Source organism: Cyanobium sp. Aljojuca 7D2 (assembly GCF_024346415.1).
Taxonomy (GTDB): Bacteria; Cyanobacteriota; Cyanobacteriia; order PCC-6307; family Cyanobiaceae; genus Cyanobium_A.
This window is the reverse complement of record NZ_JAGQCX010000005.1, coordinates 1-110,467: the sequence shown is the minus strand read 5'-3', so window position 1 is coordinate 110,467 and position 110,467 is coordinate 1. Positions and strand designations below refer to the sequence as shown.

General features: G+C 68.2%; 110 protein-coding genes, 3 tRNA genes, 1 other RNA gene and 1 riboswitch (1 of these 115 cut by a window edge). Of the genes, 51 read left to right on the top strand and 63 right to left on the bottom strand.

The annotated features are described in order from the left end of the window. Together glyA and KBY57_RS07190 are read right to left on the bottom strand one after the other, a co-directional pair. Positions 1-174, bottom strand: the 5' end (the start) of a protein-coding gene (gene glyA / locus KBY57_RS07195; RefSeq protein WP_254995194.1) for a serine hydroxymethyltransferase. 1,128 nt of this gene lie to the left of the window's left edge; only the first 174 of its 1,302 coding nucleotides appear in the window; it begins with the start codon at positions 172-174; its stop codon lies off the left edge, out of view. A 96-nt stretch (positions 175-270) separates the two neighbouring features. Further along, positions 271-344: transfer RNA gene (locus tag KBY57_RS07190), tRNA-Arg, on the bottom strand. Between the two features lie 78 nt (positions 345-422). Here KBY57_RS07190 and KBY57_RS07185 point away from each other — a divergent pair. The 3 genes from KBY57_RS07185 to KBY57_RS07175 are packed head-to-tail and all read left to right on the top strand — an operon-like array spanning position 423 to position 1,268. After that, a complete protein-coding gene (locus KBY57_RS07185) occupies positions 423-689 on the top strand; it encodes a hypothetical protein (RefSeq protein WP_254987999.1) in 267 nt (88 codons plus the stop codon). 3 nt (positions 690-692) lie between these two features. Then, a complete protein-coding gene (locus tag KBY57_RS07180; RefSeq protein ID WP_254988000.1) occupies positions 693-983 on the top strand; it encodes a DUF3181 family protein in 291 nt (96 codons plus the stop codon). A 24-nt stretch (positions 984-1,007) separates the two neighbouring features. Continuing rightward, the gene (locus KBY57_RS07175) at positions 1,008-1,268 is read left to right on the top strand and encodes a cytochrome-c oxidase (RefSeq protein ID WP_094559135.1); all 261 of its coding nucleotides are present in this window, start codon (positions 1,008-1,010) and stop codon (positions 1,266-1,268) included. On the opposite strand, the gene murJ is transcribed toward KBY57_RS07175, so the two are convergent. Next, positions 1,265-2,887, bottom strand: coding sequence for a murein biosynthesis integral membrane protein MurJ (gene murJ / locus KBY57_RS07170; RefSeq protein WP_254995192.1), 1,623 nt, complete (start codon positions 2,885-2,887; stop codon positions 1,265-1,267). The two genes, KBY57_RS07175 and murJ, sit on opposite strands and share 4 nt — an antisense overlap. 75 nt (positions 2,888-2,962) lie before the next feature. Between murJ and sfsA the strand changes: the two genes are divergently transcribed. The 3 genes from sfsA to KBY57_RS07155 all read left to right on the top strand — a co-directional run bounded on the left by sfsA (position 2,963) and on the right by KBY57_RS07155 (position 5,749). After that, a complete protein-coding gene (gene sfsA, locus KBY57_RS07165) occupies positions 2,963-3,727 on the top strand; it encodes a DNA/RNA nuclease SfsA (protein WP_254995191.1) in 765 nt (254 codons plus the stop codon). Between the two features lie 26 nt (positions 3,728-3,753). Then, the gene (locus tag KBY57_RS07160) at positions 3,754-4,950 is read left to right on the top strand and encodes a 4-hydroxy-3-methylbut-2-enyl diphosphate reductase (protein ID WP_254995190.1); all 1,197 of its coding nucleotides are present in this window, start codon (positions 3,754-3,756) and stop codon (positions 4,948-4,950) included. Between the two features lie 154 nt (positions 4,951-5,104). Beyond that, a complete protein-coding gene (locus KBY57_RS07155) occupies positions 5,105-5,749 on the top strand; it encodes a DUF1997 domain-containing protein (protein ID WP_254995189.1) in 645 nt (214 codons plus the stop codon). A 21-nt stretch (positions 5,750-5,770) separates the two neighbouring features. On the opposite strand, the gene KBY57_RS07150 is transcribed toward KBY57_RS07155, so the two are convergent. After that, positions 5,771-6,235: a DUF4079 domain-containing protein gene (locus tag KBY57_RS07150; RefSeq protein WP_254995188.1), complete on the bottom strand. Its 465-nt coding sequence runs from the start codon at positions 6,233-6,235 to the stop codon at positions 5,771-5,773. A gap of 102 nt (positions 6,236-6,337) precedes the next feature. After that, a complete protein-coding gene (purH, locus tag KBY57_RS07145; RefSeq protein ID WP_254995187.1) occupies positions 6,338-7,888 on the bottom strand; it encodes a bifunctional phosphoribosylaminoimidazolecarboxamide formyltransferase/IMP cyclohydrolase in 1,551 nt (516 codons plus the stop codon). Between the two features lie 54 nt (positions 7,889-7,942). On the opposite strand from purH, the gene KBY57_RS07140 reads away from it, so the two are divergent. Beyond that, positions 7,943-8,572 (top strand): alpha/beta hydrolase, encoded by a 630-nt coding sequence (locus KBY57_RS07140; protein ID WP_254995186.1) that lies wholly within the window; start codon positions 7,943-7,945, stop codon positions 8,570-8,572. 12 nt (positions 8,573-8,584) lie between these two features. Here the strand turns inward: KBY57_RS07140 and KBY57_RS07135 are convergent, their stop codons facing one another. Further along, entirely contained in the window at positions 8,585-8,956 is a 372-nt protein-coding gene (locus KBY57_RS07135; protein ID WP_094559128.1) for a DUF3155 domain-containing protein, read from the bottom strand. A 474-nt stretch (positions 8,957-9,430) separates the two neighbouring features. Between KBY57_RS07135 and KBY57_RS07130 the strand changes: the two genes are divergently transcribed. Then, positions 9,431-10,516, top strand: a complete 1,086-nt coding sequence (locus KBY57_RS07130) for a HAMP domain-containing sensor histidine kinase (protein WP_315859777.1) — start codon at positions 9,431-9,433, stop codon at positions 10,514-10,516. Here the strand turns inward: KBY57_RS07130 and KBY57_RS07125 are convergent. Continuing rightward, the gene (locus KBY57_RS07125) at positions 10,482-11,252 is read right to left on the bottom strand and encodes an adenosylcobinamide-GDP ribazoletransferase (RefSeq protein ID WP_254995184.1); all 771 of its coding nucleotides are present in this window, start codon (positions 11,250-11,252) and stop codon (positions 10,482-10,484) included. The two genes, KBY57_RS07130 and KBY57_RS07125, sit on opposite strands and share 35 nt — an antisense overlap. A gap of 37 nt (positions 11,253-11,289) precedes the next feature. Here KBY57_RS07125 and tgt point away from each other — a divergent pair, with 37 nt between their 5' ends. Both tgt and KBY57_RS07115 read left to right on the top strand, forming a co-directional pair. Then, entirely contained in the window at positions 11,290-12,423 is a 1,134-nt protein-coding gene (tgt, locus tag KBY57_RS07120) for a tRNA guanosine(34) transglycosylase Tgt (RefSeq protein WP_254995244.1), read from the top strand. A gap of 29 nt (positions 12,424-12,452) precedes the next feature. Then, a complete protein-coding gene (locus KBY57_RS07115; RefSeq protein ID WP_094559231.1) occupies positions 12,453-12,596 on the top strand; it encodes a photosystem II reaction center protein K in 144 nt (47 codons plus the stop codon). 29 nt (positions 12,597-12,625) lie between these two features. Here the strand turns inward: KBY57_RS07115 and KBY57_RS07110 are convergent, their stop codons facing one another. After that, positions 12,626-13,351: a WecB/TagA/CpsF family glycosyltransferase gene (locus KBY57_RS07110; RefSeq protein WP_254995183.1), complete on the bottom strand. Its 726-nt coding sequence runs from the start codon at positions 13,349-13,351 to the stop codon at positions 12,626-12,628. A 61-nt stretch (positions 13,352-13,412) separates the two neighbouring features. On the opposite strand from KBY57_RS07110, the gene KBY57_RS07105 reads away from it, so the two are divergent. Continuing rightward, the gene (locus KBY57_RS07105; RefSeq protein ID WP_254995182.1) at positions 13,413-16,667 is read left to right on the top strand and encodes a glycoside hydrolase family 15 protein; all 3,255 of its coding nucleotides are present in this window, start codon (positions 13,413-13,415) and stop codon (positions 16,665-16,667) included. Here KBY57_RS07105 and KBY57_RS07100 read toward each other — a convergent pair. The 4 genes from KBY57_RS07100 to KBY57_RS07085 all read right to left on the bottom strand — a co-directional run bounded on the left by KBY57_RS07100 (position 16,664) and on the right by KBY57_RS07085 (position 19,665). Next, positions 16,664-17,656: a Gfo/Idh/MocA family protein gene (locus tag KBY57_RS07100; protein ID WP_254995181.1), complete on the bottom strand. Its 993-nt coding sequence runs from the start codon at positions 17,654-17,656 to the stop codon at positions 16,664-16,666. The two genes, KBY57_RS07105 and KBY57_RS07100, sit on opposite strands and share 4 nt — an antisense overlap. Continuing rightward, entirely contained in the window at positions 17,653-18,978 is a 1,326-nt protein-coding gene (locus KBY57_RS07095; protein WP_254995243.1) for a hemolysin family protein, read from the bottom strand. The genes KBY57_RS07100 and KBY57_RS07095 overlap by 4 nt, the downstream gene beginning before the upstream one ends. Positions 18,979-19,063: 85 nt before the next feature. Continuing rightward, positions 19,064-19,136, bottom strand: a tRNA-Ile gene (locus tag KBY57_RS07090). Between the two features lie 28 nt (positions 19,137-19,164). Then, positions 19,165-19,665: an Occludin/ELL family protein gene (locus tag KBY57_RS07085; RefSeq protein WP_254995180.1), complete on the bottom strand. Its 501-nt coding sequence runs from the start codon at positions 19,663-19,665 to the stop codon at positions 19,165-19,167. Between the two features lie 231 nt (positions 19,666-19,896). Between KBY57_RS07085 and pyrE the strand changes: the two genes are divergently transcribed. Together pyrE and KBY57_RS07075 are read left to right on the top strand one after the other, a co-directional pair. Continuing rightward, entirely contained in the window at positions 19,897-20,466 is a 570-nt protein-coding gene (pyrE, locus tag KBY57_RS07080) for an orotate phosphoribosyltransferase (protein ID WP_254988051.1), read from the top strand. After that, complete coding sequence (locus KBY57_RS07075) at positions 20,463-21,440, top strand: YgfZ/GcvT domain-containing protein (protein ID WP_254995178.1); 978 nt, start codon at positions 20,463-20,465, stop codon at positions 21,438-21,440. Before pyrE ends, KBY57_RS07075 begins: the two co-directional genes overlap by 4 nt. A gap of 18 nt (positions 21,441-21,458) precedes the next feature. On the opposite strand, the gene KBY57_RS07070 is transcribed toward KBY57_RS07075, so the two are convergent. Beyond that, on the bottom strand, positions 21,459-22,931 hold the full coding sequence (locus KBY57_RS07070; protein ID WP_254995177.1) for a TM0106 family RecB-like putative nuclease: 1,473 nt from the start codon (positions 22,929-22,931) through the stop codon (positions 21,459-21,461). Positions 22,932-23,013: 82 nt separating this feature from the next. Between KBY57_RS07070 and KBY57_RS07065 the strand changes: the two genes are divergently transcribed. After that, a complete protein-coding gene (locus tag KBY57_RS07065) occupies positions 23,014-24,483 on the top strand; it encodes a phosphoglucomutase/phosphomannomutase family protein (protein WP_254995176.1) in 1,470 nt (489 codons plus the stop codon). A gap of 3 nt (positions 24,484-24,486) precedes the next feature. After that, entirely contained in the window at positions 24,487-25,083 is a 597-nt protein-coding gene (rdgB, locus tag KBY57_RS07060; protein WP_254995175.1) for an RdgB/HAM1 family non-canonical purine NTP pyrophosphatase, read from the top strand. Here rdgB and KBY57_RS07055 read toward each other — a convergent pair whose 3' ends face one another. From KBY57_RS07055 to KBY57_RS07000, 12 genes are all read right to left on the bottom strand, one after another. Next, positions 25,084-26,634: a carotenoid oxygenase family protein gene (locus KBY57_RS07055; protein ID WP_254995174.1), complete on the bottom strand. Its 1,551-nt coding sequence runs from the start codon at positions 26,632-26,634 to the stop codon at positions 25,084-25,086. Beyond that, entirely contained in the window at positions 26,631-28,379 is a 1,749-nt protein-coding gene (locus KBY57_RS07050) for an ABC transporter ATP-binding protein (RefSeq protein ID WP_254995173.1), read from the bottom strand. The genes KBY57_RS07055 and KBY57_RS07050 overlap by 4 nt, the downstream gene beginning before the upstream one ends. Beyond that, complete coding sequence (gene lpxB, locus KBY57_RS07045; RefSeq protein WP_254995241.1) at positions 28,376-29,476, bottom strand: lipid-A-disaccharide synthase; 1,101 nt, start codon at positions 29,474-29,476, stop codon at positions 28,376-28,378. Before lpxB ends, KBY57_RS07050 begins: the two co-directional genes overlap by 4 nt. Before the next feature lie 25 nt (positions 29,477-29,501). Further along, the gene (gene lpxK / locus KBY57_RS07040; protein WP_254995172.1) at positions 29,502-30,536 is read right to left on the bottom strand and encodes a tetraacyldisaccharide 4'-kinase; all 1,035 of its coding nucleotides are present in this window, start codon (positions 30,534-30,536) and stop codon (positions 29,502-29,504) included. Continuing rightward, positions 30,527-31,801 carry a 3-deoxy-D-manno-octulosonic acid transferase gene (locus tag KBY57_RS07035; protein ID WP_254995171.1) on the bottom strand — a complete coding sequence of 425 codons (1,275 nt, stop codon included), beginning with the start codon at positions 31,799-31,801 and terminating at the stop codon, positions 30,527-30,529. The genes lpxK and KBY57_RS07035 overlap by 10 nt, the downstream gene beginning before the upstream one ends. After that, a complete protein-coding gene (locus tag KBY57_RS07030) occupies positions 31,798-32,460 on the bottom strand; it encodes a lysophospholipid acyltransferase family protein (protein WP_254995170.1) in 663 nt (220 codons plus the stop codon). The genes KBY57_RS07035 and KBY57_RS07030 overlap by 4 nt, the downstream gene beginning before the upstream one ends. A 117-nt stretch (positions 32,461-32,577) precedes the next feature. Further along, on the bottom strand, positions 32,578-32,778 hold the full coding sequence (locus tag KBY57_RS07025; RefSeq protein WP_094559112.1) for a photosystem II reaction center protein J: 201 nt from the start codon (positions 32,776-32,778) through the stop codon (positions 32,578-32,580). A 30-nt stretch (positions 32,779-32,808) separates the two neighbouring features. Further along, positions 32,809-32,928: a photosystem II reaction center protein L gene (locus KBY57_RS07020; RefSeq protein ID WP_094559111.1), complete on the bottom strand. Its 120-nt coding sequence runs from the start codon at positions 32,926-32,928 to the stop codon at positions 32,809-32,811. Positions 32,929-32,949: 21 nt separating this feature from the next. Beyond that, positions 32,950-33,087 (bottom strand): cytochrome b559 subunit beta, encoded by a 138-nt coding sequence (gene psbF / locus KBY57_RS07015; RefSeq protein WP_254995169.1) that lies wholly within the window; start codon positions 33,085-33,087, stop codon positions 32,950-32,952. A gap of 3 nt (positions 33,088-33,090) precedes the next feature. Beyond that, positions 33,091-33,339 (bottom strand): cytochrome b559 subunit alpha, encoded by a 249-nt coding sequence (gene psbE, locus KBY57_RS07010; RefSeq protein WP_190388659.1) that lies wholly within the window; start codon positions 33,337-33,339, stop codon positions 33,091-33,093. Between the two features lie 111 nt (positions 33,340-33,450). Next, the gene (locus KBY57_RS07005; protein ID WP_254995168.1) at positions 33,451-34,473 is read right to left on the bottom strand and encodes a photosynthesis system II assembly factor Ycf48; all 1,023 of its coding nucleotides are present in this window, start codon (positions 34,471-34,473) and stop codon (positions 33,451-33,453) included. After that, positions 34,473-34,925, bottom strand: a complete 453-nt coding sequence (locus KBY57_RS07000) for a rubredoxin (protein ID WP_254995167.1) — start codon at positions 34,923-34,925, stop codon at positions 34,473-34,475. The genes KBY57_RS07005 and KBY57_RS07000 overlap by 1 nt, the downstream gene beginning before the upstream one ends. An 84-nt stretch (positions 34,926-35,009) precedes the next feature. Here KBY57_RS07000 and ndhC point away from each other — a divergent pair, with 84 nt between their 5' ends. From ndhC to KBY57_RS06985, 3 genes are read left to right on the top strand one after another with little or no spacing between them, the layout of a single operon-like run. Next, on the top strand, positions 35,010-35,372 hold the full coding sequence (gene ndhC, locus KBY57_RS06995) for a photosynthetic/respiratory NAD(P)H-quinone oxidoreductase subunit C (protein WP_254995240.1): 363 nt from the start codon (positions 35,010-35,012) through the stop codon (positions 35,370-35,372). A 4-nt stretch (positions 35,373-35,376) separates the two neighbouring features. After that, on the top strand, positions 35,377-36,114 hold the full coding sequence (locus KBY57_RS06990) for an NADH dehydrogenase subunit K (RefSeq protein ID WP_254995166.1): 738 nt from the start codon (positions 35,377-35,379) through the stop codon (positions 36,112-36,114). Between the two features lie 11 nt (positions 36,115-36,125). Continuing rightward, the gene (locus tag KBY57_RS06985; RefSeq protein ID WP_254995165.1) at positions 36,126-36,701 is read left to right on the top strand and encodes an NAD(P)H-quinone oxidoreductase subunit J; all 576 of its coding nucleotides are present in this window, start codon (positions 36,126-36,128) and stop codon (positions 36,699-36,701) included. Positions 36,702-36,710: 9 nt separating this feature from the next. Here KBY57_RS06985 and yvcK read toward each other — a convergent pair whose 3' ends face one another. Further along, a complete protein-coding gene (gene yvcK / locus KBY57_RS06980) occupies positions 36,711-38,030 on the bottom strand; it encodes a uridine diphosphate-N-acetylglucosamine-binding protein YvcK (RefSeq protein WP_254995164.1) in 1,320 nt (439 codons plus the stop codon). A gap of 238 nt (positions 38,031-38,268) precedes the next feature. On the opposite strand from yvcK, the gene KBY57_RS06975 reads away from it, so the two are divergent. Beyond that, positions 38,269-39,027, top strand: a complete 759-nt coding sequence (locus KBY57_RS06975; protein ID WP_409996422.1) for an ABC transporter ATP-binding protein — start codon at positions 38,269-38,271, stop codon at positions 39,025-39,027. A 4-nt stretch (positions 39,028-39,031) separates the two neighbouring features. After that, positions 39,032-39,913 (top strand): MlaD family protein, encoded by an 882-nt coding sequence (locus KBY57_RS06970; protein ID WP_254995162.1) that lies wholly within the window; start codon positions 39,032-39,034, stop codon positions 39,911-39,913. Here the strand turns inward: KBY57_RS06970 and bchD are convergent. Further along, entirely contained in the window at positions 39,900-42,044 is a 2,145-nt protein-coding gene (bchD, locus tag KBY57_RS06965) for a magnesium chelatase ATPase subunit D (RefSeq protein WP_254995161.1), read from the bottom strand. The genes KBY57_RS06970 and bchD overlap by 14 nt on opposite strands. A 23-nt stretch (positions 42,045-42,067) precedes the next feature. Here bchD and folK point away from each other — a divergent pair, with 23 nt between their 5' ends. From folK to KBY57_RS06950, 3 genes are all read left to right on the top strand, one after another. Then, entirely contained in the window at positions 42,068-42,718 is a 651-nt protein-coding gene (gene folK, locus KBY57_RS06960; RefSeq protein ID WP_254995160.1) for a 2-amino-4-hydroxy-6-hydroxymethyldihydropteridine diphosphokinase, read from the top strand. A 97-nt stretch (positions 42,719-42,815) separates the two neighbouring features. Then, positions 42,816-43,376, top strand: coding sequence for an NUDIX hydrolase (locus KBY57_RS06955; RefSeq protein ID WP_254995159.1), 561 nt, complete (start codon positions 42,816-42,818; stop codon positions 43,374-43,376). 5 nt (positions 43,377-43,381) lie between these two features. Continuing rightward, positions 43,382-44,842 carry an FAD-binding domain-containing protein gene (locus KBY57_RS06950; protein WP_254995157.1) on the top strand — a complete coding sequence of 487 codons (1,461 nt, stop codon included), beginning with the start codon at positions 43,382-43,384 and terminating at the stop codon, positions 44,840-44,842. Between the two features lie 25 nt (positions 44,843-44,867). On the opposite strand, the gene KBY57_RS06945 is transcribed toward KBY57_RS06950, so the two are convergent. Both KBY57_RS06945 and KBY57_RS06940 read right to left on the bottom strand, forming a co-directional pair. Further along, positions 44,868-46,079, bottom strand: a complete 1,212-nt coding sequence (locus KBY57_RS06945) for a DegT/DnrJ/EryC1/StrS family aminotransferase (protein ID WP_254995156.1) — start codon at positions 46,077-46,079, stop codon at positions 44,868-44,870. A 9-nt stretch (positions 46,080-46,088) separates the two neighbouring features. After that, entirely contained in the window at positions 46,089-46,706 is a 618-nt protein-coding gene (locus tag KBY57_RS06940; protein ID WP_254995154.1) for a thioredoxin family protein, read from the bottom strand. Positions 46,707-46,738: 32 nt separating this feature from the next. On the opposite strand from KBY57_RS06940, the gene KBY57_RS06935 reads away from it, so the two are divergent. Then, entirely contained in the window at positions 46,739-47,296 is a 558-nt protein-coding gene (locus tag KBY57_RS06935) for a hypothetical protein (protein ID WP_254995153.1), read from the top strand. Here KBY57_RS06935 and KBY57_RS06930 read toward each other — a convergent pair. Together KBY57_RS06930 and KBY57_RS06925 are read right to left on the bottom strand one after the other, a co-directional pair. Next, positions 47,205-47,669 carry a hypothetical protein gene (locus tag KBY57_RS06930; protein ID WP_254995152.1) on the bottom strand — a complete coding sequence of 155 codons (465 nt, stop codon included), beginning with the start codon at positions 47,667-47,669 and terminating at the stop codon, positions 47,205-47,207. The genes KBY57_RS06935 and KBY57_RS06930 overlap by 92 nt on opposite strands. Next, entirely contained in the window at positions 47,663-48,511 is an 849-nt protein-coding gene (locus KBY57_RS06925) for an FAD-binding domain-containing protein (protein WP_254995151.1), read from the bottom strand. Before KBY57_RS06925 ends, KBY57_RS06930 begins: the two co-directional genes overlap by 7 nt. Before the next feature lie 26 nt (positions 48,512-48,537). On the opposite strand from KBY57_RS06925, the gene fabI reads away from it, so the two are divergent. Together fabI and hisB are read left to right on the top strand one after the other, a co-directional pair. Next, the gene (gene fabI / locus KBY57_RS06920; protein ID WP_254995150.1) at positions 48,538-49,320 is read left to right on the top strand and encodes an enoyl-ACP reductase FabI; all 783 of its coding nucleotides are present in this window, start codon (positions 48,538-48,540) and stop codon (positions 49,318-49,320) included. A gap of 48 nt (positions 49,321-49,368) precedes the next feature. Continuing rightward, on the top strand, positions 49,369-49,971 hold the full coding sequence (gene hisB, locus KBY57_RS06915) for an imidazoleglycerol-phosphate dehydratase HisB (protein WP_254995149.1): 603 nt from the start codon (positions 49,369-49,371) through the stop codon (positions 49,969-49,971). Positions 49,972-50,000: 29 nt separating this feature from the next. Here hisB and KBY57_RS06910 read toward each other — a convergent pair whose 3' ends face one another. The 5 genes from KBY57_RS06910 to KBY57_RS06890 form a co-directional block, all read right to left on the bottom strand. Next, the gene (locus KBY57_RS06910) at positions 50,001-50,834 is read right to left on the bottom strand and encodes an LpxI family protein (RefSeq protein WP_254995148.1); all 834 of its coding nucleotides are present in this window, start codon (positions 50,832-50,834) and stop codon (positions 50,001-50,003) included. A gap of 91 nt (positions 50,835-50,925) precedes the next feature. Further along, a complete protein-coding gene (hisS, locus tag KBY57_RS06905; RefSeq protein ID WP_254995147.1) occupies positions 50,926-52,218 on the bottom strand; it encodes a histidine--tRNA ligase in 1,293 nt (430 codons plus the stop codon). Positions 52,219-52,257: 39 nt separating this feature from the next. Further along, positions 52,258-53,298 carry an NAD-dependent epimerase gene (locus tag KBY57_RS06900; RefSeq protein WP_254995146.1) on the bottom strand — a complete coding sequence of 347 codons (1,041 nt, stop codon included), beginning with the start codon at positions 53,296-53,298 and terminating at the stop codon, positions 52,258-52,260. Positions 53,299-53,417: 119 nt separating this feature from the next. After that, positions 53,418-54,359 (bottom strand): UDP-glucuronic acid decarboxylase family protein, encoded by a 942-nt coding sequence (locus KBY57_RS06895; RefSeq protein WP_254995145.1) that lies wholly within the window; start codon positions 54,357-54,359, stop codon positions 53,418-53,420. 3 nt (positions 54,360-54,362) lie between these two features. Then, the gene (locus KBY57_RS06890; protein ID WP_254995144.1) at positions 54,363-55,760 is read right to left on the bottom strand and encodes a nucleotide sugar dehydrogenase; all 1,398 of its coding nucleotides are present in this window, start codon (positions 55,758-55,760) and stop codon (positions 54,363-54,365) included. 54 nt (positions 55,761-55,814) lie between these two features. Here KBY57_RS06890 and galE point away from each other — a divergent pair, with 54 nt between their 5' ends. Genes galE through KBY57_RS06865 form a run of 5 tightly spaced genes read left to right on the top strand, consistent with a single transcriptional unit; the run spans position 55,815 to position 61,429 of the window. Next, positions 55,815-56,858, top strand: coding sequence for a UDP-glucose 4-epimerase GalE (galE, locus tag KBY57_RS06885; protein ID WP_254995238.1), 1,044 nt, complete (start codon positions 55,815-55,817; stop codon positions 56,856-56,858). Next, positions 56,848-58,950, top strand: coding sequence for a selenide, water dikinase SelD (selD, locus tag KBY57_RS06880; RefSeq protein WP_254995143.1), 2,103 nt, complete (start codon positions 56,848-56,850; stop codon positions 58,948-58,950). The genes galE and selD overlap by 11 nt, the downstream gene beginning before the upstream one ends. A gap of 54 nt (positions 58,951-59,004) precedes the next feature. Continuing rightward, positions 59,005-60,036: an SIS domain-containing protein gene (locus KBY57_RS06875; RefSeq protein ID WP_254995142.1), complete on the top strand. Its 1,032-nt coding sequence runs from the start codon at positions 59,005-59,007 to the stop codon at positions 60,034-60,036. Beyond that, a complete protein-coding gene (gene kdsA / locus KBY57_RS06870; protein ID WP_254995141.1) occupies positions 60,033-60,863 on the top strand; it encodes a 3-deoxy-8-phosphooctulonate synthase in 831 nt (276 codons plus the stop codon). Before KBY57_RS06875 ends, kdsA begins: the two co-directional genes overlap by 4 nt. Before the next feature lie 11 nt (positions 60,864-60,874). Then, positions 60,875-61,429 carry a KdsC family phosphatase gene (locus KBY57_RS06865; RefSeq protein WP_254995140.1) on the top strand — a complete coding sequence of 185 codons (555 nt, stop codon included), beginning with the start codon at positions 60,875-60,877 and terminating at the stop codon, positions 61,427-61,429. Here KBY57_RS06865 and kdsB read toward each other — a convergent pair. The 7 genes from kdsB to KBY57_RS06830 all read right to left on the bottom strand — a co-directional run bounded on the left by kdsB (position 61,426) and on the right by KBY57_RS06830 (position 69,256). Further along, positions 61,426-62,220 carry a 3-deoxy-manno-octulosonate cytidylyltransferase gene (gene kdsB / locus KBY57_RS06860; protein WP_094559079.1) on the bottom strand — a complete coding sequence of 265 codons (795 nt, stop codon included), beginning with the start codon at positions 62,218-62,220 and terminating at the stop codon, positions 61,426-61,428. The two genes, KBY57_RS06865 and kdsB, sit on opposite strands and share 4 nt — an antisense overlap. Positions 62,221-62,229: 9 nt before the next feature. After that, complete coding sequence (locus KBY57_RS06855; protein WP_254995237.1) at positions 62,230-63,450, bottom strand: CCA tRNA nucleotidyltransferase; 1,221 nt, start codon at positions 63,448-63,450, stop codon at positions 62,230-62,232. 52 nt (positions 63,451-63,502) lie between these two features. Further along, positions 63,503-64,213, bottom strand: a complete 711-nt coding sequence (locus KBY57_RS06850) for a glycosyltransferase (RefSeq protein ID WP_254987877.1) — start codon at positions 64,211-64,213, stop codon at positions 63,503-63,505. A 137-nt stretch (positions 64,214-64,350) separates the two neighbouring features. Further along, the gene (locus KBY57_RS06845) at positions 64,351-66,768 is read right to left on the bottom strand and encodes a UvrD-helicase domain-containing protein (RefSeq protein ID WP_254995139.1); all 2,418 of its coding nucleotides are present in this window, start codon (positions 66,766-66,768) and stop codon (positions 64,351-64,353) included. A gap of 10 nt (positions 66,769-66,778) precedes the next feature. Next, positions 66,779-67,849: a glycosyltransferase family 1 protein gene (locus KBY57_RS06840; protein ID WP_254995138.1), complete on the bottom strand. Its 1,071-nt coding sequence runs from the start codon at positions 67,847-67,849 to the stop codon at positions 66,779-66,781. Between the two features lie 7 nt (positions 67,850-67,856). Continuing rightward, positions 67,857-68,570 carry a heme oxygenase (biliverdin-producing) gene (locus tag KBY57_RS06835; protein WP_254995137.1) on the bottom strand — a complete coding sequence of 238 codons (714 nt, stop codon included), beginning with the start codon at positions 68,568-68,570 and terminating at the stop codon, positions 67,857-67,859. A 215-nt stretch (positions 68,571-68,785) separates the two neighbouring features. Then, positions 68,786-69,256 (bottom strand): hypothetical protein, encoded by a 471-nt coding sequence (locus tag KBY57_RS06830; protein ID WP_254995136.1) that lies wholly within the window; start codon positions 69,254-69,256, stop codon positions 68,786-68,788. A gap of 84 nt (positions 69,257-69,340) precedes the next feature. Between KBY57_RS06830 and KBY57_RS06825 the strand changes: the two genes are divergently transcribed. Genes KBY57_RS06825 through KBY57_RS06815 form a run of 3 tightly spaced genes read left to right on the top strand, consistent with a single transcriptional unit; the run spans position 69,341 to position 73,459 of the window. Next, positions 69,341-70,786: an NADP-dependent isocitrate dehydrogenase gene (locus KBY57_RS06825; protein WP_254995135.1), complete on the top strand. Its 1,446-nt coding sequence runs from the start codon at positions 69,341-69,343 to the stop codon at positions 70,784-70,786. Next, complete coding sequence (locus KBY57_RS06820) at positions 70,783-72,075, top strand: (Fe-S)-binding protein (protein WP_254995134.1); 1,293 nt, start codon at positions 70,783-70,785, stop codon at positions 72,073-72,075. The genes KBY57_RS06825 and KBY57_RS06820 overlap by 4 nt, the downstream gene beginning before the upstream one ends. 10 nt (positions 72,076-72,085) lie before the next feature. After that, positions 72,086-73,459 carry an APC family permease gene (locus KBY57_RS06815; protein ID WP_254995133.1) on the top strand — a complete coding sequence of 458 codons (1,374 nt, stop codon included), beginning with the start codon at positions 72,086-72,088 and terminating at the stop codon, positions 73,457-73,459. Here the strand turns inward: KBY57_RS06815 and KBY57_RS06810 are convergent. Further along, positions 73,405-74,835 (bottom strand): four-carbon acid sugar kinase family protein, encoded by a 1,431-nt coding sequence (locus KBY57_RS06810; RefSeq protein WP_254995132.1) that lies wholly within the window; start codon positions 74,833-74,835, stop codon positions 73,405-73,407. The two genes, KBY57_RS06815 and KBY57_RS06810, sit on opposite strands and share 55 nt — an antisense overlap. A gap of 14 nt (positions 74,836-74,849) precedes the next feature. Here KBY57_RS06810 and KBY57_RS06805 point away from each other — a divergent pair, with 14 nt between their 5' ends. Next, the gene (locus KBY57_RS06805; protein WP_254995131.1) at positions 74,850-76,028 is read left to right on the top strand and encodes an FAD-binding oxidoreductase; all 1,179 of its coding nucleotides are present in this window, start codon (positions 74,850-74,852) and stop codon (positions 76,026-76,028) included. Here the strand turns inward: KBY57_RS06805 and KBY57_RS06800 are convergent. Further along, on the bottom strand, positions 75,955-76,902 hold the full coding sequence (locus KBY57_RS06800) for an alpha/beta fold hydrolase (RefSeq protein ID WP_254995130.1): 948 nt from the start codon (positions 76,900-76,902) through the stop codon (positions 75,955-75,957). The genes KBY57_RS06805 and KBY57_RS06800 overlap by 74 nt on opposite strands. A 46-nt stretch (positions 76,903-76,948) precedes the next feature. Between KBY57_RS06800 and KBY57_RS06795 the strand changes: the two genes are divergently transcribed. After that, entirely contained in the window at positions 76,949-77,263 is a 315-nt protein-coding gene (locus tag KBY57_RS06795; RefSeq protein WP_254995129.1) for a hypothetical protein, read from the top strand. Here KBY57_RS06795 and KBY57_RS06790 read toward each other — a convergent pair. Then, positions 77,223-77,762 carry a methyltransferase family protein gene (locus KBY57_RS06790; protein ID WP_254995128.1) on the bottom strand — a complete coding sequence of 180 codons (540 nt, stop codon included), beginning with the start codon at positions 77,760-77,762 and terminating at the stop codon, positions 77,223-77,225. The two genes, KBY57_RS06795 and KBY57_RS06790, sit on opposite strands and share 41 nt — an antisense overlap. 7 nt (positions 77,763-77,769) lie before the next feature. After that, positions 77,770-79,125 carry a cation:proton antiporter gene (locus KBY57_RS06785; RefSeq protein WP_254995127.1) on the bottom strand — a complete coding sequence of 452 codons (1,356 nt, stop codon included), beginning with the start codon at positions 79,123-79,125 and terminating at the stop codon, positions 77,770-77,772. 148 nt (positions 79,126-79,273) lie between these two features. Between KBY57_RS06785 and KBY57_RS06780 the strand changes: the two genes are divergently transcribed. Together KBY57_RS06780 and KBY57_RS06775 are read left to right on the top strand one after the other, a co-directional pair. After that, complete coding sequence (locus tag KBY57_RS06780) at positions 79,274-81,712, top strand: phosphoketolase (protein WP_254995126.1); 2,439 nt, start codon at positions 79,274-79,276, stop codon at positions 81,710-81,712. Next, positions 81,709-84,252, top strand: a complete 2,544-nt coding sequence (locus KBY57_RS06775) for a glycogen/starch/alpha-glucan phosphorylase (RefSeq protein WP_254995125.1) — start codon at positions 81,709-81,711, stop codon at positions 84,250-84,252. The genes KBY57_RS06780 and KBY57_RS06775 overlap by 4 nt, the downstream gene beginning before the upstream one ends. On the opposite strand, the gene KBY57_RS06770 is transcribed toward KBY57_RS06775, so the two are convergent. The 3 genes from KBY57_RS06770 to KBY57_RS06760 form a co-directional block, all read right to left on the bottom strand. Further along, complete coding sequence (locus tag KBY57_RS06770) at positions 84,241-84,726, bottom strand: hypothetical protein (RefSeq protein ID WP_254995124.1); 486 nt, start codon at positions 84,724-84,726, stop codon at positions 84,241-84,243. The genes KBY57_RS06775 and KBY57_RS06770 overlap by 12 nt on opposite strands. Before the next feature lie 36 nt (positions 84,727-84,762). Continuing rightward, positions 84,763-85,095 carry a hypothetical protein gene (locus KBY57_RS06765; RefSeq protein WP_094559062.1) on the bottom strand — a complete coding sequence of 111 codons (333 nt, stop codon included), beginning with the start codon at positions 85,093-85,095 and terminating at the stop codon, positions 84,763-84,765. A gap of 110 nt (positions 85,096-85,205) precedes the next feature. After that, a tRNA-Arg gene (locus KBY57_RS06760) sits at positions 85,206-85,279 on the bottom strand. Between the two features lie 44 nt (positions 85,280-85,323). Between KBY57_RS06760 and rnpB the strand changes: the two genes are divergently transcribed. Continuing rightward, an RNA gene (gene rnpB, locus KBY57_RS06755) (RNase P RNA component class A) lies at positions 85,324-85,743 on the top strand. A gap of 29 nt (positions 85,744-85,772) precedes the next feature. Beyond that, entirely contained in the window at positions 85,773-86,507 is a 735-nt protein-coding gene (locus KBY57_RS06750) for a ribonuclease III family protein (protein ID WP_254995123.1), read from the top strand. On the opposite strand, the gene KBY57_RS06745 is transcribed toward KBY57_RS06750, so the two are convergent. Beyond that, positions 86,485-86,667 carry an NAD(P)H dehydrogenase subunit NdhS gene (locus KBY57_RS06745; protein WP_254995122.1) on the bottom strand — a complete coding sequence of 61 codons (183 nt, stop codon included), beginning with the start codon at positions 86,665-86,667 and terminating at the stop codon, positions 86,485-86,487. The two genes, KBY57_RS06750 and KBY57_RS06745, sit on opposite strands and share 23 nt — an antisense overlap. 62 nt (positions 86,668-86,729) lie before the next feature. Between KBY57_RS06745 and rimM the strand changes: the two genes are divergently transcribed. Together rimM and KBY57_RS06735 are read left to right on the top strand one after the other, a co-directional pair. After that, positions 86,730-87,302: a ribosome maturation factor RimM gene (gene rimM, locus KBY57_RS06740; RefSeq protein ID WP_254995121.1), complete on the top strand. Its 573-nt coding sequence runs from the start codon at positions 86,730-86,732 to the stop codon at positions 87,300-87,302. A gap of 169 nt (positions 87,303-87,471) precedes the next feature. Next, positions 87,472-88,926: a mannose-1-phosphate guanylyltransferase/mannose-6-phosphate isomerase gene (locus KBY57_RS06735; RefSeq protein ID WP_254995120.1), complete on the top strand. Its 1,455-nt coding sequence runs from the start codon at positions 87,472-87,474 to the stop codon at positions 88,924-88,926. Here the strand turns inward: KBY57_RS06735 and glmS are convergent. Together glmS and psaC are read right to left on the bottom strand one after the other, a co-directional pair. Further along, positions 88,913-90,865, bottom strand: a complete 1,953-nt coding sequence (glmS, locus tag KBY57_RS06730) for a glutamine--fructose-6-phosphate transaminase (isomerizing) (protein ID WP_254995119.1) — start codon at positions 90,863-90,865, stop codon at positions 88,913-88,915. The genes KBY57_RS06735 and glmS overlap by 14 nt on opposite strands. Before the next feature lie 98 nt (positions 90,866-90,963). Further along, positions 90,964-91,209 carry a photosystem I iron-sulfur center protein PsaC gene (gene psaC / locus KBY57_RS06725; protein ID WP_006042515.1) on the bottom strand — a complete coding sequence of 82 codons (246 nt, stop codon included), beginning with the start codon at positions 91,207-91,209 and terminating at the stop codon, positions 90,964-90,966. Between the two features lie 162 nt (positions 91,210-91,371). Here psaC and acpP point away from each other — a divergent pair, with 162 nt between their 5' ends. The 3 genes from acpP to tkt are packed head-to-tail and all read left to right on the top strand — an operon-like array spanning position 91,372 to position 94,913. Then, positions 91,372-91,614, top strand: coding sequence for an acyl carrier protein (acpP, locus tag KBY57_RS06720; RefSeq protein WP_094559056.1), 243 nt, complete (start codon positions 91,372-91,374; stop codon positions 91,612-91,614). Between the two features lie 8 nt (positions 91,615-91,622). After that, a complete protein-coding gene (gene fabF / locus KBY57_RS06715; RefSeq protein WP_254995118.1) occupies positions 91,623-92,870 on the top strand; it encodes a beta-ketoacyl-ACP synthase II in 1,248 nt (415 codons plus the stop codon). A 36-nt stretch (positions 92,871-92,906) separates the two neighbouring features. Beyond that, positions 92,907-94,913, top strand: a complete 2,007-nt coding sequence (tkt, locus tag KBY57_RS06710) for a transketolase (protein ID WP_254995117.1) — start codon at positions 92,907-92,909, stop codon at positions 94,911-94,913. 186 nt (positions 94,914-95,099) lie between these two features. Here the strand turns inward: tkt and thiC are convergent, their stop codons facing one another. The 6 genes from thiC to ruvB form a co-directional block, all read right to left on the bottom strand. Beyond that, complete coding sequence (gene thiC / locus KBY57_RS06705) at positions 95,100-96,488, bottom strand: phosphomethylpyrimidine synthase ThiC (RefSeq protein WP_254995116.1); 1,389 nt, start codon at positions 96,486-96,488, stop codon at positions 95,100-95,102. 62 nt (positions 96,489-96,550) lie between these two features. Continuing rightward, positions 96,551-96,668: riboswitch (TPP riboswitch) on the bottom strand. Between the two features lie 138 nt (positions 96,669-96,806). Continuing rightward, positions 96,807-97,397, bottom strand: coding sequence for a HEAT repeat domain-containing protein (locus KBY57_RS06700; protein ID WP_094559051.1), 591 nt, complete (start codon positions 97,395-97,397; stop codon positions 96,807-96,809). Next, a complete protein-coding gene (locus KBY57_RS06695; protein WP_254995115.1) occupies positions 97,394-97,612 on the bottom strand; it encodes a DUF3188 domain-containing protein in 219 nt (72 codons plus the stop codon). The genes KBY57_RS06700 and KBY57_RS06695 overlap by 4 nt, the downstream gene beginning before the upstream one ends. Next, positions 97,609-98,841, bottom strand: a complete 1,233-nt coding sequence (locus tag KBY57_RS06690) for an amidohydrolase (protein ID WP_254995114.1) — start codon at positions 98,839-98,841, stop codon at positions 97,609-97,611. Before KBY57_RS06690 ends, KBY57_RS06695 begins: the two co-directional genes overlap by 4 nt. A 15-nt stretch (positions 98,842-98,856) precedes the next feature. Continuing rightward, positions 98,857-99,612: a tetratricopeptide repeat protein gene (locus KBY57_RS06685; protein WP_254995113.1), complete on the bottom strand. Its 756-nt coding sequence runs from the start codon at positions 99,610-99,612 to the stop codon at positions 98,857-98,859. A gap of 30 nt (positions 99,613-99,642) precedes the next feature. Further along, entirely contained in the window at positions 99,643-100,710 is a 1,068-nt protein-coding gene (ruvB, locus tag KBY57_RS06680; protein ID WP_254995112.1) for a Holliday junction branch migration DNA helicase RuvB, read from the bottom strand. Between the two features lie 62 nt (positions 100,711-100,772). Between ruvB and smpB the strand changes: the two genes are divergently transcribed. After that, positions 100,773-101,270 (top strand): SsrA-binding protein SmpB, encoded by a 498-nt coding sequence (smpB, locus tag KBY57_RS06675; RefSeq protein ID WP_254995111.1) that lies wholly within the window; start codon positions 100,773-100,775, stop codon positions 101,268-101,270. A gap of 120 nt (positions 101,271-101,390) precedes the next feature. Here the strand turns inward: smpB and KBY57_RS14185 are convergent, their stop codons facing one another. Both KBY57_RS14185 and KBY57_RS06665 read right to left on the bottom strand, forming a co-directional pair. Further along, on the bottom strand, positions 101,391-103,454 hold the full coding sequence (locus KBY57_RS14185) for a serine/threonine protein kinase (RefSeq protein WP_261356716.1): 2,064 nt from the start codon (positions 103,452-103,454) through the stop codon (positions 101,391-101,393). Then, on the bottom strand, positions 103,454-104,458 hold the full coding sequence (locus KBY57_RS06665) for a cysteine synthase A (protein ID WP_254995109.1): 1,005 nt from the start codon (positions 104,456-104,458) through the stop codon (positions 103,454-103,456). The genes KBY57_RS14185 and KBY57_RS06665 overlap by 1 nt, the downstream gene beginning before the upstream one ends. Positions 104,459-104,539: 81 nt before the next feature. Between KBY57_RS06665 and egtB the strand changes: the two genes are divergently transcribed. From egtB to KBY57_RS06640, 5 genes are all read left to right on the top strand, one after another. After that, positions 104,540-105,751 carry an ergothioneine biosynthesis protein EgtB gene (gene egtB, locus KBY57_RS06660; protein ID WP_254995108.1) on the top strand — a complete coding sequence of 404 codons (1,212 nt, stop codon included), beginning with the start codon at positions 104,540-104,542 and terminating at the stop codon, positions 105,749-105,751. Continuing rightward, positions 105,748-106,719 carry an L-histidine N(alpha)-methyltransferase gene (gene egtD / locus KBY57_RS06655; protein ID WP_254995107.1) on the top strand — a complete coding sequence of 324 codons (972 nt, stop codon included), beginning with the start codon at positions 105,748-105,750 and terminating at the stop codon, positions 106,717-106,719. Before egtB ends, egtD begins: the two co-directional genes overlap by 4 nt. A gap of 17 nt (positions 106,720-106,736) precedes the next feature. Continuing rightward, on the top strand, positions 106,737-106,997 hold the full coding sequence (locus tag KBY57_RS06650) for a hercynine metabolism small protein (protein WP_254995106.1): 261 nt from the start codon (positions 106,737-106,739) through the stop codon (positions 106,995-106,997). Next, positions 106,994-107,464, top strand: a complete 471-nt coding sequence (locus tag KBY57_RS06645) for a hercynine metabolism protein (protein WP_254995105.1) — start codon at positions 106,994-106,996, stop codon at positions 107,462-107,464. Before KBY57_RS06650 ends, KBY57_RS06645 begins: the two co-directional genes overlap by 4 nt. Positions 107,465-107,623: 159 nt before the next feature. Then, entirely contained in the window at positions 107,624-108,484 is an 861-nt protein-coding gene (locus KBY57_RS06640) for a YdcF family protein (protein ID WP_254995103.1), read from the top strand. On the opposite strand, the gene KBY57_RS06635 is transcribed toward KBY57_RS06640, so the two are convergent. Together KBY57_RS06635 and lysS are read right to left on the bottom strand one after the other, a co-directional pair. After that, the gene (locus KBY57_RS06635) at positions 108,453-108,716 is read right to left on the bottom strand and encodes a hypothetical protein (protein WP_254995102.1); all 264 of its coding nucleotides are present in this window, start codon (positions 108,714-108,716) and stop codon (positions 108,453-108,455) included. The genes KBY57_RS06640 and KBY57_RS06635 overlap by 32 nt on opposite strands. 44 nt (positions 108,717-108,760) lie before the next feature. Then, positions 108,761-110,269 (bottom strand): lysine--tRNA ligase, encoded by a 1,509-nt coding sequence (gene lysS, locus KBY57_RS06630; RefSeq protein WP_254995236.1) that lies wholly within the window; start codon positions 110,267-110,269, stop codon positions 108,761-108,763. Positions 110,270-110,467: the final 198 nt, after the last annotated feature.

Here is a 110,467-nt window from a genome sequence, read left to right as displayed (position 1 = left end):
GTTGGTGAGCACCGAGCCCTGGGCCTCCATCACGGCGCGGGAGGCAAAGTTTTCCGAAGCGATCAGCTCGAGATGGGTTTGCTGGCGCTCCAGCTCCTTGCCGATCAGCGCGGCGATGGCAGGATCACCGGCGGCGAGGGACTGGTTCAGGGCAGCACCGCCGGAATGGGCCATGGGGAAGGGTTCGTTCGCACGACGATCGTAAAGAAGCACTCCCAAAGCCGAGCGAAGGGCACAAAAAAACCGCCCGGAGGCGGTTGTGAAAAGAAGCGCGCCTGGAGAGATTCGAACTCCCGACCCTCTGATCCGTAGTCAGATGCTCTAATCCGCTGAGCTACAAGCGCATGGGTCCATTTTCACCGCACGGAGGGCCCATCCGTCAATCAACCTGCCATCCACCGCCCTCCCCCGCCACTCCGCCCATGCCCATCCGCTGGTACGGCCCCGCCAACCCCGAAGACCCCACCTACAGGCACTTCGAGCGGATCGTGAATCTCACGCTCCACGCCGCCTTATTTGCTGCCCTAAACAGCGGCCTGTGGGTCGTGCAAGAACTACGCCACCCTTGGAACCACCTCAACTGGCTCACCCTCAGCTGGCTGGCGGTGCTGCTGGTGCACATTGGAACGGTGATCGCCCTGCGCCCGGGCCCCGAAGCCAGAAGCCCCGAGCCAACCGACAAACCCTGAGCCATGACCCTCAACGCCGCTGATCTCAAGGAGCTCGAACTGGCCCTGGCCGATCGCCTTTACCTGCAGGTGGCGGGTTGGCATCTCTACCTCGGCGATGCCGGCCTGGCCCAGACCCTGGCCATCGAATGTGCCGCCCGCCTCGACCAGGGGGCTGGCGTGTGCGCCCGTCAGGCGCTTGAAGCGGTGCAGGTGCCCATCGGTGGCGGGCCGACGCGTCTGCCCCTGGCGCGGTTGGTGCCGGCCGGCCAGCTGCGCGATCTCGAAGAGGTGCTGGAGCCGTTTTGCCGATAAGGTTGCGCCACCTGGCGGCGGGCTGTGCTGGTCATTGAGGTCACCAACGCCCGCGACGTGGTGCGCCAACGCATGGGTCGCCTGGGCGGGCGCCTGATCGGCAAGGTGGTGGATGCCGAGGCCCAGGTGGAGAAGGCCCTGATCCAGGAGCTCGAAACCGCCTTCAAGGAGTTCGGGATCGAAGCCCGCATCTTTTCGGTGGATGGGCCCCAGATGCTGGGCCGTTCGCACCTGGAAATCCCCGTGCAGGTGCGGGCCGAGCGGGAGGTCCGCCTGGATCCCTAGCGCGGCGCGCCAAGCCGCGGAAGCCTGCCGCGCAGCTGGGCCATCAAATCGCTCACCTCAGGCACCCCAGCCCAGCTGGCCAGCAGGCCATAGACCAGCAGCCCCAGGCCTCCGGCAAAGCCGCACTCCAGCAGCAGGCCCCAGAGGTGCTGCGGCCAGGCCACCCCGATCGCCAGAGCCCAGGCCGCCAGTCCCGCCAGCAGAGCTGATCCCAGCAGCAGCAGGCTGTCGCGGCCCCACAGCCGCAATGGCAGCCCGCCCAGCCGCCGCTGCAGGGCCAGCAGCAGACCGCCGCAGGTGATCAGGTTCACCGCCACCGTGGCCAGCACCAGGCCCGGCGCGCCGAAGTTGAGGGCCGGCAGCTGCAGCCCCCAGGGGGTGGGACCGCCCACCAGCAGCCAGTCGAAGATCACGTTCAGGCCGATGCCAGCCACCGAGAAGCGGAAGGGCGTGGTGCCATCGCCCAGGGCGTAGAACACCCGCACCAGCACATCCCGCCCCAGATAGGCCGGCATGCCCACGCCGTAGGCCATCAGCAGCCCGCCCACCAGGGCGGCGGCGCTGGCGTTGAAAGCCCCCCGCTCGTAGATCAGCGCCACGATCGGACCGGCCAGGGCCACCATCAGCGCCCCCAGGGGCAGCATCGAGGCACTGGAGAGCATCAAGCCCTGGCGGATGCGGCCGATCAGCTCAGGGCGATCGGCCGGAGCCGTGAGCCGGGCGAACACCGGCAGCAGGGGCACCAGCAGGGCGTTGGAGAGCAGACCCAGGGGCGTCTGCACCAGCAGGTTGGCGTAGCCCAGGCCAGCCGCCGCCCCCACGATTCCCGAGGCGAAGAACAGATCAGTAAACACATTGATCTGCAACATGCCCGAAGAAAGAGTGGCTGGGCCCATCACCTGCAACACCTCCTGCACGCCGGGGTGCTTCCAGTCCCACACCAGCTGAAACCTGTGCAACCCCTGCTTGGCCAGTGCCGGCAGCTGAATCAGCCACTGGAACACCGCCCCCAGCAGCGTGGTACCGGCCAGCACGGCGCCGCCCACCATGGCGTATTGGGGCAAGGCGATCGCCGGGCCCAACTGCCACCACAGGATCCCCAGGCCGGCGATCACCGCCACGCTGGAGAGCAGCGGGCTCACCGAAGGCAACCAAAACTCATCGGCGGCATTCAGCGCCCCGAAACCCAAACCGATCAAACCGGCAAACAAGGCCATCGGCGCCATCCAGCGCAGCTCCAGCACCGCCACCTCGTGGCGCACAGCATCGAGACCCGGGCCCACCAGCGTGATCAGCGGATCGGCAAAGAGGAACAGCAGCACGGTGACGCCGATCAGGGCCGCTCCCACCAGGGTGTTGATCGCGGCCAGCACGTGGGCGCCCTCGGCGCGGGGCCGGCGCGCCAGCACGCTCACCATGGCGCTGTGGAAGGGACCATTGATCCCACCCAGCAGGATCAGCAGAAAGCCGGGCAGCACATAGGCGTAGTTGTAGGCGTCGTAGGCGATGCCCACGCCAAAGGCGGCGGCGATCACCTGCTGGCGCACCAGGCCCGCCACCTTGCTGAGGGCCGTGGCCACCGCCACGATCAGGGCAATGCGCCGCAGGGACTTCGCCATCCAGAGGGGCCCTGGGCCCTGGGAGTTGAGCGGCAGTATGGCTGGCTTGCACTGCTGCAACCCAGCCCACCCGCCATGGCCACCCCCGTGCTCAGCCTCGACCCACTGGTGGAGGGCACCCTGGTGAAGCGCTACAAACGCTTCCTGGCGGATGTGGAGCTGGAGAACGGCGAGTTGGTGACGGCCCACTGCCCCAACACCGGTCCCATGACCGGCGTGCTCCATCCCGGCGGCCGGGTGCGGCTGCGCCATGCCCCCTCGCCGAGCCGCAAGCTGGCCTGGACCTGGGAGCAGGCCGAGGTGCAGGGCGCCGCGGGAGAGCCGATCTGGGTGGGCATCAACACAGCCCTGCCCAACCGGCTGGTGCGGGCCACGATCGAAGCCGGCTGTCTAGAGCCCTGGCTGGGCCCGATCGCAAGCATTCGGGCGGAGGTGCCCTACGGCGAAGGGCGCCGCAGCCGCATCGACCTGCTGCTCACCCCGGCCGATGGCGCCGCCGATCCCCGACCGATCTACCTGGAGGTCAAGAACACCACCTGGACCCATGGCGAGTTGGGCCTGTTCCCCGACACCGTGACCGAGCGGGGCCAGAAACATCTCTTGGAGTTGATGGCCCTGCTGCCCGCGAGCCGGGCCGTGCTGGTGCCCTGCCTGAGCCGCAGCGACGTGACGCGCTTTGCCCCTGGCGACGCGGCCGATCCGCGCTACGGCGTCCTGTTTCGCCAGGCCCTGGACGCCGGCGTGGAGGTGCTGCCCTGCCGTTACTGCTTCACGGCCAGCACGGTGAGCTGGCAGGGGCTGGCCAGCGTGGAACGACAAGGCCCCGCCGGCCGCCCATAGAGTCGGAGCACCAAGCTCCGGCTGTTGTGGATACCCGCGCCTTCAAACGCTCCCTGCACCACTCGGAGCGCTACAACCGCCGCGGCTTCGGCCTGGGCGACGAGGTGGCCGGCAGCCTGGAGAAGGCCTATCAAAGCGATCTGATCGCCAAACTGCGCGACAACGGCTACACCCTGCAGCGCGGTCGGCTCACCGTGCGGCTGGCCGAAGCCTTTGGCTTCTGCTGGGGCGTGGAGCGAGCCGTGGCCATGGCCTACGAAACCCGCCGCCACTACCCCACCGAGCGGATCTGGATCACCAATGAAATCATCCACAACCCCTCGGTGAACGATCACCTGCGCGAGATGAACGTGCTGTTCATCTCCGTGGAAGACGGCGTGAAGGACTTCTCCGAGGTGGCCAGCGGCGATGTGGTGATCCTGCCGGCCTTCGGCGCCACCGTTCAGGAGATGCAACTGCTCAATGAGCGCGGCTGTCACATCGTCGACACCACCTGCCCCTGGGTCTCCAAGGTGTGGAACACGGTGGAGAAGCACAAGAAGCACGCCTTCACCTCGATCATTCACGGCAAGGTGAAGCACGAGGAAACCCTGGCCACCAGCAGCTTCGCCGGCACCTACCTGGTGGTGCTCGACCTGGCCGAGGCCCAGATGGTGAGCGACTACATCCTCGGCAAGGGGGATCGTGAGGCCTTCATGCAGCGCTTCGCCAAAGCCTGCTCCCCCGGATTCGATCCCGAGCGCGATCTGATCCAGGTGGGCGTAGCCAACCAGACCACCATGCTCAAGAGTGAAACCGAGGAGATTGGCCGCCTGTTCGAGCGCACCATGCTGCAGCGCTTCGGCCCCACCGAGCTCAACGAGCACTTCCTGGCCTTCAACACCATCTGCGACGCCACCCAGGAGCGCCAGGACGCCATCTTCGCCCTGGTGGATGAACCGCTGGATCTGATGGTCGTGATCGGCGGCTACAACTCCTCCAACACCACCCACCTGCAGGAGATCGCCGTCAGCCGAGGCATCCGCTCCTTCCACATCGACACCCCTGAGCGCATCGGGCCCGGCAACCGGATCGAGCACATGCCCCTCGGCGGCGAATTGGAAACCGAGCTGCCCTTCCTGCCCGAGGGCCCGATCCGGGTGGGCATCACCTCCGGAGCCTCCACCCCAGATCGGGTGGTGGAGGACGTCATTGAGCGGCTGATCGAACTCTGCGCCGCGTGAGTCCGGCCCTTGGGTGTCCGGGTGTCACAGCGGGCGCCGAAAGGTCGCTGCAGTGGCTTTACATTGATTAAAGATCGAGCGTGTCCGTCTTCGGCGGGTCCATCGCCAGGAGTTGCCGCTGTTGTCTTTGCTGTTGTCGACCGCACCGCTGGACATGGACCTCACTCCGGCCGACGACAGCCCGGCGACCAGAGCGGTGAGCGCGTCCCCGTTGCTGCGCCACAGCGATGATTCCCGGGTGCGGCGCTACGCCAGTGGTTTCGCCGATGTGATGGAAATGCGGGCCAGCGCGCCCGTGGTCGCCCACTACCTGGATCACCACGAGGGCTGGTTCCGTCGCTGCGCCGCGCCGATGACCGTGCAGCCCCTGGGCTGCCAGGGCTACGCCCTAACCCTTGGCACCTTTGGCAACTTCGGCTTTGAAGTGGAGCCCACCATCGGTCTGGAACTGCTGCCCCAGGACCAGGGGCTCTACCGAATCCTCACGGTGCCGAACCACGGCGGCGATCCCGCCCTGGACGGTCTCTACGACGTCGAGTTCAACGCCTCACTGCGCCTCGACGAGGCCGATGATTCTCGGCCGCTGACCCTGGTGCGCTGGGAACTCGACCTCAGCGTCTGGATCCGCCTGCCAGGGGTGATCACCCTGCTGCCCGACGGGCTGGTGCAGTCGAGCGGCGACCACCTGCTGAAGCAGATCGTGCGCCAGATCTCCCGGAAACTCACCTGGAAGGTGCAGGAAGACTTTCACGCCAGCCACAACCTCGACTGCCCGCCCCGGCGGCACGCCCAGTTCTGAGGGCTCAGGCGGGCTGAAGGCTCAGGCGGGTCTGTTCTCCCAGATCTTGTTGAGGATCTGCAATCCGCTCACGGCCTGCCAGAGGAACAGAGTCACCATTGCCATATTCAGGCCCACATGGGCCTTGCGGGCAATCAGGTTGCCCTGCTGCATCAACGGGGTGAGCGCCACGGCCAGGGCGATCAGGCAGGTCATGCCGATGCCCACCAGCAGGTGGGGCCCCACAAACAACTTGCCGTTGTTCAGGTAGGTGACGGCCATGCCGCCGAAGGTGCCCAGCACCATCAGCACCAGGATCAGGCTGCCGATCTGGAAATGGCGCTTGGCGAACTGGCCCTTGATGAGGGTCTTGCGGGTTTCAGCGTCGGCGGTGCGGGTTTTCTTGGCCTTGATACCCAGGAACATCCCGTAGCCCGACAGGGCCAGCAGGCCCCCCATCAGCAGGGGATGGAGAAAGTTGAGGTTGTAAGCGAGCGCTTCAGGCATGGCGTCGGAGGGGGCTGGCGATGGGCACCGGCGATGAAAACCGGGAGCTGGGCAGAGCGGTGTCGGAGCGAAGCTACAGCTCACCCCGCCCACCGGGGGACTTCAGTGGAGGAAATGGCGCTGGCCGGTGACCACCATCGCCAGGCCCAGAGCATTGCAGGCCGCAATCGAGTCGGCATCGCGCACGCTGCCGCCAGGCTGGATCACGGCTTTGATGCCATGGCCTGCGGCCAGGCGCACGGTGTCGTCGAAGGGGAAGAAGCCATCACTGGCGAGCACCGCACCGCGGGCTTTGTCGCCGGCTGCCTCCAGGGCCAGCCGGGCTGAGCCCACCCGGTTCATCTGGCCGGCGCCGATGCCCAGGCTCTGGCCATCCCGGGCCACGGTGATGGCATTGGAGCGCACATGGCGCACCAGCTTCCAGGCAAAGCGCAGGTCGTTCAATTCCGTGCTGGTGGGCTGGCGCTCGCTCACCACCTGCCAAGCGCTCTCCTCCACCGGTTGGTCGTCGAGTGCCTGCACCAACACACCACCGAGCAGGCTGCGCAGCTGCCGCCGCGGGGCCCGCGCAATCGCTTCGGGGGCCAGCTCCAGCAGCCGCAGATTGGTGCGGGAAGCCAGCCGCTCCCGGGCCGCAGCATCAAAGCCCGGCGCCACCACGCACTCAAGAAACAGGCTGCCGAGCTGCTCCGCGGCCCCCAGATCCACCGGGCGGTTGAGCGCCACGATGCCACCAAAGGCCGAGAGCCGATCGGCATCCAGGGCCCGGGTGAGGGCATCGGCGCCGCCGCGGCCCGTGGCTACCCCGCAGGGATTGGTGTGCTTGACCACCACGGCGGCCGGCTCGGCTCCAGGGCCGTAACCAAACTCACGCACCGTGGCGAGGGCCGCGTCGAGATCGATCAGGTTGTTGTAACTGAGCTCCTTGCCCTGCAATTGCTCAGCGGCGCCCCAGCCGGCAGCTGGCTCGCTGTGCCAGGTGGCCTGTTGATGGGGGTTTTCGCCGTAGCGCAGGCTCTGACGAGCGGGTAGCTCGAGTCGCAGGGGCGCCGCCCCCTCCGCAGCCATCCCCTCCAAACGGGCGGCCAGCCAAGCGCTGATCGCCCCGTCGTAACTGGCGGTGTGCTCAAAGGCCTCCAGCGCCAGGCGGCGGCGCAGGGCTGGGGTCAGGGCGCCAGCCCGCAGGGCCTCGAGAAAGGAGCCGTACTGGCTGGGGCTGGTGAGCACCGCCACATCGGCATGGTTCTTGGCCGCCGCCCGCACCATGGCCGGGCCGCCGATGTCGATGTTTTCGATCGCGGTGTCGAACGCCACCGCCGGATCCGCCACGGTCTCGCGGAAGGGGTAGAGGTTGACCGCCACCACATCAATCGGGGCGATGCCCTGGGCCGCCAGATCCGCCTGATGGCCGGGCTCAGCCCGCTTGGCCAGGATGCCGCCGTGGATGCGGGGGTGCAGGGTCTTCACCCGTCCCCCCAGAATCTCGGGGGCCCCGGTGTGCTCCGCCACCTTGGTGACTGGCAAGCCGGCGGCCTGGAGAGCAGCCGCGGTGCCGCCACTGGAAATCAAGGCGTAGCCGGCCTCCAGCAGCCCCTTGGCCAGGGGCTCCAATCCCTCTTTGTTGGAGACGCTGAGTAGGGCCGTGGGGGCCATGGCTGCCAAGGATGCTGGTCTGAAGCCAACCTACGCAGCAGCAGCACCCACGCCATGACCACCCCCAGCAGCCCATCCAGCGACGACCTGATCCGGCTGGGCCCCCACCAGAGCGAGCGGCGGCTGGTGCTGCTGCACGGCTGGGGGGCCGACGCCGATGACCTACTCGACCTGGCTGAGCTGCTGGTGGAGCCCGCGGCAAGCGTGGTGGCGCTGCGGGCACCCCTGCCCCACCCGGGAGGCAGCGGCCGCCAGTGGTATGACCTGCAGCAGCCGAACTGGCCCCAACTGCCCTCGGCCCGGACCCATCTGCGCCAACGGCTGGAGCAGCTGGCCACCGAGGTGCCCCTGGAGCAGACGGTGCTGCTGGGCTTCTCCCAGGGAGCAGCGATGGCGCTGGATGTGAGCACATCCGGCGCAGGTCTGCCCCTGGCCGGACTGATCAGCTGCAGCGGCTATCCCCATCCGGATTGGCAGCCCGGCGTTCAGACCATCAAAAAAATCCTGCTCACCCATGGGGAGCAGGATCCGGTGGTGCCCTATGGGGCGAGCGAAGCGCTCCAGGAGCAACTGCGCCAAGGTGGGATTGAGGCCGACCTGATCGGCTTTGCCGGTGGTCACACCATCGACACCAGCCTGTTTCCAGCCCTCCGCCATTACCTGGCCGCCCAGTGGCCGGCCTGAGGAGATCGCCTATCAGACGAAGGCGTATTCGTACTCTTCCATTTCCTCCCAGTCATCGGCGGCGAGGGCTTCGATGCCTTCGAACAGAACGTCTTCACCGATGCGATCAACGATCGAACGCAGCGACGGGAACAGGAAATGGTTTTCTTCGGCGTACTGGGCACTGAACAGCCCCTTCTCGCCCCAGAAGAAGCGATCGGTGGTGTGCTCGTTGCGGCGCACGTTGAGGATCGCGGGGGGCACCAGCAGCTCCTCGGCGATGTAGCGGCGGGCCGCTGTGACCGGCTTGTGGGAACCCGTTTCCAGGTTGAAGGTGGGGACATGGGCCAGTACCCGCTGGCCGGCGAGCCGGCGGCGGCTGATCCGCTTGCGCTTCTTGGACATTGAGCGGCTCCCGCGGGGGGAGAAGTGAGGGGACGAGGAGAAACCGGAGGGGAACGGACCATGGGAGCGCAAAACATGCGCAGGGTCCGTGACTCAGCCCGCCGAGGCAGCCGGAAAACCGGCAGCACGGGCGACGTCCAAACGTTCTGATGCCCGGAAGCGTCAGCCGGCCCAAAAGGTCAGTGACGCCGCAACCCGCCCATTCGGGTTGCGAACAACAGGGAGAAAGGATCGGCAAGAAGTCGGATCTGTCTCTGCTGTAGCCTCAATTACCCGAAAGGGCAACAAGGGGTGTGGGCGTCACGACGTTGAACCGCTGCCCGCTTGCGGACCGCGTCGTATTGGTCGATACGGAATATCTTAAGACTTTTTCTCGGTTTTCCAACGCCCATTCGAAAATTTTTTCGGCAGGGCGGCGGTTGATTGGCTCAGATGCAAGTCTCCGAAAGGTTTTTGAGCCTGCTCCGCTTTCAGTTGGCCCAGTTCGCCGACCGGGGTGATCTGCAGTCGCTGGTGGTGTACGTCACCCAGCCCGGCAACGGCAGCGCCCCAAGCCTGGTTCCCATTGGCCAGTGGCCCAGCGATGGCCGGGCCCTCCCGGCCGTGGAGGCAGGCAGCCCGCTGCGCTGGCCGGCCGAACAACGGCGCTGGCTGCCGCTGCGTCACCACAACGTGCTGCTGGGAGCCATCCAGGTGGAAACCAGCACGCTGCCGTGGCCCGACACCCTTGGCCAGCGACTGCAGGCCGTAGCCCTGTGTCTCACCGAAGCTCTCTGCCTCGACCTGGAACAACAGCGGCTGCAACAAACACTGAAGCAACAGGAGGCGGAGCTGGGCCTGTTGCTTCACCAGCTGCGCAACCCCCTGGCCGCCCTGCGCACCTTTGGCCAGCTGTTGCTGCGGCGCCTAGACCAGGACAGCCAGAACCGCCCCTTGGTGGAGGGATTGCTGGCGGAGGAGCGCCAGCTCAACCGCTACGTCGATGCCCTCAGCCAGCTGGGCCGCAGCACCACACCGGTGGTCTCCGGCGAGGCAGCCCAGCCCCTGCTGCTTCCACCCGGGCTGGTGGGACCGGAGGGCCAACCCCTGCCGGATTGGCTGGAGCCCCTGCTGCAGCGGGCCTCTGCCACCGCCGCCCTGCAGGGTCGCCCCTGGCAGCCGCCCGCCCGCATGCCCGATTGGCACGGCGACAGCGGTGCGGTGGCCGAAATCCTGGCCAACCTGCTGGAAAACGCCTTCCGCTACAGCCCCGCCGGCAGCGCCATCGGCCTCCACTGCCAGCCCCTTGCGGGAGGGGCCTGGCAACTCGCCGTCTGGGACGGCGGTGCGCCGATTGCACTCGAGGAACGGGAGACGATCTTCGATCGGGGCGTTCGGGGCCGTGGTGGCCAGAACCTGCCGGGCACGGGGCTGGGACTGGCCCTGGGCCGAGACCTGGCCCGCAGCCTTGGCGGCGAACTCAACCTGGTGGTGCCACCCGCCGCCGTGGCGCCGGGGCTGCCTCCGCAGGGCAATGCCTTTTGCCTCAGGCTGCCAGGAGCCGCAGCCCCAGACCACTGAACAGCAGCGCCAGGCTTTCGACCCACTCCACGCAGGCGCCGTAGCTGTCGCCGCTGTGGCCCCCGAGACGGCGCCCCAGCCAGAGAGGGACCAGCACCGCCGGCACCAGGCCGATCATCTGAGGAGGGGAGCCGCCAAGCCAACCCCACAGCACCAGCGCCAGCAGCAGCACCAGCAGCGCCGGCGCCAGCTCCGCTGCCAGCCCCCGCCAGTGCTGCCGGTGGAAACCGGCGCTGCCCTGCTCCCGCAGATAGGGGAACCACTGCATCGCCACAAGGGGGGCCACCCGGCCCCAGAAGGCAGCCCAGAGCAGGGCCGGTGGCGCGGCGGCTGCCAGGCACAGCAGACCCGCCGCCCGCAGCAGCAGCAGCACGACTAGGGCCTGCACCCCTGAAGCGCCCACGCGGCTGTCCGCCATCGCCTCCAGGGCCCGGGGGCCGGCGCCAAGCCCATCAGCGGTGTCCATCGCCCCATCCACGTGCAGGCCACCGGTGAGGATCAACCCGAGGGCCAGCACCACGGCCACCTGGGCCCCGAGCGGCAACCAGCCCGCCGACAGCCCCCAGAACAGGGCCTGCAGCCCGCCCAGCACCAGACCGATCAGGGGACCAAAGCGGGCGATGCGCTCAAAGCGCAGCGGCACCCCGGGCCAGGCCGGTAGCACGGAATAAAACACCCAGGCCCCCGCCAGATCGGCGAGCCAGCCCGGAATCCACCCAGAGAAAGGCTTCGGCAAGCGACACCTAGCGTCAGAACAGCACCGGTTCGGCGCAATCAGCTTCCCACCCGCCTTTTCCTTCGCCATCACGGCCCGCTGCCAACGCACCCGGGCCCGCTGCGGCTGCTTCCACACGCCCCATGGCGTGGTCACCACGCCCCGGTTCATGCCGGTGGGCACCCTGGCCACGGTGAAGGGGGTCACGGCGGATCAGCTGCGCGCCACAGGCGCCCAGATGGTGCTCTCCAACACCTATCACCTGCATCTGCAGCCGGGCGAGGCGATCGTGGCCGAGGCCGGCGGCCTGCACCGCTTCATGGGCTGGGACGGCCCGATGCTCACCGATTCCGGCGGCTTCCAGGTGTTCAGCCTGGGCGACATCAACACGATCAACGACCACGGCGTGGTGTTCCGCTCCCCCCGCGACGGGGCCCGGATCGAGCTCACCCCCGAGCGCTCGATGGCGATCCAGATGGCTCTGGGGGCCGACGTGGCCATGGCCTTCGACCAATGCCCGCCCTACCCCGCCAGCGAAGCGGATGTGGCCGCCGCCTGCCGCCGCACCCACAGCTGGCTGGAGCGCTGCATCGCCAGCCACACCAAGCCCGATCAGGCCCTGTTTGGCATCGTGCAGGGCGGCTGCTTCCCCCATCTGCGCCAGGAATCGGCGCGGGTGGTGGCCTCGATGGGGCTACCCGGCATCGCCGTGGGCGGCGTGAGCGTGGGCGAGCCCACCGAAGAGATGCACCGGATCGTGCGCCAGCTGGGGCCGCTGCTGCCCGACGACAAACCCCACTACCTGATGGGCGTGGGCACCCTGCGGGAGATGGCGATCGCCGTGGCGAATGGTTTCGACTTGTTTGATTGTGTGATCCCCACCCGGCTGGGGCGCCACGGCGCTGCCCTGGTGGGCGGTGAGCGCTGGAACCTCAAGAACGCCCGCTTCCGCCACGACCACACCCCGATGGATGCCAGCTGCCCCTGCCCGGCCTGCCGGAACCACACCCGGGCCTACCTGCACCACCTGATCAAGAGCGAGGAGCTGCTGGGCAAGATCCTGTTGAGCCTGCACAACATCACCCAGCTGGTGCGCTTCAGCAGCGCAATGGGCCGGGCGATCCAGGACGGCTGTTTTGCAGAGGATTTCGCTCCGTGGGACGCCGATTCCCCAGCCGCCCACACGTGGTAGCGTCCGCCTCACGCACAGTGATTTCCGGGATGGCCGCCTACACCCTGCAGACCCTGGCCCAGCTCCCCGAGGCCTACCAGGCCTTCGGCCCCCTAGTGGACATCCTGCCGATCATCCCCCTGTTCTTCCTGCTGCTGGCCTTCGTGTGGCAGGCCTCAGTGGGTTTCCGCTGAGCGGTGGGTTTCCGCTGAGGCATCGGGTCTTAGCCCTGCCGCAGCACCGCCCAGGCAAATGCCGGCAGGGCCAGCATGCGCCGCCAGCGGCTCGGCTCCTGCACCAAGCGGTACAACCACTCGATCTGTAGAGCTCCCATCCAGGTGGGGGCTCTTTTTTTGACCCCCGCCCAGACGTCAAAGCTGCCGCCCACGCCCATCCAGAGACCACCCCGGCGCCCCGGCAGCTGCTGAATCCAGGTTTCCTGCCGCGGCACGCCGAGGGCCACCAACACCAGATCAGGCCGGGCGCCGACCAGCTGCTGCTCCAGGCCCGGCCAGGCCTCGGCGCTTTGGTAGCCATGGGCGCTGAGCACCAGCTGCAGCCCAGGGAGCTCCTGGCGCAGGCGGGCGGTGAGCTGCTCCATCACCGCCGGCGAGCCGCCCACCAGTGCCACCCTCCAGCCGTGGGCAGCGGCATGGACCAGCAGGTTGCGGGCCAGCTCAATACCCGGACTGCGGCGCACCCGGAAGCCCTGCCGCCCCAGGGCCCACACCACCCCCGCACCGTCGGGAATCACCAGGGCCGCCGAAGCAACTGCCGCGCCCAGGGCAGGGTCAGCCTTGGCCGCCATCGTCATTTCGGCATTGAGCGTGACGATCTGGCCGCCGCCCCGCTGCCACAGGGCCAGGGCCGCTTCGCCCACGTCGGCGCAGACATCCACCGGAACCCCAAGAACGCTGGTGCGCTGTGGTTCGGTTGCCGTTGCTGCCATAGGGGCGGGGGGGTGGGGGTGGAGAATTGATGGCTGGCATGCCACTGGCACTGGTGCACCCATGGCGCAATCCCTGCCAACCTCGGGGCCAATCACGGGACCAATCACAGGAACGACCGCCTCAACAGAAGCGATCGGTGCCCATCCTGCCGAAGCCTGGGCCGTGCTGCAGGAGCTCGATCAGCAGATCGATCGGGTGGTGCTGAGCCGGCAGCACCCGATCACGGCCCTCCTGCCCGCCAGCACGGCCCACACCGTGCACGGCAATTACGCCGACGCCTGGGTTCGCGATTGCATCTACTCGATTCAATGCGTCTGGGGACTGGCCCTCGCCCATCGCCGGCTGCGGGGACCGAGCCGTCGGGTCTATGAGCTCGAAGGGCGGGTGCTGCAGCTGATGCGCGGCCTGCTCAATGCCATGCTGCGCCAGGCTCCGAAGGTGGAGCGGTTCAAGCACAGCCTGCACCGCCTTCACGCCATCCACGCCAAGTTCGACACAGCCAGCGGTGGCCCCGTGGTGGCCGACGACGGCTGGGGGCATCTGCAGCTCGACGCCACGGCGCTGTTTCTGCTGCAGCTGGCTCAGCTGACCCGCTCGGGGCTGGTGGTGGTGCAGAGCAGCCACGAATGCGACTTCGTGCAAAACCTGGTGTATTACGTGGCTCGCGCCTACCGCGTGGCCGACTACGGCATCTGGGAGCGCGGTGACAAGGGCAACCACGGCCTACCGGAGCGCAATGCCAGCTCGATCGGCCTGGTGAAGGCGGCCCTGGAGGCCCTCGAAGGCCTCGATCTCTACGGCCCCCACGGCGATGGCAGCTGCTGTCTGGTGATCCCCCACGACGCCATCGTGCGGCTGCGGCGGGCGCTGCGCGGCCTACTGCCGCGCGAGTCGGCCAGCAAGGAGGTGGACAGCGCCTGTCTTTCGGTGATCGGCTACCCCGCCTGGGCCGTGGAAGATCCCCAGCTGGCGGACCGCACCCGCGCCAAGATCCGCGCCGAGCTGGGCGGCACCTACGGCTACAAGCGCTTCCGCCGCGATGGCCACCAGACCGTGGTCGAAGACCACACCCGCCTGCACTACGAGCGGGAGGAGCTGGCCCAGTTCGAGCACATCGAATGCGAGTGGCCCCTGTTCTGGGCCTACGAGCTGGTCACCGCCTGTTGCGAGGAACGCTGGGATGAGGCCCGTCAGTGGCGGCAGCGCCTGGCGGAGGTGAGCCTGGAACAGGAGGGTGGAGCGCTGCTACCCGAGCTGTATCTGGTGCCCGCGGAGGCGATCGAGGCCGAACGGCGCCAGCCGGGCAGCCAGGCCCGGGTGGCCAATCCCAACGTGCCGCTGCTGTGGACCCAGAGCCTCACCTGGCTCGCCGACCTGCTGCTGCACGGGCTGATCACCCCGGACGATCTCGACCCCATCGGCCGCCGTCGGCCCAGCCCCTTCGGGGCCGACCAGGTGCTGGTGGCCCTGGTGCCGGCCCATGCCGGCATCGCCGCGGCCCTGCAAGCCGCTGGCCTGCCGCTGGCCCACGGCGCTGAGCACGCCACGGCCATACGGATCGGCAGCTCCCAGGAGCTGGCCCAGCGCATGGCCCAGGTGGGCGCCAACCCGGCCCTGGGGCTGAGCGGCCACCCCCCAGTGCGGATGGAAACCATGGCCACGGCCCGGCTGTACCGCCAGGGCGAGACCAGCCTGGCCTTCCTGCCGGCCGTGCTGGAGGAAGACACCTTCTACCTCGCCGACGATCCGGAACAGCTGGTGGATGCCGTGACAGCCGAGCTGCGGCTGCTGCAGCGCCACTGGCGGGGCAGCGGCGCGCCCTTGCTGCTGATCCCGGTGGCCGAGGGGGCCTTCCAGGCCAATCCGGAGGCCTTTCTGCGGCTGGGAAGGGAGTTGCAGACTGGCCTGCTGGACGGCGTGCCGGTGCAACTGGGCAGCCTGGCCGACCTGCTGGACCAGGGCAGCTGGGTGGAGCTGCCACCCCAGGCGGGCCTGGCGAGGCTGCCCCAGCACCCGGCCCCCACCCCGCTGCGAGCCAGCACCAGCCAGGCGCCCCTGTCGGCCCGCGAAGAGCAGGACCTCGAGCGCCAGGACATCAGCATCGGCGACCTCGCCGAACGGCTCTGGCGCAGTTCCTCCCTGGAAGAGCAGGGCGAAGTGCTCGAACAGCTGGTGCGTCGCCTGGGCCCCGATTCGCGCCTGCAGGGGCCCGCCGGCATCCAGCCGGTGCGCCTGCAGGCGCTGCTGGAAGAGGTGTATCGCCGGGCCCTGGCCGAAGCCGACTGGAACGTGGTGCGGCGCGTCGCCGGGGCCCTCGATCTGGTGCATCCCCAGCTGGAGGACGCCCTCACCGACCTGCTGGTGCGCCAGAAGCAGGTGGTGGTGGGGCGCAATTACACCAGCGATTCCCGCATCAGCGAACCCCAGGGCAGCGCCAGCATCGCCGCCATGATCAAGCGCTTCAGCGGCGAAGACGGCCGGGAATGGATGCTGCAGCAAGAACTGCTGCTGGCCCTCGATGGTCTGGCCCGCCACGAGCCAGCGCTACTCAGCGGCAGCCTCACCCTGCAACTGGGTCAACTGCTGCTGCTGCTCACCGGTGAACTGGCCACCGAAACCGATCGAAGCCCGATCGATGCCTTCGAGGCCCTCTGCGACCAGCCCCCTCACGCCATCCAACGCCGCCTGCGGGCGGTGCTGGCCGACCTGGAACACGCCAAGGCCGCCCTGCAGCGCAAGGAGCAATTGCATGTGAGTGGCCGGGTGCGCTGGGACGTGCCCGATCCGCTCGAGGAACTGCCGAAGGAGGGCTGCTGGTTGCAACACCGCCTGCGGCTTGGGGCCCTGGGCCGTGTACCCCGCGATTTCTACCCCGGCATCTGGGATCTTCTGCACCACTGCCGCGGCATTGTGATCGGCGACAAACTCGAGAAGCGCAACCGCCTCGACAGTGCGCCGCTGCTGAGCGAAAAGACCCCCGGCGAACGCAACTTTGCCGCCCTCGTCGATCACTTGCTCAGCAAAATCGAAGCCCCCGACTACCGCCAGCTCTGCACCGAAACCCTGATCACCCTGATCGCCTTCGTGGGCGCCAACCCCGAGGTGGTGTTTGACGACGACCTGGTGCTGGACGTGGTGATCGGGCACGCCGTGCGGGTGGGTTGGCAGCAACGCCATCCCGACATCGCAGCCGAGCAGTACGGCCTGCACAAGGCGGAAGCCTGGGATGCCTTCTATCTGTCGTCGCCTGGCGACTGCCGCCGCTGGCAACTCGAAGCCCTGCGCCAGCTCACCGACCCAGCCAAAGCGACCTAGATCGGCACCTCAAGACTCATGCAGAGGTTGGGCTGTTCCACACACTGCTCGATCAGATCGGCGAGCAGCAGGGCCCGGGAGGCCTGCAAACCACCCACCGCCGGAGTCTCGACACCGCGCACGCACTGCAGAAAGTGCTCGAGCTCGGCGTAGAGGGGCTCGATGGACGTGGTGCTCACCTCCTCGATCACGCCATCGGAGCGATACACCAACTCGCCATGGTCGGCGCTCACTGATTCATGGGCGCGGCGGTGAATGTGCAGGGTGCGGTTGAGGAAGTCGGTTTCCACCAGGCTGCTGCGGCAGTGGGCCGACAGGCTGCGGATCTTGCGGTGGGCCATCTTGCTGGCCGTGAGGCTCGCCACCACCCCGTTGGCAAAGGCCAGGGTGGCGTTGACATAGTCGATCGGACCTTCAGCGCTGCGTCCGCCGGCGGCCGCCAACCGGATCACCGGGGCCCCTGCCAGCTCCAGCACCAGATCGATGTCGTGGATCATCAGGTCGAGCACCACCGACACGTCGTTGGCCCGATCGGCGTTGGGACTGTGGCGCCGGGCCTCCAGCACCACCACCTCCTCATTGGCCACCACCTTCACCAACTCGCGGAAGGCAGGGTTGAACCGCTCAATGTGGCCCACCTGCAGCAGCCGCCCCGCCGCATCAGCGGCCTGGATCAACTCCGAGGCCTCCTCCTGACTGGCGGCAATCGGCTTCTCGATCAGCACGTGCACGCCCGCCTTGAGGCAGGCCAGGCCCACCCGGTGATGCAGCAGGGTGGGCACGGCAATGCAGACCGCATCCACCTCCGGCAGCATCGCCTCATAGGACGGGAACCAGCGACAGCCGAACTGCTGGGTCGCCAGCTCACCCCGGACCGCATCCGGGTCGGCCACGCCGACCAACTGCGCATCTTTGATGAGGCTCAGCACCCGGGCGTGGTGCCAGCCCATGTTGCCGATGCCGATGACACCCACGCGCACAGGGTTCATGGCTGGGGCTCACGGCTGGCAGCATTATCAGGGATCGACTCTGCCACCGGGCGCTCGATCTGCACCCGGTCGATGCGGGGCCCATCCATGGCCAACACCCGAAACTGGTGCCCCTTCCAGCGCAGGCCCTCGCCCGGGGCGGGGATGTGCTGGAGCCGCTCCAACAGGAAGCCCGCCAGGGTGTGATGGCCTTCCGCCTCGGGCAACTGCAGGCCCAGCTGCCGGTTGAGTTCAAAGATCTCGAGATCACCGGCCACCGACCAGCAACCCTCGCCCAGTTGCTGCAGATCCTGGGCCGCCTCGAGGGAATCGTCCTCATCTCCAACGATTTCACTCGTGAGGTCGGCCACGGTCACCAGGCCCTCGGTGCCGCCGTGCTCGTCCACCACCACCAGCAGGGGCTGACCACTGCGAATCAGCGGCAACAGCTCGGCCAGGGGCGTGCTCTCCTGCACCCGGGCCACCGGGGTGATGTAGGGGGCCAGGGGCGTGTCGGCACTGAGCAGGCCCCGAGCCATCGGATCGGCCAGACGCCGCAGGTCCAGCAGGCCACGCACGTCGTCAAGGGAGCTGCCGATCACCGGAAAACGGGCATGGGCCGTGTCGTGCACTTCCCGCATCAGCTCGGCAAAGCTCACATCCAGCGGCAGGGTGACCATGCCGGAGCGCGGCACCATCACTTCACGCACCAGGGTGTCGCGCAACGAAAACACCCCCTCGAGGATGTTGCGTTCATCGGGCATCAGACCCGTGACACTGCCGGTTTCAATCAGGGTTTCGAGCTCTCCGGCGGAGAGCACCGGCACCAGCTCATCCCAGTTGCGGGGAAGCCCCAACAAACGCAACAGGGTGCCGCTGAAGCGCTCCAGCAACGACAGCAACGGGGCCAGGCTACGGATCACGGAATCCAGCAGAGGCGCGAGCCGCAGGGCTGAGACCTCCGGCCGGTGCAACACCCAGGCCTTGGGCAGCAGCCCGCCCAGCACGGTTGCCAGCAACACCAACAGCAGAAAAACGCCCGCATCCAGCCATCCCTGGGGAGCGGTACCCATCCCGTTCTGGCTTCCCAGCCAGACCCCCAGCCGCTCGGCCAGACCGCGCCCCGCCCAACCCAGGGCGACCAGGGCCAGGGCCGCGCCTAACTGGGTGGCCACGAGCACCCGCCGCAGCCGGTGCTGCAATTTCGCCACGGCCTGGGCCCCGGGCTCGCCGGACTCCTGCAACTGCTGCACCCGGCTTGGCCGCAGGCGAATCAGGGCGAATTCCCCAGCGGCAAAGAACGCCAGCAGGGCCAGCAGGATGGCCAACGCCAGGAGTTGGATCACGGGAAGCCCCACCAGGGGAGCCATCAATGTGCCGAGGATAGAAGCAGCCGCCGAATCGGGCTGGCTGTTGCGCTGAGGTGGATGGGGGTCCCGGGGATCGAACCCGGCTAAGGCGAATTATGAGTTCGCTGCATTCACCAGATTGCTAGACCCCCCCATGGGCCGAAGCCCGATCACCCAGACTTACCAGAGGCCCCGCACCGGCGCTCCGTAGCTCGCGCCCCCGTCCTGCCAGCCAGTGCCCTGGGCAGACACACCTCCCGAACCACCACCGCCGGATCCGAGGCTGCCGGAATAGCCATTGGAGACATCGCCCGTGCGCCAAGGCATGGGGTCGCTCTGCTGCTCCAGCAGCACCTGATAAGTGTTCTCCACGGCGGTGCCATCCCAGATGATCGTCTGGTCGGAGAAGCCGAAGCCCATCACCTTGGTGCCATCGCCACCCCCCATGGCAATTCCGAACAAATCGGTGATCTGGTTGGTGAGGCTGACGCCGCGGGCGTAGGGAGCGGTGTAGCTGTAAAACCGCCTCTCCATGAGTTCGGGCGTGGTCTGCACCACGCCACAGCGGATCACCTCCACCGGCCCCGTGGCATCGCCACCCCTCGGCCGGCCACCAACCACAGGGGCCTCGAGGGTTGTGGTGCACACCACCGGCCCCGCCCAGGCTGGAGCGATCAGCAAACCAGCGACTGCCGAACTGGCCGCCACAGCCCAACTGGTCGCTGCAGCCCAGACGACATTGCGGCGTGGGGGGGGATTGGAAGTGGAAGAGGTGGCAATCACCATCGATCCAGTCCAGCCAGCAGCGGCTGTTGTCATGTTGGCCGCAAACTAGACAACCAATTGCGTCTGCACCAGCTCTTGTCGACCGTTTCCCCGGCTGCAACGTTCCTGGCGGCCTCACCCGCCGAGATGCGGATCGCGCTGCTGCCTTTACTCGCCACCAAGGCCTATCGCCACGGCAACTTCACCCTGGCGTCGGGACGCACCAGTCACCACTACGTCAACTGCAAGCCCGTCAGCCTCAGCGGCACCGGGCTGGCCCTGCTGGGGGCCTTGATGCTGGAGCAGGTGGAGCCGGAAGCGCGGGCCGTGGCCGGCCTCACCCTCGGAGCCGACCCGCTGGTGAGCGCCGTGGCGATGCGGGCCGCCCTGGGGGGCCGCGGGCTCGATGCCCTGATCGTGCGCAAGGAGGCCAAGGGCCACGGCACGGGCGCCTGGCTGGAGGGGCCGCTGCCGGAGCCCGGTAGCGCCATCACCGTTCTGGAGGATGTGGTGACCACCGGCGGCTCCTCGCTCAAGGCCGTGCACCAGCTCCGGGAGGCGGGCTTTCAGGTGGAACGGGTGGTCACGATCGTGGATCGCCAGGAAGGGGGCCTGGAAGCCATGACCGCCGCCGGCCTGGAGCTGCGCAGCCTGTTTCTGCTCGAGGAGGTGGCCGCTGCCGCTTCGGCCATCGCCGCCAGTCAGGCCGCGTCATGAGCCCCGACCCCTGGAGTTGGCAACCAGCCGGGCCGCGTCGCTGGGAGCAAGCCACCAGCCTGATTCGACTCGATGGGGCTGATACACAACGCTTCCTGCATGGCCAAACCAGTGCCGCCATCGAAAGCAGCACTCCCGGCAGCTGGATCCCCACCTGCTGCATCACCGCTACCGGCCGCCTGCGGGCCCTGGCCGAGGTGCTGGTGGATGACAGCGGTGCCTGGCTGCTGCTGAGCAGCGGCGATGCCGAAGCCGTTTGGCACAGTCTCGACCGGGTGCTGTTCCCCGCCGATCAGGTGCGGCTCGGCCCCGTAACACCAGCGCGCTGGATCACGCCGCTGGGGGACGCCCTCACGGCCCTGCCCCAGGCCCCAGCTGGCCAGTGGCAGGCCCGGGAGAACGGCAACGGCTGGCTGCTGGGCCGGCAGCTGGTGCTGCTAGCGGGGGCGGAGCTGCCCCCGTGGCTGGCCGAGCGCACGCCACTCACGGCGCTGGAGCAGGAGCACTGGCGCCTCCAGCAGGGCTGGCCGGCTGCCCCAGGGGAAATCAACGACGACACCAACCCCTTTGAAGCGGGGCTGGCCGATCGGGTGAGCCTGAGCAAGGGCTGCTATGTGGGCCAGGAAACCCTGGCCAAGCTCGCCACCTACGACGGGGTCAAACAGCAGCTGCGGCGCTGGCACGGGCGCGCCCCCGAGGGGTCCGCAGCGGCGCCGGTCCCGGGCACGGCCCTGTTCCGCCTGGAGGGAGCCGACAACGGGGATTCAGGCACTTCCGGCAGCAGCCGGGCAGGCCAGATCACCTCGGCCCTGGCCCTGGAGGATGGGATGTGGATCGGGTTGGCCCTGGTGCGTCGCCAGGCCCTGCAGGATTCCGAGCTCCGTGCCGGTGAGGGCTCCCAGGCCCCGGCCCTGCACCTGTCGAAACCACCAGCCTTCGTGGATCCGCCCGTCGGGGCCGGCCGTCAGGGCTGACGCGTCAGCTCTCCAGCGTCAGTCCTGGGCCAACAGCCAGCGCACCACCGCCCAGGTGGCAAGACTGTCGTCGCGATTGTAGAGAAAAATCCGCTGCAACTGGTGGCGACTGGCCTGGCCCCGGCGTCCGGCTTCCCGGTGCCAGTGCCGCCACTGGCGCCACCAGAGCAGGCAGCGGGCGCCATCAACGCCCTTCTGGCTCCAGGCAAAGCCCAGCCAACCAGCCACCGCCTTGAGGCCATAGCTGCTCACCGGCAGCCGCCAGTGGCGGCGCAGTCGGGCGTGCACGTCCAGCATCCGCCCGCGCAACTGCTGCACCTCGGCCTCAGTGGCCCCCTGGCGCTGGGCCAGGCGCACCAGTCCAATCACCTCGGTTTCGCCGTAGTGCAGCACCGGCCAGCCGGGGTAGCGCACGAGCAACCGCTGCAGGCGCTGCCACAGCCGCTGCTCGCCGTGCTCCTGCAGGGCCAGCAACGGCTGATACCGGGCCCCGGCCTCGTTCCAACCGCCGGCCCCATCGCGCTCCAGCACCAGGAAGCCGTGCAGGAAATCATCGCGGGCATCGGGATCGGATTCGATGTCGTAGAGCAACACCCCAGGGGCACCGGCGAGCTCAGGCAAGGCCGACCCCTCCCCCAGCGGCTCGGGGATTCCTGAGGCCTGCACCCGGGCCTGGGCCACCAGCTCAGCGGCAATCTCGCGGTGTTGCTCGCCATACACGGAGAGCGCCTCGGCCAACTGCTCCGGGTCCCGGGCCGCCAGGGCCGCCAGGCTGGTCACCCCCTGCTCCAGCAACATCTCGCGGCGCTTGCCACCGATGCCGCTCACCTCGCTGAGGTGTCCCATCGCTGCGGCCTCCTGATCGCAGAGACCCCGCCAGCTGCACAGAGTGCACTTCTTGCGATCACTCACCAGCGGAGGGGGCGTGGCCGGGTCGAGGTCGGCGGCCAAGCGCTGCAGGCTTTCTTCGAGCTGGTGCTGCAGGCCACCACCGAGGGCCAGGCGCTCCCGCGCCAGGGCCCTACCCTCACCCGCCAGCACCAGGCCATGGGGCACCGGGGCCTGCTGGTGCTCGGCCAACAAGCGCCCCCACAGGGCCAGCACCACCCGGGCTTCGCGGGTCAACCGCCGCCCCTGACGGGCCAGCACCGGCCGGTAGGCAAACTCGCCCCAACGGCTCTGGCCCTCAATACGCTCCAGCAGGGCCGGATGGGATTCAACCTGCAGTCCCTGGGGGCCGCGTCCCCGCAGGCGCAAGCCCACCACCCCAGGCGCCCCGTCGGCGCAGGCCGCCTCGCCATGGCCGGGGCGCTGGGGGAGCAGGGTTTGAAAGCTGCGCAGCTGGTCGCTCAGGGCCAGGGCGCGGTGGGCATTCCACTGACGCTCCCCTGGCTCGCCAAACCGATCGAGCCAGGCGCGACGCCGGCAGCGCAGCCAGCTGCGCAGCAGGCGATCGGTCAGGGGAGCTGGCGTCAGGGGCTGCGGTGTCAAGGAGAGCATCCACCAGCGCAAACGCTAGGGCTGGAGCGCCGGCGGCACAGCAGAATCGACCCAGCTCGGCGTTTCCGCCCCCATGGCCTCAGCCCCCCTGCCCCTGGAGGCCAGTCCGATCGCCTTCGGCACCGATGGCTGGCGCGGCATCCTCGGGGTCGACATCACCATGGAGCGCCTGCTGCCGGTGGCTGCGGCCTCGGCCCAGGAGCTGGCCCATTCCGCCCCGCAGGGCCTGGAGAGCCGCGAAGTGGTGATCGGCTACGACCGCCGCTTCCTGGCCCCTGAACTGGCCGAAGCGATCTGCAGCGCCGTGCGGGGCTGTGGCCTCGAACCCCTGCTCTGCGACACCCCCACCCCCACCCCGGCCTCCAGTTGGGCGGTGGTGCAACGCCAGGCCCTCGGCGCCCTGGTGATCACCGCCAGCCACAACCCACCGGAATGGCTGGGTCTGAAGATCAAGGGCCCCTTCGGCGGCTCGGTGGAGGGCGACTTCACCCACCGCGTCGAAACCCGTCTGGCCGCCGGCGGCATCAGTGTGCCGATTCCAGGCGAGGTGCGGCGGCTTGCGGCCCTGAACGCTTACGTGGCAGGGCTCCAGGCCAAGGTGAACACCACCGCCCTGGCCGAAGGGCTCGAGCGCCTGGGGCTAACGGTGATCGTCGACCCGATGCACGGCTCGGCGGCCGGGGTGCTGCCGGCCCTTCTGGGCGAGAGAGCCACGGCGAGTGGTGCCATCCGCGAAATTCGGGCGCAGCGGGATCCGTTGTTTGGGGGCAACCCACCCGAACCACTCGCCCCCTACCTAGGCGAGTTGATCGCCGCGGTGCAGGCCAGCACGGCCGCTGGGCGACCAGCGGTGGGGATCGTGTTCGACGGCGACGGTGACCGCATCGCCGCGGTGGATGAGCGCGGCCGCTTCTGCAGCACCCAGCTGCTGATGCCCCTGTTCATCGACCACCTGGCCCGGGCCCGCCAGCTGCCGGGCTCTGTGGTCAAAACCGTGAGCGGCTCCGACCTGATGCAGCTGGTGGCCGAAGGCCTGGGCCGCCGGGTGCTGGAGAAGCCCGTGGGTTTCAAATACATCGCCGCCGAAATGCTGGCGAGCGAGGTGCTGGTGGGCGGCGAGGAATCAGGCGGCGTGGGCTTCGGCATGCACCTGCCCGAGCGCGATGCACCCTTCGCGGCCCTGCTGCTGATCGAAGCGCTGGTGGAGGGTGGAGTGCCCCTGGGCGAGCGGATCGATGCCCTGCAGCAGCGCTGCGGCGGTGCTGCCGCCTACGACCGGCTCGACCTGCGCTTGCCCGATATGGAAGCCCGGCGGCGACTGGAGGCCAAGCTGGCTGCCGCACCCCCCAGCGCGGTCGCCGGCAGCCCCGTGCTGGAGGTGATCACCACCGATGGCGTGAAGCTGCGCCTGGGCCCCAGCCACTGGCTGATGCTGCGCTTCTCCGGCACCGAGCCGCTACTACGCCTCTACTGCGAAGCCCCCAGTGAGGCCCGCGTGGCTGAGGTGCTGGGCTGGGCAAGGACGCTGGCGGAGGCGGCCTGAGCCATGACCCGTTTGGTGATCGCCAGCGGCAACGCCGGCAAAGTGCGTGAATTCGGCCACTTGCTGGCTGGCCTGGGCCTGGAGATCCAACCCCAGCCCGAGGGGCTGGAGGTGGAGGAAACGGGCGCCACCTTTGCCGAGAACGCGCGCCTCAAGGCCAGTGCCGTTGCCAGAGCGAGCGGCGCGTGGGCCCTGGCTGACGACTCCGGCCTCAGCGTCGACGCCCTGGGCGGCGCCCCCGGCGTGCACTCCGCCCGCTACGCCGACAGCGACAGCGCCCGCATTGCCCGGCTGCTGCGCGAACTGGAGCAGGCCGAGGCCACCAGCACCAACCCCAGCCGCCAGGCCCATTTCGCCGCCGCCCTGGCCCTGGCCGACCCGAACGGCACCATCCGCCTGGAGGTGGAAGGCCGCTGCCCGGGTGTGATTCTCGAGGCGCCGCGGGGCACGGGAGGATTCGGCTACGACCCGGTGTTCCTGGTGCCGGAAGCAGGCCTCACCTTTGCTGAGATGCCGTCAAACCTCAAAGCCAAGCTGGGCCATCGCGGCCGGGCCTTCGCCCAGCTCGAACCGGCCCTGCGGCAACTGCTCGGGCGCTGATCAGCCGCCGGGGGCCCAGCTGCCGTGCAGGCCGTAGGGAATGGCCAGGGGCAACTCCAGCACCGCCTGTTCGCTCATATCGGCAGCGTTGAGGATGACCAGATCCGTGGCGCAGCGGGCGCCGTTCCACACCGGCACCAGCACCCAGCCACTGTCTTCTGCGGAGTGCTCTTCGGCGGAGTGCTCTTCAGCGGAGTGCTCTTCAGCAGGGGCAGAGCGGGGCACCATCACTGGCTCCGTGACAAACCCGCGGGGGGCCGCGCTCCACACCCGCCGCTCGCCGGTGTGCAGATCAAGCTTCTCAATAGCCTGCAGGGGATCGTTGCCCCGCTCCCGCTCGGCCACCGCCATCCAGGCGAAGCGGGCCTCCAGTCCCTGGCGCGCGGGGTTCACCATGGCGAACTCACAGCAGCGCTGCTCCAGCCACTCGCTCTGCACGGCACCGGTGCGGGGATCGATCCGGCAACGCCGCAGCTGTCCTTCTGGAATCGAGCCAAAGTCGATCTCACGGAAATCCACCTCGGGGCCGATCGACGGGAAATCGTCGTAGTAGATCGAATCCACCACCACCTCGCCGGTCGCCGCATCTTCGAAGGCATTGAGGTGGTGAAACACAAACCCCTCGGGTGCCGGCACCAGAACCGGGCTGGCACCGGCATGGTGGCCGCCTTGGCGCGGCACTAGCCAGAATTGCCCCGCTTCACCGGGCTTAGACGCCAGGCATTGGGCCGCACCCTTCTGACCGAGCACGAACGGCAGGGGGTTGAACGCCACAGCGTTCTGCAGGAACACCGCCCAACTGGGGGTGATGGCGAAATCGTGAAGGAAGGCAAAGCCCTTGAAGCCGTGGCGGCTGTCGGCCACCAAATCACCGGCCCGCACACCACCGGGCTGATCCTCTGTCGCAAACTCCATCAGCCGGATGGTGCTGGTGGGTCCGGCCTTGACGCCAAAGGTGACCATGCGGGGTTCGCCATGGTGCCCGGGGTCAAAACGGGGATGGGCGCTGAACGCCTCACCGGGCTTGAGCACCCCGGACAGTCGCGATAGTTCCCGGGTCTCCAGGGAGCGGGGATCGAGAGCATGGGGCTCAGCAGCTTCCCAGAGCGCCAGCAGCTGATCACCGAGCCGCACCACCTGGGTGTTGGCGATGTTCTTGAGCCGCAGATCAAAGGCATTGGCCAGAGGGCCGCCCGGTTTCTGGGTGCCGAACACCCCCCGGTAGACAAACTTGCCGGCATCCTCTTCAGCCAACCAACCTTCGGTGCGAACAAAACGGTTGGCCAGATAGGCCTGTCCGGCATCAAACCGAAATGCTGCAATCATCCCGTCGCCATCGAAGGGATGATGCACCCAGCTGCCACCACGCTCCAGGCGTCCGGGACCGTTGCGGTAGAGGGTGCCCGCCAGATCAGCGGGAATGCTGCCCCGCGCTGCAACCAGTGGCACATCCGTGAGTTCAACTCCCACGTTGCGAAAGGCGCTGGACCAGTCGTGACGTGCGTAGGCGGGCTGATGGCCTGTCGGCTGCGGGGAGGTGGTGGTGGTCATCCAGGAGATCCCGCTTCAGCGCTAGCGAATTGAGTCAAAAATAGGTCGGCATAGCATCCACCGCGAGCCAGCAGCTCGGCGTGGCTGCCCGACTCAACAACGTGTCCGGCAGAAATGACGCAGATGCAATCGGCATTCACCACCGTGGACAGACGGTGGGCCACCACCAAAGTGGTGCGATTGGCCATCAGCCGATCCAAGGCCTGCTGCACCACCTGCTCAGAGGCCGAATCGAGCGCAGAAGTGGCTTCGTCAAGGAACAGAATCGGTGCGTTTTTGATCAGAGCGCGGGCAATCGCAATCCGCTGGCGCTGACCACCCGACAGCATGGTGCCGTTTTCACCGATCACCGTGGCATAACCATCCGGCAGCTGGGAAATAAAATCGTGGGCATTGGCCGCCCGAGCAGCCTGCTCAATCTGGCCCGAAGAAGCAGTCTCCAACCCATAGGCAATGTTGTTGGCAACCGTGTCGTTAAACAGAAACGTGTTCTGGTCCACCACCGAAATCAAGCGGCGCAACGACTGAAGCGATAGATCCCGAAGGTCAACTCCATCAATACTGATCACTCCCGAGCAGGGATCATAAAACCGGCAGAAAAGATCGATGATTGTACTTTTACCGCCGCCACTCGAGCCCACCAACGCCACCGTACGCCCACAGGGAACCTCCAAATTGAGATCATCAATTACCCGCTCATCGTCATAACCAAAGCACACATGGGCAGCCTTGAGTCCTTGCGAGACGCCACGCAGCTCAGAGGGCTGCGCAGTCTCCTGGGGATCAGGCTGGGTATCCAAAATGCCAAAGAGATCCTTAGCCGCCGAGACACCCTGCTGCAGGGTGGAATTGGAACGGGCAATCCCCTTAAAGGGCGCATAGCACAAGTAGAGAGAGGTGAGAAAGGCGAAGAAGTTACCCGTCGTTCGGGTGCCCGCGATCACATTTTCACCGCCATATACCAGCACCGCACTGAAACCCACCGCGCCCAGGATTTCCATCAACGGCTGATTGGCCAGTTTCGCGCGTGTGGTCTTGAGCGCAGCCCGCAGCACCGATTGGTTTTCCTCCTCAAAACGCTTCAGCTCATAGGCCTGCATTCCAAAGATCTTGACCACACGCAACCCAACCACCGACTCCTGCAAAAAGGAGGCCAACCGCGCCAAACTAAGCTGCCCTTTACTGGAGTGGCGCCTTACTTTTTTAGACGAGTTGAGAATTGGAGCGATCGCAACAGGAAACAAAATAAATGCGATCAATGACAGGAACCAGTCCTGATAAAAGGCAACGGCAACCAACACGGTCAGGGTTAGGCCGTCCTTGAACACCGATGAAAAGCCATCGACAATTCCCGTTTTAACGAGCGTCACATCTGTGAGAACCCGCGACACCAGAACCGTTGAAGGATTGCGATCGACATAAGACTGGGGCAAATCGAGAACGCGCTCAGCAAGATCGTGACGCAGATCGGCCGTAATCGACTGACCAACGCATTCGGTGAGATAGGAGCCCAAATACTGGGAAACCGCCCTGAGCAGAATCACCACCACAATCACAACCGGCGCCATATACAGACGGCCGCGATCACTTGATGGCAAAATATCGTCAAACAGATAGCGAATCACCAGGGGCACAAAGCCCGTGGAGGCGCCATAGAGAAAATTAAAGAACAGAGCCAAAGAAAAGGCTGGCCACAGATGGCGGCGCCCATAGGCCGCCAAACGCGCATAGATTCCCGTCTTCATCGCATCAAATCCACCAACTCGGCAGCCGCTCTGCGAGATGCCCCGGGAGACCCCATCGCAGCCTGCAGCTCCTTCACAGCCTGATCAAACAACACCCGGTCATCCTGGATACGCTGCACCGAACGGACAATGTTGGCTGCCGTGACATCGCGCTGAAGAAGCTCCGGGAAGAGCTGGCGACCCAGAATCACATTAGGCAAACCAAGAATGCGCCGGCCAATAACAAGTTTGGCGATCAGATAGGTGAGCAGCGAGAAGCGATAGAGGATCACGTGGGGGCAGCCCAGCAAAGCCGCCTCCAGCGTCGCGGTGCCAGAAGCGATCACGCCAGCATCGGCGGCATGCAGCAGGTTGTAGGCATCTGCCTCGATCAAAGGAACGGGCAGCGCCCGGTCGCCGCTGACCTGCTCCAGATAGGAGCGATCGATCGTGGAAGCCTTGAGCAGCACCACCTGCCAACCATCGCGTTTGAGCTGCTGGGCGGCCTGCAGCATCGCAGGCAGCAGCAGCCGCACCTCCGCCCGCCGGCTGCCAGGCATCAACACCAGCAGGGGCTGATCGGGCGCGAGGCCATGGCGATGGCGAATCTGCTCGCGGGTGCCGTTGACATGCAGCTCATCCACCAGCGGATGGCCGACATAGCGGGCGAAATCCCGGCCATGGGCATTGAAGATCGCCTCTTCAAACGGGAAGATCACGGCCAGGCGCTCGATCAACCGCTCCATCTTTTTGGCGCGGCCTTTTCCCCACGCCCACACCTGGGGCGCGATGTAGAAGAACACTGGGATGCCGCGCTTCTTGGCTTCCTTGGCCACAAACAAATTGAAGCCCGGGTAATCGATCAACACCACCACGTCCGGGCGCTGATGGTCCATCTGGTGCTTGAGCAGCTCCATCACCCGGTGGTGACGGCGCAGGCTGCTGATGATCTCCACCAATCCTGCTGCCGAGAGCAGGCGCACATCCGCCAGGATGTCGATGCCACGGGCGCGCAGGTGATCGCCGCCGACACCGGCAATCTCCACACCAGGCAACTGGCGCTGCAACTCCTGAACCAGAAAACCTGCATGGAGGTCGCCGGAGGCCTCTCCAGCCACAAGCAAGACCCGCTTCGGGCCCACCTCAACCATGGTGCAACCGCCCGGCGAGGGGTGCTAGGCGTCGATCGAGCCAAAGCAGCAACGGCTCGAGGCTGGCCGGCTCAACCCTCAAAGGCACAAGGCTCACGCCATCGCGGAAACGGGGCGGCAATCGTTGCCCATCCTTGACCGTGGTGACCAAGCGGGCGCGATTGGCGTGGGCCAAATCCAACAGGCGCTGCAGATCAGATTCAGCATAGACGTGGTGGTCTGGGAAGGATTCCGTGGCCACCACCTGCAGGCCACAGGCCCGCAGGGCCGCAAAGAATTTCTCCGGCAAACCGATGCCGCAGAAGGCCAGCAGACGGGAGCCCAAACAATGGTCCGGCGGCTCCAGGCAGAAGCGCACCGCAAACCACGGTTTCCCCGCAGGCCAACCGCCTGGTGGGCCAAGCTGCGACGCAGCCGGCGAAGCCACCGGGCCAGCAGACCCGGTGAGCACCAACACATCGGCCCGGCCCAACTGGCGGAGCGGCTCGCGCAGGGGCCCCGCCGGAAACACCCAACGGTTGCCAAGGCCGTGGCGGGCATCCAGCACCGAGACATCAAGATCCCGGGCCAGAGGCCAATGCTGCAGGCCATCGTCGAGCAGGATCAAATCGGCGCCGGCCGCCACGGCCAGCTTGGCGCTCTGGCGGCGGTTGGAGCCCACCCACACCACGTCTTCGCCCAGGCTCTGTCCGTATTCGAGGGCCTCATCACCCACCTCCTCGAAGCGACTGGCGGCGGTGACCAAACAGGCCTGGCGGCGCTGAGCTCCGTACCCCCGCAGCAACACCGCCACCCGCCAGCCACGCGCCCCCAGTCCCTGGGCGAGGGCGATCCCGAGCGGCGTCTTGCCCGTTCCCCCCAGGGTGAGATTGCCAATCGAGAGCACCGGCACACCGCACCGCCAGGGGCGGGTGCTGCGGCGGTGCAGCCCGACGGCGGTGGCGTAAAGCCAACCCAGCGGCAACAGCAGCCAGGCCTGCCAACCGCGGCGGCTTTGATACCAGAAACGGGGAGTGGTCAGCGGCATCGATCCCGCACCAACGACGCCACCAGCTGGGACGGCCCCCGCAGGTGCGGCCGAACAGACAGCGGCGACGGGTCGGCATCGGCCTGAGCCGGCGCCGACGCAAGCAGCGCCAGGGCCGCCACCAAGGTTGTTGCCACGTCGGGGTACTGCTGCAGAGATCCAGCCTCGATCAACGGCTCGATCAGATCGGAAAAATTGGCCATATCAGGGCCACACAACACCGGGCGCCCCAGGGCAACGGGTTCCAAGGGATTCTGGCCGCCGTGAGGTTGGCCCATCGGATGGAAACTGCCGCCCATCACCACCACCGTCGCCGCGCTAATCCAAACGCCCATCTCCCCGATCACATCCGCCACCACCACATCCGGGTAGGGCGGGGTCGCTGCTGCCAACAGCTCACTCCACAGGGCCACCGTGAACCCCTGGGCGGCAGCCTGCTCTCGCACCCCGGGGGCCCGCTGGGGATGGCGCGGCGCCAGCAGCAGCGCCACGGGGCGGGCCGCAGCGTCGCAACCAGCCCAGGCCTCCAGCCACTGCTGCTCCTCGCCGGGGTGACAGCTGGCCAGCAGCAACACCGGGCGGCCGGCAAAGGCCTGGCGCAATCGGCTCAGATGGACCGCGTTAACCGGCAGCGGTTCGGCATCAAGCTTGGTGGATCCCAGGGCACGGGCATCGCGGACGCCCAGGCGCCGAAACCGCTCCGCATCAGCCTGCGATTGCGCCAGGCACACCTCGACAGCCGCCAACAACCACGCGGCGTACCAGGGATGGCGGCGGTGGCGCTGATAGGAGCGCTCGCTCATGCGGGCGTTGATCAACAGGAGATGGGGCATCGCCAGCATGAGCTCAGGCCAGAGCTCCGCCTCCGCCAGCACGCCAAGCCGGGGTCGCCAATAGCTGCGAAACAACAGCATTGCCAGCCAGTGGTCGATGGGCACGTATTGGTGGATCACCCCGACGGGCAACACCCGGGCCGCCAGGGCTGCCGAGGTGCGCGTCACCGTGGTCACCAACAGCACCGGCAGGGGGCCCAGCTGCCGCAAGACCGGCAGCAGGCTGTTGAGCTCGCCCACGCTGGCGCAGTGAAACCACACCAAGGGGCCCGGAGGCCGCCGCCGCGTCGGCCAGCCCAGGCGCTCAACCAGCCGCCGAGGATCCTCCTTGCCCTGCACCAGCCGCATCAGCAACAGGGCCAGCCAGACGGGGGTGAGCGCCAGGGCCAGCAGTCGATAACCGCCAAGCAGCAACCAGCCGCGACCATTCATGGCGATCCCTCGCCAACCAGCGCAGCGGTCGCGTGCAACCGGTCTGCCAACAGGGCCTGCCCCTCCGCCAAGCCCGCTCGCGGATGCAGCGGCTCGCCCAACTGCAGCACCACCCGCGCGAAGGGCAGGGGCAACACCGAGCGATCCCAGGAGCGCAGCCGATGGGCGCGGGAACAGAACACCGACACCGGCACGATCGCGCAGCCCGATTGCTGGGCCAAGTGGATCACCCCACTCTTCACCAACTCCGCTGGCCCCTTGGGCCCGTCCGGTGTGATGCAAACCGACTGGCGCTGCTCGAGCAACCGCCGCAACAGCCGATAGGCCTTGAGGCCGCCGCGGGTCGAGGAGCCGGACACCACCGTGAGGCCCCGCAGCCGCACCGCCACCGCCACGATCTGGGCATCCCGATGGGTGCTCAGCAGCACTGCCATAGACCGGCCGCCATAGCTGCGCAACAGCGGCACAAAAAAGGCATGGCGATGCCAGAGGGCATAAATCACGGCGATGCCCTGCTCCTTAACCAGCCGATCCACCTCGGGATGGGCCTGGATCCGGATCCGCGAGGTGAGGCGAAACACCTCCGCGTAGGCATTGAGAAGAAACCCCGCGACCGTGGCCAGGAGCCGATTGTTGAGCAGGGTTCGTTTCTTCGCCAAACCGGTGACCCCAGCGTCTTCGCAGTACCGCGCTCCGCAGAGCCGTTCCATCAAAAACCCCCGAAGGCCGCCACAAGACGAGCCAACGGGGGCATCCCTGGACAAACCAACCCGGACTCAGGCGGAACCGACGCCGACGTAGGAGCCGTAGAAGAACAGACCCACCACAAAGATCACAGCCATGCCGCCGGCGGTAGCCACGAGCCAGAGGGGCAACACCCCTTCGGTCCAGCGGGAGCGCCAGGCCACAGCCGGGCGACCGTCGGGAAGGCGATCCGGAATCCGGCCGTCAGGCAGGTTGGATTTCTTGCCGCTCATCGGGGGCTCTCCTGGTGACGTGAAGAGAATTTAGTTGAAGAAGTAGCTCGAGAACAGAATGCCGATCGTGAACACGAACAGCAGCCCGAGAAACAAACTGGTGCGGTTGAGTTCAACCGGCAGGTTGTTGGGATTGGGGGAGCGTTGCATGGCTGATGGGGAGTGACCGGCTCAGCGGCGAACGAATTGCATGGCCGCCAGGGCGCCCAGGAAGAACACCGTGGGGATGCCGAGAGCATGAACCGACAACCACCGGACCGTAAAGATCGGGTAATTGCGCGGCGTGGTGGAGACGGGTGTCTGGGTCATGGCTTATTGCAGGCGCAGATCAAGCTGGCTCTTGCCCTCGTAGCGCTGGCTCACGACGGGAGCCTTGCTTTCTTGGGCCTGGAAGTAGGCATCGGGGCGGGGCGTACCAAAGGCGTCGTAAGCCAGGCCCGTGGACACGAACAGGAAGCCGGCCAAGAAAATGGCAGGCAGGGTGACCGCATGGATCACCCAGTAACGAATGCTCGTGATGATTTCGAAGAACGGGCGTTCTCCTGTTGAGCCGGCAGCCATAGCGACAAGCGTTCAGCCAAGAGATCCTAGGGGTCGGGCCTGGGCGGATGGGAGGCGTAAGGGCGCTTGGTTACAGAAGTTGGCGACCGCGCAGGCGACCAGCCATCGGTCTCAGCCCACCCAGCGCAGCAGGGAGCCCCGCTCGCCCAGCACGAAGCCCTTGCCATCGGGACTGAAGCTGATGCGGGTGAAGTTGGAGGGCTGCTGGGCGCCCACCGGGTCCTTCTGCCAGCTCTTGCCACCGTCGCCGGACATCAGCAGGGTGCCGCTGCCGCCACCGGTCCAGATCGAGCCATCAGGTGCCCAGGCCATGTCGAGGTAGCCGTAGCCGTTGGTGATCGGGATCACGGCCTTGCCCCAGTCCTCCACATTGCTGGCGTCGGGGTTGAAACGGATCTGGGCGCCGCGGGCCAGCATCCAGAGCGAGCCATCGGGCTGGAAGCCCATCGACTGCAGCCGCTGGCTGCTCATGCGCTGGTGGGGTTGCCAGGTGCCCTGGCCAGGATCCCAGGTGGAGAAGAAGTTGCCCAGGCTGCTGACGCTCACGTAGCGGCCATCGTTGAAGCGGCGCAGCTCCCGCACGGCACCGGCGGCATCCTCAACTTCGGCCTGCCAATTGGTGCCGCCATCACGGGTTTCATAAACGGCGCCGACATTGGTGGCCAGCTCCGCCTGGTTGGTGCCCAGGGCCGTGATCAGGTAAGGCTCACCGGGCAGCTTGGTGTCGAGAAACAGGCGGCTCCAGTTCTGACCACCGTCGGTGGTGTGGAGCAGCAGCCCGGGCTGACCGGCGATCCAACCCTCGTCGCCGCGGAAGTCGATGCTGATCAGACGGAAGTTTTCCTCCTCCGGCAGATCCAGGGCCCGCTCCTCCCATCTGGCACCTCCGTCGTTGGTTTCCAGAATCAGGCGGTTGCTACCCACCAGGAAGCCATGGCGGTCGTCGGTGAAGGCCACATCAAGGGGATTGGCCTTGGTGGCCAAGGGCACCGGCTGCCAAGGGCTGGACGCGGCCACGGGCAGTCCCGTGGTGACACAACCAGACAGACCGAAACCAAGGCCCACCACCAGCACCAGGCTGAGCAGGGAACGCAGCAGGGCCTGGAGCGGACGGGGCAAGGGTGAGCCAGTCATCAGCGCAGGGAGTAGAGGGAGAGGAAGAAGGCGATGGCCAAAGCAAAGCCCCCGAAGATCAACACATTCTTCTGGCCGGGGGTGAGCCGGTTGACGCCCAGGCCGAAATTGAGATTCTCATCGAAGCCACTGGGCTTGTTGCGTGGGCCGATGTCCTTGAAGGCCCCAACCCGACTGCGGCACACCGGGCAGCGAAACGCGATCGGATCTAGCTCCACAAAGGGCGTGCCTGGCTCAATCGCGAGCTTGCGCACTCCCTCAGCCGGGTCGTAAACGAAGCCGCAGCTGCGGCACTCGAAACGGTGGGTGGCTGGATCAACGTCTAGCTCGGTTGCCGAATCAACCTTGGCCACCAGATCCGGCTCCGGTGCGCCACCGGTTTCGCTCTGGGCCTCGGGCGTGGCCTCTGGTGTGGGCTCGGGCGTGAGCTCAGGTGTGGACGTGGAGCTCATCCCTGGGCCTCAGGTGGTGGAGGAAGTTTATCGACGGGGCTGCGGGCGCGGATGCCAGACTGCACCAAGCTTGGCCTGGCTCGCGTGTTTGTGCTCTCCGGCTACGACGCCTTTCTGGGCTTCCTGCTGATCTCAGCAGCGGTGCCCGTGTTGGCGTTGGTGGCCAACAAGCTGCTCTCGCCGAAGAGCCGCATGGGCGAGCGGGAGCTCACCTATGAGTCCGGCATGGAGCCGATCGGCGGTGCCTGGATTCAGTTCAACATCCGCTACTACATGTTTGCCCTGGTCTTCGTCATCTTCGACGTCGAGACCGTGTTCCTCTATCCATGGGCCGTGGCGTTCCACCGACTCGGCCTGCTGGCCTTCATCGAAGCCCTCGTTTTCATTGCCATCCTGGTGGTGGCTCTGGCCTATGCCTGGCGCAAGGGCGCCCTCGAGTGGAGCTGATCCCATGACCAACACCCCCTCCTCCGACAGCCTCTCCATCAACGCGCTCAAGGATCTGCGCGCGGCCAGCTGCAATCCGGTGGGTGCTCCCACGGTCACCTCGGATCTGTCCGAGAACGTGATCCTCACCACCCTCGATGACATTCACAACTGGGCCCGACTGAGCAGCCTCTGGCCGCTGCTGTACGGCACCGCCTGCTGCTTCATCGAATTCGCAGCGCTGATCGGCTCCCGCTTCGACTTCGACCGCTTCGGCCTCGTGCCGCGCTCCAGCCCACGCCAGGCCGACCTGCTGATCGTGGCCGGCACCGTGACGATGAAGATGGGGCCAGCCCTGGTGCGTCTCTACGAGCAGATGCCAGAGCCCAAGTACGTGATCGCCATGGGGGCCTGCACAATCACCGGCGGCATGTTTTCCGCCGACTCCACCACAGCTGTGCGCGGCGTGGACAAGCTGATCCCGGTGGACCTCTACCTGCCCGGCTGCCCGCCGCGGCCCGAGGCGATCTTCGATGCCGTGATCAAGCTGCGCAAGAAGGTGGGCAATGAGGCCCTGGTCGAGCGTGGCAACGTGCAGCAGACACACCGTTACTGCACCGTCTCCCACCAGATGAAGGCCGTGGCACCCATCGTCAACGGTCAGTATCTGGCGGCCGAAACCCAGAAGCAGGCCCTGGCAGCTGCCAGCGCCCTGCCCATGCCCGCCCCGGCAACCGCCATCCCTGCCCAAGCCAACGCCTGAGCGCGCCCGCCATGCCTGCAGACACCCCCACCCCACAGACCGACGCCAGCGACAGCGGAGCCCTTGACAGCCCTACTCCGGGCCCCGTGGGCCAGTGGCTGGCCAGCCAGGGTTTTGAGCAGCTGGCCCTGGGCAGCGACCACCTGGGCGTCGAGATGATCGGGGTGGAGGCCGTGTTTCTGCCCGTGATCGCCACCGCCCTGAAAACCCAGGGCTTCGACTACTTGCAATGCCAGGGCGGGTACGACGAAGGGCCGGGCGGCCGGTTGGTGTGCTTCTACCACCTGGTGAAGCTGGCAGCCCTGGTCGATCACTCCAGCGCCGGCGTGGTAACTGCCGATCAAAGCCCTGAAGAGGTGCGGCTCAAGGTGTTCCTGGAGCGCAACGGCGAGCTCACCATTCCCACCCTCTACGGCCTGTTCCGTGGAGCCGACTGGCAGGAACGGGAAACCTTCGACATGTATGGCATCCAGTTCGCCGGCCACCCCCACCCCAAGCGCTTGCTGATGCCCGAAGACTGGCAGGGTTTCCCCCTACGCAAGGACTACGTGCAGCCCGACTTTTACGAAATGCAGGACGCTTACTGAGCAGCTTGTTCAGGCGCCGCGCTGGTGCTTGCGGAAGAAGCGCATGACCGCTAGGGCCACGCTGCGAGGGTCGTGGCGCAGGGTGGCTGTGGGCCTGGCCCCCTGAAGTGGAGCTAGGGTGACGTCGTAACCCTGGCGGCGCAGCAGGCGCGCGTCGCAGATCACGGGCTCAGCCCCCTGATGGCGGTAGTGGGCCACGAGGGCGGAATCACCCAGATCCTCCTGGGCCAACACCGCCGTGAACAGGCGCTCATCCACGCCGAGGCTGGCGAGCTGGGCCTCGATGGCCCGCAAATGCCCCTCCACGTCAAGCCGATCGGTTTCACCGGGTTGGGTCATCAGGTTGCAGATGTAGAGGCGAGGGGCCTTGCTGCGGCGGATGGCCTCCACCAATTCGGGCACCAACAAGTTGGGCAGCAGCGAGGTGTACAGGCTGCCGGGGCCCAGCACGATCAGATCGGCGTTGGCAATGGCCTCCAGGGCCCTGGGCAGGGCTGGGGGCCGCTCCGGGATGCAACCCAGCCGCACGATCGGGCTGGCGGCATGGCCAATCTTCGACTCACCTTCAATCCGCTCACCGTTTTCGAGTTCCGCCCAGAGACGCACGTCGGCATTGGTGGCGGGCACCACCTGCCCCTGCACGGCCAGCACCCGGCTGCTGGCCGTAATCGCCGATTCCAGGTTGCCGGTGATGGCCGTCAAGGCCGAGAGAAACAGGTTGCCGAAGCTGTGCCCCTCGAGGCCGCTGCCGGCCTTGAAGCGGTATTGGAACAAACGCGTGAGCAGGGGCTCCTCCCGGGCCAGGGCGGCCAGGCAGTTGCGGATGTCGCCGGGCGGCTGCACCCCGAGCTCCCGGCGCAGCACCCCACTGCTGCCGCCGTCATCCGCCACCGTGACGATGGCGGTGAGGTTGCTGCTGTAGCGCTTCAGGCCGCTGAGCAGGGTGGAGAGGCCGGTGCCACCCCCAACCGCAACGATGCTGGGCCCCCGGTTGAGGCGCCGCTGGGCCAGCAGGGCATCCACCAGCAAGGTGTCCTTTTCCGGGGCCAGGGCCTGCTGGATCGAGCCAAAACTGCGGCTCTGGCCGAGCCAGATCAAGAGGGCTCCAACCAGCAGCACCAGGGGGCCGGTGATCTTGCGGGGCAGCACCCCGGTGACCTGGGCCAGCAGCCACTGGATGCTGGAGAGCATCCAGTAGATCGGCTGCAGATCGGCCCACACCGCTGCCCCCAGCAGGGCCACCAGCAAGCCCAGGCCGGAGGTGAGCACCCAGCGCTTCACCACCAAACCGGGCTGCAGCCAGCGGGCCGCCCGCCTGGAGCGGCTCATCAGATCCTTCTGGCGCAGATCGCCACGTCCCAGCCAGCCCGGCTTCGGCAGCGGTCGGCGGGAGCGCCGCAATCGGGAAGCCGGAGCGGGGGGGCGCAAAGGGCGGGGGAGGACGCTGCCGCAACTGGCTGAACTTTACGGAGGCTGTTCGCGGGCGGAAAGGGTCAGGATGGGATCCAGCTTTGCCGCGCCGCCCCTGGCTTCCTCAGCACCGCTCCAGGCCCCGCCGCTGGCTGTGATGGACAACCTCAGCGTGCGCTGGGGCAGCCGGCGGGTGCTGGACGGGGTGAACCTGCAGATCGCGCCGGGGGAACGCCTGGTGGTGGTGGGTCCGTCTGGAGCCGGCAAATCCACGATCCTGCGGCTGCTGGCCGGGCTGCAGTTGCCCAGCAGCGGCCAGCTCAGCCTCTACGGCGTTCCCCAGACCTACCTGCGCCTTGATCAGCGCAACCCTCCCGATGTGCGCCTGGTGTTTCAGAACCCTGCTCTGCTGGGTTCGCTGACCGTGCGCGAAAACGTCGGCTTCCTGCTGTATCGCTTCGGCCGCCTCAGCGAACGGGAGATCCGCGACCGGGTGGGCGCCGCCCTCGATGCCGTCGGGCTGCATGGCACCGAAGAGCAACTTCCCGGGGAGCTGAGCGGCGGCATGCAGAAGCGGGTCAGCTTTGCCAGGGCCCTGATCAACGATCCGGGCAAAGCCGGCGATCAGATGCCGCTGCTGTTGTTCGATGAACCCACCGCCGGCCTCGATCCGGTGGCCTGCACCCGGATTGAAGATCTGATCGTGCGCACCACCGATGTGGCGCAGGCCACGTCGGTGGTGGTCAGCCACGTGCACAGCACCATCGAACGCTCAGCCGAGCGGGTGGTGCTGCTCTACGACGGGCAGTTTCGCTGGAGTGGCACGGTTGAGGACTACCGCCATTGCAGCGATCCTTACGTGGTGCAGTTCAGGAGCGGTAGCCTGCGCGGACCGATGCAGCCGGCAGAGTCTTAGGTCCATGCGCCGCAGTATTCGTGAGGCGATCGTTGGCTTCTCCCTGCTGGCGGCCATTGCCAGTGCCATGGGACTGTCCTTCTGGCTACGCGGCATCTCCCTGGGCCGTCAGAACTGGACCGTGAAGGCCAACTTCGATGAAGCCGCGGGCTTGGCCGAGCGCTCACCGGTCGTCTATCGAGGAGTGCTGGTTGGCAGCGTGCGGAAGGTGCGGGTCACCCCGCAGGCCGTGGTCGCCGAGCTGGAAATCAACCATCCCGACCTCAAGCTGGCTCGGCCGGCCTTCGCCCAGATCGGCGAGGCGTCCCTCCTGGGCGGGGACGCGCAGGTGTCCCTGGTCAGCAGCGGCAAACCGATGCCTCCGAGCGCTCCGAATCCGCGCTCCAAGGCCTGCAATCCCAGCCTGGCTCTGTGCGATGGCGATTCCATCCCAGGCGTGCAAGGGGCGAGCCTCACCAGCGTGACCACCCTGATGCACAAGATGCTGTTGCAAGCCGACCAAATGCAGCTGCTGAGCAAAGTGTCGGCGACCACCAGCAGCTTCGATCACACCGCCAAGGAAGCCTCCGCCTTCATGAAGGACGGCCAGGCGCTGGCCCGGGAGCTGGAAACCACGGTGAAAGCAGCCCAACCAACCATCACCAACCTAAACAGCAGCACCGCCCACCTGCGCCACCTGATCGCCGCCCTCGACAACCCGAAAACCCTGCACGAGCTCCAGGCCACCGTTAGCAATGCCGAGCAGCTCACCGCCAAGTGGAACGCCGTGGGCGGTGATGTGACCAAGCTGACGGACGACCCTCGCTTCATGGACGGCATCCGCAGCGTGGCCGTGGGGCTGGGCAAATTCTTCGAAGAGCTCTACCCCGCCGCTAAACCCCGCTGATCGCCTCCATGGCGATGGCGGCGATGGCCTGATCACTGGCCTTGGGCAGTTGCACATACTTGCCACCGGCGGCCTCGGCCAGGTCCTTACCCATGCCGCTGCCGATGAACTTGCGCTCGGTGTCAATCACCAGCAGCTTGATGCCCAGGGCCCGGTACTTGCTGGCCACCTGCTTCACCTCCTCCTTGAGGTCCACCGGCTCCTCGCCCTCCAGCTGGGGTTGACCCAGGGAGCGGCTGAGGGGCACGTTGCCGCGGCCATCGGTGATCGCCACCACCACCACCTGGCCCAGATCACCGGTGGCCAGAGCGTTGGCCCCCACGCGGGCGGCCTGGGAAAGGCCGTGGGCCAGCGGTGAACCACCGCCGCAGGGCATGGATTCCAGCCGCCGGCGGGCGGCGGTGATCGAACGGGTGGGGGGCAGCAGCACCTCAGCCTGCTCACCGCGGAAGGGGATCAAGGCCACCTCATCACGGTTTTCATAGGCCTCGGTGAGCAACCGGATCACGGCCCCCTTGGCGCTCTGCATCCGATTGAGGGCCATCGAGCCGCTGGCATCCACCAGGAAGATCACCAGGGCCCCCGCCTTGCGCTGCAGCTGCTTGGCCCGCAGGTCGCCGTCTTGGACGATCACGGTGCGGTGCGGTTCACGCTCACGGCGGGATTTCTGATAAGGCGCCGCAGCCCGAAGCGTGGCATCCACGGCAATGCGCTTCACAGGGCCCCTCGGCAGCATCGGCTTCACATAGCGACCGCGCGAATCGCTGAACACCACGGCACGACTGCCGCTGCCGCCGGTTTTGGCCTTGGCCGAGGAAAACAGAAGCAGGTCGGGATCGATGGCGATGGCCTCCGGATCCAGCAAAAACTCCTCCGGCACCTGGGGCGGCGCCTGGTCTTCGGGGGTGTCGTCTTCTTGTTCGTCCTCTTGTTCGTCCTCTTGTTCGTCCTCGGTGTCGTCCTGGTCCGGTTCGTCCGGATCCTGCTCGTTCTCGGGCGGCTCCGGCTCCTCCGGCGGCTGCTCGCCCTGGGGTGGGGGCGGCGGCGGCGGCTCCATCGGCTGATCGGGATCAGGAGGCGGCAGCTGCAGCGCCCGCGGCGCGATCACCAGCCGCACCGCCACCTGGAGGTCGTCGGCCTCAACCCGATCGCGGCCGCTGAGGGCCGCATGGGCCCGGGCCACCCGCACCGCATAGAGCTCACTGCGGTGTCCCTCCACGCCGCCCCGCAGGGCCTCATTCACCAGGTAGGCAATCTGCTCGCGGGAGATCTGCACATCGGGCAGCCATTGACGCGCCAGCAGCAGCTGGGTGGCCAGGGCATCGGTGTCGTCCTGCCACTTCTGGCGGAAGGCCCCACTCGATTCAGCCTGGGCCATGGCGCTGCGGGTGATCTCCACCCGCTGATCCAGCTCCAGCACCTGGTTGGCCGACAACACGATGGCGAAACGATCGAGCAGGTGATCACGCACGGCCCCCTCCTCGGGGTTGTAGGTGGCGATCAGGAGACAGCGGCAAGGGTGCGACAGGCTCAGGCCCTCTCGCTCGATCCGGTTTTCACCGGAGCCCACCGCCGCCAGGAGCAGGTTGGTGATGTTGTCGTCGAGCAGGTTGAGCTCGTCGACGTAGAGCACACCCCGGTGGGCTTCCGCCAGCAGGCCCGGCTGGAACACCGCCTGGCCGCTGGCCAGCGAGGCGGTGACATCCACGGAGCCCACCAGCCGGTCTTCAGTGATGCCCAGGGGCACCTGCACGAACGGCGCCGCAATCACCTTGGTGGGCAGCAGGGCGTTGGCATCGGCGCCGGTGGGGTCGGCGCCCAGCTCGGTGAGGCGTGCACAAGTGGCGGCATCCCAGTCGTCGGGGCGCTGGGGGTCGATGTTGAGGGCCGTACCGCCCACATCGAGCACATCGATCGGCGGCAGCAAGGCATGCAGACCCCTGGCCAGCACCGACTTGCCGGTGCCGCGCCCTCCGGCGATCACCACGCCGCCCAAGCCTGGATCGACAGCAGCCAGCAGCAGGGCCAACTTGAGGGTGCCGTGGCCGGTGATCGCCGCCAGGGGGAAGGCACGGGCCGCGGCATCACTGGTGGTGGGCGATCCGCTGGCAACCGATCCGCTTGCAACCATGGAGGGGCCCGGGGCCGATTCACGTGCGCGCCAGTCTCGCTGATCAGAGCGGCGGCGGTGCTAGGCCGAGCCTGGCCATCGCCCTCGGCGCCAACCTGCCCAGCCGCTGCGGCAACCCAATCGCCACCCTGATCGCGGTGCGGCCCTTGCTGGAAGCCAGCGTGCGGCGATGGAGTCAGGGTCTGCGGCGCCCAGGAGAGACGGCGGCCTTCCGCTGGTCACCGCTGTTTGAAACCCAACCTGTGGGCGGCCCCCCCAGCCAACCCAACTACGTCAATGCCGTCGTGCTGGTGGAGGGCGCAAGCGTGACCGCCGAGCCGGCCACAGATGCTGCCGAGGAGCTGCTGGAGCACTTGCAGGAGCTGGAACAGCACTTCGGCCGGGAGCGCCAGGAACGCTGGGGACCCCGCAGCCTCGACCTCGACCTGCTCTGGTGGGGGGACCTGCGCTGCCACACCCCCCGCTTGCAGCTGCCCCATCCCCTCTGGCGAGAGCGAGACTTCGTGCTGGCCCCACTGGCGGCCCTGGGTGCGGCCCTGGAAGCCACGGCGCCGGGACCCAACTGCACAGCGATCGCCCTGGCCGGCCGAACCGGCTGGCCCGAGCAGCTGGAGGAGGGTTTGCTCACCAGAACAGCCGACCCCCCAGCTGATCCAGAGCGGAATCCACGCTGATCAGCAGCAGGTTGTCCAGCTCGGCCTGGGCAGCCCTGTCAGCCCACCAGCCATCCCTGCGCGATGCTGATGGCACTGCTGCAGCCACCGCTCGCCCATGGCTCCTCTCCCCGCTCCCGAGCCTGCGCGCCACCTGGAAACCACTGCCGCCCTGGACGCCCGCAAGATCCGCTTCGAGGTCAACCGCGTCGAGCTGCCGATGGGCGTGGTGGGCAGCTTCGGCCTGATCCGCCATCCCGGCGCCTCCCTGGCGGTGCCGGTGCTCGAGGACGGCCGCGTGGTGGTGCTGCGCCAATACCGCTTCGCCGTGGCCACCCGCCTGCTGGAATTTCCCGCCGGCACCCTCGATGACGGCGAAGACCCCCTCAGCACCATGCAACGGGAACTCCAGGAGGAGGCCGGCTACAGCGCCAGCCGCTGGGATCCTCTGGGGGCGATGTTGCCCTGCCCGGGCTACTCCGATGAGGTGATTCACCTGTTCCTGGCCCGCGACCTCAGCCCCCTGGCCGAGCCCCCCGCCGGCGACGACGATGAGGACCTGGAGGTGCTGCTGATGGAGCCCGCCGAACTGGATCAGGCCCTGGCCAGCGGCGACGAATACCTCGACGGCAAGAGCGTCACCGCCTGGCTGCGGGCCAAACAGCTGTTGGCCCTCTGAGCGCTATGCCCACCCCCCGCTGGCTGTTCTGGCATCGCCGCGACCTGCGCCTGGCCGACAACCGCGGCCTGGCGGCCGCCGCCGCCGCCACCCCGGCCGTGACCGGGGTGTTCGTGCTGGATCCCGCCATCCTCTCGGAGCCCACCATGGCGCCAGCGCGGCTGTGGTTTCTCAGCGAGAGCCTGCGGGAGCTGCAGCAGAGCTGGCAGCAGGCCGGCAGCCGGCTGGTGATCCTCCGGGGTGATCCCGCCGAGCTGCTGCCCCGCCTGGCCAGCGCCATCGACGCCGAGGTGGTGGCCTGGAACCGCGACGTGGAGCCCTTCGGGCGCGAGCGGGATCGGCGGGTGGCGCGGGCGCTGCAGGCGGATGGCCGCAAGGTGCTGGCCGACTGGGACCAGCTGCTGGTGGAGCCCGAGGCCCTCAAAACGGGCGCCGGCGATCCCTACCGGGTGTACGGCCCCTACTGGCGCAGCTGGCGCCGACGGGTGGAGGAGGCCAGCGCTCTTGGCTCGGCCGCCTCGGGTGGCCTGGATCCCCTGCCGGCGCCGAGCGCCCTGATCGATTGCGAGTCCGCCCAGCTCAGCGGGCTGCCACTGGTGAGCCCCGACCTGGAGCACGGCTTCTCCGGCAGCGACCTCTGCCCCTGCCGCCCCGGCGAGAAAGCTGCCCAGCAGCAGCTCGAGGCCTTCTGCGATGGGGATGGCCGCCACACTCCCCTGCTGAGCTACGAACCAGGCCGCAACATCCCCGGCGAGGCAGGCACCTCAGGCCTAAGCGCCGCCCTCAAGTTCGGCACGCTCAGCCCGCGCCAGGCCTGGGCCGCCGCCCAGCAGGCCCGTCCGCTGGCCCGCAGCGAGGAGGAGCGCCAGTCGATTCAGGTGTGGGAGCAGGAGCTGGCCTGGCGCGAGTTTTACCAACAGGCGCTGTTTCACTTCCCGGAATTGGCAGGCGGCCCCTACAGGCCCCAGTGGCGCGCCTTCCCCTGGGACAACGACACCGGCCGTTTTGAGGCCTGGCGCGACGGTCTCACCGGGATGCCGATCATCGACGCCGCCATGCGCCAGCTCAACGAAAGCGGCTGGATGCACAACCGCTGCCGCATGATCGTGGCCTCCTTCCTGGTGAAGGACCTGATCTGCGACTGGCGCTGGGGCGAGGCGGCTTTCATGGCACGCCTGGTGGATGGCGACCTGGCCGCCAACAACGGCGGCTGGCAGTGGAGCGCCAGCAGCGGCATGGACCCCAAACCCCTGCGCATCTTCAACCCGGCCACCCAGGCGGCCAAGTTCGATGCCGACGCCAGCTACATCCGCACCTGGCTGCCGGAGCTCAAGCACGTGAGCAGCCGCGACCTGATCAGCGGCGAGATTGCACCGCTGGAACGCCGCGGCTACCCAGCACCCCTGGTGAACCACAAGCTCCAGCAGGCCCGGTTCAAAGCCCTTTACGCCACGATCAAGAGCTGAGCCACGATCAAGGGCTGAGCCGCGATCAAGAACTCACCAACGCCGGCTCGCCCACCACGCTGCGCAGCACCGCGATCACCCGCTGCTGCTGCTCGTCAGTGAGCTCGGGGAAGATCGGCAAGCTCAGCACCTCCGTGCAGAGGCGTTCGGTGATCGGCAGGGATCCCGCGCCGTAACCCAAGGCGGCGTAGGCCGGCTGGCGGTGGATCGGAATCGGGTAGTAAATGATCGTGCTGACGCCGGCATCCTGCAGCTGCTGCTTGAGCCAGTCGCGGCAGCAGGCCTCGGGCAGGCCAAAACTGGCACTGTCAGGGGAGGGCACGCAGGCCCCTGACGCCCCTTCGCAGGCGCGGGCGCCGGGGCACTGGGGCACGCGCAGCACAAACTGGTTCCAGCTGTGGCCGGCGGGTCCGGCTTCCGGCAACGCCACGCCACCCAGGGCCGCCAGGTGATCGCGGTAGTGGCGGGCGATGGCACCGCGGCGCTCCACCCAGCGCGGCAGGTGGGGCAGCTTGACGTTGAGAACGGCGGCCTGGATGGAGTCGAGGCGGCTGTTGTAGCCCAGGGCTGTGTGCAGGTAGCGGCGCGGCATGCCATGCACGGCCAGCTCGCGGATGGCCTGGGCCAGCCCGGCATCGCGGCAGGTCACCGCCCCGCCATCGCCGGCGGCGCCAAGGTTCTTGGTGGGGAAGAAGCTGAAGCAGCCGGCATCGCCCCAGCTGCCCACCGGCCGGCCGGCCCAGCTGGCCCCCGTGGCCTGGGCACAGTCTTCGATCACCCGGAGGCCATGGCGCGCGGCGATGGCGCACACCCGCTCCATATCCACCGGGCGGCCAAACAGGTGCACCGGCAGCAACGCCTTGGTAGCGGGGTTGATGGCCGCTTCGAGCTGGTCGAGATCAATCAGGTAGCTGCTCTCCTCCACATCCACAAACACCGGCGTGGCGCCCACGGCGCTGATCGCTTCGGCGGTGGCGAAAAAGCTGAACGAGGCCGTGATCACCTCATCACCGGGGCCGATGCCCAGGCCCCGCAGGGCCAGGATCAGGGCGTCGGTGCCGCTGTTGCAGCCGATGGCGTGGGGCACGCCACAGGCCCTGGCGAAGTCATCTTCAAAGCGACCAATCGTGGCGCCGCCGATGTACTGACCGCTGCGCAGCACCTCTAGAACGGCCTGATCGAGAGCCTCACCCAGCTCATGGATCTGCTCGCTGAGGCTGAACGGAGGCACTTGCATCAGTGCAACTTAAGTCGCCCGCACCACCGGCCCGCGCTCAGGATGCCACTTGATATTGCAGCCGATGGCCGGCCGTTGCTCCCCAGGCACCGGTTCGCCGGCCAGCACGGCGGCGATGGCAGCCCGCAGGTCGCGGCCATTGCAAGGCAGGTCATTGCCAGGTCGGCTGTCATCCAACTGGCCGCGATAGGCGAGACGATGGTCGGCGCCAAACAGAAACAGATCGGGCGTGCAGGCGGCCTGAAAAGCCCGGGCCAGGGCCTGGTCGGCGTCGAAGAGATACGGGAAGGTCCAGTGGTGGGCAGCGGCCTGAGCCTGCAGACCCTCCGGGCCGTCCTGGGGATGGGTGAGGGTGCTGTTGCTGGAGATGCCGATCAGCTGCAACCCGGAGACGCCCGCGCCTCCCGCGTGCTCGCCCGCCAGCCGGGTCAGCTCCGGCTCGATGTGCTTTACAAACGGGCAGTGGGCACAGAGAAACAACACCAGCACCGGCTGAGCCGCCAGCACCTGCAGATCCAGAGGGCTGCCGCTCACCTGCTGGGTGCTGCCGGCAGCCAGTTCGGAGCGAATCAACTCGAGCGGCAACGGTGTGCCCAGCGGCAGCATCGTGGAGGGGGTGAGGGCCATGATTCCCGCGGCTCTGCCATGTGCCCACAATTGTGACCCCATTCCGGAGACGGCCTGCCCTTGCCATTGCCCTCGGCGCTGCCCTGCTGAGCGCCTGCGTGCCGGCCCACCGCCACCCGAGCTGGGCGATCTACCCCCTGCAGCGGGTGGTGCCCCACGACGGCCTGGCCGTGGTGAGCCAACCCGATGGCTATGGCCTGCACATCTGGCTCGACACCGACACCCGCCAGAGCGGCCGCTGCCAGCCCCGCTGGAGCGTCGATGCCGCCCGGCTGTTCAACGGCAATGGCAGCGCGCCGTTCAGCTCGGGCCTGGCCCCGCGCCAGGAGTTCTTCCAGGCCGTGGCCCGCGCCGAGGTGCAACGCGCCCTGCGCCAGCAGAGCGAAGCCCTCTGCCGGCAGCGGGCACCCCGCAGCAGCTTCAGCTGGGTGGAGCCCCCCCGCAATGCCGCCGAGATCAAGCCCGAGACCTATCCGCTGCTGGAGGAGTCCGACCTGCTCAGCGATCCCAACGCCGTGCTCGAGCAGGAGGAGCGCCTGCTTCAGTCCGCGCCCACAGCACCGGCTCAGCCCGGCGCCAGTAGCGACTGAAGCGGCGCAGATCGACCGGCTCCGGCAGCTCCACGAAGGGCTCGGGCTCGATCACCTGCAGCGGCAATTGGGCGGCGATCCGCTCGCGCAGCAGGGCGAAACGCGGATCCACGCCGGCGCTGGTCACCACGCCATCGGCCCCATGGCGGCGGGCGAAGGCCAGCACCTCCTCGGCCACATCGCCGTGGCGCAGGGTCACCGGCAGCTCCAGCAGGCATTCATACAGAAAGCCCAGGCGCTTGAGGCTGAGGCCCGCCTGGGCGATCAGCTGCCGATCAAACACAAACACCGCCGGCACCGCCGGATGGGCCACCAGGGCGGGATTGGCCGGCCCCAGGGCCTCGCCGTGAATCCAGAGCACGGGCTTCAGCACGGTTGCTCACCCAGCAATGGTCCTCCCAGCAACTGGGCCTGCAGCTGCTCGTAGCTGGCGTCAAACGGGCAGGTGCCGTTTGTGGCGGCAGCGCAGGCGCGGCAGTAGCGCCCGGAGCTGAAGCGCTCCAGGTTGTCGCGGTTGAACAGGTAGGGCTTGCTGCTGAAGCTGCTGGCCACCCACTGCCAGCTGAGGTTGTTGCTGGCGGGGTCGCCATCGAGCAGGTGCTGCAGAAACCAACGGGCGCCGGCCTGCCAGCGCACCCGGCGCCAATGCACCACGTAGCTGGCCAGCCACATCCGGGCGTGGTTGTGCAGCCAGCCGGTGGCATGAAGCTCCTGCACGAAGCCGTCGATGCAGGCCAGGCCGGTGCGGGCCTCGAGCAGGTCGGCCGGCAGCGCGGCGGCGTAGGCCTCGGGGGCATGGCCGGTTTTGAGCGGTTCGCGGTCGTGCCAGATGCCATCGCCGAGCTGGCGCCAGAGCCGTTGCCAGTAGTCGCGCCAGCCCAGCTCATTGATTAATTTTTGGGCCGCTGCCGGAGGCTGGCCGCTGCGCTCCAGCCAGGCAAACACCGCCTCGCGCACCTCCACCAGGCTGAGCACGCCGTGGCGGATCCAGGGCGAGAGGCGCGTCACAGCCCCATCGAGGTGGTTGCGGCTGCGGCCATAGGCCAGCGGATCGATGGCGGCGAGCGCCGTTTCAGCCGCCCGGCGCCCACCTGGGATCGGGCTCAACCCGCCAGGGGCCTCAGGAAACAGCTGCCGCAGGGTGGCTTCCAGCTCGGCGCGGCTGGCGAACTGACGGGGCAGATCCCCGGGTGGGAGAGAATCCCCCGATCGCATCACTTCGGCTCCTGGCCATTCCTCCCATGCTCCTCGATCTGCGCGGCAAGAAGGCCCTGGTCACGGGTATTGCCAACAACAAATCGATCGCCTGGGGCATCGCCCAGCAGCTCCATGCCGCTGGCGCCGAGCTGGGCGTCACCTACCTGCCGGATGAGAAGGGCCGCTTCGAAGGCAAGGTGCGCGAGCTCACCACTCCGCTGGCGCCCAGCCTGTTCGAGCCGCTGAACGTGCAGGACCCGGCCCAGATCGAGGCCGTGTTTGCGCGGGTGAAGGAGCAGTGGGGCTCGATCGACGTGCTGGTGCACTGCCTGGCCTTCGCCGGCAAGGACGAACTGATCGGCGACTACTCCGCCATCAGCCCCGAGGGCTTTGGCCGGGCCCTGGAGGTGAGCGCCTACTCGCTGGCGCCCCTCTGCCGCTGGGCCAAGCCCCTGTTCAACGAAGGCGGCAGCGTGATCACGCTGAGCTATCTGGGGGCTGAACGGGCCATCCCCAACTACAACGTGATGGGCGTGGCCAAGGCGGCCCTGGAGGCCTCGGTGCGCTACCTGGCCGCCGAGCTGGGCCCGGAGAAGCAGGTGCGCGTCAACGCGATCAGCGCCGGCCCGATCCGCACCCTGGCCAGCAGCGCCATCGGCGGCATCCTCGACATGATCCACAACGTGGAAGCCAAGGCCCCCCTGAAGCGCACGGTTACCCAGGAGGAGGTGGGCAGCACCGCCGCCTTCCTGGCCAGCCCGCTGGCCTCAGGCATCACCGGCCAGGTCATCTACGTGGACGCCGGCTACTGCATCACCGGCATGTGAGCGGCACACTGGAGCCAAGAGCCCCAGCAGGCCCAGGAGAGCATCACCATGCGCACCGGCACCATCCACCGCGTCACCGGCGAAACCGACGTGCGCGTGACGCTGGGGCTCGACGGCAGCGGCCGCTGCACGGTGAACACCGGCGTGCCGTTTCTCGACCACATGCTCCACCAGCTGGCCAGCCACGGCCTGGTGGACCTGGAGATCAGCGCCAAGGGTGACACCCACATCGACGACCATCACACCAACGAAGACGTGGGCATCGCCGTGGGCCAGGCCCTGGCCCAGGCCCTGGGCGACCGGCGCGGCATCCACCGCTTCGGTCACTTCGTGGCGCCCCTCGATGAAGCGCTGGTGCAGGTGGCGCTCGACTGCTCCGGCCGACCCCACCTCAGCTACGGGCTGCAGATCCCGGCCCAGAAGATCGGCAGCTACGACACGGAGCTGGTGAAGGAGTTTTTCGTGGCCGTGGCCAACAACAGTGGCCTCACCCTGCACATCCGCCAGCTGGATGGGGTGAACTCCCACCACATCGTGGAGGCCTGTTTCAAGGCGTTTGCGCGGGCGCTGCGCCTGGCCGTGGAAGTGGATCCACGCCGCGCCGGCACCGTGCCGAGCAGCAAAGGCGTGCTGGAGCAGGCAGGGAGCTGAGGAAGGCCACTGCCGGGACCACTAGCCCACTAGCCCGGATCCGACTCCCGCGACCAGAGAAACAGCCCCAGCCGCTCGGCATCCGCCATCGTTTGCTCCGCATCGAGCAACAGGGCGCTGCGCGCTTCCCAGGCGATGCCGGCCAGGCCCGCCACCGCGGCCTTGGCCACGGTGGTGGGACCGATGCCGGGGAGGTCCATGCGCCTGTCCTGGTTGAGCTTGGGGGCCTTGTAAAGCACGCCGGAGCGGCCCGTATCCGGCCGATCGGTGCGCGTGGCCGCCACCCACTCGAGCATGGCGTCCGTGCCCGGCAGGGCTTCAGTGGCCAGGCACAGCCCCTTGGCCACCACCGCTCCCTGGCCCACATCCACCTGGGAGATGGCCTCCACGATGTAAGCGGCGCGCTCCACATCAGCCCGGTCCATGTCGCTGGGCACGGTGCTGGCGTAGAGACCGGGCTCCGGCAGCAGGTTCGGCGCCACATCCTCGATGCCCACCACCCGCAAACCGTGCTCCTCGATGATCTGTGCCAGTGCCCGGAGGGAGGCGTCATCGCCGTTGCGCAGCGAGGCCAGGATGCGCGGAGCGGCCATCAAGGTGGAACCCTCGAAGCGCAGCAGGTTGAGCGAGCGCGGCCGCACAAACTTGCCCACCATCACGATCTGCTCGATGCCCCGCTGCTGCAGCGACTTGATGAAAGCGATCGAGCGCTCGAAGAAGAATTCCTCCGCCGCTGGTACATCCACCTCCAACCCATGGGGATAGCAGGCGATGTGGGAGCGGCCCGCCCGGGCGAGGGCCTGCGAGAGCATCCTCGGCAGCGCGCCCTCACCGGCAATGATCGCGAGGGTCGGATCACCCATCAGGGCCGAAACTGCTCCGCGCTCAGTGGTATGGGCAGTCAAAGGCCCAACACCCTGGAGTGGCTGGCTGTGGTGGACAGGTCCTGCGGCGTCATGGCCCCTTCAGGGCAGCCTGCAGCGCCTGGAGCAGGGCCGCGGGGCTGAGCCGCTGGTCGGCCTGGGCGCCCTCCTGGTCGCTGGCTGCGGCGCGCAGATCCTTGAGCCCCACCAGGCCATCAGCCGCCTCCTGCTCACCGATCACCGCCGCCCAGCGGGCCCCGGAGCGGTCGGCCCGTTTGAACTGCTTGCCAAAGGCCGCGCCACTGGCATCGCGCTCCACCGCCAGGCCAGCCTGACGGCAGAGCCGCGCCAACGCCAGCGCCTGCGTGGCCGCCGCCTCGCCGCGGCTCACCACGTAGAGATCCAACGCCGGAGCAGCCGCCACCGGCCGCTCGAGCTGGCTGAGCAGCAGCACCAGCCGCTCCATACCGAGGGCCCAACCGATCGCGGGAGTGGCCGGCCCGCCCAGCTGCTGCACCAGGCCGTCGTAACGGCCGCCGCCACACACGGTGGCCTGGGCGCCCAGCTGGCTGCTGGTGATCTCGAAGGCGGTGTGGCTGTAGTAGTCGAGGCCCCGCACCAGGCGGGGGTTGAGCACAAAGGGGATCTCCAAGGCTGCGAGGGCCTGCTGCACGGCGGCGAAGCGGGCCTGGCTGGCGTCGCTGAGGGCTGACGCCAGGCTGGGGGCCTCCGCCAGCAGCGCCTGGGTGCCTGGGTGTTTGGAATCCAGCACCCTCAGGGGGTTGCTGTGGATACGCGCCTGGGAATCGGCATCGAGCAGCTCGCGCCGCTGCTCAAGCCAAGCCACCAGCAGCTCGCGGTAGCGGGCCCGATCCTCAGCGCTGCCGAGGGAATTGAGCTCCAGGGCCAGGCCACCCACGCCCAGCGCGGCCAGCAGATCCCAGGCCACGGCGATGGCCTCCGCATCGCTGCAGGCATCGGCAAAGCCCAGCAGCTCCAGGCCGATCTGGTGGAACTGGCGCTGGCGGCCCGCCTGGGGGCGCTCGTAGCGGAACATCGGCCCGCCATACCAGAGCCGCTGCGGCCCCTGGCTCAGCAGGCCGTGCTGGATCGCGGCCCGCACCACCGAGGCCGTGCCCTCCGGCCGCAGGGTGCAGCTGCGATCACCGCGATCGAGAAAGGTGTACATCTCCTTACCCACCACATCGGTGGCCTCGCCGATGCCGCGGGCAAACAACTCGGTGACCTCCAGCAGCGGCGTGCGGATCTCGACGATCCCCGCGCGGCGGAACTGCTCCCGGGCCGTGGCTTCCACGTGCTGCCACAGGCCGCTCTGCTCGGGCAGCAGATCGACCATGCCACGCAGGCTCTGCAGCGACGCCAAGGCGAAAGGAGCGAGTGGGGTGAGTCTGCCTGCCGGCGCTCAGGCGGGGCTGGCGGCATTGGTGGCGCGGTACCAGCGGGCGAAGCGCTCCACCCCCACGGCGATCGGGGTGGCGGGCCGGAAGCCCACCCAGGCCTCCAGCAGAGCTGTGTCGGCGGCGGTAGCCTCCACATCACCGGGCTGCATTGGCTGCAGATCCCGGATCGCCGGCCGGCCCAGGACCTGCTCCAGCAGCTCGATGAAGCGCAGCAGCTCCACCGGCTCGCTGTTGCCGATGTTGAACAGGCGGTGGGGCGCCCAACTGGTGGCTGGGTCGGGCGACCCGGCATCGAAGGCAGGATTGGGGGTGGCGGGCTTGTCGGCGCAGGCGATCACGCCGGAGACGATGTCATCGATGTAGGTGAAATCCCGGCGCATGCGCCCCTGGTTGAACACCCGGATCGGCTCCCCCGCCAGGATCGCCTTGGCAAACAGCATCGGCGCCATGTCGGGCCGGCCCCAGGGGCCGTACACCGTGAAGAAGCGCAGACCGGTGGCCGGTAGCCCATAAAGGTGGCTGTAGGTGTGGGCCATGAGCTCATTGGCCTTCTTGGTGGCCGCATAGAGGCTCACCGGATGGTTCACCGGCTGGTGCTCGGCAAACGGCAGATTGGTGTTGCCGCCATACACCGAGCTGCTGGAGGCATAGACGAGATGCTCAATGCCGTGGTGGCGGCAGCCCTCGAGGATGTGGCCGAAGCCCACCAGATTGGCCTGGATGTAGGCGGCCGGGTTTTCGATCGAGTGGCGCACCCCTGCCTGGGCCGCCAGATGGATCACCGTGGTGGGGTTGTGCTGCGCGAAGGCCGCTTCCACCGCCGCCCGATCCTCCAGATCGGCTTCGATCAGCGCCCAGGAGGCGCCGGAGGTGCCCGTGGTGACCGCCGTGGCCTGGAGCTGGGCAATCCTGGCCCGTTTCAGGGCGGGGTCGTAATAGGGATTGAAGTTGTCGAACCCCACCACCCGCTCGCCGCGAGCCAACAAGCGCTCGCACACGGCTGCACCGATGAAGCCGGCAGCACCAGTCAAGAAAATAGTCATGGAAGGGGCTCCGGACCTGCGGGGGGAACGGCCTGCAAGCTCCACGGCGTCCTGTGCCGGATTCTGTACAACCAGTACGGAATCAGGGAGAGCAGCTTGCGGAACGGGGCCTTGGACATTCAGCTGAGGGCCTCCCGGAAGTAGGCGATCGTGGGGTCCAGGCCCTGCTCCAGCGGCACCGTGGGCTGCCAGCCAAGCTCCTGCTGGGCCAGCGCGATCACCGGTTGCCGCTGCAGCGGGTCGTCGGCCGGCAGCGGTTCACAGGTCAACGGCAGGTCGGGATTGATGCGGGCGCGAACCAGCTCGGCCAGCTGGCGGATCGTGAACTCGCCAGGGTTGCCGATGTTGATCGGGCCGGTGTGGCTGCCATTCATCAGTCGGATCAGGCCCTCCACCAAGTCATCCACATAGCAAAAGCTGCGGGTCTGGCTGCCATCGCCATAGAGGGTGAGCGGTTCGCCCCGCAAGGCCTGCACGATGAAGTTGCTCACCACCCGACCGTCGTCGGGGAGCATGCGCGGGCCATAGGTGTTGAAGATCCGCGCCACCCGGATCTCGGTGCCATGCATGCGCCGGTAGTCGAAGCAGAGCGTTTCGGCGATGCGCTTGCCCTCGTCGTAGCAGCTGCGCAAGCCGATGGTGTTGACGCAGCCGCGGTAGCTCTCGGGCTGGGGATGCACCTCCGGATCGCCATACACCTCGCTGGTGCTGGCGAGCAGCAGCCGGGCACCGACGCGGCGGGCCAGGCCCAGCATGTTGTAGGTGCCCAGGAAGCTGGTTTTGGCGGTCTTGATCGGGTTGAACTGGTAGTGCACCGGAGATGCCGGGCAGGCCAGGTGCCAGATCCGATCGACCTCAAGCTTGATCGGCTCGGTGACGTCGTGGCGGATCAGCTCAAAGCGCGGATGGCCGATCCATTGGGCGATGTTGACCTTGCGGCCGGTGAAGAAGTTGTCGAGGCAGATCACCTCCTCGCCGGCCTGCATGAGGCGATCGACGAGGTGAGAGCCGACGAAGCCGGCGCCGCCGGTGACCAGGTTGCGCGTGATCGAAGCCGGCATCTCTCAGCCCTCCCCCACGGTCCAAACGTTGAGCCCTGCAGCCCGGGCGGCGCTGGCGTCCGCCTTGGCCCGGGCATCAAACAGCCAGGCCGGCTGGCGCATCACCGCCGCCACCGCTGGCCAATCGATCGCTGCGAATTGCTGCCATTCGGTGAGCAGCAGCAGGGCATCGGCGCCGCTGGCCGCCTGCTGCACATCGCTCACTTGGTGCCAGCTCCCTTCGGCAGTGTGAGCGCCAGTGGCCTCGCCAGCCGGCTGACCCAGGTCGCGCGCCATTTGCTCTTCGTTCACTTTGGGATCCACGATCTGCATGATCGCGCCCTCCTCCAGCAGATCCCGGCAGATCCGGATCGCCGGTGATTCGCGCGTGTCGTTGGTGTCGGCCTTGAAGGCAAAGCCCAACACCCCGATCCGTTTCCCCGTCACCGTGCCAAACAGCTTGTTCACCACCAGCTTGGCGATGCGGTGCTGCTGCCAGGTGTTGAGCAGCACCACCTGCTCCCAGTAGGCCGCCACCTCCTCCAGGCCGTAGTGGCGGCAGAGATACACCAGGTTGAGGATGTCTTTCTGGAAGCAGCTGCCACCAAAACCAGGGCCCGCCTGCAGAAACTTCGCGCCAATACGGCTGTCGGCGCCGATCGCCTTGGCCACCTCGCGCACATCGGCACCCGTGGCTTCGCAGATGGCCGCAATGCTGTTGATCGAGCTGATCCGCTGGGCCAGAAAGGCATTGGCCGTGAGCTTGGAGAGCTCGCTGCTCCAGAGGTTGGTGCGCAGGATCTTCTGGGGGGCCACCCACTGGCCATAGATCCCTGCCAGGGCCTCGATCGCCTCCGGATCCTCGCCACCGATCAGCACCCGATCAGGACCCTCCAGATCACCGATCGCCGTGCCCTCCGCCAGAAACTCGGGGTTGGAGAGCACCGCGAACGTCTTGCCCGCTGGGCCCGCATCCAGGATCGCCTTCACCGCCGCTGCGGTGCGCACCGGCAGGGTGCTTTTCTCCACCACGATCGTGTGGCCCTGAGCGGCGCGGGCGACCGTGCGGGCGCTGGCCTCCACCCACTTGAGGTCGCTGGCCTGACCAGCGCCCAAACCCTTGGTCTTGGTGGGCGTGTTCACCGACAGGAACACCATGTCGGCCGCGGCGATCGCCGCCTCCACCGCCGTGGAGAAGTGCAGATTGCGGCCACGGCAGCGGCCCACCACCGCATCCAGACCCGGCTCGTAGACCGGCAGCTGGCTGAGATCGGGATCGTTCCAGGCGGCGATGCGCTCGGCATTGAGATCCACCACGCTCACCTGGATCTGCGGGCAACGATCAGCAATCACCGCCATCGTCGGACCGCCCACATAGCCCGCGCCGATACAGCAAATGCTGCGAATGGTTGATGACGCCATGGAACGCGGCAGGCCGATAGCGAGAGACTATCCCTGAAGCACGGGATGCCCCGATTGGCCCAACTGCTGATCACCGGAGGCGCCGGCTTCATCGGTAGCCACACCGCCCTGGTGCTGCTGGAGGCCGGCCACAGCCTGGTGGTGCTCGACAACTTCACCAACAGCTCGCCCGAGAGCCTGCGGAGGGTGCAGGAGCTGGCCGGCCCTGAGGCAGCCGGCCGGCTCACGGTGGTGGAGGGCGACATCCGTTCCGCAGCGGATCTGGAGCGGGCCTTCGCCGCCGCCCCCGGCGGCGGGCCGATTGAAGCCGTGATCCACTTCGCCGGGCTCAAAGCGGTGGGGGAATCGGTGCGCGACCCCCTGCGCTACTGGGATGTGAACCTGGCGGGCTCGCGGCAGCTGCTGGCGACCATGCAGGCCCACGGCTGCCGCACCCTGGTGTTCAGCAGCAGCGCCACCCTCTATGGCTACCCCGAGGTGGTGCCGATCCCCGAGACGGCGCCGATTCAACCGATCAATCCCTACGGCCACAGCAAGGCCGCCGTGGAGCAGCTGCTGGCCGATCTGGTCGCCAGTGAGCCCGGCTGGCGCATCGCCCGGCTGCGCTACTTCAACCCCGTCGGAGCCCACCCCAGCGGGCGGATCGGCGAAGACCCCAGCGGCATCCCCAACAACCTGTTCCCGTTCGTGAGCCAGGTGGCCGTGGGGCGGCGCGAGCGACTGCAGGTGTTTGGCGGCGATTGGCCCACCCCCGATGGCAGCGGCATCCGCGACTACATCCACGTGATGGACCTGGCCGACGGCCACCGGGCCGCCCTCGATGTGCTGCTGGCGGAGCCACCCCAGCTGCTCACCCTCAACCTCGGCAGCGGGATGGGCCACTCCGTGCTGGAGGTTGTACACGCCTTCGAAGCCGCCAGCGGCCGCCCGGTGCCCTACACCGTGGTGCCGCGGCGCGATGGCGACGCCGCCAGCACGGTGGCCGATCCCCACCTGGCCATCGAGCGGCTGGGCTGGCGCACCCAGCGCGGGCTGGCCGACATCTGCCGCGACGGCTGGTGCTGGCAGCAGGCCAACCCCCAGGGCTATGGCCGCTGACGCCCGGCTGGTGCTGGCCGGTGGCGGCCACAGCCATGCGCTGCTACTGCGGATGTGGGCCATGGCACGGGGGCGACCCGGTCGACGGCCAGCAGCCCAGATCACCCTGGTGAGTCGGTGCAGCACCGCCCTGTATTCGGGCATGGTGCCGGGTCTGGTGGCCGGCCTTTACGACACCCAGGCCTGCAGCATCGACCTGCGTCGCCTCTGCCGACTGGCCAAGGTGACCTTCGTGCAGGCGGAGATCACTGGCCTCGATGTCCAGGCACGGGAGCTGCAGCTGGAGGGCCGGCCCAGCCTGCGCTGGGACTGGCTCAGCCTCGATGTGGGGGCGGAAACCGTCGACAGCGAGCACGCGGCGGTGGGCGTCAAGCCCCTGGAGCCCTTCCTGCAGTGGTGCGCCCAGCAGGAGCAGGGCTCTATGCGCATCCGGGGCGGTGGCGCGGCGGCCGTGGAGGTGGCCTTGGCCCTGCGGGGCCGGGGGCTGCAACCCGAGCTGCTGTTGCGGGGGCACGCCTTGCATCTGGGCTCGGCAGCGGCCAACCGGCTGGGCGAACGGCTGCTCCAGGGCGCAGGAATCACCGTTGAAAAAAACAGCCCCGCAGGTGCGGCGGCCGACCTGGCCTGCACCGGCAGCGGCGGGCCCCATTGGCTGGCCGCCAGCGGACTGCCCTGCGACGCCCGGGGGCGGCTGCTCACCGAAGCGAGTCTGCAGGTGAAGGACCACCCCATGCTGTTTGGCAGCGGCGACTGCGGCGTCATCACAGGCCATCCCCGCCCTCCCGCCGGTGTCTGGGCCGTGCGCTGCGCCCCAACCCTGGCCCGCAACCTGGCCGCCGCAGTGGCGGGTCGCCCGCTGCGGCCCTGGCGGCCCCAGCGCTGGGCCCTGCAACTGCTGGGGGATGGCGGCAGCCTGATGCGGCAGCCCCAAGCCGTGGCCTTCTGGGGCCCCTGGGCCTTCGGGCCGAGCCCCCTGCTCTGGCGCTGGAAGCACCACCTCGATCAGCGCTTCATGGCTCGCTTCAGCCGCCTGAAGGCCATGGATCACAACGGGGCCGCGCCGATGGCCTGCCGGGGCTGCGCCGCCAAGCTGGCCGCCAGTCCGCTGCAGGACGCCCTGGCACGCAACAGCCTGGGCGGCGGCACACCGGCGAGCGCCGAGGACGCCGCCGTGATCGGCCCCACGCCGGATGGGACGCTGCTGCTGCAGAGCGTGGATGGCTTCCCGGCGCTGGTGGCTGACGCCTGGCTCAATGCCCGGCTCACCACCCTGCACGCCTGCAGCGACCTCTGGGCCTGCGGCGCCCGGGTGGAGAGCGTGCAGGCGGTGGTCACCCTGCCCGAGCTGGCGGCTCCAGTGCAGGCCGACCTGCTCAGCGACACCCTGGCGGGGATCCAATCGGTGCTGGCGCCGCTGGGGGCCCGGCTGATCGGCGGCCACACCCTGGAGGGCCGCCACACCCAAAACCAGCCAGAGCCCGCTGGGGGCAGCCTGAGCCTGGTGCTGAGCGTGAATGGCCGCACTGGCGCCGGTGAACCCTGGGGCAAGGGGCCATTGCGCCCGGGCGATGGCCTGCTGCTGAGCCGGCCGATCGGCAGCGGCGTACTGTTTGCCGCCGCCATGGCCGGCAGCGCCCAGCCCCAGTGGATCGACGCCGCCCTGCTCCAGATGCAGCAGAGCCAGGCGGCCCTGGTGGAGCTCCTGGCCCGCCACGGCTGCCGGGCCTGCACCGACGTGACCGGCTTCGGGCTGCTGGGCCACCTGGGCGAGATGCTGGCCGCCAGCCCCGACCCCTGCCGCGTGACGCTGAAGGCTGCCGCGATCCCAGCCCTGCCCGGGGCGCTGCAGCTGCTGGAGCAGGGCTGGGCCAGCAGCCTGGCCCCCTCCAACGCCAGCGCCCTGGCCCTATTGGGGGAACGGGTGCAGCTGCAGGGAATGGCCAGCGCGGCGCAGCAGGGCCTGTTGATCGATCCCCAGACCTGCGGCCCCCTGCTGGCAGCGATTCCCGCCGATCAGTGCAACGCCGCCCTTGCCGCGCTGCAGCAGGCGGGCTTCCCCCAGGCCACCGTGATCGGCCATATGCACACCTGAGCACCGCCACAGCGACCCGGCAGGGAGAATGGCTCCACTGCTGATCCCCGCCCGTTGTCTGCCCTCACCCGCTGCCTGGAGGAAGAGGCTGCTGCCATCGCCGCGGCCGCCCAGCGCCTCAGCAGCGAGCAGGTGGAGGCGGCCCTGGAGCTGCTGGAGGGCTGCCGCCAGCGCCGCGCCAAGCTGGTGGTGACGGGGGTGGGCAAGAGCGGCATCGTCGCCCGCAAGATCGCCGCCACCTTCTCCTCGATCGGCCTGACGGCCGTGTTTCTCAACCCGGTCGACGCCCTGCACGGCGATCTAGGGATCGTCGCCTCCGACGACGTCGCCCTGCTGCTCTCCAACAGCGGCGAAACCGAAGAGCTGCTGGCCATCCTTCCCCACCTGCGCCGCCGCGGCACCGCCCGCATCGCCCTGGTGGGTCGCCTGGCGTCCAGCCTGGCGCTGGGCTGCGACGTGGTGCTCGATGGGGCGGTGGATCGGGAGGTGTGCCCGCTGAACCTGGCCCCCACCGCGAGCACGGCGGTGGCTATGGCGATCGGGGATGCCCTGGCGGCCGTGTGGATGGAGCGGGCCGGCATCTCGCCGGAAGACTTCGCCATCAACCATCCGGCCGGCTCCCTCGGCCGCCAGCTCACCCTCACCGTGGCCGATCTGATGGTGCCGGCCAGCGATCTAGCGGGCCTCTCACCCGAAGCCCCCCTAGCGGAGGTGATCGGCCGGCTCACCGAGGGCAGCAACGGCAAGGGCAGCCTTGGCGCCGCCTGGGTGCAGGCGGCTCACAACCCCGCCGAGCTGGCCGGGCTGATCACCGATGGCGATCTTCGCCGCACCCTGCAACGCCATGCTCCCGAGCACTGGGCTGCCCTGCGAGCCGGCGCCATGGCGACCGCCAACCCGATCACGGTGGCGCCAAACACCCTGGCCATCGCGGCGCTGGAGCTGATGGAGCGCAATCCCCGCCAGGCGATTTCGGTGCTGCCGGTGGTGGATCCAACCCGGCCCCGCCAGCTGCTGGGTCTGCTGCGGCTGCACGATCTGGTGCAGGCTGGGTTCACCACCAGCACCGCCGCTGAGCGCCCATGACGGCCATCCCCTTCACCCTGATCGCCGGCCCCTGCGTGATCGAAAGTCGCGATCTGGTGCTGCAGGTGGCCGAGCAGGTGAAAGCGATCACCGATCGCCTCGGCATCCGCTACGTGTTTAAGGCCAGCTTCGACAAAGCCAACCGCAGCTCCGGCAAATCGTTTCGTGGGCCCGGCCCCGAGGAGGGCCTGGCGATCCTGCAGGAGGTGGGGCAGACCTTCGGCCTGCAGGTGCTGACCGACATCCACGAAAGCCACCAGGCCGCCGCCGCCGCCCAGGCGGTGGACGTGCTGCAGATCCCGGCCTTCCTCTGCCGCCAGACCGACCTGCTGGAGGCCGCGGCCAAGGCCGTGGCCGGCACCAACAAGCTTGTGAACGTCAAGAAAGGGCAATTCCTGGCGCCCTGGGACATGGCCCAGGTGGTGAACAAGCTCACCGAATGCGGGCTGGATCCCGCCAGCGGCCGCCTCTGGCTCACCGAGCGTGGCAGCAGCTTTGGCTACAACACGCTGGTGGTGGATTACCGCGCCATCCCCCAGATGCAGGCCCTGGGTTGCCCGGTGATCTTCGATGCCACCCACGCGGTGCAGCAGCCCGGCGGCCAGGGCACCACCTCGGGCGGCCAGCGGGAATTCGTGGCACCCCTCGCCAGAGCAGCCGTTGCGGTGGGGGTGGATGGCTTGTTCCTGGAGGTGCATCCCAACCCGGAGAAAGCCCTCAGCGACGGACCCAACATGGTGCCGCTGCATCGCCTGGAGGCCCTGCTGAGCCAGCTGCTGGCCATCCGCGCAGCGGTGGCCGATGGCCTGGCGGTGAGCACGCTGTGAGCCGGCTTGGTATGCGTTTCCGCCTGCAACGGCGCCTGCTCAGCCCCCGCCTGCGCCAGATCCAGCTGCTGGTGTGCGACGTGGATGGCGTGCTCACCGATGGGGGGCTGCACTACGACGAGCAGGGCCGGGTGGTGAAGCGCTTCGACGTGCGCGACGGCCTGGCGATCCGGATGCTGCAGCGGGCTGGCATCGAGGTGGCCTTTCTCAGTGGCGGCCGCAGCGGTGCGATCGAGCAGCGGGCCCGGCACCTGCAGGTGAGCCACTGCCTGGTGGGGGTGGGCGACAAACTCAGCGCCCTGCGCCAACTCCAGGCCACGCTTCAGCTGGAGCGGGAGCACACCGCCTTCATCGGCGACGACCTCAACGACCTCACGGTGCGCCCCGCCACAGGCCTGCTGATCAGCCCCGCCGATGGGGCCGCAGGCCTGCGGCGCCAGGCCGACTGGGTGCTGCGGCGCCGGGGGGGCGATGGCGCCGTGCGCGAGCTGGCGGAGTCGCTGCTGCAGCACCGGGGGCTGTGGCGAGAGCTCAACCGGGAGGGCTGGCGGGACGGCAACGCCTAAGGCGCCAGGGCCCGGGCCTGCTCCAGCTGCTCCGGGGTGTCCACCGAGAGGCAGTCCTGATCCACCGCGAAGGTGAGCAGGGGAATGCCGGCATCGATCAGCCGCAGCTGCTCCAGTTTCTCCAGCTGCTCGAGGGGGGAGACGGGCAGCGCCGTCCAGCTGGCCAGCACATCGGCCCGGTAGCCGTAGAGGCCCACATGGCCCCAGTAGGTGGTGTGGTCGGCCCACTGCTCCGGCGGCACGCCGCGCAGGTGGGGCAGAGCACTGCGGGAGAAGGTGATGGCCCGGCCGTCACGGGCCCGCAACACCTTCACCACGTTGGGATCGTGCAGCTTGTCGGCCGTGAGCGGATACACCGGCGTCAGCACCGGCGGCCGCTGCAGCGCCACAAACTGGGCCACCATCGCCTCAATGATCCCTGGATCCAGCAGGGGCTGATCCCCCTGCACATTGATCACCAGCGTGTCCGAGAGCGCAGGGTCCAAAGACCAGCCACCCGCGGCGGCCACCAACTCCTTCACCACACTGGCCAGGCGCTCACTGCCCGAGCTGCAATCCGGGGAGGTCATCAGCACCGGAAACCCCCAGGCTTCGGCGTCAGCGCGCACCTGATCACTGTCGGTGCACACCACCACCGCCGCCACGCCCTTGGCCTGGCTGCAGCGCTCGAGCACGTGCTGGAGCATCGGTTTGCCGGCGATGTCGGCCAGCACCTTGCCCGGCAGCCGCGCTGATGCCAGGCGGGCCGGCACGGCCACCACAACGCAAGGATCACGCACCGGATCGGTCATGTGTTCACGCTAAAGCCGCTCCAGCCGCAGCCGCTCGGCCCGCAGCTCCCGCAGCTTCTGGCCCAGCTCAGGCCCTGGCCGCATGCCAGCTGCCAACAGGTCTGCGGCGGTCGAGGCGGCCTTCACCTGGCGCCAACGCAGCCACCAGCGCAGCAGGGGCCGGCGCGGGCCGATACCGCAGGCAAGGGCCAGGGCCACCGCGTCAGGGCTGCAGCCCGGGGCCTCCAGCAGGGCACACCAGTGTTCTGCCAACACCGGCAGGGCCTCCCCCTGCCGCTCCTGCAGCCAGCGCCGCAGCTCCAGCCACTGGACCAGCAACCGATGCTGGCGATGGGGCAGCTGCAGCCGCTCCGCTAGCGCCAGCGGATCGCGTGCAGCGGCCACCAGTGCCGCCAGCGGAGGCAGCCCCAGCCGCTCGGCCCAGCGCAGCCGCCGCGGCCACGTCCCATCGGCCTGCAGGGCCGGATCCAGCAACGCCAGCGCGCCCCAGCGCTGCAAGGCCGTGAGCGCCGCCAACCAGGGCTCCCGCTCCAACAACAGCTCCAGCTCCATCCGCAGCCGGGTGCCCAGGGCCGCCGGAGCCTGACCCGGCGGATCCCCTAGCCGCCAGCCCCAGGGCCAGGCCGCCAGGGTGGCGCGGGCCTGCGCGGCGCTAGCGGGCTCCAGCTCCAGCCCGAGCCTGGCGGCGTAACGGGCGCCGCGCACCAGGCGGGTGGGATCGTCAAGGATGCTGGCGGCATGGAGCAAGCGCAGTCGGCGCTGCTGCAAATCCAGCTGCCCCCCATGGGGATCCAGCAGCTGGCCACTGCCCAGATCGAGGGCCATGGCGTTGATGCTGAAGTCGCGGCGGGCCAGGTCATCCTCCAGGCCACCGAGGGTCACTCGGGGATTCTCTGCGGGCACCGGATAGGTCTCAGCGCGGGCGGAGGCCACATCGAGGAGCACCGGCTGTCCGTCAATCACCACCTCCAGCTCCACGGTGCCGAACGCGCCATGCTCCCGGGCCGCAAGCAAGGCCGCGGCCGGCAACCTCTGTGCCAACCGGCTCACAAACGCACTGGCCTGTCCCTCCACCACTAGATCCAGATCGGGCAACCCCCGCCAGGGGTCGTTGTGAACCCGGTGCAGCAGGAGATCCCGCACGGCCCCACCCACCAGCGCAACCCGGCAATCCGCGGCGGCGGCAGCGAGCTGGCGCAGCAGGCTGGGGGGAAGGCCCGGAATATCCATGGTGCTGTCATGGCAGGCACCCCGGGAGCGTGCCACACCAGCGCGTGGCGAATCAGTCCCAGAGGCGGAAAGCGGCGTCACGTGATGCGAACCACTCGGCCGCCAGCGCCGCCCCGGCGTGGCGATAGTCACGGAACCAGGGCCCTCCCTTGGTCCAGTGCACCAGCAGCGGCCCGCCTTGCTCCGGCGCCAGCGTCGGCGCCTCCTGAACATCGATCAGATGGTTCCAGCGCTGGGCCGGTAGCGCGCCGATCGCGTCGTCATCCAGCCACTCAAAGCGGTGCAGGAACAGCCCCGTAGCGGTGTTCACGTAGTCCGGCGTGAGCGCGGTGCAGCGCGAACAGTTGAAGAGCATCAGGGAGCTCCAGTTCTTGCGGGCGTAGCGGGTCTGCACAGCCCCGAGGAATTTCACTGTTTCCTCCGGCTCGTGGCTGTGCTTCACCACCATCAGCGCATGGCGATCATCCCTGCAGGCCCACAGTTCGGCGAGATCGCCGCGACACAACATGTCGCAGTCCATGAACACCGCCCACCCCTGATAGCCCATCAGATAGGGGACCAGAAAACGAGTAAACGAAAACTCGGTGCTCTGCTGGGGATTGCGCTCCCGGGTGAATACGTCAGTCAACTGGGAGGCCACGATTGGCGTGATCGCCAGCGGCAGGCTGCTGTGCTGGTAAAGGCTATCGATCAGCACATTCACCGCCGCCCGTTCATGGGGGTCGTAGCCCACAAACACCGGGACGGGCACTGGAGAAGACATCGGCAAGGCGGCAGAGCGACGGCCCGCAGGGAGCACGGACCAGAACATGGCTATAGGGATTTCAAGATATCACGTCTTCGTGATATCAGAGAGTACGACCGCCGACTTTCCGGCAGCAGCGCCGCCCCCGCTGCGGCTCAGGTGGGCTCGCCAAGCGGCTGAATCGGCGCCAGGCGGGGATCGAGGATCTTCGGTCCCATTCCTTCGAACTTCACCGCCAGCGAGATCTTCTCGCCGCTACCGAACAGGTGCGTCACCCGCCCCTCGCCGAAAGCCACGTGACACAGTCGGTCACCCACCGCCCAGTTGCGGCCGGGCACCGCCGCCCCGCGGCGGCGCACCGAGTTGCTGGGGGCACCAGCCTCGCCACCACCGGCCACCCGCCGGCTCTCCTCACGATCCACGCGGGTGAGGCGATCGAGGCGCTGCTCGCGGCGGATGGCGGCACCGCCGCTGTGGGGAATGTCGCCCTGGATCAGGGCGCTGGGCAGCTCCGAGAGAAACACCGACGGCACCGCCGGCTCACGCATGCCGCCCCAGAGGCGCCGCTCACTGGCATGGGAGAGGAACAACCGCTCCTTGGCCCGGGTGAGGCCCACATAGCAGAGGCGGCGCTCCTCCTCAAGGGCGGAGGGATCCTCGAGGGAGCGGTAGCTGGGGAACAGCCCCTGCTCCATCCCCACCAGATACACCACCGGAAACTCCAGGCCCTTGCTGGCGTGCAGGGTCATCAGGGTGACCCGGTCCTGCTCGGTATCTTTCGAATCGGCGTCGCTGGCGAGGGCCGCCGAAGCCAGGAAATCCTCCAGGGAGCCCTCCTCGTTTTCCTCCTGGTATTGCAGGGCGGCGTTCACCAGTTCGTTGAGGTTGCGGCGCCGATCTTCGGCTTCGTCGGTGCCATCGGCGATCAGCTCCGCCACGTAGCCGCTCTGCTCCATCACCCGCTGCACGAGTTCGGAGGGGGCGATGTCCTGGGCGCAGGCCTGCAGGCCATTGATCAGCTCGCAGAACTGCAGCAGCCCCTTGGCCGACCGTCCCCCCAGGGAGCGCACTGCCTCGGCATCGCTCACCACATCCCAAAGGGGAATGCCGAGCTGGTTGGAGGCGTCGGTGAGCCGCTCGATCGTGGTTTTGCCGATGCCGCGCTTGGGGGTGTTGAGCACCCGCAGCAGGCTGACGGTATCGGCCGGATTCACCAGCAACTTGAGGTAGGCGAGCACGTCCTTGATCTCGCGCCGGTCGTAGAAGCGCAGCCCACCCACCACGATGTAGGGGATGCCCCAGCGCACCAGCGACTCCTCCATCGCCCGACTCTGGGCATTGGTGCGATACAGCACAGCCATGTCGCCCCAGCTGAGATCGGGGTGGGCAGCCTCCAGCATGCGCATGCGGTGCACCACCGCTTCCGCCTCGGCGATCTCGTCATCGCAGCGGGTGAGGGAGATCAGCTCGCCTTCGCCGCGGGTGGGCCGCAGCACCTTGTCGATGCGCTCGGAGTTGTGGGCGATCAGGGCGTTGGCCGCCTCCAGGATCGTGGCGGTGGAGCGGTAGTTCTCCTCCAGCTTCACCATCGTGCTGGTGGCTTCGGCGGCGGCGCCATCGCCGAAGTCGTCCTGAAACCCCATCAGGATCGTGAAGTCGGCGGCGCGGAAGCTGTAGATGCTCTGGTCGGCGTCCCCCACCACAAACACCGAGCGCCCGTCCCAGTCGTCGTAGGCGGCCGGATCGCGACCGTTGGTCACCAACAGCTTGATCAGGTCGTACTGGGTGCGGTTGGTGTCCTGGTATTCATCCACGAGCACGTGGCGGAAACGCCGGTGCCAGTAGTCGCGGATCTGCTCATTCTGGCGCAGCAGCTGCACCGGCAAGAGCAACAGATCGTCGAAGTCGAGGGCGTTGTTGGCCGCCAAGGCGCGCCGATAGCGCCGGTAGGTCTCCGCCATCAACCGGCCCCGCTGACCGCCGGCATCGGCTTCGAGCTGCTCGGGCATCCAGCCCTGGTTCTTGGCGTTGCTGATCGCCCAGCGCACCTTCTTGGGCTCAAAGCGCTTGGGATCGAGCTGCAGCTCCTGGGTCACGATCTCCTTGATCAGGCTCTGCACGTCGTTCTCGTCGTAGATCGAGAACTGGCGGGTCCAGCTGAGCCCCTCGGGATCCTTGAACTTGTCGATGTCGAAGCGCAGCAGCCGCGCGAACAGGGCGTGGAACGTGCCGATCCACAGCTCCTTGATCACCTCTCGGTAGATGCGCGAGCGCAGCTGGCGCTGCTCCACCGCCGGCAGGGTGCTCCACGGCTGACCGAACTGGCTCTGGGCCAGCTTCTGGGCCAGCAGCAGCTCCAGCCGCTCCTTCATCTCGCGGGCCGCTTTGTTGGTGAAGGTGACGGCGAGCAGATGGGCGGGATCGGCGCCGTGGTGGCCGATCAGGTGGGCGATGCGGTGGGTGAGGGCCCGGGTTTTGCCACTACCGGCGCCGGCCACCACCAACAGCGGGCCGGTGTGGTGGTCCACCGCCTTGCGCTGGGCGTCATTCAGGCCGGCGAGGAAAGCACTCATGGGCCCGACCCTAGGCAAGCCGGCGGGCCAGTCCTGCGGGAAGCCGCTTGCCAAACCGCTGCCGCCAGCGCTCCAGCCGCAGCCGCGCCAGTGAGGGAGCAAGTAGCGGCGGTTCCCCCGCCTGCAGGCGATCGAGATGGGCATTGATGGCGATGAGGGCCTGGCGCCAGCGCTCCCGCAGCCGCGGCTCGCTGAGCTCGTCGAGCAGCTCCTCCAACTGGCGCGGCGGCGGCAGCCAGGCCGCGGGATCAGCCACAGCCGCCGCGATCCTCTCCACGTCGGCGGCCAGGGTGCCAGCCCCGATCTGATGGGCCATTCCGCCGGGATCGAGCGTGTCGGCCAGGGCGTGGTTGAAGCTGCTGAACAGCACGCAGCCACAGGCCAGCGCCTCGACCGGTGGCAGGCCGAACCCCTCGCTCACACCGCTGCAACGCCAGTGGTCGGCGGAGTCGTAGAGCACCACCGTGGCGCTGTTGAACAAGCCCACCAGATCCTCCACCCAGCCGTCCTGCACCTCCACCCGCAGCCCCAGGGCCCGCAGGGCTGGCACCAGCCGCTCCAGCACGTAGGCGCTGCACTTGCGCCGTTGCACCAGCACATCGATGGTGCGGCCGCCGGGGTTGTGGGGGGGGCGGTTGTGGGGGCGATTGCCATTGGCGATCCAGCTGGCCCCCAGGGCATTGGGCACCAGAAACAAGGGATTGCGGCTGGCCCACTGGCCCCAGTAGCCCAAGGTGTTGCGGCTCACCGCCAGCACCGGCACGCCAGGCGGCAGCCGAAAGCCATAGCCGCTGCTGTGGGCGTGATAGGCCGCCGGCCGGCCCCGCAGGGCCCGCAGCTGCCGGGGCACATCAAAGCCCCAGCTGACGATCCAAAGCGCCTGGTTGGCGGCGGCGGCACCCAGGGGCTCCGCCCGCAACAGGTCGTTGAGGAATGGCAGACCCTCCTCCCGCTGCCGGTAGGTGACGAGCTCCGTGGGCACCAGGTCGGCCAACAGCCGGGCTGTCTGCTGCCCCACCAGCAACCCCCCGCAGCGGTACCGGCCGGTTGTTCCGGGAACCAGGAAGCGGAGGGGCCTCAACGGGCGATCAGGCGGCGACGGCTTCGGTGCTGCCAGCGCGCTGACGGCGGGTGAGGAAGCCGAACAGCACCTTGCCGATGGCGGCGATCAGGTTGCCCTCCAGCTCCTGGAACATCGTCATGTTGAGGTGGAAGGCGTGGTTCGCCTCCTCGACAATGCGATCAGCCATGACCTGGTCGATCGGCAGGGCATCCAGGGTGGCGCGGTAGTTGGTCTTGAAGGCCTTCTCGTCGGGGATCGCGTCGAATTCGTAGAAGCGCAGGCCGTCGTGTTCACCCAGGTTCATCGCCTTCTGGGCGATGTTCTTGAGGATCTGACCGCCAGAGAGATCGCCGATGTAGCGGGTGTAGTGGTGGCCCACCAGCAGCTCCGGACACTCCCGCGCCACCTGGTGCAGGCGCTCGACGTACTGCTGAGCCCCGGGGGTGGGCTTGACTGCGCTGCGCCAATCCAGGCCGAAATAGAAGGCCAGGTCCTGCTCGAGGCTCTCGCGACGGTTGAGCTCGACAAAAGCCACCGGACCCACCACCGGGTGGTCCTTGAGCTTGCCGAACTCCTCTTCCATCGCCGAATACACGAAATAGAGGTCGGCCACCAAGGTGCGGTAGCTGGCCTTGTCCACCACCCCCTTGAGGAAGCAGCTCACGAAGCCGGTGTTCTCCGCCATCGTGTGGGCTTTTTTGGTGCCTTCACGCAGTTGGGAAGCTAGGGCGACAGCCATCAGTCGGGGGCGCTGCACGGGCGAGGGGCCAAGTTAGGCGGGGCCTTTGCCCAGGCGAGCAACAAGGTTGCGAAGGGTTACGCCGCCAGCTCGCCGGGCGCGTGCCGCCCAGGGGGAGGTTCGCTCGCGAGCCGTTCGACAACTGTTCAACAAGGCGTTTCACAACGGCACGCCCAGAGCGGCAGCGATGGGGCCACCCGTGGCTGCAAGCGCGCTCAGGCCGCCTCGGAGTGCCCGGCAGCGGTGGAGTCGGCAAACAGGTCGAACAACTCCCGACAGAACTGCTGCAATTTCTGCGCCACCTCGGCCTGGGGCAGATGGCTACCGGTGGGCTGCCAGTCGCCCACGGTGGCCAGACGCCAGCGCTCACTCTCATAGGTGAGTCCCCGCACCGTCACTCCCAGCAGCCGCGGCCGCTCGCCACTGGTTGAGCCCGCCGCCAAGCCCGTGGGCTGCTGGAGCCGCAACTGCACCAGAAACGAGCGGCACTGGCTGCGGGGGCTCCAACCGGGCAGATGGAAGGAGAGATCCAGGCTGTCCTGCTCGGCGAAGGCACGGGTGAGGGGGTCGTCGCGCCAGGGGGTGAGATTGGCGCGGGCATCAGGGAAGTGCGCCCGAAACAGGGCCGCCACCGAGGCGATCGCCTGGGCCTGGGCCAACGATCGAACCTGGTCGGCGGCATTCATGCCGTTTCCCCTGAGCAGAACCGCTGCATGCCCGAAACCTAGGCTCGCCACACCGATCGCGCCGCCCCCGGTCAGCACAAGCCCATGGCCACCAGCCCCGCCGCCAGCTTCGAAAAGCTCACAGCCCCGGCCCAGGGAACGGCCATCCGCTTCGAGAACGGCCAGCCGGTGGTGCCCAACGACCCGATCATCCCCTTCATCCGCGGCGACGGCACTGGCGTAGACATCTGGCCCGCCACCCAGAAGGTGTTGGATGCAGCCGTCGCCAAGGCCTACGGCGGTGAGCGCCGGATCGAGTGGTTCAAGGTGTACGCCGGTGATGAGGCCTGCGACCTCTACGGCACCTATCAATACCTGCCCGAGGACACCCTCGAGGCGATCCGCACCTACGGCGTGGCGATCAAGGGCCCGCTCACCACGCCGATCGGCGGCGGCATCCGTTCGCTGAACGTGGCCCTGCGCCAGATCTTCGATCTGTATTGCTGCGTGCGCCCCTGCCGCTACTACGAAGGCACCCCCAGCCCCCACAAACGGCCCCAGGACCTCGACGTGATCGTGTATCGCGAGAACACCGAGGACATCTACATGGGGATCGAATGGGAGGCCAACGACCCCGTCTGTCTGGAGCTGATCCAGCACCTCAATGAGGTGGTGATCCCGGCCAACGGCAAGCTCGGCAAACGCCAGATCCCCGCCGGCGCCGGCATCGGCATCAAGCCGGTAAGCAAGCACGGCAGCCAGCGCCACATCCGCAAAGCGATTCAGCACGCCCTGCGCCTCGAGGGCGACAAGCGCCACGTCACCCTGGTGCACAAGGGCAACATCATGAAATTCACCGAAGGCGCCTTCCGCGACTGGGGCTACGAGCTGGCCACCACGGAGTTCCGAAGCGTGTGCGTGACCGAGCGGGAGAGCTGGATCCTCGACAACGCCGACCGCAACCCCGGCCTGAGCATCGAAGCCAACGCCCGGATGGTCGAGCCCGGCTACGACAGCCTCACACCCGAGAAGAAGGCCGCCATTGATGCCGAAGTGCAGGGCGTGATCGACGCCATCGGCGCCTCCCACGGCAACGGCCAGTGGAAGGCGATGGTGCTGGTCGACGACCGCATCGCCGACAGCATCTTCCAGCAGATCCAGACCCGCCCGGCCGACTACTCGATCCTGGCCACCCTCAACCTCAACGGCGACTACATCTCCGATGCCGCCGCCGCCGTGGTGGGCGGCCTGGGCATGGCCCCCGGCGCCAACATCGGCGACAACGCCGCCATCTTCGAGGCCACCCATGGCACCGCGCCCAAGCACGCCGGCCTCGACCGCATCAACCCCGGCTCGGTGATCCTCAGCGGCGTGATGATGCTGGAGTTCATGGGCTGGCAGGAAGCGGCCGACCTGATCACCGCCGGCCTCAGCGCCGCCATCGCCAACCTGGAGGTCACCTACGACCTGGCCCGCCTGATGGAGCCCCCCGTGGAGCCGGTGAGCTGCAGCGGCTTCGCCGACGCCGTGATCCAGCACTTCGGGGGATGAACACCGACCCCTGCGTGCACTGCGGCTTCTGCCTGCCCACCTGCGCCAGCTACCGGGTGCTGGGCACGGAAATGGATTCGCCCCGCGGGCGCATCCATGCCCTCAAGGCCATCGAAGCCGGAGAGCTGCAGCTCGATGCCACCGTGGCCAAGCACTTCGACAGCTGCCTGGGCTGCCTGGCCTGTGTCACGGCTTGCCCCTCGGGGGTGCGCTACGACCAGCTGATCGAAGCCACCCGCCCCAAGCTCAATGCGCCGGAGCTGCGCACGCCGGTTGAGCGCGCCTTCCGCAAACTGCTGTTTGCCCTGCTGCCCTACCCCAACCGGCTGCGGGCAGCCCTAACGCCTTTGCGGGCCTACGCCGGCACGCCGTTGCAAGCCCTGGCGCGCCGCAGTGGCCTTCTGCGGCTGCTCGGGCCCCAGCTGGAGGCGATGGAACAACTGCTGCCACCGCTGGCGCCGGAGGCCTTCCGCGAGGCGTTCCCCCAGGTGGTGCCGGCCCAGGGCGAACGCCGCGCCCGGGTGGGGCTGGTGCTGGGCTGCGTCCAGCGCCTGTTTGATCCAGCTGTGAACGAGGCGGCGGTGGAAGTGCTCAGCGCCAACGGCATCGAGGTTGTGATCCCGCCAAGCCAGGGCTGCTGCGGCGCCGCCACCCACCACCAGGGAGAACTGGCGCAAACACGCGAGCTGGCCACCGACCTGATGGCGAGCTTCGCCGGCGTGGGCCCTCTGGATGCGGTGCTGGTGGCGGCCTCCGGCTGCGGCCACACCCTCAAGGCCTACGGCTCGATCCTGGAGAGCCCCTCGGCCGCGGGCTTCGCCGGCCAGGTGGCCGACATCCAGCAATTCCTGGCTGAGCTGGGGCTAAGCGAGACGTTCCGGGCACACCTGGCACCCCTGAACCACCCCGACGGCACCCCCGCCAGCGCGGAGCGCCCCCTGCAGGTCGCGTTCCACGACGCCTGCCACATGCTGCACGGCCAGGGCATCCGCGAGCAGCCGCGGCAGCTGCTGGCCGCCATCCCCCACATCCAGCTGCGGGAGGCAATGGAGGCCGGGGTGTGCTGCGGCAGTGCCGGCATCTACAACCTGGTGCAACCCGAGGAAGCCGCTGAGCTGGGCCGGATCAAGGCAGCCGACCTGGCCGGCACCGGCGCCGAGCTCGTGGCCAGCGCCAACATCGGCTGCAGCCTGCAACTGCGCCGCCACCTGGGCGAGGGCGATTTCCCACAGCCTGTGCTGCACCCGATCGAGCTGCTGCAGCGCAGCTGGCGAGCTGGGTGTGCCTGAGCCAGCACCGATGAGCCAGCCAGCCCCAGGCCGGCTGCTGGACATCCTGGGCCTGGGCTTCGGCTTGGCTGGCGCCGTGGGCGGCACGATCGGGGCGGGCATCCTGCGCACCCCTGGCCTGGTGGCGGCCCAGCTGCCCAGCCCAGCCCTGGTGCTGGCGGTGTGGCTGGCCGGAGGGGTCTATGCCCTGCTGGGGGCGGTGTGCATCGCCGAGCTGGCGGCAGCGCTCCCCCAGGCCGGCGGTTGGTATGTGTACGCGGAGCGGGCCTTCGGCCGGCAGGTGGGATTCCTGGTGGGCTGGACCGACTGGCTGGCCCACTGCATCGGCCTGGCCTGGGTGGCCACCACCGTGGGCGACTACAGCCTGGCCCTCCTGCCGGCGGATCTGCTGCCGGCAGGGATGCCACTGGAGGGCAGCATCAGCAAGGGACTGGCCCTGCTGGCGATCGGGCTGTTCAGCTTGATCCAGCTGCGGGGCCTGCGGGCCGGCAGCACCAGCCAGGAACTGCTCAGCCTGGCCAAGGCGGTGGCCTTTCTGGCCCTCGTGGCGGCCTGCTTCCTGCTGCCCATCCCCACCGCGGCCCCCATCGCGCCGCTATCCGCTGAACCCATGGCGACGCTGGGCTGGCGAAACCTCAGCCTGGCCGTGGTGCTGGCCCTGCAGGCGGTGATCACCACCTACGACGGCTGGGCCAGCCCCGTCTATTTCGCCGAGGAATTCAGCGAACCGGGGCGTGATCTGCCCCGCTCCCTGATCGGCGGGGTCCTGGCGGTGCTCGTGCTGTACCTGCTGATCAACCTGGCCCTACTGCACGTGCTGCCGATCGCCCAGCTGGCAAGCTCCAGCCTGCCGGCCGCGGCCGCAGCCCAGGCCCTGGCCGGCCCACTGGGGGGCCTGCTGATCACAGCCATCGCGCTTGTGTCGCTGCTGGGCCTGATCAACACCGTGGTGATGGCCGCCCCACGGATTTTGTTTGGCCTCAGCCGTGATGGCCTGCTGCCCAGCGCTGTGGCAGCGGTGAACGGGGGCGGCACCCCGGCCGCCGCCCTGCTGATCACCAGCACGGCGGCGGCGGCCCTGGTGCTGGCCGGCTCGTTCGAGCGACTCCTGGCCATGGGTGCCGTGCTCTACGTGAGCCTGCCGCTGGCGGGCATCGCGGCGCTGCTGGCCCTGCGCCGCCAGGAGCCCAACCTGCCCCGCCCCTTCCGCGCCTGGGGTTACCCCCTCAGCCCCCTGCTGGTGGCCGCGGTGTCGCTGGCCTTTCTGGTCGGCACGGCCCTGGGCGACTGGGTCGACAGCCTGGCTGCCCTGGTGCTGGTGGCCCTGGGCTACGCAGCCTCTCGGCTGGCCGCAGGGCCGGCAGGGGCGGAGGAACCCGGCTGATCCGAGGCGCCCAACCCAGGCGCAGAGCCCTGCCCCTCCATCCAGCACCAGGCCTGCCGCAGGGTGTCGGCCTCGCCCAGGTTGCCGGGAAAGGTGAGCACGGGTAGCCCCGGCACCGGCCCATCCGCGGGCGTCAGCACCAGCGACAGCCCCGGCAGCAGCTGGCCCTGCAACTCCACCGCCGCTAAGGCAAGGCCATCGGCCAGCAGGGTGTGGGTGGTGATGCCGCCCTTGCTGATCACGTAGCCCAGCCGGGGGGCGAGGGCCGCCGCCAACCGCGCCATCAGCGCCGCCAGGGCGTCCCCGAGCCGGCGCCGCTCCTGCGGCGAAGCGCAGCCCAGCTCCCCCCGACTGGTGGCCAGCACCGGCGTCTGCCCCGCCGCCAGCAGGGCCTGCAGCTGCGCCAGCCAGCTCCGCTCCAGCGAAGCCAGCAGCTCCGCGGGTGCCGGTCCTTCGAGCACCCGCTGGACTTTCGCCACATCCAGCTCCACCAGCCCGCAAACCGGCTCCGCCAGCAGGGCAGCCAGCTGGGCATCAGCCAGGGGCACATGGGAGCCCACCAGCACCAAGCCCGGCAGCGGCGCACCATCGCGATCGCGGCGCCGCAGGCCGGCCAAACCAGCCGCATCAAGGGGCTGGGGCGGCAGGGCCGCCAGGGCCTGAATCCAGCTCGCTGCCGACTGGGACAGCACGGGCCTGGACGCGGCGCGCACGGCCCCGGCCAGGGCCGCCAACTGCCCTGGCCGCTCCGCATCCACGGCCACCACGGGCTGGTGCTCCAGGCCGTCCAGCCACTGGGCCAGGTCGTGGCCCCCATCCTGGGCAGCCCGATCCAGCTCGGCGCCCTCGAGGCGGAGCACGTCCGCAGCGGGGATGCGGCCGCCGCTCTTCTCCTCCACCCAGGCAGCCAGGTCGCTGCTGCCATAGCCGAACAAGCCATCGCTGGCGAAGGGCGTTTCGTGCACGGGCTGGCCATTCAGGAGATGCACCCCGCCCACCGTGGTGCGCCCCCCATCGAGAAATGCCGGGATCAGCAGGGTGGCTGCGAACGGACCCAGCTCAGCAGCGATCACGTCCACCTCCAGGGGGAAATGGCCCCGCAGGGTGGAATCGCCGCGGCTCACCAGCCACCAACGCGCGATGCCGGCAGCGGGCAGGGCCACCGCCAGGGCCCGGCAGATTTCACGCACCCGATCGGCGGCCGGCTGGGGCGCCAGGCCCCGGGTGTTGGCCAGCAAAAACAGCAGCGGCGACGGGTGCTTCAGCCCCGCCGCCAGGATGGCTGGGTCCCAGCGCAGCAGCAGCGGACAGCTGTGCACGGTCTGGGAGCCAGTGGGGTCATCGTCAATGACGATGATTTTGGTGGGAGCGGCCATGGCACCATCGTGCCGTGATCACTCCGGAGCCCAGCGAGCTGCAGGAGCTGGTGCGAGCGCTGCACCAGCAGGCCACCCCATGGCAACCCGCCGGACTGGGCAGCCGCCTCAGCTGGGGGCCGCCGGTGGCCGTCGGCAGCACAACCGTGAGCTGCGGCCGGCTGCGCGGCATCGTCGAGCACAGCCCTGGCGATTTCACCGTGACGGCCCAGGCCGGCACACCACTGGTGGAGGTGCAGGCCGAGCTGGCCCACCACGGGCAATGGCTCGCCCTCGACTGGCCCTGGGGCAGCGGGCCCGCCGGTGACGCCAGCGGCAGCCTCGGCGGCCTGGTGGCGCGAGGCTTGGCCGGTGGCCTGCGTCAGCGTTACCTGGGCGTGCGCGACCAGCTGATCGGCATCGAGCTGATCCGCGCCGACGGCACCCGCGCCAGGGCGGGCGGCAAGGTGGTGAAAAATGTGGCCGGCTACGACCTGATGCGCCTGTTCACCGGCAGCTGGGGCGCGCTGGGCCTGATCACCAGCGTCACCCTGCGCACCCTGCCGCTGCCGCCCCAGCGGCGGGGCCTGTGGCTCAGTGGCCCGCTGGAGGCCCTAGGGCAGCTGAGTGGCTGGCTGCTGAGCTCAAGCCTCAGCCCGGAACGGATCGACTGGTGGCGCGCCGGCCCCGCCCAAGGGGGCGACACCGGACTGCTGATCAGCCTCGCCAGCATCAACGCCCGCACCCTCGACGAGCAGATCACCTGCATCGCCGCCAAAGCCACCCCCTTTGGCATCGCCGCCCTGCCGCTGGAGCCGGCCGACCTCGATGCCCGCGTAGCCGAAAGCCGTGGCCCGGGGCCCGAGGCCTGCGACTGGTTGCTGCGCCTAGCCGTGCGCCCCAGCCAGGCGCCCGCCCTGCTGGCTGAAGCCGCTCTGACCGGTCTGCCGGTGTGCCTCAGTGCCGGCAGCGGGATCGGCTTCGCCTGGGCAGCGGCAGACCAACTGCCGGCCTACCGAGTGGAGGCGCTGCGGCGCAGCTGCCTGGGCTGGGGCGGCTATCTCACCGTGCTGCGTCAGCCGGCTGGAGCCCAGCTCCCAGCCTGGCTGGATGCCCCATCCCGACCGATGATCGAGGCGATCAAGCGCCAGTTCGACCCGAAGCAGCTACTGGCGCGAGGTCGGCTGCCGGGGGTGCAGCCGCCGCCGCACTGAGGCCGTCCATCCACTCCAGCAGGGCCGCATTCACCAGCCCGGGCACCTCATCGTGGGGGCAGTGGCCCGCGTCCAGCACCACCTCGGTGGTGGCAGCCGGTGCATGGCGCTGGAAGGCAGCGCGGCGGCCTACGGCGTTGATCCAGGGGTCGCGGATGCCCCAGAGCAGCAGCAGCGGGCAACCCAGCTGGGCGAACAGCTCATCGAGGGGCTGGCCGCGGGGAATGTCGAACACGGTGCGGAACACGCCAAAGGCGCCCGGATCCAGCGACGGCCGGCGGATCGCCTCCACCAGCGCGTCATCGACGTTGGTCTTGTCGATGTACACCTGATTGAGGGTGCGGCGGATCGTGGCGGGCCGGCGCAGGTTTTCAAACAGCAGCCGCTGCAGCACCGGGCTCTTCAGCAAGGCGCCCCCGATCGTCTGACGGGCGATCGCGCCCCAGCCCTTGGGCGGCGCCTGCTCATCGCTGAACGGGCCGGCGGCATTGAGCAGCGCCACCCCAGCGGCCTGACTGCCGAGGGCCACCCCGGCGGCCAACGCCGAGAAGCCCCCGAGCGAATTGCCCACCAGCACCGTGGGCCGGCCGATGCGCTCACTCACATAGGCGGCCAGCTGGTCGCGCCAGAGGGCGCCGCCATAGGCCAGCTCCGCGGGCTTGGCACTGCGGCCGAAGCCCAGCAGGTCGATGGCGTGCACCTCGTGGCGCTCGGCCAGCACGGGAATGTTGTAGCGCCAGTGGTCGGTGGAGGCGCCGAAGCCGTGCACCAGCAGGATCGCCGGCCCTTGGGGCTGGGCCGGCGCCGCCGTCACGGCATACACGGGATGGCCGGCGTAGCTCCAGGGCTGCGGATTCGACACAGAAGCCACCATGCACGGCGCCAGGGTGGTTGATGCTAGGGAGAACTGCGGCGCGCCATTGCCCCTCACCAGCCCCGACTGGACTCCCTTCCTGCCGGGGATCGCCCTCTGGGCCCTGGCGCTCTATCTGCCCTTGAGCGGGCCCCTGGCACGCCTGGAGGAAGCGCTGGCGGCAGGCCCCCTGCCCCCAGCAGCTCAGCAAATAGCGCTGGTGGTCAGCAGCCTGCTGCTGGCCCTGGCCATCGGGGTGCTGGCCGACCTGGCCCTGAGCTGGGCCCTCGGCCCCGACTGGGCCAGCAGCCTCGGCCTGATCGCCGCCGGCTGGGGGCTGTTCACAGCACTCGCCAGTCGAGCCAGGGAAGGCGAGGAATGATGGCGGGCGTCGCGGCCCGGTAGGCGGCGTACTCGGGGTGAACCGCCGCCAGTGCCCGCTCCTCCCGGCGCGCCTTGCCGCCCAGCACGGCCGCCAGGCCCAGCAGCAAGGCCAGATGCAACAGGCTGCCCAGGGCCAGGGTCACCCCCAGCGAGCACAGCAGCACGGCTTGATAGAGGGGATGACGGCAGCGGCCATAGGCGCCGCTGCTCACCAGAAGGGCGCCCGGGATCGGATCAGGCAGGGGGGTGAGGCTGGCTCCGAGCCCCCAGAACGCCTGGGCCGCCAACACCAACCCCACCAAAAAGAGCACGGCACCAGCGAGGGCCAGCGGCAGGGGCCAGGCGTAGCCCCAGGCGCCCGGGGCCGGCCAGGGGGGCAGCAGGTGGGCCGCAATCAGCACCAACTGGGCCAGCAGCCACCACTCGCCATGGCGGTTGTCAAGCCAGCCGCCCCAGCTCAGGCCCCAGCGCCGCAGCGGGTTGGCCGGGGGCCTCAAGGGCGACTCAGGTGGGGATTTCGGCAAGCGGGTCAAGATCGGGGCCTCCAGCACTGCCACCCAGCACCACTCTGAGCAGGATCGGCGCCAGGAAGGTGGTGCCGATCACCATCAGCAGGATGGCGGCCTCCAGGGGTTTGGTCAGCAAGCCCGCCTGGGTGCCGAGCCCCAGGAAAATCAGGCCCACCTCACCGCGGGGCATCATCCCCAGACCCACCACAAGCCGGTTGGTCTTCTCCTTGCTGACGTAGCTCCAACCGGCGGCCACCTTGCCGACGATGGCAACGGTGAGCAGGAACGCCGCCACCACCAGACCCTCCCGGTTGGCAGGGTCCAGCGGATTGAGCACCGACAGGTCCATCCCCGTGCCGATGAGCACGAAGAAGATCGTGGCAAACAAGGCCACCAGCGGTTTGACCGTGTCCTGGATGGCATGGGTGTGCTTGGAGCCACTCAAGATCAATCCGGCCGCAAAGGCCCCCAGGGCCGCCTCTAGGCCAATGGCCTGGGCCACAAAGCAGCACAACGACAGCACCACAAAGGCCGCCACCACCACCTCTCCGGGGGCCTTGAGCTGGTCGAGCACCCAGTCGAAAGCAGGCGCGGCGGTGCGGCTCAGGAACAGGGCCGCCGCCACAAACACCCCGGCCGCCGCCACCAACTTGAGAATCGGCCCCAGGCTGAAGCCCTCGCCCCCCGCCAGGCTCACCACCACCGCCAGGATCACGATGCCGAGGATGTCGTCGAGCACAGCGGCGCCGATCACGGTCTGGCCCTCGCGGGTGCGCAGAAACTTCAGCTCGCCGAACACACTCGCCGTGATGCCGATGCTGGTGGCGGTCATCGCCGCACCGGCAAAGATCGACGGAATCAGCGGCACATGGAACAGGTAATAGAGGCCGGCAGTGCCGAGGGCAAAGGGGAGCACCACGCCGGTCACCGCCACGGTGGTGGCCTGGGCACCCACCGCCACCAGCTCGTCGAGCTCGCTCTCCAGGCCGGTGAGAAACAGCAGGGCAAACAGACCGATCTGGGAGACCGCCTCCAGGTTGGGGAAGGTTTCGGCGTAGATCGCCTGCACCGTTTCTGGCGAAATATCGGCCAGGGAGCTGAGCAACCCCAGCCCCCAGCTGCTGAGCTGCACCTGGGTGTCGGGCGGCACGATCAGATGCAGACCGGACACGCCGATCAGGACACCCGCCACCAGCTCTCCCAGGATCGTGGGCAGCTGAACCCGCACCATCAGCTCGGCCAGGAGGCGAGCCGCCACAAAGATCACCAGGAATTCCCCAACCGAAATCAGGGTTTCGGCCACCTCCGCCTGATGACTACCGATTTCAAGCAACAGCGCTGGCAACACCATGGAGGCTGAGGGGGCTTGGCAGGGCCGTTGAGGCGCCGACCTTAAAGCGGCCAAGCTCAACGTGTTCGTGAGCAGATCTCTATCCGGGCGGGCGGTTCGGCTGTGGCAGCCATCGCTACGGTCTGAATCCGGGATTCATACAAGCGCCATGGCTGAAGACCTGACCTCAGAGCAGCTGCAACACCTGGATGCCTGGTGGCGAGCCGCCAACTTCCTGGCAGTGGGGATGATCTACCTGCAGGACAACCCGCTGCTGGCCGAACCGCTGCGGCCCGAGCACATCAAGAACCGCCTGCTGGGTCACTGGGGCTCCTCCCCGGGTCAGGCCTTCCTCTGGGTCCATGCCAACCGGCTGATCCGCGAGCGAGATCTCAACATGATCTACCTGTCGGGCCCAGGCCACGGGGCCCCGGGCGTGCTGGCACCGACCTACCTGGACGGCTCCTACAGCGAGATCTATCCCAACAAATCCCAGGATGCCGCCGGGATGGGGCGGTTCCTCAGGCAGTTCTCCTTCCCTGGCCAAATCGGCAGCCACTGCACCCCGGAAACACCGGGTTCGATCCATGAAGGCGGCGAGCTCGGCTATGTGCTCTCCCACGCCTGTGGGGCCGTGTTCGACAACCCCTCACTGATTGCCCTGGCCTGCGTCGGCGATGGCGAGGCGGAAACCGGGCCGCTGGCCACCAGCTGGCACATCAACAAGTTTCTCAACCCAATGAGCGACGGGGCGGTGCTGCCGGTGCTGCACCTCAACGGCTACAAGATCGCCAACCCCACCCTGTTGGCACGCATCCCCAAAGAGGAGCTCGCCAGCCTGATGCGGGGCTACGGCTGGGAGCCGTTGTTTGTGGAAGGCAGCGAGCCGATGGCCATGCACGCTGCCATGGCCGCCGCGATGGACGGGGCCGCGGACCGCATCGCCGCCATCCAGGCGGAGGCACGCCGCAGCGGTGATCCCACCCGCGTCAGCCGGCCCGTCTGGCCGATGATCGTGCTGCGCTCGCCCAAGGGCTGGACCGGCCCAGCGGCCCTGGGGGACAAGAAGCTCGAGAACTTCTGGCGCGCCCACCAGGTGCCCCTACCCAACCCCAAAGGCGATCCTGAGCAGCTGCACATGCTGGAGGCCTGGCTCAAGAGCTACCGCCCCTGGGAGCTCTTTGACGACAACGGCAGCCTGCGGCCCCACCTGCAGGCCCTCTCCCCCACGGGCCGCCGCCGCATGGGCTCCAACCCCCATGCCAATGGCGGCCTGCTGCGCCGCAAGCTGCGCCTGCCAGCGATCGAGCGCTACGCCGTCGCCCTCAATGCTCCAGGTCAGGTGGAGCATGAGAACACCGCCCCACTGGGCGAGCTCCTGCGCGATGCCATTGAGCTCAACCCTGATTCGGTGCGGGTGTTCGGGCCGGATGAAACCGCCTCCAATCGCCTGCAGGCGATCTACGAGCGCAGCAAGAAAGTGTGGATGGGAGAGCTGCTGCCGGAAGACGCCGGCGTCAATGGCGCGGGCGGCAGCGAGCTATCCCGCAGCGGTCGGGTGGTGGAGATGCTCTCCGAGCACACCCTGGTGGGAATGATGGAGGGTTACGTCCTCACCGGTAGGCACGGCTTCTTCCACACCTACGAGGCCTTCGCCCATGTGATCGCCTCGATGTTCAACCAGCACGCCAAGTGGCTGGAGAGCTGCATCCATCACGCCCCCTGGCGGGCCCCGATCTCCGCCTGGAACTGCCTGATCAGCTCCACCGTGTGGCGCCAGGACCACAACGGCTTCACCCACCAGGACCCGGGCTTCATCGACCTGGCTGGCAACAAGAGCGGAGAGGTGGTGCGCGTCTACCTACCCGCCGATGCCAACTGCCTGCTGGCGGTGGCCGAAGAAGCGCTGCTGGAAACCAACGTGTGCAACATCATCGTTTCCGACAAGCAGAGCCACCTCCAGTACCTCAACCTCGCCCAGGCGCGCGCCCATGTGGCCAAGGGCATCGGCCTGTGGAGCTGGGCCAGCAACGACGACTGCGGCACCGAACCGGATGAGCCCGATGTGGTGATGGCCTGTGCCGGGGACGTCCCCACCAAGGAAACGCTTGCTGCTGTGGAAATCCTGCGGCGCGAGATCCCCTCGCTCAAGATCCGCGTGCTGAACGTGGTGAAGCTGTTTTGCCTCACCACCCCCAACGAACACCCCCACGGGCTGAGCGACCGCGACTTCGACAGCCTGTTCACCACCGATCGGCCGGTGATCTTCAATTTCCATGGCTACCCCTGGTTGATTCACCGGCTCACCTACCACCGCACCAACCACCCCAACTTCCACGTGCGCGGCTACAAGGAGAAAGGCAACATCAACACCCCGCTTGAGCTGGCGATGAACAACCAGATCGATCGCTTCAACCTGGTGATCGATGTGATCGATCGGGTGCCGCGATTGGGATCCCGAGCCGCCCACGTCAAGGAGCGGATGAAGGGGGCGATCCTGGCCAACCGCGCCTACGCTCACCAACACGGCATGGATGCCGACGACGTGACGAACTGGCGGTGGTCTGCAGGCCCGGCCCCGGCCCATGACGGAGGATTGCTCCTATGAGCGACCTTCAACCCAGCAACCTGCGCCTGCCCACCCCAGGCTGCTACGCCGACCCCGATCGCAGCGGGCTCGCCGCTGACGACGTGTTCGACGGCATGACCGAGCACCTCTTCTACACGCTCGGCAAACTCGCCCCCACGGCCAGCCTCCACGACCTTTACATGGCCCTCAGCTACGCCGTGCGCGATCGGCTGATGACCCGTTACCTGGCTGGCATTGAAGCCCTGAGCGCCACACCCACGCGGGTGGTGGCCTACCTCTCGGCTGAATTCCTGATCGGGCCGCAACTGGGCAACAACCTGCTGATGCTGGGCATCCAGAAGGAAGCGGCGGAGGCGCTGCGCCGCTTCGGCATCAACGACATCAACGAGATCCTCGACGTGGAGGAGGAGCCGGGCCTGGGCAACGGCGGACTGGGGCGGCTGGCGGCCTGTTTCCTCGAATCGCTGGCCTCGCTGGAGATCCCCGCCACCGGCTACGGCATCCGCTACGAGTTCGGCATCTTCGACCAGCTGATCCGCGACGGCTGGCAGGTGGAAATCACCGACAAGTGGCTCAAGAGCGGCTGGCCCTGGGAGCTGCCCCACCCCGACCAGGCCTGCTTCGTGGGCTTCGGCGGCCGCACCGAGAGCTACCGCGATGAGCACGGCACCTACCGGGTGCGCTGGATTCCTGAGGAGCACGCCATCGGCATCCCCCACGACGTGCCGGTGCTGGGGTATCGGGTCAACACCTGCGACCGGCTGCGCCTCTGGCGCGCGGACGCCACCGAATCCTTCGACTTCTACGCCTTCAACATCGGCGATTACTACGGCGCCGTGGAGGAAAAAGTGGGCTCAGAGACCCTCTCCAAGGTGCTCTATCCCAACGACGGCACCGACGAGGGCCGCCGCCTGCGCCTCAAGCAGCAGCACTTCTTCGTGAGCTGCTCACTGCAGGACATGATCCGCAACCTCGATGCCCGCGGCATCCCGATCACCGAATTCCCCGACCACTGGGCGGTGCAGCTCAACGACACCCACCCGGCGATCGCCGTGGCGGAGCTGATGCGCTTGCTGCTCGACGACAAACACCTCGACTGGGAGGCCGCCTGGAGCATCACCAGCCGTTCGGTGGCCTACACCAATCACACCCTGTTGCCCGAGGCCCTGGAGAAGTGGGGGCTGGGGCTGTTCGGCTCCCTGCTGCCGCGGCACTTGGAGCTGATCTACGAGATCAACCGCCGCTTCCTGCAACAGGTGCGTCTCAAGTACCCGGGCAACGAGCAGATCCTGCGCAAGGTGTCGATCATCGACGAGGAGGGCGGCAAGGCGGTGCGCATGGCCCACCTGGCCACCGTGGCATCGCACCACGTAAACGGTGTGGCGGCCCTGCACAGCGAACTGGTCAAAACCGAGCTGTTCCCGGAGTTCGCCGCCCTGTGGCCGGAGAAGTTCACCAACGTCACCAACGGCGTGACCCCCCGGCGCTGGGTGGCCCTGGCCAATCCCCAGCTCTCAACCCTGCTCAATGAATCGATCGGCGAGGGCTGGGTCAATCACCTCGATGAGCTGCGCAAACTGGAGCAGTTTGTGGACGACAGCAGCTTCCTGGAGCGCTGGCAGGCCACCAAGCTGGCCGTGAAGGGCCAGCTAAGCCATTACATCCACCGCCACACCGGCGTGCTGGTGGATCCGGCGTCGCTGTTTGACGTGCAGGTGAAGCGCATCCACGAATACAAGCGCCAACACCTCAACGCCCTGCAGGTGATCGCCCAATACCTGCGCATCAAGAACGGCCAGGCCGACGGCATGGCGCCCCGCACCGTCATCTTCGGCGGCAAGGCAGCGCCCGGCTATTACATGGCCAAGCTGATCATCCGCTTCATCAACGGCATCGCCGAAACGATCAACGCCGATCCCGACATGGAGGGCCGCCTGCGGGTGATCTTCCTGGCCGACTACAACGTCAAGCTGGGCGAGCGGGTCTACCCCGCCTCCGATCTCTCCGAGCAGATCTCCACCGCCGGCAAGGAAGCCTCCGGCACCGGCAACATGAAGTTCGCCATGAATGGCGCCCTCACCATCGGCACCCTGGATGGCGCCAATGTGGAGATCCGCGAGCAGGTGGGCGCCGAAAACTTCTTCCTGTTCGGCAAAACCGCCGAGGAAATCTCCAGACTGCACAACAGTGGCTACCGCCCCTGGGAGCTGATCGGCAGCATGCCGGAGCTCGCCGAGATCCTGCGGCTGGTGGAGCAGGGCCACTTCAGCAATGGCGACGGCGACCTGTTCAGGCCCCTGCTGCAGAACCTCACCGGCCGGGATCCCTTCTTCGTGCTGGCCGATTTCAACGCCTATCTGCAGGCCCAGGCCGACGTGGATCGTGCCTGGGCTGACCGGGGCCGCTGGAACCGGATGTCGCTGCTCAATTCAGCCCGCAGCGGCTTCTTCTCCTCCGACCGCTCGATCCGCGACTACGCCGAACGGATCTGGCGGGCCGAGAGCTTCCCTGTGACCATCACCTGTGAGATGGACAAACCCGAAGGCCTAACCCGGTAGGTCCGGAGTTTGGTGCAGCAGGCGATTGAGCCGCAGGCGATCGGCATTGAGGGGGTCGGGGGCCAGCTCGCCGGCCACCTCTCGAAACTTCTGCTCCACCTCCTCGGGCACGCGCACATCGAAGATGCGCTCCATTAGCGCCTCGATCGAGAACAGGTGGGCATTGATGTTCTCCAGATCGGCCATGGCCTGCTGCAACGCATCAGGCTCCCCAGCCTCTTCACTGGCCTGATCGGCAACCACAGCGGCGCCAGGGGCGGCTGACGCCGCGTTGGGCTGATTGGTGGCGGACTCCGCCGCCTCCTGTTGCTTCTGCAGTTCCTCCATCACCCGTCCAGCCAGGGTGCGGAACGATTGCAGCGCAGCCCAATTCAGCTCCTGCTGCTGGCGCAGGGTGGGATTTTCACGAATCAATCGGTCGTGTTCCCGATAGAAACGCTGGCAATCAGGGCATTGGCAGGGCTCTTCGGGCACCGCACTCCCTTGGGTTGTCAAATTCCATCATGGCACTCACGCCGCCAGGGGGCCTGGGTCGCGCTGGTCGTCGCCCAACTCGTCGATCTCGCCGCTGGCGGCCGGCAGGGGGATCTCGATCGAGGTGACCACATGGATCACATCGCGCAGGCGCATCGAATCGGCAAACCAGCCCATGGCCTGCTCGGTGTCGCCGCGACGCTCGGCGTCGGTGGCCTGCTCTTCATGGGCTTCCGCCAGCAGGGCCAGCCAGCAGAGGCAGCGGGCCTGCACCACCGAAAGGTCGAGCTCATCGGGCTGGCTGTCAGCGATGCGCTCGCTCTCCTGCTGCACCAGCAGCCGCAGACGCAGATCGTGAAGCTGGGTCATCGCGGTCAGACGACTGGAACCACGCTAGCCCCGGTGGCCGAAATGGGTAGACCACCACCGGTAGCGCTCACTACCAGCAACGCAGAAAGCGCACCGGCTGGGACCAGAAGCGGGGCTGGCGGGACTCGAACCCACGACCTACGGTTTAGGAAACCGTCGCTCTATCCGGCTGAGCTACAGCCCCCCGCGGCCATCCCGCAAGACGCCCGCAGCGGCATTATGGGATGTGAAAGCAGGCGAGGTGATCGCGATCAGGGCCGAGGCCCCTCTGCGGAGGAGTCGCTGCGCCTGGTTGAGGAAAGTCCGGGCTCCCCAATGGCCAGGCTTGCTGGGTAACGCCCAGTGCGGGTGACCGTGAGGACAGTGCCACAGAAACACACCGCCGATGGCAGGGGGCTTGCCCCCTGATCAGGCAAGGGTGCAAGGGTGCGGTAAGAGCGCACCAGCAGCATCGAGAGGTGCTGGCTCGGTAAACCCCGGCTGGGAGCAAGGCCCAGGGACAACGGTTGGCCATGACACCCGTCCCGCTTCAAGTGCGCCGCTCGAGGCCGCCGGTAACGGCGGTCCCAGACAGATGATCACCCCCCGCCCCTGGCCTCCGGGCTTGCGGCGGGAGAACAGAACCCGGCTTACGTCCTGCTTTCACCCTTTTCTCTACGCAACGATTCGCTCCAGCCGTGGGACCCGAACGCCACCAGCAATTGGTTGCCTTCCTTCGGTCATTAGACCTGGAGCCAGGCGATCGCGATCTGGCCCCCATTGAGGAGGCCCTGACCCACACGTCCGCAGGCCGGGCCGTCAACCACGAGCGGCTGGAATTTCTGGGCGATGCCGTGCTGCGCCTGACGGCTGCAGAGTTCTTGCAAAAGCACTATCCGAGCTTGAGTGTGGGGCGCTGCTCGGCCCTGCGGGCCCAGCTGGTGAGCGACCGCTGGCTGGCCGAACTGGGCGAGTGCTGCGGCATCGAAGCCGTGCTGCACCTGGGCCCGATGGCCAGCGGCGACCGGGCCGGACAGGCCACCGTGCGGGCGGAGTGCTGCGAAGCCCTGCTGGGTGGCCTCTATGAGGCCTGGGGTGCCGGGCAGGGCGGCCTGGAGCCGGTGCACCGCTGGCTCACCCCCCACTGGCAACGCAGCAGCGCCGAACTGCTGGCCGATCCAGACCGCCACAACTGGAAGTCAGCCCTGCAGGAATGGACCCAGGGCGCTGGATTAGGGCTGCCCCACTACAGCTGCGAGGAATGCAGCCAGATCCATGCCGACCCGCGCCGCTTTCGCTGCACGGTGACGGTCAGCGGCCCTGGAGTCGTGGAGAACGGTGATCATCAAGGCTGGGGTCGCTCGCGGCGGAGCGCCGAACAGGAAGCCGCCCGAGCAGCCCTGGCGGTGCTCAAGCCTGCTCGAGAATCTTGATCGGCATGGTGACCAGCTTGTCCCAGTTGCCCCCTTCAAACAGCACGGCAGCCTGCTGGCCACTGATGCGCTGCACAAAGCCCCGGTAGCCGTTGTAAATCGAGCGGCCGTCGCGCACCACCACGGTGGAGCCCGGCAGGATCGGCAGCAGGTCGGCCATGGTTCAGGCGAGGCGTGGGGTCATTATCGGGGGAGAAGGACCGGTGAGGGAATCAGACGGGCATGGCTGATCTGAGCGACACCGACAGTCCCGGCGAATCCCCCCAGGACGAGCTCATGGTGGTGGGCAAGATCGTGGCCGCCCAGGGCCTGAAGGGGGAACTGCGGATCCTGCCCTTGAGCGATTTCCCCGAACGCTTCACCCGGGCCGGACAACGCTGGCTGCAGCGGCGCGAGGAAGCACCGCGGCTAGTCGAGCTGCGCGGTGGCAGGCAGCTCCCGGGCAAGGGGCTGTTTGTGGTGCGGCTGGCCGATGTCGACAGCCGCGAGGCGGCCGAAGCCCTGGTGGGCGAGCAGCTGCTGGTGCGCGCCAGCGACCGGCCCAAGCTGGCCCGGGGTGAATTCCACGTGCTCGATCTGGTGGGCACGGAGGTGCGGCTGCTGGAAACGGGGCAGGTGATCGGACGGGTCTGCGACCTGATCCACGCCGGCAATGACCTGCTGGAGGTGGAGCAGGACAGCCCGAGCGGTCCGCGGCGGTTCCTGATTCCGTTTGTGAAGGCAATCGTGCCCGAAGTGCACCTCAGCGAAGGCTGGGTTGGGATCACCCCACCACCTGGGCTGCTGGAGCTCTGATCGGCCCCGGAGAAAGGCGGAGCCGCGCCGGCCTGAGCCCTCCTCTGGGGAACCTCCTGAATTCTGTACAGGCTGTACAGAATTCAGGAGGCCTCGCCCAACACCTCTGCAGGCGAAGCGCCGCCTGGGCTGCTGAAATAGCCCTAGGCCTGGCTTCCACCCCCGCGCGATGACAAGTCTTGTACCGGTGATCCTGTGCGGCGGCACCGGCACGCGGCTGTGGCCGCTCTCGCGGGCCAGCTACCCCAAGCAGTACTGGCCCCTGGCGGGGAGTGGTGAGGAAACCCTCCTGCAGCAAACCCAACAGCGCCTGGAAGGCCTGCCAGGGCTGGCGCCGCCGCTGCTGATCTGCAACGAGGACCACCGCTTCATCGTGGCCGAGCAGATGCGCCAGATCGGCGTGGAGCCCGCCGGCATCCTGCTGGAGCCGATCGGCCGCAACACCGCTCCGGCCGTTGCGGTGGCGGCCCTACAGGCCACGGCCCAGGGCGACGATCCGCTGCTGCTGGTGCTGGCGGCCGACCATGTGATCCGGGATGCGGCCGCCTTCCGCGCCACGGTTGTCGCCGGCGCGGCAGCCGCCGAGGCGGGGCAACTGGTGACCTTTGGGATCGTGCCCACCGCGCCGGAGACGGGCTACGGCTACATCGAAGCCGCCCAGTCGTTGGCCGGTGCCAGCGCACCGGTGCCGATCGCCCGCTTTGTGGAGAAGCCGGATCGAGCCACCGCCGAGGCGTTTCTGGCCACGGGCCGCTTCACCTGGAACAGCGGCATGTTCTTGTTTAAGGCCAGCGCCATCCTGGCGGAGCTGGAGAGCCTGGCTCCTGAGGTGGTGAGCGCCTGCCGCGCCGCCCTGGAGCAGGACAGTGCCGATCTCGATTTCCTGCGGCTGGAGCGGGAAGCCTTCGCCGGCTGCCCGAACGTGGCCCTCGACGTGGCCGTGATGGAGCGCACCGACCGCGGCGCTGTGCTGCCGCTGGAGGCCGGCTGGAGCGACGTGGGCAGCTGGAGCGCCCTGTGGGAAACGGCCAAGGAGCGCGACGCGCAAGGCAACGTGCTGCGGGGCCGGGTGATCCACGAAGACGCCCGCAATTGCTACCTGCGCAGCGAGCACCGCCTGGTGGTGGGCCTCGGGGTGGAAGACCTGGTGGTGGTGGAAACCGACGATGTGGTGCTGGTGGCCCACCGCGACAGGGCCCAGGACATCAAAAGCATCGTGGGGCTGCTGGAGCGGGAGGGCGCGCCAGAGAGCAAGGCCCACCGAAAGATCTACCGGCCATGGGGGTCGTACGACGGGATCACCGAAGGCGAGCGCTGGCAGGTGAAAACGATCGTGGTTAACCCGGGGGCGAGCCTGTCGCTGCAGATGCACCACCACCGCGCCGAGCACTGGATCGTGGTGAAGGGAACGGCGGTCGTGGAGAAGAACGGCCGCCAGGAGCTGGTGGGCGAAAACCAGAGCACCTACATCCCCCTGGGCTGCCGCCACCGCCTCTCCAACCCCGGCAAGATCCCGGTGGAACTGATCGAGGTGCAGAGCGGCCCCTACCTGGGCGAAGACGACATCGTTCGCTTTGAAGACCGCTACGGCCGCAGCGATGCTGTCGCCGCTACTCAACCGTGACGCTCTTGGCCAGGTTGCGGGGCTGATCCACATCCAGACCTCGGTGGGCGGCGATGTGATAACTGAGCAACTGCATCGGAATCACCGTCAGCAGCGGGCTGAGCAGCTCGTCCACCACCGGCACCGGCAGCAGCACATCAAACAGCTCCGCGTCGGGGCAGTCGGGCGCCACGCCCACCAGCTGGGCATCGCGAGCCTTGGCTTCCTGGGCGTTGCTGAGCACCTTGTCGAACACCAACCCCGGCACCGCGATCGACACCACCGGCACCTTGGCGTCGAGCAGGGCGATCGGGCCATGCTTCATCTCGCCGGCCGGGTAGCCCTCGGCGTGGATGTAGCTGATCTCCTTGAGCTTGAGCGCCCCCTCCAGAGCGATCGGGTAGTTGATCCCCCGCCCCAGGAAGATCACATCCTGGGTGCCCTCAAAACGGTGGGCCAGGGCGGCGCAGCGCTGGTCGTGGTCGGCCACCAGGGCTTCGAGCTGCTGGGGCAGCTGCCGCAACGCCGCCGCCAGGGCCTTGAGCTCCTCGCGGCTGCGGCCCGACGTGCCACCCCCCTGGCGCTGGTCCACCCGCCGTTCGGCAAAGGCCAGGGCCAGGCCGTAGAAGGCCAGCAGCTGCCCCAGAAACGTCTTGGTGGCCGCCACGCCCACCTCAATGCCGGCGCCGATATCGAGGATGTGGTCCACCATCCGCGCCAGGGAGCTTTCCGGCCGGTTGGTGATCCCGAGCAGTCGCGGCGCAAAAGCCGGATCGGCCACCAGCTGGCGCCGCTCCTGCTCCATCGCCAGAGCCGCCAACGTGTCGGCCGTTTCACCCGATTGGGTGACGCCGATCGTGAGGGTGTGGGGCGTTAACGGCGGCGGCGCATAGCGGAATTCACTGGCGTAGAAGACGCTGGTGGGAATGCCGGCCAGCTGCTCCAGCAGGTAGGCCCCCACCTGGGCGGCATGGCGACTGGTGCCGCAGGCCAGGATCTGGATCCGCTCCACCCCCTCCAACACCTCCGCCGCCAGCGGCAGGGCCACCAGGGGTGTTGCCTGCCCGGCCACAGCCTCCGGCAGGTGGCGGGCCACCCACAGGGCCGCGGTTTCGGGCTGCTCGTGGATCTCCTTGAGCATGAAGTGGCGGAAGCTGCGCTTGTCCGCCACGTGTTCGGTGCCTCTTAGCAGGCTGGGGCTGCGCTGCACCCGCTCCCCGTCGGCGTTGTAGAGCTCGATGCCCAAGGGGGTGAGCAGGGCCACCTCGCCGTCCTCCATCGGCAGAATCGTGCGGGTGAAGCCCGCCAGGGCCGGGGTGTCGCTGGCGCAGAGAAATTCACCTTCTCCCAGGCCGATCAACAACGGCGCCGCCTTGCGGGCCACCACCAGGGCCCCGGGGGCCTCAGCCCACACCACCGCCAAGGCATAGGCCCCGTGCAGCAGGGGCAACACCTCCTGCACCGCCTGCAGCAGCAGGCTGCCGCTGGCCACCCGCGCCCGCCCGCCTTGCACGCCCGCCTGCAGCCGCGCCAATTGACGGGCCAGCAGGTGGGGGATCACCTCGGTGTCCGTCTCGGAGCGGAACACCACCCCTTCCGCCTGCAGCTCCTCGCGGAGGGTGCGGTAGTTCTCAATGATGCCGTTCTGCACCACCGCCAGCTGACCGCTGCCATCGAGATGGGGATGGGCGTTGCGCTCCTCCGGCTTGCCGTGGGTGGCCCAGCGGGTGTGGCCGATGCCGCAGTGCCCAGGGGCGCCCTGGGCCTCGAATCGCGCCGTGAGGTTGACCAACTTGCCCTCGGCCTTGAGGCAGTGCAGCCGGCCCGGCCCCGCATCCGCCTGGGCATCCACCGTGGCGATCCCGGCCGAGTCGTAGCCCCGGTATTCGAGCTGGCGCAGGCCCTCCAGCAGCTGGGGAGCCGCCTCCCGCGATCCGATCAGGGCAACGATGCCGCACATAGGGCTGGGCCAGCGAGGGGCGCAAGAGGGGGCGCAACAAAAAAGCCCGGCAACGGGCCGGGCTTGAGCTTATTGGCAGTGGCGCCGAGGGACAGGACTCAGTACGAGAGGCCCATCGAGCGGCTGGTTTCGTCGCCCAGGTACACCCGGATGCTGAGGAAGTCGGTGGGGCAAGCGGTTTCGCAGCGCTTGCAGCCCACGCAGTCTTCGGTGCGGGGCGACGAAGCGATCTGACCGGCCTTGCAACCGTCCCAGGGCACCATCTCGAGCACGTCGAGCGGGCAGGCGCGCACGCACTGGGTGCAGCCGATGCAGGTGTCGTAGATCTTGACGGCGTGGGACATTGGGCCTCGATGGGGAGGTGGCCGATAACAAACGGCGTGAGGCCAACGTACCCAAAGCTTTCGAGCCCTAAGCAGAGCCCGCGACAGCCCGTCACCCTTGTTCATACGCCGTGGGGCGACCCGCAGGGTGACCCGTAGAGTGCGTCGACTCTCACAGCGGCCATGTCCCAGGAAGCGATCTTCGAGAAAGTGCGCTCGATCGTTGCCGAGCAGCTCAGCGTGGATGCCGGGGATGTGAAGCCCGAATCCAACTTCCAAAACGATCTCGGCGCTGACTCCCTCGACACCGTCGAGCTGGTGATGGCCCTTGAAGAGGCCTTCGACATCGAAATCCCAGACGAAGCCGCCGAAGGCATCACCACCGTGGGTGACGCCGTCAAGTTCATCCAGGACAAGCAGGCCTGAGCCACTCCATGGTGCAGGGTCTCCAGCGCGTCGTCGTCACCGGTCTCGGCGCGATCACACCGATCGGCAACGACGTTCCCACTTACTGGGAGGGGTTGCGTTCGGCGCGCAATGGCGTAGCGGGGATCACCCTGTTTGACGCCAGTCGCCATGCCTGCCGGTTTGCGGCCGAGGTGAAAAACTTCGACCCCTCCGGCTGGCTGGAACCCAAGGAATCCAAGCGCTGGGATCGCTTCTGCCAGTTCGGGGTGGTGGCCGCCAAGCAGGCCGTCGCCCACGCTGGCCTCACCATCGACGCCTCCAACCAACATCGGGTTGGCACCGCCATCGGCTCCGGCGTCGGCGGACTGCTGATGATGGAAACCCAGGCCCAGGTGCTCAACGATCGCGGTCCGGATCGGGTCAGCCCGTTCTGCGTGCCGATGATGATTCCGAACATGGCCACAGGCCTGACGGCTATTGCCCTGGGGGCGAAGGGACCGAGCACCGCTGTAGCCACCGCCTGCGCCGCCGGCTCCAATGCCATTGGCGATGCCTACCGCCTGATCCAGCTGGGCTTGGCCGACGTGATGGTGGCCGGCGGGGCTGAGTCGGCCATCACTCCCCTGGGTGTGGCTGGATTTGCCAGCGCTAAGGCCCTGTCGTTCCGCAACGATGACCCCGCCACAGCCAGCCGCCCCTTTGACGCAGAGCGCAACGGCTTTGTGATCGGCGAAGGAGCCGGGGTGCTGGTGCTCGAGAGCCTCGAACACGCTCAGGCCCGCGGCGCCACGATCCTGGCCGAAGTGGTGGGCTATGGCATGACCTGCGACGCCCACCACATCACGTCGCCCTCCCCTGGCGGCGTTGGTGGTGCTGAGGCGATGCGCCTGGCCCTGCGGGATGCCCAACTGGAGCCCGAAGCGGTCGACTACGTCAACGCCCATGGCACCAGCACCCAGGCCAACGACAGCAACGAGACCTCGGCCATCAAGAGCGCCCTCGGCGAGCGCGCATACCAGATTCCGGTGAGCTCCACCAAGTCGATGACCGGCCATCTCCTCGGAGGCAGCGGCGGCATCGAAGCGGTAGCGGCTGTGCTGGCGATGGAGCACAACCTGGTGCCGCCTACCATCAACCACCAAAATCCGGATCCGGCCTGTGATCTGGATGTGGTTCCCAACCAGGCCCGGGAACACACCCTCAACGTGGTGCTCTCCAATTCCTTCGGGTTTGGCGGTCACAACGTCTGCCTGGCGTTCCGCCGCATGGCGTGACCCTTCTCCCTCCCTAAACCCCGCACCTGCAAAGCCATGGTCGTCGCCCCCTCCACGTCCGTCGAGTCGCTCTGCGTCAACAGCATTCGCTTCCTGGCGATCGACGCGATCAACAAGTCGAACTCTGGCCACCCCGGCCTGCCGATGGGCTGCGCACCCATGGCATTCGCGCTGTGGGACAAGGTGCTCAAGCACAACCCCAAGAACCCCAAGTGGTTCAACCGCGACCGCTTTGTGCTGTCGGCCGGCCATGGCTGCATGCTGCTGTACGCGCTGCTGCACCTCACCGGCTACGACTCGGTGACCCTTGACGACATCAAGCAGTTCCGCCAGTGGGGCAGCCGCACCCCCGGTCACCCCGAAACCTTCGAGACCGCCGGCGTTGAGGTCACCACCGGCCCCCTCGGCCAGGGCATCTCCAATGCCGTGGGTCTGGCGATCGCCGAAGCCCACCTTGCCGCCAAGTTCAACAAACCCGGCTGCGAACTCGTCGATCACTACACCTACGTGATCATGGGCGACGGCTGCCATCAGGAGGGCGTGAGCGGTGAGGCCGCCTCCCTGGCCGGCCACCTGGGCCTGGGCAAGCTGATCGCCCTCTACGACGACAACCACATCACCATCGATGGCAACACCGCGGTGTCGTTCACCGAGGATGTGCTGAAGCGCTACGAGGCTTACGGCTGGCACGTCCAGCACGTGGCGGATGGCAACACCGACGTGGCCGGCATCGCCCGGGCGATCGAGGCCGCCAAAGCCGTGACCGACAAGCCCAGCCTGATCAAGGTGACCACCACCATCGGCTACGGCTCCCCCAACAAGGCCAACACCGCCGGTGTGCACGGTGCCGCCCTCGGCGCCGATGAAGCCGAACTCACCCGCAAGGCCCTCGACTGGAGCTACGGCGAATTTGAGGTGCCGCAAGATGCTTACGACCACTGGCGCCAGGCCATCAGCCGCGGTGAAGCCCTCGAAGCCACCTGGAACGCCACCCTGGCCTCCTACCGCAGCCAATACCCCGCCGAAGCGGCTGAATTTGAGCGCCAGTTGCGTGGTGAACTGCCCCAGGGCTGGGATGCCTCCCTGCCCAGCTTCAGCCCTGAGGACAAGGGCCTGGCCACGCGCCAGCACTCCTACAACGCGCTGAATGCCTTCGGCCCCAACCTGCCCGAGCTGATCGGCGGCTCCGCCGACCTCACCCACTCCAACCTCACCGACATCAAGGGCGAGGCCAGCTTCCAGAAGGGTGGTGAGGCCAACCGCTACCTGCACTTCGGTGTGCGCGAGCACGCCATGGCGGCGATCATGAACGGCATCGCGTACCACGGCAGCGGCCTGATTCCCTACGGCGGCACCTTCCTGGTGTTCGCCGGCTACATGATTGGTGCCATGCGCCTCTCGGCCCTGAGCGAGCTGGGCTGCATCTACGTGCTCACCCACGACTCGATCGGTCTGGGCGAAGACGGCCCCACCCACCAGCCGGTGGAAACCCTCGCCAACCTGCGCGCCATCCCCAACCTGCTGGTGATGCGCCCCGGCGACGGCAACGAAACCATGGGCGCCTACCAGGTGGCCGTCACCAACCGCAAGCGCCCCACGGTGCTGGCCCTCAGCCGTCAGGCGATGGCCAACCAACCCGGTTCGGCGGCAGCCCATGTGGCCAAGGGCGGCTACATCCTGGAAGACAGCAACGGCAGCCCCGATCTGATCCTGATCGGCACCGGCACCGAGCTGGAGCTCTGCACCAAGGCCGCCGCCCAGCTGCGCGCCGAAGGCAAGAACGTGCGCGTGGTGTCGATGCCCTGCGTCGACCTGTTTGAAGAGCAGGACGCCGCCTACCGCGAGAGCGTGCTGCCCGCCGCCTGCCGCAAGCGTCTGGTTGTGGAAGCCTCCAGCTCCTTTGGCTGGCACAAGTACGTGGGCTTCGACGGCGACACCGTCTCGATCGACCGCTTCGGCGCCTCCGCCCCCGGCCCCGTCTGCCTCGAGAAGTTCGGCTTCACCGTGGACAACGTGGTGGCCAAGGCCAAGGCCCTGGGCTGATTCGCCAGGCTGGCCTGATCCTGCTGCGCACCCGTTTCATGCCCCGCCGCAAGGTGGGGCTTTTTTGTAGCTGCAGGTCTGAACTGGGCTGATCTGGCCTGGGCCGAAATGAACTGAACACCCAATAAAAAAACCCGGGGGCAACCCCCCGGGCTCTCAAGGTTGCCAAGCTGAACAACTGACAGCTCAGACCGCCGCAGGTGCTGGCTCGCCAGCCTTCTGCTCGGCCAGCACCTGCTCCAGACCTTCCAGATCCTCGTCGGTGATCTTGGTTTGCATCGGGCAGTGCTTGGGGCCGCACATCGAGCAGAACTCGGCCTGCTTGTAGATGTCGGCAGGCAGGGTTTCGTCGTGATATTCGCGGGCCCGCTCGGGATCCAGCGAAAGATCGAACTGCTTGTTCCAGTCGAAGGCGTAGCGGGCGCGGCTGAGTTCGTCGTCGCGGTCGCGGGCACCAGGGCGGTGGCGGGCGATGTCGGCTGCATGGGCAGCGATCTTGTAGGCGATCAGGCCCTCGCGCACATCTTCGGCGTTGGGCAGGCCGAGGTGCTCCTTGGGGGTCACATAGCAGAGCATCGCGGTGCCATACCAGCCGGCCATCGCGGCGCCGATGGCGCTGGTGATGTGGTCGTAACCGGGGGCGATGTCGGTCACCAGCGGGCCCAGCACATAGAAGGGCGCCTCGCTGCACTCCTCCATCTGCTTCTTGACGTTGAACTCAATCTGATCCATCGGCACGTGCCCCGGACCCTCCACCATCACCTGGATGTCGTGCTCCCAGGCGCGGCGGGTGAGCTGGCCCAGGGTTTTTAGTTCGGCCAGCTGGGCGGCGTCGGAGGCGTCGTGCTGGCAACCCGGCCGCAGCGAATCACCCAAGGAGAAGCTGCAGTCGTAGCGCTTGAAGATTTCGATGATGTCATCGAAATGGGTGAACAGCGGGTTCTGTTTGTGGTGATACAGCATCCACTGAGCCAGGATCCCGCCGCCGCGGCTGACGATGCCGGTGAGGCGACCCTTCACCAACGGCAGGTGCTCAATCAGCAGACCGGCGTGGATCGTCTGGTAGTCGACCCCCTGCTGGCAGTGCTTCTCAATGATGTGCAGGAAGTCGTCGGCGTCGAGCTTCTCGATGGAGCCATGCACACTCTCGAGCGCCTGATACACGGGCACCGTGCCGATGGGCACCGGCGACGCGTTGATGATCGCCGTGCGCACCTCATCGAGGTTGACGCCGCCGGTGGAGAGATCCATCACCGTGTCGGCGCCGTATTTCACCGCCAGGCGCAGCTTGGCCACCTCCTCATCGAGATCGGAGGCGTTGGGGGAGGCACCGATGTTGGCGTTCACCTTGCAGCGGCTGGCGATGCCGATCGCCATCGGCTCCAGGTTGGTGTGATTGATGTTGGCCGGGATGATCATCCGGCCCCGCGCCACCTCCTCCATCACCAGCGATTCGGGCAGGTTCTCCCGCTTGGCCACATAGGCCATCTCTTCGGTCACCACGCCCTGGCGGGCGTAGTGCATCTGGGAATAGTTCGCGGTGCCGCGACGCTTCTCAATCCAGGCGCTGCGCATGATGGGCGGTGGCGAAGAACAGGGGACCGCAAAAGAGCGGTGAGGGGGGTCCTGAGCCGATGCCGAGTTCGTTTCCACTTCCCTGCGCCGGCATGACCCGGATCAGGTTCGGAGGGTGTGATCTCAGCCCGAAGCTGCACGGCTGATTGGGCCGGCAGCGGGGCACCCCTAGTGACAACCGAAACCTAGCAAGTCCGCAAGAGGCTGGGGCCTCTAAAGGAGACGCGAGTCAGGGTCGTCGGGATTCAGAGCTGTCAGGATTTTGTACAGCCTGTACAGAATCTGGACACACCCGAAACAGCCTCACCCACTAGGGCCTCAGCGCTGCAACCCGTTCAGCGCCGCGGCCACCACCCGGTGGTCGGTGTCGCCCTGAAGCTGCTGCAGCAGGCTGCGGGCTTCGGCATCGCCGCGGTCGCGCACCAGACGGCCGAGGATCTCGGCCCCGCCCACCCGCACGGTGCCATCGGCGTCGGTGATGGCCATCGCCGCGAGCTCCAGCAGCCAGGCCGGATCAATGGCTGGCTGCTCGGCCAGGGCCGAGAGGATGCTGCAGCGCACCAGCCACTGCTGATCGGCGGCAAACACATCCCGCAGCAGGGGCCAGGATCGCTCCAGCGAATGGCTCACCAGGGAGTTGGCCGCTTCGGCGCGCACGTTGGCGTCCTCGTCGTGCTGCATGGCGTTCACCAGCGCCTGCCAACCCGCCTCGCTCTGCTTCACCCCCAGGCCGGCGCAGCTCAGCGAGCGCACCATGAACATGCCCTGCTCCAGGCCCAGCAGCAGCAGGGGCACGGCCTGTTCAACCGGCACCTCCCGCAGACCCACCAGGGCCGGCATGGCCCGGCTGGGATCACCGGACACGATGGCGTCCCGCAGGGCGGACAGATCGGGGGACGGAAGGGTCATACCTCTCCATCGTGGCGCAGGGCCGCCAGCAACTCCCGCCGCCGCCGCCGCTGGCCCAGGGCACTGGTCACCAACAGGCCCGTGCCGATCAGCAGCGCCGGCAAGGCTGGCAAGCGATCAACGCCGCGGCGCTGCAGCAACACCAACAAAGACAACAGGATCAGCAGGGGCGAGGAAAGGGCCAGCAGCCCCCGCAACCAGGGCCGGCGCCTCATGGCCGCCGCTCCATCCAGCGCAGCAGGCTCCAGGTGAGCACCCGGATGCCCACCGGCAACGACGCCTCATCGGGGGCAAAGGTGTTGCTGTGCAAAGGCGTGCACCCATCAGGCCCCGCCACCCCGAGCCGAAACATCGTGCCGCGGGTGCCCTCGAGCAGCTGGGCAAAATCCTCAGCGCCGAGGGAGGGCTGCTCCAGCCATTGCACCTGGGGACGGCCCAGCAGCTCCACCGCCGCCTCGGCCACCAGCTCGGTGAGGGCCGGATCGTTGTGCACCGGCGGCGAGATCACCCGGTAACGCACCCGCGCCTCGCCGCCATGGCCCTGGCAGAGGGCGTGCACGGTGTCTTCAATCCAGCCCGGCAGCTGGGCGTGCACGTCGGTGTCGAGGCAGCGCACGGTGCCCAGCAGGCGCACATGGTCGGCAATCACGTTGAAGGCCTTGCCGCCCTCAATGCGCCCGAAGCTCACCACCACCGGGTGCAGGGCATCGAGCCGGCGGCTGATCGCCTCCTGCAGCCCGCTCACCACCCGCGACGCAATCCAGATGGCATCGGTGCTCTGGTGGGGCCGGGCGCCGTGGCCGCCCTCGCCCAGCACCTCCACCTCCAGCTCCCCCGCCGCGGCCGTGAGGCTGCCGCTGCGCACCCCGATCGTGCCCGCCGGCAGGGTGGGAAACACGTGCACGCCAAACAAAGCGTCCACGTCCTCCATGGCGCCATCAGCCTTCATCCAGGCTGCCCCCTGGGCCGTTTCCTCGGCGGGTTGAAACAGCAGCCGCACCCGGGCCGTGAGCCGCTCGGGATGGCGCTCGGCCAGCCCTCCAAGCAAGCAGGCCACCCCAAGCCCGACCGCGGTGTGCAGGTCGTGGCCGCAGGCATGCATCAGCCCCTGCTGGGTGGAGGCGTAGTCGAGGCCGGTGCGCTCCTCCACTGGCAGGGCATCCATGTCCACCCGCAGGGCCACCAGGGGCGTGGGGCTGCCATCGGCCAGCTGCTGGGGCCCCAGCTCGGCCACCACCCCGGTGCGTCCAACGCCCTCGCGCACCTGCCAGTCCCAGCGGCGCAGTTCACCGGCCACCAAGGCGGCGGTCTGCTGCTCGTGGCCGCTGAGCTCGGGATGGCGGTGAATGTGGCGCCGCAGCTGGATCAACTCCGGCAACACTCCAGCCAGGGCATCGTCGAGCCCCAGCTCTTGCCAAGTCAGGGTGCAGGGGGTCGGGGTCATTCAGGAGGCCGTCATTCAGGAAGCCAGGGCCAGGAATTGCGCCAGAGCTTCCACCGGCTCGGGGGGCCAGCGCCGCGTCGATTGCAACCATTCTTGCTGGCGGTAGCGCGGATCGAGGCCGGAGGCTGCGGCCCAGTTGCTCTCGGCCTCGCCGCTGGCCCCCTTCTGCCACAGCAGGGCCGTGAGCGCGGCACGGGCGTCGGCAAACAGGGGATAGCGGCGGATCAGGTTGCGCAGCTCCCGCTCCGCCTCAGCCCGATCCCCCAGCTGGAAGGCGGCCAGGGCGGCACTGGAGCGGGCCATGGCAAAACCGGGCCGGGCCAGGGACGCCGCCTCAAAGCAGCGGCGCGCTGCCTCCCAGTCGCCCAGGGAACCCTGCACATTGCCGAGGTTGTAGAGGGCCGAAGCGCGCGGTTCGCCCGCATCGCTCGGGGCCCGCTCCAGGATCCAGCGGTAGTCGGCCTCGGCGGCGGCCCACTCGCCCAGGGCCTCCTCGGCGGTGCCGCGGTTGAGATGGGGGTCGGGACTGTCGCCATCGAGGGCCATCGCCTTGGTTTGATCGGCGATGGCGGCCCGGGGGTCGCCGAGGGCCAGCTGCACGTTGCCGCGGTTGCTCCAGGCCGCTGCATCGCCCGGAGCCACCTCCAGCACCTGATTCCAGAGCGGCAGAGCCTCGCTGAAGCGCCCCTCGCGGCTGGCACTGAGGGCCTGATCAAACAGTTGGGGCAGCAGCAACTGCACCCCCAGCAGCAGGGCCAGCAGGGTGGACATCACAGAGAGCTGCTCATGAAAGGGGCCCGCTCATGCCGCTGCCCCAGCGGGCCAGCCCAGATGGCGGCGGCCCGCCGGGGTGACGATCCGGCCCCGGGGGGTGCGCTGCAAGAACCCCAGCTGCAGCAGGTAGGGCTCCACCACCGCTTCCAGGGTGGCGGAATCTTCGCCGAGGCCCGCCGCCAGGGTGTCAAGGCCCACCGGGCCGCCGCCGTAGCCCTCCAGCATCAAGGTGAGCAGGCGCCGGTCGCTGGCATCGAGGCCGCGGTCGTCAACGCGGTGCAGGCTGAGGGCCTCGGCCACCAGCGAAGCGCCGATGCGGCCATGGCCCCGCACCGAGGCCACATCGCGCACCCGCCGCAGCAGGCGGTTGGCGATGCGGGGGGTGCCGCGGCAACGGCGCGCCACCTCCAGGGCGGCGTCAGCCTCGAGCGCGATCTGCAGCAGGCCCGCGGCCCGCTCCACGATCGCCTGCAGATCGTCGAGGCCGTAAAACTCCAGCCGCTGGATCAGGCCGAAGCGATCCCGCAGCGGTGAGCTCAGGGATCCGGCCCTGGTGGTGGCCCCCACCAGGGTGAAGGGCGGCAGCTCCAGGCTGCGGGTGCGGGCCGTGGTGCCCTTGCCCACGGTGAGGTCGAGGCGGAAATCCTCCATGGCCGGATAGAGGATCTCCTCAGCCACCCTGTTGAGCCGGTGGATCTCGTCGATGAACAGCAGCTCGTGGGGCTGCAGGTTGACCAGCAGGCCGACGATGTCGCGGGGGCGCTCCAGAGCCGGCGCACTGGTGATGCGGCAGCGCACCCCCAGCTCCTCGGCCAGCACCAGGGCCATGGTGGTTTTGCCCAGGCCGGGGGGGCCGTAGAGCAGCACGTGGTCGAGCGCCTCCTGGCGGGCGCGGGTGGCCTCCACGGCGATCGCCAGCACCTGCTTGAGCTCGCTCTGGCCGATGTAGTCGGCCAGGCGCCGGGGCCGCAGGCCGTCTTCCCGGGCAGGTGCCACCTCCTCCTGCACGGGGGTGGGATCCACCAGGCGCGGCGGCGCGTCGGAGTGGCTGGGGCGGCCGCGGGGCGCCGGGGATCCCGAGGAAACAATCGCCATGCAGCGAGGGTACCGGGGGCTCCCTAGGGTCGGGAGATCGAAGGGACGGTTGCGGAGCAGCGATGGCCAAGGGCGGGGGCAAGAAGAGCGCCAAGGCCCAGCGCGATGCCGCCAACAAGCTGCTGGCCGACAACCGCTTTGCTCGCCACCAGTACGAGATCCTCGAAACGCTGGAGTGCGGCCTGGAGCTGTTCGGCACGGAGGTGAAGTCGATCCGGGCCGGCCAGTGCAACCTGCGCGACGGCTTCTGCCTGATCCGCAAGGGGGAGCTGCAGCTGCACAACGTGCACATCTCGCCCCACAGCCATGCCGGGGCCTACTTCAACCACGAGCCCCTGCGGGTGCGCAAACTGCTGGCCCACCGCCGCGAGATCGACAAGCTGCGGGTGGGGCTCGAGCAGAAAGGCCTCACCCTGATCCCGCTCAACCTGCACCTCAAGGGCTCCTGGATCAAGCTCACGATCGGCCTGGCCAAGGGCCGCAAGCTGCACGACAAGCGCCACGAGGAGCGGCGCAAGCAGGACATCAAGGACGCCAAGGTCGCCATCGCCCGGCTCTGAATTCACGGGCCGGGGGGCGCGGCCTGAGTGCGGTTCCTCTACGGGATTCTGTACAGCCTGTACAGAATCCCGTAGAGGGAAGTTGGGAGACGCGCAACCCAGCAGCCACCCCGGCTGGGCTCAATTCACTGGCGGTGGCGCCGGCGGCGGCGGCGCGGCGAGAGGCTGTATGGGGGTCGCCGGCGCCGCGGGCACCGGCACGGTTGGGGCCTGGGGCGCTTCCAGCTGAGCCGGTGCCCGCGGCGGCTGGGGGGAAGCCTGCGGCGCTTCCGCCGGCGGATCCGCCCGCAGCGACAGGGTGATCAGGGCCGGCGCCACCCCATCGTTGGTCACCAGCAGCTGCACCGGCGAGCGCTTCTGCACCCCCAGGCTCACCACCCGCAGGGGGCCCTTGGCTTCCAGCAGGTCGCCATCGGGGCCGAACACGCTCATCTGCATCAGGGGCGAGCCGTTCACCCCCAGCACCAGCCGGTAGCCGGGCGGCAGCCGCACCGGGAACAGCCGCGCCCCACCGGCCTCCACCTGGGCCGAGAGCACCCGAGTTTCCTGGGGCTGGGCTTGAATCGCCTCGATCTGCACATTGGCCAGGCTCTGCTCAGCCGCAGCAAACCAGAGCTGGCGGAAGGGTTCAGCGGGAATGTCGGCGCCGGGGCGGCCCGGCAGCAGGCTCTGAGCACTGCCCGACACCAGCTGGCGCAGCACCGCGGGGCTGAGCCCCTGGCTCACCAGGGCCTGCTGGCGCCGCTCCCAGTCGCCATTGGTGTAACTGCCCAGACGACGGCGGATCTCAAGGGGCAGCTGCTCCACCCGGGCCAGCCACTCCTCGGCGAGCTCGTTCCACACCTTGCGTAGGGGCGCATCTTCGAGGGAGTCGCTGGGCAGGCGGCCGCCCCGCTCCGGAAACTGGGCCAGCAGGCTGGCATCCACCAACTTCAAAAACCAGCCGCGGTCCACCTGCATGGCCCGCAGCCGATTGAGCAGCTGCTGGCGCTGGTCGACCTCAGCGGGCGGCAGGCTGCTGGGCAGCTGCAGGGCCGCATCGGGGGTGGGCAGGGCCAAGCGGCCGCGGCTCAGCCACCACCAGCCCAGGGCGGTGCCCACCACAGCCGAGAGCACCAGGGCGATCACCACCGGCCAGATGCCGCCCTCGGCGGCCTCCTCCCGCTCCTCCAGGCGACTGCGCAGGACCGCAGGGGGCGGAGGAGTGAGCGGTGGCGGCGGGCTTAGGGGTGGTAACTCCGGCTGGGGAGCGGCGGATTCGGGTGCTGCTGGCTCCGGGGCCGTTGGCAGCTCAGGCTCAGGGGCCGGTGGCGGCTCCGGGACCGGCAGAGCGGCAGCCACGGGCGGGGGCACCAGAGCCACGGTGCGATCGGCGCGGGCCACCGGGCCGGTGCTCTCGGGCATGGGCAGGGTCTGGAATGCCGCCAGGGCCTGGGAGGCCGAGGCAAAGCGCTCGCCGGGCTCACGCTCCAGCAGGCGAGCGATCTGGGCCTGAAGGGCCGGCTCGGCGCTGAGACTGGCCGGCCAGCGCCAGGCGAGGGTGACCGGATCCAGCAGCCGGGCCGGCTCGTCGCCGCTCAGCAGCACCAGAGCCACCGCCCCCAGGGCATGGAGATCCATCCAGGGCTCGGGCTCAGCCGCGCGGGCCCGCTCCGGCGGCGCATAGCCCGGCGTGGCGGCCGGGGTGCCGGCCACCAGGCCGAAATCCAGCAGCACTGGCAGGCCGTCGCTGTCGCGGCGCAGCAGGTTGGCGGGGCTGAGATCGCCGTGCACCAGCTCCTGGCTGTGCAACACCGCCAGCACCGGCAGCAGCTGACGCAGCAGCAACAGCACCTCGCCGGCACCAAACACCAGCTGGCGCTCGGCCCGGGCCGCCAACAGCTGCTGATAGGTTCTGCCGGCCTGCCACTCGCGCACTAGCCACAACCCCTCGGCCGCCGGGATCACCGCCCCCAGCCGGGGCACCTGGGGATGGAGCACCCCCTGCAACCGGCCCCAGCGCTGGCGGGCCCGCTCCGGATCGATGCCGGGTCCCAGCAGCCGCAGGGCCATGGGCGCCTCGGCCACCAATTGGTCGCTGGCCCGCCACAGCTCCCCCTGGGGAGCCTCACCCGGAGGTGCAGAACTGAGACGCTGCTCCAGTCGGTAGCGCTCACCGATCAGCTGGCCCACCTGCGCTGCCATCAGGCCACTCCGGCGGCGAGGGCCCGCTCGGGCTGGTGCAGCCCCTTGGCGGCCAGCCAGGCAGCGTCGTAGAGGCGTGAGCGGTAGCGATCGCCGCTGTCGCAGAGCACGGTCACGATCGTGTGGCCTGGGCCCAGGCGCCGGGCCGTTTCCACCGCCGCGGCCACATTGATGCCCACCGATCCGCCCAGGAAGAGGCCCTCCTGCCACAGCAGCCGGTAGATGGTCTCGAGGGCGGTTTGATCGTCGATGCGCACGGCGTCATCGATGGGAGCGCCCTCCAGGTTGGCAGTGACGCGGCTGTTGCCAATCCCCTCGGTGATCGAACTGCCCTCGCTGCTGAGCTCACCCCGGGTGACCCAGGCGTGCAAGGCACTGCCATGGGGATCGGCCAGCACGCAGTGCACCGCTGGATTTTGCTCTTTGAGGTAGAGCGCCACGCCGGCGTAGGTGCCGCCGGTGCCGGTGGCCGCCACCCAGGCATCCACCGTGCCCTCGGTTTGCTGCCAGATCTCCGGGCCGGTGGAGTGGTAATGGGCGCGGCGGTTGGCCAGGTTGTCGAACTGGTTGGCCCACACGGCGCCCGGTGTTTCCGCGGCGATGCGGCCCGAGAGCTTCACGTAGTTGTTGGGATCGCGGTAAGGCACCGCCGGCACCGTGCGCACCTCAGCGCCGAGGCTGCGCAGCAAACCGATCTTCTCGGCCGACTGGGTGTCGGGAATGACGATCAGCGCCTTGTAACCGCGGGCATTGCAGAGGTGGGTGAGGCCGATGCCGGTGTTGCCGGCGGTGCCCTCCACCACGGTGCCGCCGGGCTGCAGCAGCCCCTGCTCTTCAGCCTCCAGCAGGATGCCGAGGGCCGCGCGGTCCTTGACCGAGCCACCCGGGTTCATGAACTCGGCCTTGCCGAGGATCTGGCAGCCGGTGGCTTCGCTGAGGGCATGGAGCCGAATCAGGGGCGTGTTGCCAACGGCGCCCACGAACCCTGAAGTGATGCCGGCCATACCCGCGTGCTGTGCGTGGCGGGATCGTAGGCAAGGCCTCTAGGGTCAGGCCTGAATTCAGCCGGGATGGGCGGCGGCGGAATGGGGCAGGAGCTGGGGGCGCGGTACACACAGGTGCGCCAGCACAGCCTTGCCCTGGTGGCGCCTCTGGAGCCAGAAGATCTGTGCCTGCAAGGCATGGCCGACGCCAGCCCGCCCAAGTGGCACCTGGGCCACACCACCTGGTTTTTTGAGCAGTTTCTGCTGCGCCCCCAACAAAATGCTGGGGTGGCCTTGGGCTACACACCGGCGCCAGCGGCCTGGAGTTTTCTGTTTAACAGCTATTACGACGCCATCGGCGCCCGCCACCCCCGGCCCGAGCGGGGCCTGCTCAGCCGCCCGGCGCTGGCGGAGGTGCTGGCCTGGCGGCAGCGGGTGGATGGGGCCGTGCTGGCCCTGCTGGAGCAGCTGGAGCCCGGCGATCCCCGGCTGGAGCTGGTGGAGCTGGGTCTGCAGCACGAGCAACAGCACCAGGAGCTGCTGCTGATGGACCTGCTCGATGGCTTCTCGCGCAACCCGCTCGAGCCGGCCTACGCCGCCAAGCCGGAAGACACCTACCGGAGTGCAGCCACAAGCCGCGCAGTCCCAGATGGGGCAGAGGCCCAGGCGCCCGTCTGGCTGCAGCACGAGGGAGGGCTGGTGGAAATCGGCCACCCGGGCGGGGGCTTTCATTTCGACAACGAAGCGCCCCGGCACCGCCAGTGGCTCGAACCCTTTGCGCTCAGCTCCCGCCTGGTGAGCAACGGCGACTTTGAGGCCTTCATCGCCGATGGCGGCTACCGGCGACCGGAGCTGTGGATGAGCGAGGGCTGGGCGGAGGTGCAGGCGCGGGGCTGGCAGGGGCCGCGCTATTGGCGCGACGGCGAGGAGTTTTCGCTGGCGGGGCGGCAGCCGCGGCGGGCCGAGCTGCCGGTGCGACACCTGAGCTGGTTTGAGGCCGACGCCTACGCCCGCTGGGCCGGCGCCCGGCTGCCCAGCGAGGCGGAATGGGAGTTGCTGGCGCCCCAGCTGGAGCAAGCCTTCGGGGTGCTGTGGCAATGGACCGCCAGCCCCTACCGGCCCTATCCGGGCTTCGCGCCGGCCGCCGGGGCGGTGGGGGAATACAACGGCAAGTTCATGAGTTCCCAGATGGTGCTGCGCGGCAGTTGCTTCCTCACCCCGGCTGGCCACGCGCGGCGCACCTATCGCAACTTCTATCCCCCGGCGAGCCGCTGGATGGCCGCCGGCCTGCGCCTGGCCCAAGAGCTGCGATGACGGTGCAGAGCCACCACGACCTGATCGACCTCCACCCGGAACCGGCCGACATGGCCCGGCTGGTGCGCGAGGGCATGGCGCAACGGCCCCGCCAGCTGCCGGCTTGGTTGCTCTACGACGCCGAGGGCTCGCGGCTGTTTGAGGCAATCTGCGAGCAGCCGGAATATGGCCTCACCCGCACCGAAACGGCCCTGCTGGAGGAGCGGGCCCCGGAGCTGGCGGCAGCCCTGGGGGCGGGGGTGCTGGTGGAATTCGGCGCCGGCAATGCGCGCAAGGTGGGGCCCCTGCTGGAAGCGCTGCGGCCGCCGGCCTACGTCGCGCTCGACATCAGCGCCAACCATCTGGGGCCGGCCTGCCGGGAGCTGCAAACCCGCCACCCGGCGGTGCCGGTGCTCGGCATCTGCTGTGACTACAGCCAGCTGCAGGACCTGCCCGAACACCCGCTGCTGCAGGGCCAGCGGCGGCTTGGCTTCTACCCCGGCAGCTCAATCGGCAACTTCAGCCCCGAGGAGGCGAGGGTGCTGCTGGTGCAGCTGCGGCAGCTGCTGGGGCCAGGTGCCCGGCTGCTGATCGGCATCGACCAGCCCAAGGCCGTGACACGGCTGGAGGCCGCCTACAACGATGCCGCCGGCGTGTCGGCCGCCTTTGCCCGCAACCTGCTGGTGCGGCTCAACCGCGACCTGGCGGGCAGCTTCAACCCCGAGGCCTTCGCCTACACCGCCTGGTGGCAGCCCGAACACAGCCGCATCGCCATGGCCCTGGTGAGCCGCCAGGCGCAGACCGTGCAGCTGGCGGGGGAGGCCTGGAGCTTCGCCGCGGGCGAGCCGCTGATCACCGAGTACAGCGTCAAGTACGCGCCGGAGGCCTTCCTCGCCCTCGCCGCGAGTGCCGGCTGGCGGGGCGCCGGCCGCTGGAGCGATCCGGCCGGCGACCTATCGCTGCACCTGCTGGTAATGGCAGACTCCTAGCCAGAGGCAAGAGCGCCATGGGTCGTGAGGAGCAACGGGCCACCATGCGCCAGGTGCGCGAAGGTCTGATCGCCGAGCTCGAGGAGCTGTATCGGGGCGCCTTCGACCGCATCAGCAACCACGACCTGGGCGAGGGGGCGATCGCCCGGCTCACCCAACTGCTGCTGCGCTCCCGCGAGGCGGCGATCACGCCGCTGCAACAGGAGATCGAAGCGCCGTTGATCACCAGCCCCGCCGGCAGCCCGCCCCCCGAACCCGATCCCCAGGCCGCCCCGTGAGCTGGCTCGACGAACTGGAGGCACGGCTGGAGCAGCAGCTGGAGAGCTTTTTGCGGGCCAACCCGGCCCAGGAAGCCCTGCTGGAGGAGCAGGAGGCGCGTGATCGCCAGGCCAAGCTGGTGGGGCAGCGGCGCCAGTTGCAGCGGCAGGCGGAGCAGGAGCGCCAGGCCCTGCTGCAACTGGCCAGCGAGATCCGGCGCTGGCAGGAGCGGGTGGTCAAGGCCCGGGCCGCCGGTGCCACCGCCCTGGCCGAGCGGGCCGAAGCCCACCAGCAAGGCCTGATGGAGCAGGGCCGCCAGCGCTGGCAACACCTGAGCGAGCTGGGGGTGAGCTTCGCGGCGGTGGAGCGCGACCTGGGCGAGCTGGAGAGCCGGCCGCGCCCACCCCGGAGCTCCAGCCTGGAGCAGGACTGGGCCGCCTTTGAAGCCGAGCAGGCCTTAGAGCAGTTGCGACGGCGTCAGGCCTGAGGACACCGCGACCGAGAACTCCGCGACCAAGAACCCCGCGATCGAGGACACCGTCGAAGCCACCCCCGATCGCGCTCTCCTGAAATCTGTACAGGCTGTACAGAATCCAAGAGAGCTCAAAATCCCACTAGCTGTCACAAGGCCCAACCCGCCACCCCCATGGGTTTTCTGCTGTCCAAACTGCTGCCGCTGCTGCTCTACCCGCTGGGCCTGGGCCTGCTGCTGCAACTGCTGGGCCTCGCCGCGGCACCCAAAGGCAGCGGACAGGGAAGCGACCCACGAAGTAGCCGGCGCCGTCAGGCCAGCCTCTGGCTCAGTGGCACGGGGGTGGGGCTGATCTGGCTGGGTGCGATGCCACTCACCAGCCGCCAGCTGATCTGGGGCCTGGAGGAGCAGGCGGCGGCACTCACCCCACAGCAGCTACCCCGGGCCGATGCGGTGGTGGTGCTGGGCGGCGGATTGCGGCCAGCCCTGCCACCCCGTCAGGGGGTGGAGGTGGCGGAAGGGGGAGACCGGCTGCTGCGCGGGGTGCAACTGGTGCGCCGGGGTCTGGCGCCCCTGCTGGTGACCAGCGGCGGACGGGTGAGTTTCACGGGCAACGATCCCGCACCACCTGAGGCGCTCTGGGCCAGGGATCTGGCCCAGGAGCTGGGGCTGCCGGCCCATCGGATCCTGATCAATCCAGGCTCCCGCACCACCGCTGAGGAAGCACGCGACATCGGCGCCCTGGGCCGGCAGCGGGGCTGGACCCGTGTGCTGCTGGTGACCAGCGCCTTTCACATGCCCCGCTCGATGGCCACCTTCCAGCAGCGCAGCGGCTTAACGGTGGTGCCGGTGTCCTGCGACTACCAGCTGCCGGGTCGGGCCCACTACGGCCAACCGACCGTGGGCAACACGCTCAAAAGTCTCGTGCCCGACGCCGAAGCGCTCTATCTCAGCACCGTGGCCCTCAAGGAGCACCTGGGGCTGGCGATCTATCGGCTTTCGTTCAAGCCTTGGGAGCCGTGGGCACCAGGCTGACGCCATCGGGCGGCGGCGTGGGGTCTGGATCGGCGATCAGCATGTGCTGCAGCACGATCTCGGGACGTTCACTGTCGCGCCAGCGGATTCGGTAGGCGGGCATCTTGGTGCCGCGGCTGGTGGTTTGCTCCACCGGCTCCATCACCCAGCCCCGGCGCGAGCGGCCCTGGGGGTTGCGCTTCACCACAGCATCCGCGTGTTTGAAGCGAAAACCGACGCGCTCGCCACTCATGGAATCGCTGGCCCCCTAATGGGGGAGATTGCCTACTGGCCTGATTATCCCATTGCGCTCGGCCGCGCCTCAGGACGCAAGAGCGGGAAGGCGATCACATCGCGGATCGAGGGGCTGTCGGTGAGCAGCATCACCAGCCGGTCGATGCCGATGCCCAGGCCGCCCGTGGGGGGCATGCCCACCTCCAGGGCCTGGAGGAAGTCCTCGTCCACCTGCTGGGCTTCGTCGTCGCCAGCGGCCTTGCGAGCCTGCTGGGCTTCGAGGCGCTGGCGCTGGTCTACCGGGTCGATCAACTCGCTGAAGGCATTGGCCGTTTCGCGGCCCACGATGAACAGCTCGAAGCGCTCCACCATCCCCGGCTTGCTGCGGTGGGCCCGGGCCAGGGGCGAATTTTCCACGGGGTAATCGAGCACGAAGGTGGGCTGGATCAAGTCAGCCTCCACCCGCTGCTCGAAGGCCTCCACCAGCAGCCGGCCCACCGAGTCGGCCAGGGCCGGCACCTCCAGCCCCTGGGCCGCCATCGCCGGAGCGGCGTCCTCGCGGCTGCCAAAGCTGGTGAAATCCAGGCCCGTGGCGTGCTGCACCAACTCGTGCATCGTGGCCCGGCGCCAGGGGGGCGCCAGATCAATGGCGGTGCCCTGGTAGCTGATCTGGGTGGTGCCGCACACCTGATGGCACACGTGGGCAATCAGCTGCTCGGTGAGCGCCATCATGTCGGTGTAGTCGGCGTAGGCCTGGTAGATCTCCACCGAGGTGAACTCGGGGTTGTGGCGGGTGCTGATCCCCTCGTTGCGGAAGATCCGGCCCAGCTCGTACACCCGCTCGAAGCCGCCCACCACCAGCCGCTTGAGGTGCAGCTCGGTGGCGATGCGCAGGGTGAGGGGCAGATCGAGGGCGTTGTGGTGGGTTTCAAATGGCCGGGCATCGGCACCGCCTGGCACGCTCTGCAGCACCGGCGTTTCGATCTCCAGGAAGTCGCGCTCATCGAGCCAGCGGCGCATGGCACTCACCGCCAGGGCACGGCGCCGGAAGGTTTCGCGGGTGTCGGGAGACACGATCAGATCGAGATAGCGCTGGCGGTAGCGCTTCTCCACATCGGCCAGGCCGTGCCACTTGTCGGGCAGGGGCTGCAGCGATTTGGTGAGCATGGTCCAGCCCTTCACCTTCACCGACAGCTCGCCGCGGTCGGTGCGCCGCAAGCTGCCCTGCACGCCGATCAGGTCACCCGCATCCACCAGCGAGGTGAAGTGGGCGAAGGCCTCGGGATCCTCCGGCATGGAGGCCGCCAGGGTGGCCTTCTCAATAAACAGCTGGATCGGGCCGGTCTCATCGGCCAGGGTGAAGAAGGCGAGCTTGCCCATCACCCGACGGGTCATGACCCGGCCGGCTACGGCCACCGCCACGTCGCGCTCCTCGCCGTTGGCCAGGTCGGCGTGGGCCTGCTGCAACACGGCGTTGCGGTGGGTGGGCGCGAAGCGCAGCGCATAGGGCCCCTGGCCCAGGGCCGCCAGGGCTGCGGCTTTCTCCAGACGGGTCTCGCGCAGCTCCGACAAGGCAGACAGGGGGCTCAACCGGCCCATCCTGCAGGAACGCCCGACGGCGGGATCAGGCAGGCTGTTGTGCCTCAGGCAGGCTGTTGTGCCTCAGGCAGGCTGTTGTGCCTCAGGCAGGCTGTTGTGCCTCAGGCAGGCTGTTGTGCCTCAGGCAGGCTGTTGTGCCTCAGGCAGGCTGTTGTGCCTCAGGCAGGCTGT

Coding starts and splice junctions, on each gene's coding strand:
- psaC (WP_006042515.1), bottom strand. CDS start 91,209: ATGTCCCACGCCGTCAAGATCTACGACACCTGCATCGGCTGCACCCAG.
- KBY57_RS07140 (WP_254995186.1), top strand. CDS start 7,943: ATGACCACCCCCAGCAGCCCATCCAGCGACGACCTGATCCGGCTGGGC.
- KBY57_RS06955 (WP_254995159.1), top strand. CDS start 42,816: ATGGCTCCTCTCCCCGCTCCCGAGCCTGCGCGCCACCTGGAAACCACT.
- ruvB (WP_254995112.1), bottom strand. CDS start 100,710: ATGGCGATTGTTTCCTCGGGATCCCCGGCGCCCCGCGGCCGCCCCAGC.
- KBY57_RS06800 (WP_254995130.1), bottom strand. CDS start 76,902: ATGGTGGCTTCTGTGTCGAATCCGCAGCCCTGGAGCTACGCCGGCCAT.
- KBY57_RS06635 (WP_254995102.1), bottom strand. CDS start 108,716: ATGAGTGGCGAGCGCGTCGGTTTTCGCTTCAAACACGCGGATGCTGTG.
- egtB (WP_254995108.1), top strand. CDS start 104,540: ATGGGGCAGGAGCTGGGGGCGCGGTACACACAGGTGCGCCAGCACAGC.
- KBY57_RS14185 (WP_261356716.1), bottom strand. CDS start 103,454: ATGGCAGCGCAGGTGGGCCAGCTGATCGGTGAGCGCTACCGACTGGAG.
- KBY57_RS07135 (WP_094559128.1), bottom strand. CDS start 8,956: ATGTCCAAGAAGCGCAAGCGGATCAGCCGCCGCCGGCTCGCCGGCCAG.
- KBY57_RS06820 (WP_254995134.1), top strand. CDS start 70,783: ATGAACACCGACCCCTGCGTGCACTGCGGCTTCTGCCTGCCCACCTGC.
- KBY57_RS06785 (WP_254995127.1), bottom strand. CDS start 79,125: ATGGTGTTGCCAGCGCTGTTGCTTGAAATCGGTAGTCATCAGGCGGAG.
- kdsA (WP_254995141.1), top strand. CDS start 60,033: ATGACGGCCATCCCCTTCACCCTGATCGCCGGCCCCTGCGTGATCGAA.
- KBY57_RS06855 (WP_254995237.1), bottom strand. CDS start 63,450: ATGGATATTCCGGGCCTTCCCCCCAGCCTGCTGCGCCAGCTCGCTGCC.
- pyrE (WP_254988051.1), top strand. CDS start 19,897: ATGCGGATCGCGCTGCTGCCTTTACTCGCCACCAAGGCCTATCGCCAC.
- KBY57_RS06815 (WP_254995133.1), top strand. CDS start 72,086: ATGAGCCAGCCAGCCCCAGGCCGGCTGCTGGACATCCTGGGCCTGGGC.
- KBY57_RS06985 (WP_254995165.1), top strand. CDS start 36,126: ATGCCTGCAGACACCCCCACCCCACAGACCGACGCCAGCGACAGCGGA.
- murJ (WP_254995192.1), bottom strand. CDS start 2,887: ATGGCGAAGTCCCTGCGGCGCATTGCCCTGATCGTGGCGGTGGCCACG.
- KBY57_RS07025 (WP_094559112.1), bottom strand. CDS start 32,778: ATGAGCGGCAAGAAATCCAACCTGCCTGACGGCCGGATTCCGGATCGC.
- smpB (WP_254995111.1), top strand. CDS start 100,773: ATGGCCAAGGGCGGGGGCAAGAAGAGCGCCAAGGCCCAGCGCGATGCC.
- acpP (WP_094559056.1), top strand. CDS start 91,372: ATGTCCCAGGAAGCGATCTTCGAGAAAGTGCGCTCGATCGTTGCCGAG.
- KBY57_RS06975 (WP_409996422.1), top strand. CDS start 38,269: ATGGACAACCTCAGCGTGCGCTGGGGCAGCCGGCGGGTGCTGGACGGG.
- KBY57_RS06775 (WP_254995125.1), top strand. CDS start 81,709: ATGAGCGACCTTCAACCCAGCAACCTGCGCCTGCCCACCCCAGGCTGC.
- psbF (WP_254995169.1), bottom strand. CDS start 33,087: ATGACCCAGACACCCGTCTCCACCACGCCGCGCAATTACCCGATCTTT.
- KBY57_RS06685 (WP_254995113.1), bottom strand. CDS start 99,612: ATGTCCACCCTGCTGGCCCTGCTGCTGGGGGTGCAGTTGCTGCTGCCC.
- yvcK (WP_254995164.1), bottom strand. CDS start 38,030: ATGAGCCGCTCCAGGCGGGCGGCCCGCTGGCTGCAGCCCGGTTTGGTG.
- KBY57_RS06690 (WP_254995114.1), bottom strand. CDS start 98,841: ATGACCCCGACCCCCTGCACCCTGACTTGGCAAGAGCTGGGGCTCGAC.
- rimM (WP_254995121.1), top strand. CDS start 86,730: ATGGCTGATCTGAGCGACACCGACAGTCCCGGCGAATCCCCCCAGGAC.
- KBY57_RS07185 (WP_254987999.1), top strand. CDS start 423: ATGCCCATCCGCTGGTACGGCCCCGCCAACCCCGAAGACCCCACCTAC.
- KBY57_RS07075 (WP_254995178.1), top strand. CDS start 20,463: ATGAGCCCCGACCCCTGGAGTTGGCAACCAGCCGGGCCGCGTCGCTGG.
- KBY57_RS06830 (WP_254995136.1), bottom strand. CDS start 69,256: ATGAATGCCGCCGACCAGGTTCGATCGTTGGCCCAGGCCCAGGCGATC.
- KBY57_RS06650 (WP_254995106.1), top strand. CDS start 106,737: ATGGGTCGTGAGGAGCAACGGGCCACCATGCGCCAGGTGCGCGAAGGT.
- hisB (WP_254995149.1), top strand. CDS start 49,369: ATGCGCACCGGCACCATCCACCGCGTCACCGGCGAAACCGACGTGCGC.
- KBY57_RS06735 (WP_254995120.1), top strand. CDS start 87,472: ATGACAAGTCTTGTACCGGTGATCCTGTGCGGCGGCACCGGCACGCGG.
- KBY57_RS06970 (WP_254995162.1), top strand. CDS start 39,032: ATGCGCCGCAGTATTCGTGAGGCGATCGTTGGCTTCTCCCTGCTGGCG.
- KBY57_RS06810 (WP_254995132.1), bottom strand. CDS start 74,835: ATGGCCGCTCCCACCAAAATCATCGTCATTGACGATGACCCCACTGGC.
- thiC (WP_254995116.1), bottom strand. CDS start 96,488: ATGCGCAGCGCCTGGATTGAGAAGCGTCGCGGCACCGCGAACTATTCC.
- KBY57_RS06700 (WP_094559051.1), bottom strand. CDS start 97,397: ATGACCCTTCCGTCCCCCGATCTGTCCGCCCTGCGGGACGCCATCGTG.
- glmS (WP_254995119.1), bottom strand. CDS start 90,865: ATGTGCGGCATCGTTGCCCTGATCGGATCGCGGGAGGCGGCTCCCCAG.
- KBY57_RS07180 (WP_254988000.1), top strand. CDS start 693: ATGACCCTCAACGCCGCTGATCTCAAGGAGCTCGAACTGGCCCTGGCC.
- fabF (WP_254995118.1), top strand. CDS start 91,623: ATGGTGCAGGGTCTCCAGCGCGTCGTCGTCACCGGTCTCGGCGCGATC.
- KBY57_RS06890 (WP_254995144.1), bottom strand. CDS start 55,760: ATGGCGTCATCAACCATTCGCAGCATTTGCTGTATCGGCGCGGGCTAT.
- KBY57_RS06745 (WP_254995122.1), bottom strand. CDS start 86,667: ATGGCCGACCTGCTGCCGATCCTGCCGGGCTCCACCGTGGTGGTGCGC.
- KBY57_RS06695 (WP_254995115.1), bottom strand. CDS start 97,612: ATGAGGCGCCGGCCCTGGTTGCGGGGGCTGCTGGCCCTTTCCTCGCCC.
- KBY57_RS06845 (WP_254995139.1), bottom strand. CDS start 66,768: ATGAGTGCTTTCCTCGCCGGCCTGAATGACGCCCAGCGCAAGGCGGTG.
- KBY57_RS07110 (WP_254995183.1), bottom strand. CDS start 13,351: ATGGCAGCAACGGCAACCGAACCACAGCGCACCAGCGTTCTTGGGGTT.
- KBY57_RS06900 (WP_254995146.1), bottom strand. CDS start 53,298: ATGACTATTTTCTTGACTGGTGCTGCCGGCTTCATCGGTGCAGCCGTG.
- KBY57_RS06940 (WP_254995154.1), bottom strand. CDS start 46,706: ATGGCCCTCACCCCCTCCACGATGCTGCCGCTGGGCACACCGTTGCCG.
- KBY57_RS06850 (WP_254987877.1), bottom strand. CDS start 64,213: ATGTCTTCTCCAGTGCCCGTCCCGGTGTTTGTGGGCTACGACCCCCAT.
- KBY57_RS07020 (WP_094559111.1), bottom strand. CDS start 32,928: ATGCAACGCTCCCCCAATCCCAACAACCTGCCGGTTGAACTCAACCGC.
- KBY57_RS06925 (WP_254995151.1), bottom strand. CDS start 48,511: ATGCGATCGGGGGATTCTCTCCCACCCGGGGATCTGCCCCGTCAGTTC.
- tkt (WP_254995117.1), top strand. CDS start 92,907: ATGGTCGTCGCCCCCTCCACGTCCGTCGAGTCGCTCTGCGTCAACAGC.
- KBY57_RS07115 (WP_094559231.1), top strand. CDS start 12,453: ATGGCCGCCTACACCCTGCAGACCCTGGCCCAGCTCCCCGAGGCCTAC.
- KBY57_RS06765 (WP_094559062.1), bottom strand. CDS start 85,095: ATGACCCAGCTTCACGATCTGCGTCTGCGGCTGCTGGTGCAGCAGGAG.
- KBY57_RS06780 (WP_254995126.1), top strand. CDS start 79,274: ATGGCTGAAGACCTGACCTCAGAGCAGCTGCAACACCTGGATGCCTGG.
- KBY57_RS06825 (WP_254995135.1), top strand. CDS start 69,341: ATGGCCACCAGCCCCGCCGCCAGCTTCGAAAAGCTCACAGCCCCGGCC.
- selD (WP_254995143.1), top strand. CDS start 56,848: ATGGCCGCTGACGCCCGGCTGGTGCTGGCCGGTGGCGGCCACAGCCAT.
- KBY57_RS06665 (WP_254995109.1), bottom strand. CDS start 104,458: ATGGCCGGCATCACTTCAGGGTTCGTGGGCGCCGTTGGCAACACGCCC.
- purH (WP_254995187.1), bottom strand. CDS start 7,888: ATGGCCCCCACGGCCCTACTCAGCGTCTCCAACAAAGAGGGATTGGAG.
- KBY57_RS06990 (WP_254995166.1), top strand. CDS start 35,377: ATGACCAACACCCCCTCCTCCGACAGCCTCTCCATCAACGCGCTCAAG.
- KBY57_RS06950 (WP_254995157.1), top strand. CDS start 43,382: ATGCCCACCCCCCGCTGGCTGTTCTGGCATCGCCGCGACCTGCGCCTG.
- KBY57_RS06865 (WP_254995140.1), top strand. CDS start 60,875: ATGCGTTTCCGCCTGCAACGGCGCCTGCTCAGCCCCCGCCTGCGCCAG.
- KBY57_RS06835 (WP_254995137.1), bottom strand. CDS start 68,570: ATGGCTGTCGCCCTAGCTTCCCAACTGCGTGAAGGCACCAAAAAAGCC.
- lpxK (WP_254995172.1), bottom strand. CDS start 30,536: ATGCCGCTGACCACTCCCCGTTTCTGGTATCAAAGCCGCCGCGGTTGG.
- KBY57_RS07105 (WP_254995182.1), top strand. CDS start 13,413: ATGGCGCAATCCCTGCCAACCTCGGGGCCAATCACGGGACCAATCACA.
- KBY57_RS06895 (WP_254995145.1), bottom strand. CDS start 54,359: ATGCCGGCTTCGATCACGCGCAACCTGGTCACCGGCGGCGCCGGCTTC.
- KBY57_RS07055 (WP_254995174.1), bottom strand. CDS start 26,634: ATGACCACCACCACCTCCCCGCAGCCGACAGGCCATCAGCCCGCCTAC.
- KBY57_RS07005 (WP_254995168.1), bottom strand. CDS start 34,473: ATGACTGGCTCACCCTTGCCCCGTCCGCTCCAGGCCCTGCTGCGTTCC.
- sfsA (WP_254995191.1), top strand. CDS start 2,963: ATGGCCACCCCCGTGCTCAGCCTCGACCCACTGGTGGAGGGCACCCTG.
- KBY57_RS07000 (WP_254995167.1), bottom strand. CDS start 34,925: ATGAGCTCCACGTCCACACCTGAGCTCACGCCCGAGCCCACACCAGAG.
- fabI (WP_254995150.1), top strand. CDS start 48,538: ATGCTCCTCGATCTGCGCGGCAAGAAGGCCCTGGTCACGGGTATTGCC.
- KBY57_RS07050 (WP_254995173.1), bottom strand. CDS start 28,379: ATGAAGACGGGAATCTATGCGCGTTTGGCGGCCTATGGGCGCCGCCAT.
- KBY57_RS07100 (WP_254995181.1), bottom strand. CDS start 17,656: ATGAACCCTGTGCGCGTGGGTGTCATCGGCATCGGCAACATGGGCTGG.
- KBY57_RS06640 (WP_254995103.1), top strand. CDS start 107,624: ATGGGTTTTCTGCTGTCCAAACTGCTGCCGCTGCTGCTCTACCCGCTG.
- KBY57_RS06945 (WP_254995156.1), bottom strand. CDS start 46,079: ATGCAAGTGCCTCCGTTCAGCCTCAGCGAGCAGATCCATGAGCTGGGT.
- psbE (WP_190388659.1), bottom strand. CDS start 33,339: ATGGCTGCCGGCTCAACAGGAGAACGCCCGTTCTTCGAAATCATCACG.
- rdgB (WP_254995175.1), top strand. CDS start 24,487: ATGACCCGTTTGGTGATCGCCAGCGGCAACGCCGGCAAAGTGCGTGAA.
- bchD (WP_254995161.1), bottom strand. CDS start 42,044: ATGGTTGCAAGCGGATCGGTTGCCAGCGGATCGCCCACCACCAGTGAT.
- kdsB (WP_094559079.1), bottom strand. CDS start 62,220: ATGACCGATCCGGTGCGTGATCCTTGCGTTGTGGTGGCCGTGCCGGCC.
- KBY57_RS06910 (WP_254995148.1), bottom strand. CDS start 50,834: ATGGGTGATCCGACCCTCGCGATCATTGCCGGTGAGGGCGCGCTGCCG.
- egtD (WP_254995107.1), top strand. CDS start 105,748: ATGACGGTGCAGAGCCACCACGACCTGATCGACCTCCACCCGGAACCG.
- KBY57_RS07065 (WP_254995176.1), top strand. CDS start 23,014: ATGGCCTCAGCCCCCCTGCCCCTGGAGGCCAGTCCGATCGCCTTCGGC.
- KBY57_RS07155 (WP_254995189.1), top strand. CDS start 5,105: ATGGACCTCACTCCGGCCGACGACAGCCCGGCGACCAGAGCGGTGAGC.
- KBY57_RS07150 (WP_254995188.1), bottom strand. CDS start 6,235: ATGCCTGAAGCGCTCGCTTACAACCTCAACTTTCTCCATCCCCTGCTG.
- KBY57_RS07035 (WP_254995171.1), bottom strand. CDS start 31,801: ATGAATGGTCGCGGCTGGTTGCTGCTTGGCGGTTATCGACTGCTGGCC.